The sequence below is a fragment of the Octadecabacter algicola genome, from assembly GCF_021532625.1.
GTDB lineage: Bacteria > Pseudomonadota > Alphaproteobacteria > Rhodobacterales > Rhodobacteraceae > Octadecabacter > Octadecabacter algicola.
This window is the reverse complement of record NZ_JAKGAR010000005.1, coordinates 1-106,297: the sequence shown is the minus strand read 5'-3', so window position 1 is coordinate 106,297 and position 106,297 is coordinate 1. Positions and strand designations below refer to the sequence as shown.

General features: G+C 53.7%; 82 protein-coding genes. 39 read left to right on the top strand and 43 right to left on the bottom strand.

The genetic code is table 11. The features are described from left to right. From L0666_RS17105 to L0666_RS17075, 7 genes are all read right to left on the bottom strand, one after another. The coding region (locus tag L0666_RS17105; RefSeq protein WP_418888002.1) for a DUF7507 domain-containing protein at positions 1-3,496 on the bottom strand (3,496 nt) is incomplete at its 3' end. A gap of 399 nt (positions 3,497-3,895) precedes the next feature. Next, on the bottom strand, positions 3,896-4,771 hold the full coding sequence (gene rfbA / locus L0666_RS17100; RefSeq protein ID WP_235262612.1) for a glucose-1-phosphate thymidylyltransferase RfbA: 876 nt from the start codon (positions 4,769-4,771) through the stop codon (positions 3,896-3,898). Beyond that, positions 4,768-5,616 carry a dTDP-4-dehydrorhamnose reductase gene (rfbD, locus tag L0666_RS17095; RefSeq protein ID WP_235262611.1) on the bottom strand — a complete coding sequence of 283 codons (849 nt, stop codon included), beginning with the start codon at positions 5,614-5,616 and terminating at the stop codon, positions 4,768-4,770. Before rfbD ends, rfbA begins: the two co-directional genes overlap by 4 nt. Beyond that, complete coding sequence (gene rfbB / locus L0666_RS17090; protein WP_235262610.1) at positions 5,613-6,653, bottom strand: dTDP-glucose 4,6-dehydratase; 1,041 nt, start codon at positions 6,651-6,653, stop codon at positions 5,613-5,615. Before rfbB ends, rfbD begins: the two co-directional genes overlap by 4 nt. Next, positions 6,650-7,204, bottom strand: coding sequence for a dTDP-4-dehydrorhamnose 3,5-epimerase (gene rfbC, locus L0666_RS17085; RefSeq protein WP_235262609.1), 555 nt, complete (start codon positions 7,202-7,204; stop codon positions 6,650-6,652). The genes rfbB and rfbC overlap by 4 nt, the downstream gene beginning before the upstream one ends. 68 nt (positions 7,205-7,272) lie before the next feature. Beyond that, entirely contained in the window at positions 7,273-7,557 is a 285-nt protein-coding gene (locus tag L0666_RS17080; protein ID WP_235262608.1) for a hypothetical protein, read from the bottom strand. Between the two features lie 128 nt (positions 7,558-7,685). Next, on the bottom strand, positions 7,686-8,861 hold the full coding sequence (locus L0666_RS17075; protein WP_235262615.1) for a replication initiation protein: 1,176 nt from the start codon (positions 8,859-8,861) through the stop codon (positions 7,686-7,688). Between the two features lie 531 nt (positions 8,862-9,392). On the opposite strand from L0666_RS17075, the gene L0666_RS17070 reads away from it, so the two are divergent. From L0666_RS17070 to L0666_RS17060, 3 genes are all read left to right on the top strand, one after another. Continuing rightward, positions 9,393-10,772 (top strand): AAA family ATPase, encoded by a 1,380-nt coding sequence (locus tag L0666_RS17070; protein WP_235262614.1) that lies wholly within the window; start codon positions 9,393-9,395, stop codon positions 10,770-10,772. A 2-nt stretch (positions 10,773-10,774) separates the two neighbouring features. Then, positions 10,775-11,893, top strand: coding sequence for a ParB/RepB/Spo0J family partition protein (locus tag L0666_RS17065; RefSeq protein WP_235262607.1), 1,119 nt, complete (start codon positions 10,775-10,777; stop codon positions 11,891-11,893). Positions 11,894-12,051: 158 nt separating this feature from the next. Further along, the gene (locus tag L0666_RS17060; protein ID WP_235262606.1) at positions 12,052-12,897 is read left to right on the top strand and encodes an esterase-like activity of phytase family protein; all 846 of its coding nucleotides are present in this window, start codon (positions 12,052-12,054) and stop codon (positions 12,895-12,897) included. Positions 12,898-12,909: 12 nt separating this feature from the next. Here L0666_RS17060 and xrtE read toward each other — a convergent pair whose 3' ends face one another. The 5 genes from xrtE to L0666_RS17025 all read right to left on the bottom strand — a co-directional run bounded on the left by xrtE (position 12,910) and on the right by L0666_RS17025 (position 22,942). Continuing rightward, positions 12,910-14,508, bottom strand: a complete 1,599-nt coding sequence (gene xrtE / locus L0666_RS17055) for an exosortase E/protease, VPEID-CTERM system (protein ID WP_235262605.1) — start codon at positions 14,506-14,508, stop codon at positions 12,910-12,912. A gap of 75 nt (positions 14,509-14,583) precedes the next feature. Further along, positions 14,584-14,775 (bottom strand): hypothetical protein, encoded by a 192-nt coding sequence (locus tag L0666_RS17050; RefSeq protein ID WP_235262604.1) that lies wholly within the window; start codon positions 14,773-14,775, stop codon positions 14,584-14,586. A 116-nt stretch (positions 14,776-14,891) separates the two neighbouring features. After that, a complete protein-coding gene (locus L0666_RS17320) occupies positions 14,892-19,754 on the bottom strand; it encodes an SdrD B-like domain-containing protein (RefSeq protein ID WP_272492198.1) in 4,863 nt (1,620 codons plus the stop codon). Between the two features lie 790 nt (positions 19,755-20,544). Continuing rightward, complete coding sequence (locus tag L0666_RS17030) at positions 20,545-21,729, bottom strand: MBOAT family O-acyltransferase (RefSeq protein WP_235262603.1); 1,185 nt, start codon at positions 21,727-21,729, stop codon at positions 20,545-20,547. A gap of 139 nt (positions 21,730-21,868) precedes the next feature. Beyond that, complete coding sequence (locus L0666_RS17025; RefSeq protein WP_235262602.1) at positions 21,869-22,942, bottom strand: hypothetical protein; 1,074 nt, start codon at positions 22,940-22,942, stop codon at positions 21,869-21,871. A gap of 404 nt (positions 22,943-23,346) precedes the next feature. Between L0666_RS17025 and L0666_RS17020 the strand changes: the two genes are divergently transcribed. The 5 genes from L0666_RS17020 to L0666_RS17000 are packed head-to-tail and all read left to right on the top strand — an operon-like array spanning position 23,347 to position 28,397. After that, the gene (locus tag L0666_RS17020; RefSeq protein ID WP_235262601.1) at positions 23,347-23,589 is read left to right on the top strand and encodes an acyl carrier protein; all 243 of its coding nucleotides are present in this window, start codon (positions 23,347-23,349) and stop codon (positions 23,587-23,589) included. Next, complete coding sequence (locus L0666_RS17015) at positions 23,586-24,824, top strand: type III PLP-dependent enzyme domain-containing protein (protein ID WP_235262600.1); 1,239 nt, start codon at positions 23,586-23,588, stop codon at positions 24,822-24,824. The genes L0666_RS17020 and L0666_RS17015 overlap by 4 nt, the downstream gene beginning before the upstream one ends. Then, positions 24,821-25,738 carry a sulfotransferase family protein gene (locus tag L0666_RS17010; protein WP_235262599.1) on the top strand — a complete coding sequence of 306 codons (918 nt, stop codon included), beginning with the start codon at positions 24,821-24,823 and terminating at the stop codon, positions 25,736-25,738. The genes L0666_RS17015 and L0666_RS17010 overlap by 4 nt, the downstream gene beginning before the upstream one ends. Continuing rightward, positions 25,725-27,218, top strand: coding sequence for a class I adenylate-forming enzyme family protein (locus L0666_RS17005; protein ID WP_235262598.1), 1,494 nt, complete (start codon positions 25,725-25,727; stop codon positions 27,216-27,218). The genes L0666_RS17010 and L0666_RS17005 overlap by 14 nt, the downstream gene beginning before the upstream one ends. A gap of 39 nt (positions 27,219-27,257) precedes the next feature. Then, a complete protein-coding gene (locus tag L0666_RS17000) occupies positions 27,258-28,397 on the top strand; it encodes an acyl-CoA dehydrogenase family protein (protein ID WP_235262597.1) in 1,140 nt (379 codons plus the stop codon). 51 nt (positions 28,398-28,448) lie between these two features. On the opposite strand, the gene L0666_RS16995 is transcribed toward L0666_RS17000, so the two are convergent. From L0666_RS16995 to L0666_RS16980, 4 genes are all read right to left on the bottom strand, one after another. Further along, positions 28,449-31,691 (bottom strand): right-handed parallel beta-helix repeat-containing protein, encoded by a 3,243-nt coding sequence (locus L0666_RS16995; RefSeq protein ID WP_235262596.1) that lies wholly within the window; start codon positions 31,689-31,691, stop codon positions 28,449-28,451. Between the two features lie 421 nt (positions 31,692-32,112). Further along, the gene (locus L0666_RS16990) at positions 32,113-32,928 is read right to left on the bottom strand and encodes a CpsD/CapB family tyrosine-protein kinase (RefSeq protein ID WP_235262595.1); all 816 of its coding nucleotides are present in this window, start codon (positions 32,926-32,928) and stop codon (positions 32,113-32,115) included. 17 nt (positions 32,929-32,945) lie between these two features. Continuing rightward, positions 32,946-34,505, bottom strand: coding sequence for a GumC family protein (locus L0666_RS16985; RefSeq protein WP_235262594.1), 1,560 nt, complete (start codon positions 34,503-34,505; stop codon positions 32,946-32,948). Then, positions 34,502-35,383: an ExeA family protein gene (locus tag L0666_RS16980; protein ID WP_235262593.1), complete on the bottom strand. Its 882-nt coding sequence runs from the start codon at positions 35,381-35,383 to the stop codon at positions 34,502-34,504. Before L0666_RS16980 ends, L0666_RS16985 begins: the two co-directional genes overlap by 4 nt. 500 nt (positions 35,384-35,883) lie before the next feature. Between L0666_RS16980 and L0666_RS16975 the strand changes: the two genes are divergently transcribed. From L0666_RS16975 to L0666_RS16955, 5 genes are all read left to right on the top strand, one after another. Further along, positions 35,884-36,576, top strand: coding sequence for a sugar transferase (locus tag L0666_RS16975; protein WP_235262592.1), 693 nt, complete (start codon positions 35,884-35,886; stop codon positions 36,574-36,576). A 108-nt stretch (positions 36,577-36,684) separates the two neighbouring features. Further along, complete coding sequence (locus L0666_RS16970; protein WP_235262591.1) at positions 36,685-39,129, top strand: tetratricopeptide repeat protein; 2,445 nt, start codon at positions 36,685-36,687, stop codon at positions 39,127-39,129. Between the two features lie 115 nt (positions 39,130-39,244). Beyond that, positions 39,245-39,868: a polysaccharide biosynthesis/export family protein gene (locus tag L0666_RS16965; protein WP_235262590.1), complete on the top strand. Its 624-nt coding sequence runs from the start codon at positions 39,245-39,247 to the stop codon at positions 39,866-39,868. A 3-nt stretch (positions 39,869-39,871) separates the two neighbouring features. Beyond that, on the top strand, positions 39,872-41,200 hold the full coding sequence (locus tag L0666_RS16960; RefSeq protein WP_235262589.1) for a hypothetical protein: 1,329 nt from the start codon (positions 39,872-39,874) through the stop codon (positions 41,198-41,200). Next, positions 41,188-41,847: a rhomboid family intramembrane serine protease gene (locus L0666_RS16955; protein WP_235262588.1), complete on the top strand. Its 660-nt coding sequence runs from the start codon at positions 41,188-41,190 to the stop codon at positions 41,845-41,847. The genes L0666_RS16960 and L0666_RS16955 overlap by 13 nt, the downstream gene beginning before the upstream one ends. On the opposite strand, the gene L0666_RS16950 is transcribed toward L0666_RS16955, so the two are convergent. Continuing rightward, the gene (locus L0666_RS16950; protein ID WP_235262587.1) at positions 41,844-43,802 is read right to left on the bottom strand and encodes an acyltransferase family protein; all 1,959 of its coding nucleotides are present in this window, start codon (positions 43,800-43,802) and stop codon (positions 41,844-41,846) included. The genes L0666_RS16955 and L0666_RS16950 overlap by 4 nt on opposite strands. Before the next feature lie 194 nt (positions 43,803-43,996). Between L0666_RS16950 and L0666_RS16945 the strand changes: the two genes are divergently transcribed. From L0666_RS16945 to L0666_RS16925, 5 genes are all read left to right on the top strand, one after another. After that, on the top strand, positions 43,997-44,854 hold the full coding sequence (locus tag L0666_RS16945; protein ID WP_235262586.1) for a sulfotransferase: 858 nt from the start codon (positions 43,997-43,999) through the stop codon (positions 44,852-44,854). A 174-nt stretch (positions 44,855-45,028) separates the two neighbouring features. Then, positions 45,029-46,123 carry a Gfo/Idh/MocA family protein gene (locus tag L0666_RS16940; protein WP_235262585.1) on the top strand — a complete coding sequence of 365 codons (1,095 nt, stop codon included), beginning with the start codon at positions 45,029-45,031 and terminating at the stop codon, positions 46,121-46,123. Positions 46,124-46,132: 9 nt separating this feature from the next. Next, positions 46,133-47,002 (top strand): hypothetical protein, encoded by an 870-nt coding sequence (locus L0666_RS16935; protein WP_235262584.1) that lies wholly within the window; start codon positions 46,133-46,135, stop codon positions 47,000-47,002. Beyond that, entirely contained in the window at positions 46,999-47,802 is an 804-nt protein-coding gene (locus L0666_RS16930; protein WP_235262583.1) for a sulfotransferase family protein, read from the top strand. Before L0666_RS16935 ends, L0666_RS16930 begins: the two co-directional genes overlap by 4 nt. Position 47,803: 1 nt before the next feature. Next, on the top strand, positions 47,804-48,610 hold the full coding sequence (locus L0666_RS16925; RefSeq protein WP_235262582.1) for a WecB/TagA/CpsF family glycosyltransferase: 807 nt from the start codon (positions 47,804-47,806) through the stop codon (positions 48,608-48,610). Between the two features lie 80 nt (positions 48,611-48,690). Here L0666_RS16925 and xrtD read toward each other — a convergent pair whose 3' ends face one another. Continuing rightward, positions 48,691-50,304 (bottom strand): VPLPA-CTERM-specific exosortase XrtD, encoded by a 1,614-nt coding sequence (gene xrtD, locus L0666_RS16920; RefSeq protein ID WP_235262581.1) that lies wholly within the window; start codon positions 50,302-50,304, stop codon positions 48,691-48,693. Positions 50,305-50,466: 162 nt separating this feature from the next. Beyond that, complete coding sequence (locus L0666_RS16915; RefSeq protein ID WP_235262580.1) at positions 50,467-51,393, bottom strand: DUF6492 family protein; 927 nt, start codon at positions 51,391-51,393, stop codon at positions 50,467-50,469. Positions 51,394-51,477: 84 nt separating this feature from the next. Between L0666_RS16915 and L0666_RS16910 the strand changes: the two genes are divergently transcribed. Further along, positions 51,478-52,413, top strand: coding sequence for a glycosyltransferase family 2 protein (locus L0666_RS16910; RefSeq protein ID WP_235262579.1), 936 nt, complete (start codon positions 51,478-51,480; stop codon positions 52,411-52,413). Here the strand turns inward: L0666_RS16910 and L0666_RS16905 are convergent. The 4 genes from L0666_RS16905 to L0666_RS16890 form a co-directional block, all read right to left on the bottom strand. Continuing rightward, positions 52,410-53,654, bottom strand: coding sequence for a glycosyltransferase family 4 protein (locus L0666_RS16905; RefSeq protein ID WP_235262578.1), 1,245 nt, complete (start codon positions 53,652-53,654; stop codon positions 52,410-52,412). The genes L0666_RS16910 and L0666_RS16905 overlap by 4 nt on opposite strands. An 80-nt stretch (positions 53,655-53,734) precedes the next feature. Beyond that, positions 53,735-55,798, bottom strand: a complete 2,064-nt coding sequence (locus L0666_RS16900) for a hypothetical protein (protein WP_235262577.1) — start codon at positions 55,796-55,798, stop codon at positions 53,735-53,737. After that, positions 55,798-56,985, bottom strand: coding sequence for a hypothetical protein (locus L0666_RS16895; protein WP_235262576.1), 1,188 nt, complete (start codon positions 56,983-56,985; stop codon positions 55,798-55,800). The genes L0666_RS16900 and L0666_RS16895 overlap by 1 nt, the downstream gene beginning before the upstream one ends. Then, positions 56,985-57,245: a spike base protein, RCAP_Rcc01079 family gene (locus L0666_RS16890; protein WP_235262575.1), complete on the bottom strand. Its 261-nt coding sequence runs from the start codon at positions 57,243-57,245 to the stop codon at positions 56,985-56,987. The genes L0666_RS16895 and L0666_RS16890 overlap by 1 nt, the downstream gene beginning before the upstream one ends. 143 nt (positions 57,246-57,388) lie before the next feature. On the opposite strand from L0666_RS16890, the gene L0666_RS16885 reads away from it, so the two are divergent. Genes L0666_RS16885 through L0666_RS16875 form a run of 3 tightly spaced genes read left to right on the top strand, consistent with a single transcriptional unit; the run spans position 57,389 to position 60,635 of the window. Continuing rightward, on the top strand, positions 57,389-58,870 hold the full coding sequence (locus tag L0666_RS16885; RefSeq protein WP_235262574.1) for a hypothetical protein: 1,482 nt from the start codon (positions 57,389-57,391) through the stop codon (positions 58,868-58,870). Next, positions 58,867-59,832, top strand: a complete 966-nt coding sequence (locus tag L0666_RS16880) for a glycosyltransferase family 2 protein (RefSeq protein WP_235262573.1) — start codon at positions 58,867-58,869, stop codon at positions 59,830-59,832. Before L0666_RS16885 ends, L0666_RS16880 begins: the two co-directional genes overlap by 4 nt. Then, positions 59,829-60,635, top strand: a complete 807-nt coding sequence (locus L0666_RS16875; RefSeq protein ID WP_235262572.1) for a hypothetical protein — start codon at positions 59,829-59,831, stop codon at positions 60,633-60,635. The genes L0666_RS16880 and L0666_RS16875 overlap by 4 nt, the downstream gene beginning before the upstream one ends. A gap of 1 nt (position 60,636) precedes the next feature. On the opposite strand, the gene L0666_RS16870 is transcribed toward L0666_RS16875, so the two are convergent. Together L0666_RS16870 and L0666_RS16865 are read right to left on the bottom strand one after the other, a co-directional pair. Next, positions 60,637-62,010: an oligosaccharide flippase family protein gene (locus L0666_RS16870; RefSeq protein ID WP_235262571.1), complete on the bottom strand. Its 1,374-nt coding sequence runs from the start codon at positions 62,008-62,010 to the stop codon at positions 60,637-60,639. Then, on the bottom strand, positions 62,011-62,778 hold the full coding sequence (locus L0666_RS16865; protein ID WP_235262570.1) for a sulfotransferase family 2 domain-containing protein: 768 nt from the start codon (positions 62,776-62,778) through the stop codon (positions 62,011-62,013). Between the two features lie 147 nt (positions 62,779-62,925). Here L0666_RS16865 and L0666_RS16860 point away from each other — a divergent pair, with 147 nt between their 5' ends. Next, positions 62,926-63,657 (top strand): hypothetical protein, encoded by a 732-nt coding sequence (locus L0666_RS16860; protein ID WP_235262569.1) that lies wholly within the window; start codon positions 62,926-62,928, stop codon positions 63,655-63,657. Positions 63,658-63,746: 89 nt separating this feature from the next. Next, a complete protein-coding gene (locus tag L0666_RS16855; RefSeq protein ID WP_235262568.1) occupies positions 63,747-64,361 on the top strand; it encodes a sulfotransferase family protein in 615 nt (204 codons plus the stop codon). 10 nt (positions 64,362-64,371) lie between these two features. On the opposite strand, the gene L0666_RS16850 is transcribed toward L0666_RS16855, so the two are convergent. The 3 genes from L0666_RS16850 to L0666_RS16840 are packed head-to-tail and all read right to left on the bottom strand — an operon-like array spanning position 64,372 to position 67,022. Further along, positions 64,372-65,046: a sulfotransferase family 2 domain-containing protein gene (locus L0666_RS16850; protein ID WP_235262567.1), complete on the bottom strand. Its 675-nt coding sequence runs from the start codon at positions 65,044-65,046 to the stop codon at positions 64,372-64,374. A 6-nt stretch (positions 65,047-65,052) separates the two neighbouring features. After that, positions 65,053-65,877, bottom strand: a complete 825-nt coding sequence (locus L0666_RS16845) for a glycosyltransferase family 2 protein (protein ID WP_235262566.1) — start codon at positions 65,875-65,877, stop codon at positions 65,053-65,055. Beyond that, positions 65,874-67,022, bottom strand: coding sequence for a glycosyltransferase (locus L0666_RS16840; RefSeq protein ID WP_235262565.1), 1,149 nt, complete (start codon positions 67,020-67,022; stop codon positions 65,874-65,876). Before L0666_RS16840 ends, L0666_RS16845 begins: the two co-directional genes overlap by 4 nt. A 199-nt stretch (positions 67,023-67,221) precedes the next feature. Here L0666_RS16840 and L0666_RS16835 point away from each other — a divergent pair, with 199 nt between their 5' ends. The 5 genes from L0666_RS16835 to L0666_RS16815 all read left to right on the top strand — a co-directional run bounded on the left by L0666_RS16835 (position 67,222) and on the right by L0666_RS16815 (position 73,203). Further along, on the top strand, positions 67,222-68,208 hold the full coding sequence (locus L0666_RS16835) for a glycosyltransferase (RefSeq protein WP_235262564.1): 987 nt from the start codon (positions 67,222-67,224) through the stop codon (positions 68,206-68,208). Next, positions 68,205-70,262 (top strand): AMP-binding protein, encoded by a 2,058-nt coding sequence (locus L0666_RS16830; protein WP_235262563.1) that lies wholly within the window; start codon positions 68,205-68,207, stop codon positions 70,260-70,262. The genes L0666_RS16835 and L0666_RS16830 overlap by 4 nt, the downstream gene beginning before the upstream one ends. Then, positions 70,263-71,003, top strand: coding sequence for a sulfotransferase family protein (locus L0666_RS16825; RefSeq protein ID WP_235262562.1), 741 nt, complete (start codon positions 70,263-70,265; stop codon positions 71,001-71,003). A gap of 329 nt (positions 71,004-71,332) precedes the next feature. After that, complete coding sequence (locus L0666_RS16820) at positions 71,333-72,004, top strand: VPLPA-CTERM sorting domain-containing protein (protein WP_235262561.1); 672 nt, start codon at positions 71,333-71,335, stop codon at positions 72,002-72,004. A gap of 173 nt (positions 72,005-72,177) precedes the next feature. Beyond that, positions 72,178-73,203 (top strand): acyltransferase family protein, encoded by a 1,026-nt coding sequence (locus tag L0666_RS16815; RefSeq protein ID WP_235262560.1) that lies wholly within the window; start codon positions 72,178-72,180, stop codon positions 73,201-73,203. 76 nt (positions 73,204-73,279) lie between these two features. Here the strand turns inward: L0666_RS16815 and L0666_RS16810 are convergent, their stop codons facing one another. Next, on the bottom strand, positions 73,280-74,335 hold the full coding sequence (locus L0666_RS16810; protein ID WP_235262559.1) for a glycosyltransferase family 4 protein: 1,056 nt from the start codon (positions 74,333-74,335) through the stop codon (positions 73,280-73,282). Between the two features lie 1,291 nt (positions 74,336-75,626). Here L0666_RS16810 and L0666_RS16805 point away from each other — a divergent pair. After that, the gene (locus L0666_RS16805; protein ID WP_235262558.1) at positions 75,627-76,247 is read left to right on the top strand and encodes a hypothetical protein; all 621 of its coding nucleotides are present in this window, start codon (positions 75,627-75,629) and stop codon (positions 76,245-76,247) included. Between the two features lie 283 nt (positions 76,248-76,530). Further along, the gene (locus tag L0666_RS16800; protein WP_235262557.1) at positions 76,531-78,882 is read left to right on the top strand and encodes a DUF4214 domain-containing protein; all 2,352 of its coding nucleotides are present in this window, start codon (positions 76,531-76,533) and stop codon (positions 78,880-78,882) included. Between the two features lie 83 nt (positions 78,883-78,965). On the opposite strand, the gene L0666_RS16795 is transcribed toward L0666_RS16800, so the two are convergent. The 8 genes from L0666_RS16795 to L0666_RS16760 all read right to left on the bottom strand — a co-directional run bounded on the left by L0666_RS16795 (position 78,966) and on the right by L0666_RS16760 (position 85,989). Then, positions 78,966-79,634, bottom strand: a complete 669-nt coding sequence (locus L0666_RS16795) for a GntR family transcriptional regulator (RefSeq protein WP_235262556.1) — start codon at positions 79,632-79,634, stop codon at positions 78,966-78,968. Between the two features lie 15 nt (positions 79,635-79,649). Next, positions 79,650-80,861, bottom strand: a complete 1,212-nt coding sequence (locus L0666_RS16790) for a 2-isopropylmalate synthase (RefSeq protein WP_235262555.1) — start codon at positions 80,859-80,861, stop codon at positions 79,650-79,652. A gap of 24 nt (positions 80,862-80,885) precedes the next feature. Continuing rightward, a complete protein-coding gene (locus L0666_RS16785) occupies positions 80,886-81,761 on the bottom strand; it encodes a dioxygenase family protein (protein ID WP_235262554.1) in 876 nt (291 codons plus the stop codon). An 18-nt stretch (positions 81,762-81,779) separates the two neighbouring features. After that, a complete protein-coding gene (locus tag L0666_RS16780; protein WP_235262553.1) occupies positions 81,780-83,087 on the bottom strand; it encodes a TRAP transporter large permease in 1,308 nt (435 codons plus the stop codon). Between the two features lie 3 nt (positions 83,088-83,090). Continuing rightward, positions 83,091-83,678, bottom strand: a complete 588-nt coding sequence (locus L0666_RS16775; protein WP_235262552.1) for a TRAP transporter small permease subunit — start codon at positions 83,676-83,678, stop codon at positions 83,091-83,093. 67 nt (positions 83,679-83,745) lie between these two features. Then, positions 83,746-84,834 carry a C4-dicarboxylate TRAP transporter substrate-binding protein gene (locus L0666_RS16770; RefSeq protein ID WP_235262551.1) on the bottom strand — a complete coding sequence of 363 codons (1,089 nt, stop codon included), beginning with the start codon at positions 84,832-84,834 and terminating at the stop codon, positions 83,746-83,748. Positions 84,835-84,856: 22 nt separating this feature from the next. Further along, complete coding sequence (locus tag L0666_RS16765) at positions 84,857-85,315, bottom strand: OsmC family protein (RefSeq protein WP_235262550.1); 459 nt, start codon at positions 85,313-85,315, stop codon at positions 84,857-84,859. Positions 85,316-85,329: 14 nt separating this feature from the next. Next, the gene (locus tag L0666_RS16760; RefSeq protein ID WP_235262549.1) at positions 85,330-85,989 is read right to left on the bottom strand and encodes a malonic semialdehyde reductase; all 660 of its coding nucleotides are present in this window, start codon (positions 85,987-85,989) and stop codon (positions 85,330-85,332) included. A gap of 124 nt (positions 85,990-86,113) precedes the next feature. Here L0666_RS16760 and L0666_RS16755 point away from each other — a divergent pair, with 124 nt between their 5' ends. The 6 genes from L0666_RS16755 to L0666_RS16730 all read left to right on the top strand — a co-directional run bounded on the left by L0666_RS16755 (position 86,114) and on the right by L0666_RS16730 (position 91,607). Next, the gene (locus L0666_RS16755; protein WP_235262548.1) at positions 86,114-86,500 is read left to right on the top strand and encodes a YciI family protein; all 387 of its coding nucleotides are present in this window, start codon (positions 86,114-86,116) and stop codon (positions 86,498-86,500) included. 88 nt (positions 86,501-86,588) lie between these two features. Beyond that, positions 86,589-87,875 (top strand): malonyl-CoA decarboxylase domain-containing protein, encoded by a 1,287-nt coding sequence (locus L0666_RS16750; protein WP_235262547.1) that lies wholly within the window; start codon positions 86,589-86,591, stop codon positions 87,873-87,875. 119 nt (positions 87,876-87,994) lie between these two features. Further along, positions 87,995-89,023: a TRAP transporter substrate-binding protein DctP gene (gene dctP / locus L0666_RS16745; RefSeq protein WP_235262546.1), complete on the top strand. Its 1,029-nt coding sequence runs from the start codon at positions 87,995-87,997 to the stop codon at positions 89,021-89,023. Between the two features lie 77 nt (positions 89,024-89,100). Then, the gene (locus L0666_RS16740) at positions 89,101-89,736 is read left to right on the top strand and encodes a TRAP transporter small permease subunit (RefSeq protein ID WP_235262545.1); all 636 of its coding nucleotides are present in this window, start codon (positions 89,101-89,103) and stop codon (positions 89,734-89,736) included. Beyond that, positions 89,733-91,100: a TRAP transporter large permease gene (locus tag L0666_RS16735; RefSeq protein ID WP_235262544.1), complete on the top strand. Its 1,368-nt coding sequence runs from the start codon at positions 89,733-89,735 to the stop codon at positions 91,098-91,100. The genes L0666_RS16740 and L0666_RS16735 overlap by 4 nt, the downstream gene beginning before the upstream one ends. A gap of 9 nt (positions 91,101-91,109) precedes the next feature. Continuing rightward, entirely contained in the window at positions 91,110-91,607 is a 498-nt protein-coding gene (locus L0666_RS16730; RefSeq protein ID WP_235262543.1) for a GlcG/HbpS family heme-binding protein, read from the top strand. Here L0666_RS16730 and L0666_RS16725 read toward each other — a convergent pair. Further along, the gene (locus L0666_RS16725) at positions 91,589-92,149 is read right to left on the bottom strand and encodes a cupin domain-containing protein (protein ID WP_235262542.1); all 561 of its coding nucleotides are present in this window, start codon (positions 92,147-92,149) and stop codon (positions 91,589-91,591) included. The genes L0666_RS16730 and L0666_RS16725 overlap by 19 nt on opposite strands. A 41-nt stretch (positions 92,150-92,190) precedes the next feature. Here L0666_RS16725 and L0666_RS16720 point away from each other — a divergent pair, with 41 nt between their 5' ends. Then, a complete protein-coding gene (locus L0666_RS16720; protein ID WP_235262541.1) occupies positions 92,191-93,558 on the top strand; it encodes a hypothetical protein in 1,368 nt (455 codons plus the stop codon). Here L0666_RS16720 and L0666_RS16715 read toward each other — a convergent pair. The 3 genes from L0666_RS16715 to L0666_RS16705 all read right to left on the bottom strand — a co-directional run bounded on the left by L0666_RS16715 (position 93,555) and on the right by L0666_RS16705 (position 97,036). Further along, the gene (locus L0666_RS16715; RefSeq protein WP_235262540.1) at positions 93,555-94,136 is read right to left on the bottom strand and encodes a cupin domain-containing protein; all 582 of its coding nucleotides are present in this window, start codon (positions 94,134-94,136) and stop codon (positions 93,555-93,557) included. The genes L0666_RS16720 and L0666_RS16715 overlap by 4 nt on opposite strands. After that, a complete protein-coding gene (locus L0666_RS16710) occupies positions 94,133-96,037 on the bottom strand; it encodes a TRAP transporter permease (protein WP_235262539.1) in 1,905 nt (634 codons plus the stop codon). The genes L0666_RS16715 and L0666_RS16710 overlap by 4 nt, the downstream gene beginning before the upstream one ends. Positions 96,038-96,103: 66 nt before the next feature. Further along, positions 96,104-97,036, bottom strand: coding sequence for a TAXI family TRAP transporter solute-binding subunit (locus L0666_RS16705; RefSeq protein ID WP_235262538.1), 933 nt, complete (start codon positions 97,034-97,036; stop codon positions 96,104-96,106). Positions 97,037-97,290: 254 nt separating this feature from the next. Here L0666_RS16705 and L0666_RS16700 point away from each other — a divergent pair, with 254 nt between their 5' ends. Continuing rightward, complete coding sequence (locus tag L0666_RS16700) at positions 97,291-98,628, top strand: UDP-glucose dehydrogenase family protein (protein ID WP_235262537.1); 1,338 nt, start codon at positions 97,291-97,293, stop codon at positions 98,626-98,628. Positions 98,629-98,699: 71 nt separating this feature from the next. On the opposite strand, the gene L0666_RS16695 is transcribed toward L0666_RS16700, so the two are convergent. Further along, positions 98,700-102,170: a hypothetical protein gene (locus tag L0666_RS16695; protein ID WP_235262536.1), complete on the bottom strand. Its 3,471-nt coding sequence runs from the start codon at positions 102,168-102,170 to the stop codon at positions 98,700-98,702. 24 nt (positions 102,171-102,194) lie between these two features. Beyond that, positions 102,195-106,297 (bottom strand): DUF11 domain-containing protein (locus tag L0666_RS16690; protein ID WP_235262535.1); only part of this gene is annotated, 4,103 nt, incomplete at its 5' end.

The following is a 106,297-nucleotide window of genomic DNA, read 5'->3' as shown; positions in this document are numbered from 1 at the left end:
AATGGCTGTACGTAATAACCGTACCAACAACTACTTCCGTGTCCGAACTCGCCGTCTTCTCAACCGTGAAAGACGGCGCACGGACCGGGCCATCAACAGTTACTTCAGACGTAACGGTGGCCGCACCAGTAGCCGAAGCGGATGCCTCGTTCACATATTCACCCGCATCGATGTCGTCTTGGGTAACGATATGAGAACCAGTACAGCTGTTGTCTGTCGCCAATGGCGCCAACGTGCCGATGTTACAAGTCAGCCCCAAAGTGGCATCCGTGACGACGATGTCGTCTAACGTTAGGTTCCCGATATTCCCGACTTCGATTGTGTATGAAATTACATCACCAACGGCTGCAAAGTCGCTCAGGTCGGCGGTTTTGCTCAGAGACAAAAGGCTGGTCTCGGCAAGCGGATCAATGGTGATCGTTGCGCTGTCTGTCGCGGTTTCGGTCAATCCAGTTGGGCTCGTGGCAAGGGCGCTGGCAGTGTTGTCGATTTGCCCGTTGTCCAGATCATCCTGCGTGACAAAGTAGCTGGCAGTACAGGTGGTGTTATCCGTCACCCCGGGTGCGAGACCTGTAATCGTACAAGAGAAACCGGGGATCAGCGGATCGGTCACGTCAACAGAGGTCAACGTCTGAGTACCATCGTTGGTTACAGCAAAGGTATAGATGATCTCTTCGTTCAACGTATCAAACTGTGTGCCACCATCCCCCGCGAGAGCTGTCTTTACCAATGTCAGTTCTGGCACAATATTCGCTGGGACCGTAGCCGAGCTGCTTGGCGACGTTACCGTCAGCCCTCCAACTTCAAAAGACGCCGAAGCGGTGTTGTTCACCTGCCCCGCATCAATGTCAGCCTGACTGACGGGACCATAGGTTCGCGTACAGCTAAAGCTGCTCGGCGTTGACCCGCTAGAGACCGGGAACAAGTTCAACGGTTGTTCAGTACAGGTAAACGGCGCACCGATCAGCGGGTCATCAATAGTAATCGGCTGGCTGCTGGCGATTGGAGTTTCGCCCGAGTTGGTCACCGTAAAGGTGTAGGTCAGCGTATCACTCAGGTCATCATAGCTCGCGGTGTCCGCAACCTTGTCCAATGTGATGCCCGGCGCACCCGCCTGCGGGATCGCAACACTGTCGGTGTTTGACGTGGTTGTGCCATCGCTAGCAGAGGCAACGTTTACAACCGTACCCGCCGCAACATCCGCGCCTGTGATCGTATAGGTCGCGCGGCATTCAATTGAATCTCCGGGCGCGATGTCACCGGCAGGACAGGTGATCGGCGACCCGAACTTATCATCCGTAATCGTTACAGCATCGGTGACTGTCACGTTACCGTCGTTGGTCACAGTATATACATAGTCGACCGTCGCACCATCAAAGAAGTCAGCGGCAAGGACGGGATCAGGGTCCGACGCTTTAACCAAGCTCAGCTCGGACGTTTGCGTTGCAGGAACCGTCAATGACACTTCGGGCGATGTTACCGTGTCACCATTGGCCGCGACGGCTGTGGCAGTTGCGGTGTTTGTCACGCCACCGGCGTCGATATCGCTTTGCAATACGTCATAAGGATCGGCGACGGATGTACAGGTCACACTGTCACCGGGATTGAGCGTGACAGCCGGACAGACAACGTCAACTTTGTCATCGCTCACCGCAAAGGTGCTGATGCGTGTGTTGCCGTCGTTGGTCAGTTCGTATTCGTAAACAAGTTCGTCCGTGTCCGCCGTAATCGGGTTGGCACCACTGGCGAGCGTTTTGACAATGTTCAGCTCTGTTTCAATAACAGCCGTGACTTCGGCATCGGCTGTGCCGTCCTCAGTTACGCCGCCAATAGTAATCTCGGCGTCGACGGTGTTGGGCACCGTACCGGTGTCCATGTCATCAAGAGTAATAGTGTAGGTGGCCGTACACGTAACGGAATCGTCAGGTGCAATCGCGCCGGCGGGACAGGCTTCATCACTTGTCAGTGCGTCCACGATAGTCGGTGGGCTTGGCCAAGTGACATTACCGGTGTTTGTGATTTCGATGTCATAAGCGATGACGTCGCCTTCTGCCGCATAAGTTGTCGGCGTGGCTGTCTTGGTGACATCCATTGTTGGCGTCGCGGCAGGGCCATCCAAAGATTCAGTATCGGACTCGCTTAGCGCGGTGTTGTCTGGGTCGGTCGCAGTGGCAGTCGCGGTATTGTCCAGCGTCTGGCCGCTATTGATGAAATCATCGATGTCATCTTGCGTAACCGTATAGGTGCCTGAACAAGTCAGCTGGTTCGCCGCGCCGGGTGCAGCAGGCGGGACCGGTGGCAGCAATGTGGCGACACTACATGAAAGCCCCGGAATAAGAGGGTCGGTCAATTCAACATCGGTAAGCGTCGTGTTGCCTTCGTTGGTGATCGTAAAGTCATATGTAATGACCTCACCCTCAGTGCTGAATGTGGACGGCGTCGCGACCTTCTCAACAGTCATGACCGAGTTAAAGGCCGGACCCGTCAAAGTAACCGTATCCTCCAGCGCACCAAGTGTGCCGTATTCCGGATCACCCGTCGCTTGGGCGATATTGGTCAGGGTCTGCGCGTCGACGTCTTCTTGCGTGACGGTGTAGTCCCCGGAACAGGTCGCAAAGTTGGGGGCTGGTGCGCCCGCTTCGACGCTCTCCAACAAGGTCGGAGTACAAGTCACTGCCCCGATCTTGTCATCAATTACCGAAATGTTGTCGATGTTCACCGAGCCGATGTTCGTCACAACGTAGTTATAGGTGATGACTTCACCAACTTGAGTAAAGGTTGTCGCGCCGCCATCGACAGTTTTCTCAAGCTCATAACCAGGCGCGATCGTTTCGATCAGACCATTGGCAAGGTTATCACCGCGACGGAAATCCCAATAGTTGTCGTTCGGGTCGTCATCATACACCTGCGACACAGTTTGTCCGGTGGACAGGATATTGTTGAGAAGCGCTGCGTTGGTGGACGCAAACCAAGCGGTGTTAAAAGTGTTGTTGCCAAAACCCGTTGCCGTACCAAAGCTGGTGTTACCGTCAGTGCTGGTAATCTCGGATGTGATGCCGGACCATGACCCAATATCGTAGCCGTTGATAAACAGGTTGATGTCATTTTCATCAAAGCCGCCAGGCTGGGTATCACCGTCATACGCAGAAAACCGGACGTCCATCCGCGCAATGGACCCACCGAAATAGTCAGCACAAGAAGAAAACCCACAATCCAACGAGATAGGATCGTTCACCGTAAACGGGTTGCCGCGGAACGCTGCGGGGTCGCCATTATTGTTGAATCCGCGGAATGCGCCATCAGGATCGCTGAACTGATAATAAATGTTCCCGTTAGCACCAGTCAGAACAATGACCACGCCACCCGCGGCAGGATACTCAGGCGGCAACGGAAGAGACGTCGGCGCAGGTACATTTTCGGTATAGGTGGTTGCGAACACCGCAGCGGAAAACAAACTAAGTGTTAGGGTTGCAGCTATGCGAAGAAAGGTCTTCATGTACTTGTACGCCCGCGTTAGTGATCTTGTTAGGTCATTGATGCCTTTTATTCCTTTCAAATGAAAGTGTTTCAAGGCGGTTCGACAAAGGAAATTCCCCCCCAAATCGCTGAAAAAAGAGGCATAAGTGAGGCCCTCGTTAACCTTGATTAACACAACACCCTGAGAAAACACGGAATTGGCGGGCCTTGTTTGTATTGCTGCCTTCCCTGCGGGTCACATTATTCGGTAGTTATTTGCAATCTTTGTCAGCGATAGCTTCGGCCAAACAGCGTCGCAATCAACCATGGGTAGGCTAACGTGACTACTCCGCAACCCCATGTACGATAGGCAGCAAAACCAGAAGAGCCAATAAAGACGCCAATTCCGACTAAGAGATCTGCAGTGGTCTCGCTCTGATTAGTCCACTAACTTTTTCAAGAACCTGCCGTAGTTGTTTTTCCCAAAGGCCTCAGCGTGCCCCAACAAGGTATCGCGTGATATCCAACCCATGCGGTAAGCAATTTCTTCGGGTGATGAAATCTGCAAACCTTGGCGGTCTTGCAAAGTGCGCACGAAATTCCCAGCATCCAACAATGACCCATGGGTCCCTGTATCAAGCCACGCGAAACCGCGCCCCATCTTCTCGACAGTCAAAACTCCATCGTTCAGATAAGTTTCAAGAAGGGATGTAATCTCAAGCTCCCCACGTTCAGATGGCGCCAAAGTCTTGGCCCGTTCGGGCGCGCTGCCATCAAGGAAATAAAGCCCCGTTACCGCATAGTCAGACGCGGGCACCTCCGGCTTTTCGACAATCTCAACGGCCTTCTTGCCGGTGTCATCAAACGTCACCACACCATACCGTTCTGGGTCTGTGACTTGGTAACCAAACACGGTGCCGCCGGTGTCTTGCGCATTTGCGCGCTGGAAAATCTCGGGCAATCCGTGTCCAAAAAAGATGTTATCGCCCAAAACCAAGGCCGACGGTGCGCCATCAAGGAAATCTTCAGCCAATAGATATGCTTGTGCCAACCCATCCGGGCTTGGCTGAATGATCCACTCAAACGAAAGACCCCAGCCACTGCCGTCACCCAAAAGGCGCTGGAACTGTGCTTGGTCCTCTGGCGTCGTAATGATCGCGATCTCGCGAATTCCCGCCAACATTAGCACGGACAGCGGATAGTAAATCATCGGCTTGTCATAGACCGGCAAGAGCTGCTTTGAGACACCCATTGTGATTGGGTAAAGTCGCGTGCCACTGCCGCCAGCCAGTATGATACCCTTCCGGTCGCTCATGATTTTAGCTCCTTAACGATAGCCGCAGTTGCAGCCTTCCAATCTGGGCGGCTAACGCCAAACTGCGCCAACAATGAGGCGTTATCCAGCCGCGAATTCAAAGGTCGTACCGCAGGGGTCGGATAGGCGCTTGTTGGGATATCCTCGACTACGGTGGATAATCCAGCGCACGTGAAAATCTCACGCGCGAAATCCGCCCAGCTTGCATCCGGTGCGCCAGACAGGTGATAAGTGCCCGCTCTTGATGGATCAACTGCAAGAGCTTCTGCCATTGTTAGACAGGTCTGAGCGATGGATGCCGCAGGCGTCGGGCCGCCAATCTGATCGGCGACAATCGTCAGGCTGTCGCGTTCAGCGCCAAGCCGTAGCATGGTCTTAAGAAAGTTGTTTCCGTGGGCCGAAAAGACCCAAGACGTGCGCAGAATGGCATAACGTCCACCAATGTCACGCAGCGCATCTTCTCCGACGAGTTTAGTGCGCCCATAGGCACTCGCAGGGCCAGTAGGGTCTACAGGACGAAATGCCCCCTGCCCTTCACCGTCAAAAACGTAGTCCGTAGAAATGTGGACAAAGGGCACATCAAGAGCTTTGCAAGCAACCGCCATTGCTGCGGGGCTATCCCCATTGATGACACGCGCCTCGTCTTCGTTTTCCTCGGCGCGATCAACAGCCGTATAAGCGGCCGCATTAATAACCGCTGTCGGCCGCAGTTTAGCAATGATGTCGGCACAGGCCTGTGGATCAGCCAAATCAGCCTCAGCGCGTGACAAGAATTGCGCATTGGGCGCCAGGGCTGCTAATTCGCTCGCCACTTGACCCGTTTTGCCAAAAACCAGCACGCTCATCCTTTGGTCCCCAAACGCGCGCCAACGCCTTGACGCTCAAGAAGGGGGCGCCACCACGCCTCATTATCCAGATACCAGCGAACCGTTTCCCGCAGACCCTGCTCTAGCGTTCTGGACGGGCTCCAGTTGAGCTCGTTCTGCATGCGCTGAGGATCAATCGCGTAGCGCAGATCATGACCGGGACGATCATCTACGTAGGTGATCAGATCCGCATGGGGGGCGCCTTGTTCGTGCATCTCGTCCATTAGGTCACAGATCTGAGTTACGATATCGATATTCCGAGCCTCGTTTTCACCACCAATGTTGTAGGACCGTCCGGTCTGCCCCTCGTCCAGCACTTTCAACAATGCCGTGGCATGGTCTTCCACATGCAGCCAGTCGCGCACATTAACCCCCTGCCCGTAAACCGGAATGGCCTTCCCATGCAGCGCGTTCAAAATCACAACCGGGATCAATTTCTCCGGGAAGTGATACGGTCCATAATTGTTCGAACAATTTGTGAGAACGACAGGCAGCCCATATGTCTCAGCCCATGCCCGCACCAAATGATCGCTCGACGCTTTGGACGCCGAATAAGGTGACCGCGGATCATAGGGGGTGTCTTCGTTAAACTGCCCCTCTGCCCCTAAAGAACCAAAAACTTCATCCGTGGAAATATGATGGAACCGGAATGCCTCAGGCCGACCTTTTTCCACCCAATACGCACGCGCAGCCTCAAGCATGTGATACGTGCCCATCACGTTCGTTTCGATAAATGCACCCGGTCCGTCAATAGAACGATCCACATGGGATTCCGCCGCAAGATGCATTACCTTGTCCGGCTGATGCTCCTCAAACACTCGATCAAGAGCTTGCCGGTCCCGGATGTCCACATTTTCAAACGCATAACCCTTGGACTGGGCAACGCTTGCCACATTTTCGAGACACGCCGCATAGGTCAGCGCATCAACGTTCACCACACTGTGCCCATCCGCAATCGCTTGGCGAACAACCGCAGATCCAATGAACCCTGCCCCGCCTGTCACCAAAATTTTCATGCTGATTTTCCAAACGGGCTAACAAAGTCTTTCATCGCAATGGCCTGCTCATCTTTTGCACTCAAGACGGGGTCCACAGACATGGGCCATTCGATCCCGCAACTGGACCACAACACACTGCCGTCCGCGTCCGCAGAATAAAAATCCGAACACTTATAAACGATTTCGGTGTCATCGGTCAGCGTCATAAATCCGTGCAAAAACCCTTCGGGCACCAACAGCTGTTTGCCATTCTCAGCGCTCAGCTCAATGCCGAACCAAGCCCCATAAGATGGCGATCCCACACGTACGTCGACCGCAACATCATATAGCGCACCCCGACCGCAGCGCACCAATTTGGCCTGTCCATGTGGCGGCGCTTGAAAATGCATCCCGCGCAATGTCCCAGCCTGCGCAGACACTGAATGATTGTCCTGTACGAACTCCACATCAATGCCGTGTGCTAACATCCGATCGCGGTTCCAACTCTCACTGAAAAAGCCGCGCGCGTCACCATGGCGAACAGGAGTTATAACAACCAACCCCTCAATAGGAGTTTCTTCAATTTTCATAGCGCTTAACCTGTTTAAATCCAATGACAGAGGAATATCATGGTAGCCCAAAGGCGCAATAGCGGCCTTTATGACGCCTTGCCCATGAGGCTCGCCAGCGGGAACGTTGACATTGTCCAACCCAAGCGCGGCACAATGTGGGGTGCCGCATCTTGGCGTACCTGCATTTGCCGCGATGATCGCTCAAGATTTCTCATCGCACCGGCAGACGTCTCAGGGGCGTCCCGTCCCGTTTCCTTAAGAAAAACGTCCAATGCAAATTCCAGCACAAGCGCGACATCCGCCAGCCCAGCTGCGTCTGCTTCGTCGCTTAACGCGCAAATATCCTCGAAGATCGCGTCCTCGTTCATCATTGATTTGTCCTGCCTGCTCGCGACCGATTATTCGGTGCATTATTACGGCAAGGATATCGAGCGCTTCCCGACCAGACCAGCCCAGCGAGCGCGCGCGAGCTATAAGCCGCCTAAATGCGACTTCTTCATCACATTTCGGAGGCTTCAAACGCTTCTGGTGAAAGCTCTGCCCAAAACGCGCGGATCGCATCAGCGTTGAGGGCTGACATCCATCCATGCCGTTCAAAATCGGCACGGTCAGCTGAATCGCTCAGACTATTTAGGAACAATCGCTTGTCGGCATCTCGCTGCCTCGCTGTGCGCGCACTGACCAAATCCTGTACGATCTTGAGCCGTGCAGCCCCCGCGCTCAGCGGGCCAGAATTCGACCCTATTTCAGTGAAATCGGCCTTCATTGCCGCGGTCAAATACCCAACCGGGTTGCGTACGCCGTCCTGTTTCTCGACGTACCCCAATTTGGCGACAACGTATTCCTCACCATGCTCACGTATCCATTGACGCGCCAAACGGTCGCTCACCCCTAGACCGCGCAGACGATTATAGACAGGTGCATTGCGTGTGCCTTCACCGTCATCAAGATCAAGAATGGCAAGTTGCGGGTTCTCTTTAATCAAGAAACGAATATCGCTGACCGCCCTGCCCCGCTTTTTGATTTCGGCGCTGACGACGATATTTGAGGTTTTGTTTACCTCAGCGATGGCCGGTTTGATGATCTTAGCGTTCAGATGTTTATAGGTTTCATAGTAGGCACTATCACCAACACCCATCAGCCTGCGAAACAGATCAAGGCTCCACCATCCGGTACTGCCAGTCCGCACGAACCGGTAACAATTCTCATAGAGAGCCAAGGCATGCCCACTGGTAAAGCGGCGCTGGATATTCAGATTGATCAGCGCGAACACTTTTGGATCGTTCATTTTCTCCGCTAATGCTGGCGAATAGGCATACTCGCACACCCCACCCTTTAGCTTGGCGTAGCTCAGCAGACTGGACACTCCCCATTCCTGCTGACCGTCGGCATCCAGCATGTCCCACTCAGCCACCGTCTCGGCCAGCCCCCGTAAGGACGCCTTTAGGGTATCCATATCGTTGGAGTTATAGCCGATCATTGTGCACAACGTTCGCGCGTCCATCGCATGGGTCGCCTGCAGGGTGAGCGTGTCGTAGGCATTCAACAGCAGCACATTGGACAATTTCCGCTGGAGTAGAGTCAGTTTTCCGGAAACGTGGATCGCCGCAACATGCTTTTTGACCGCGCTGCGACGAAGCGCACCTGTCAACGCGCTACGGTCGATATCGTCCATCATAGAATCTGCCCATTTCTCGTGCCATTTTTGGCTTGGGGATAATGTTACCCAAAAGGAACCCAAAATCAAGACCTCCTTGGGTTCCTGAACGGCCGTGAAAAGTGAGCCCGTATTCGGATACCTTTGGGCATGGCGCCGTTCTTAAGGGACCCATCTACGGGATCGACCAACACTGCCAGAGTCCTGAACTGGCCCGAGAATGCTTAGATAAGTGTCTAATTAGGCGGAAACCGCAGATTGGTCCTTCACTTCCCGCGAATCGGCGCCCTTCATCCCGAATCAGGGTGCCTTTCATCCCGCAAACAGGCCCCTTTCGTCCCGTATGCGGATACCAATATGCCAATAAGTACCTGATAAAAAATAATTTTTTCTTCGCAAAGTCTATAAAGATAACTAAAGACTCTACAGTCTTTTAGTGTGCCTTTCTCTTTTTCTACTAAGAATAGAGACAGTATTATTCCAATCTCACCGGTCATGTGCCATTGTTTCGAAATAATCACAAAGATAGCAGTACATCCCAGAGGTTACATGACATCATCGAGCAAATCTAATCTACCGCCATACTTCGGCATTGATCCGGAAGAAGCGGCTTCCCATCTCTCTGACCCTATCGACACGACTCGATTCGCGAAAGCCGCTGCTTTTGGTGCTAAGGGACGAGAGGATCTAGCGAAACGCGGCTATGCTCCTGACGGGCGGAAACGACTGCGTAAGTTCTCGACGTGGGAAGTTTGCAAGTATCTCATCCCGCTCGCCCCGGCCCATTTTCGGCGCGTCCTAAAAGCCAATCCCGACCTCCCACAGGGAGACGGCGAAGGCGGTACAAAGTGGTTCTCCCTCGAGGATATCATGAAGCTGAGGGAGCACTTTCAAGCAGAAGGCTCATCCTCAAAGGAATACAAGAGCTGGCGCCCTGAAGGTCTGCCCGCAAAAGTGATTGGTGTAGCGAACTTCAAAGGCGGCGTTGGTAAAACGTCCACGTGTGCGCACCTCGCGATGAGTGCCGCTTTGGATGGCTACCGTGTACTTGTCATCGATCTCGACAGCCAAGGCTCTATGACTTCGATCATGGGCGGTGAAGTGGAAGATGAATGGAAGACCGCCTTCCCTCTTTTAGCTAAGGATTTCGGCCGGCATCTGGAGTCAGAAAACCTCGTCCGGGCCGCTCAAGGCTACGCACCGATTTCATTCGATGAAACCATTAAGGAAGCTTTGACGGTTTCGTCGCGAAACCTCATCCAAAAAACCCATTGGCCCAATATCGATCTGATTGGCGCCCAGCTGAACTTGTACTGGTCCGAGTTCCAGGTTCCCGTTTGGCGGATGCAGAGCAAGACTTGGCCGTTGTGGGATGCCCTGACCAACGCATTGGATGGTGAAGGTATCTTGGATGACTACGATCTTGTCTTCCTCGATACGCCGCCCGCTCTCGGCTATCTTACAATTAACGCGCTTGCCGCGGCGGATATTCTGATCGTTCCGATGGGTGCTTCGTTTCTGGAATTCGATTCAACGGGACGCTTCTTTGATATGCTATATTCGACCTTTGCATCGATTGAGGAGGGCGAGAACCGTGTGCGGCGGCGTGACGGGTTGCCGGAGATTAAATTTGAATGGGATGCGGTTCAAACGCTGATTACGCGGTTTGATGCTTCTCAGCAGACAGACTTGGCCAATGTCATTCAGGCTTATTTCGGAGACTTCATGGCGACCTACCGACAAGAGACGACCGTAATGGTCGGGCAGGCTGCAGAGCAGGTGAATGGCATTTACGAAGCAGACCACCGGCAATTCAATCGTGATACTTATGTGCGTGGTCGAGAGGCGTTCGACCAAACTTGGTCTGAAGTGAAGATGTTGATCTTAGGTAGTTGGTGGCGCGATATGAACATAGAGAAGGAGGATTAAGAATGGCTAAACGACGTAGACTGGAGGCGCCGAGTTCCGCTGATCTTGATAAGTTAGAGGAGGAGTTTCGCCGCGAAACCCCCATCTCTGATCCCCTTCGGGCCGCACCGATCGCACAGGTTGCCCGCGAGACGGCGCAGGCGATTGAAGTTGCGGACCCAAAAGAGCGCGCTGAAAGGGCGCGTGATGAGGCGGATGCTGTAAAATATCGAGAAATCGCCGATAAAGAGCTGATTTTACACGATATTCCTATCAATGAGATTGATAAAGATAGCATGGTTCGTGATCGATCTGTGATGGATTCAGTTGCGCTTCAGGAGCTGCACGATTCTATTCTCAAGAATGGAATGCGTTTGCCTATTGAGGTTTATGAGCTTCCTGAAAGCTCTAGCCGGGCAGGGCAGGGCGCACGTTATGGCCTGTTGTCGGGGTATCGGCGGCTGAGCGTCTTGCGCGATTTGCACGCCAAAATGGGGGAGGGCCATTTCGAGACCGCACGCGCGATTGTCCGCACCCCTGCCGCGGATGCAGATCGTTTTGCCGCGATGGTTGAAGAAAACGAAATCCGCCAACAGTTGAGCCACTACGAACGTGGCCGCATCGCTGCGATTGCCGCGGATCAGGGTGTGTTCGCCAATACCGAAGCTGCCGTTCAAGCAATGTTCCCAACGGCGTCTAAAGCAAAGCGGTCCAAGATTAGATCATTTGCGATGATCTTTGAGGACCTTGGCGACATTTTGGATTTTCCAGAGAACCTGCGGGAGAAGGATGGTCTTAGGATTGCTGGCGCGCTGCGTGATGGTGCAGAGCAGCACTTGCGCAAAGCATTGGAGACGGGGCGGGGCAGGGACGCCGCGGCCGAGTGGGCGACCCTAAGCGATGCGTTAGATGCCCTCGAGGTACCGTCCGAGCGAAGTGCGCGAGGGGGGCGGCCCAAAGCTAAGAAGTTGAATGCGCCGGGTTGGAACGGAAACACGCTGTTGTTGTCCAGTGGCATCAAAATCAAGAAGGGATCTGACGCAAAGGGTTATTCCATCCATTTGTCTGGCGATGGGCTTTCGCCGGATATTCTAGAGGGTGTAATCGAACGTATTTCCTACTTGCTTGAGAAGCCGGATTGACGGTGAATTGCGCAATGAGCCGATCTGAGCGGTGCCCGCGATCAACTGGTGCGCGGTGGCAAATTCGAGGTGGTTTAGTGTCTAAACACCTCCAATCGAGGGACTGTCTTCGTTGGATCCGTGAGGCGTGTTCGCGCGCTATTTTGGGGACGGTGGTCATGACCTGTCTAGGGTCCACGGCTGTGCGGGCAGATACCTTAGCCCATATCGGGACGTTTACATGGGAGAGCGACGCAGTGGTTGGTCTGTCTGGGCTGGAGGTGTCTGAGGACGGAAATACCTTTTATGCCGTTGGGGATCGGGGTTGGTATCTTACCGGTACCTTTGATCGTCAGGAACAGCAGATCGTTGGGATGAATGTGACGCAGTTGTTGCCCATCCTTGGCAATAACGGTTTGCCGGTGTCGGCGCGCCGTATCGGTGATTGGTCTGATGCCGAAGGATTGGCCATCGCGCCAGACGGAACCTTCTGGATTTCGTTCGAACGATGGGCCCATGTATCGCGCTATAGCGATCCCGAAGAGGCGGGCCAGTGGATCAAGGATCACGAAACGTTTTACGATTACCGTAACAACCGCCAACTTGAAGCTTTGGCCGTGCATCCCGACGGCACGCTTTACACGTTCCCGGAACGACCAGCGGGGCAGGGGTTCCCGATCTATCGCTTGGACGAGGATCAGTGGTCCATCCAAGGGCATATTGCAGAACAAGACGGTTTCTCGATCGTCGGCGCAGATTTCGATGAGGCAGGCCAGCTGTATTTGCTCGAACGAAAGTTGATTATCGGTCTTTGGTGGCAAAACAGGGTACGGCGGCTGGAAGTGAATACCCCCGAGGATGTAGAAACTCTTTGGACTGGTGGCCGTGGCGAGTTCTTTAACGTCGAGGGGATCGCGGTTTGGCGTGACGAAATTGGCCCACGTCTGACGATGGTATCGGACAATAATGCTGACCCCGACGAACCTACGCAATTTATCGAGTTTAGGGTCGATCCGGTGCAGTAGTGTCGGTGTTGATCAGATCATTGAAAGGTTTTGCGTTGCGACGGCAGCTGCGAAGATAAGTGCGTTTGCAACAGCGTGCGCTACGATGGCGTCGGTGATGTTTCTCCGTCGCGCTGCAACCCATGAGAACAGCAACCCTGCCACGAAGGCTTCTGCCCAGCGACCGTGTAGGGCCGCAAATAGCAGGGCAGTTGCAGTCGCGCTTACGATGACCCACGCTGTACTGGTGCCAAGGCGTAGGCGCTGTTCAAGGTAGCCCCGAAAGAACAACTCTTCGATGAGAGGGACCAGAAGGATCGTTCCGATGCCACGAAACACAAACCACGCCACAAGGAGCACGCCAGTCAGGGTTCCGTAGGGTGCGACGTCATCTGAGGGTGTTGTCGGGATCAGGATCCAATATGCGGCGATAAATGCGCCAACACCCAAAGCAACCGGATCGAGCCGCCATGGTAGGCTGAGGTAGTACTGCAGCATGAGGCCAACCACCGCGAGCATCAACACCACGCGGATCGGGTAGACGGCTGCGGGCGTTTGGCTCAGCGTTGAGGCGACGAGCGCACTGAGCATGAACACGATGAAGGGCAAGATACGCGCGACCATCGGGTCTTTGAGGAACGGGAGGGGAGTGCGGGCCGTTGTTGGCGCCTCAGCGGTCGTTTTGCGAAGGGCTGGGACGGTTTGTGCCAAGGCAATGATGCCGAGGGCCACAAGCGTAAACATCATCCAACCTGCGTGGCTGTGGAAGCCACCAACTGCCAGTTCGGGGTTACCTCGCAGTCCGATGGCTAAGAGCGCGCTGATCCGGACGATGTTGAACAATGCGGACGTTAGGATGCCGATTGGGTAGAGCACGAGTGCGAGGGGGAAGCGGAGTTCTTTGCGGAACAGCCACAGGTACAGGCTGACAAACAGGGTGACGAGCGCGATGCCTTCGATGCCTGAGCAGACGTTTGCGATCCGGATGAAGAAATCACCAGCGCCAATAACCTTTCGGGCGGGTTCTGCAATGATGTCGTAGTCGGTGAACGCGAATATGGCGACGACGATATCGAATGTTTTGTCGGCGATCCAATCTATCGACCAGATTGGTTGCAGGTAGACCGAAAGATAGGGCGCTAATGCCGCAACACCTAACGCCGGAACGAGAGTTGACCATTCGGTTGCAACAAAGGCACGCCAGCGGGGCAGGGGCGCGACATACAGCGCGATACCAGTCAAAATGAGAGTTAAACCGATGGCCCAGAGAATGATTGGTGCAACGGGCCCTTGAGAGCCTCCGAGAAGCCCGAGAGGGACAAATGCCACCCCCACCCCTAAGATGTTAACTAATAGCGGCCAGAGCCTCTCTCCGGCGGCCTGAGTAAGGGTATTGAGCGGGGCGGGGCGCAGCATCCAGAGGAGCGCCGTGGCGCCAATCATACAATAGGTTGCTACAAGGGCACGGCTGGCTGTGGAGCAAACAGTGCTGCCCCAATTGGCAATACAGTCAAAATCGATGAGATGTTTGAAGACAGTTCCAAGCACTGTCAGCTCAATCAGAAGCAATCCGATGGCCAGTGTGACGCCCCACTTGTTAGATCGTTGGTCTTCTGTGGTTGTCGCACTCATCGGACGGGGCATCCCTTTGGAAACAGAACAGGCCCGCACCTAAAGGCGCGGACCTGAAGTTTGTAGTTTGCTTAGTTACGCAGCGCGACGGCTACGCTCCCATACCAGCAACACAACAGCGGCGATCGCTGCGATAGCAGCAGTGCCTTGTAGGGCGCTGATTTCTGGAACTGCAGTACATGCTGGTTCACCGATACCACCACATGCCGCAAATGCGGAAGTTGTGGATGCGATCAGCGCTGTAGCCGCAAGAGCAAGCTTCTTCATAAATGTTCTCCCCTTTGGATGAACGGTTAACTCGGGACCACAAATTTGTCCCGATCGGCAGGGGCTCTGCCTATGCCGACGCCCGAGCCCCGGGCGCCTGCAATCTTGTGGATTGCTTAGCAGATGCAATCGTAATCTTCGAAGTTAATCGCAATGATGAAGGGTTGCGTGTTGGTCGGATCGCTGTCGCCGGGATCGATAATGACCCCGATCTTGTCACCGACACCAGCAACGAAGCCTTCGCCATTGGCGGCGGCATCCGCAAGGATGAGATCAACATTCGCGTTCAACCCGAACCCAGCGTCAATACCATCGAGATAGGCAAGGTCATCATCGTTCGTGAGTTCCCAAACCGCGCGCTGAACTTCCCAACCTGTAAAGCCGTTGTTCTCGAGGTCCTCATTGAGGATGTAGGAGATCAGGTCGAGGTTGTCGGCTGCTGACAAGCCGTTGAAGGCCGAAACTTGGCTTGCATCGAACGCATCTGTCGCAGTCGCTTCGTTTGCGCCTGTGAGTGTACCCGTATTGAACGGAGCATCTGCAAAGTCCTCGGCGCGACCAACTGGGTCACCACGATCCAAGCAGTAGGCTTCGAAGATAACCACATCATCAAAGCGACCGTCACCAGTGCCGCTGATAACAACGTTAAAGGCATATTCTTCAACAGGTAGAACGATGTTGGAAGACTGCACCTGATAGGTGATGTCGCCGTCTGGAATGCTTGCAATCAAGCTATCAACGCTGTTCGCATCACCACAGAACGTCACAGCAACGTTTGCATCTCCAGTGCCGCCGTTACCGTCATCAACGGTATAGCTGATGTTTTCCAGTGCGCTGTGGCCAATGTCGAGTGCGGCGTAAGCAGCCTCTCCATCAAACACCAGTTGACCACCAGAGAGCGTGACGATTGTGCCTTCACCCGTGGTGATTGACTCACCTTCGGCGATGGCTTGGCCGTCCACAGCTGTGATCGTCAAAGCATCACCATCCGGATCAGAATCGTTGGCCAGAACGTCAAGAGTCAGTTCCTCATCAGCGCAGATCATACCTGCGTCGTCCATCGGTTCTGGGTTGTCATTGGCAGCAACGACACCAGCATCAACAGTGAGGTTTTCTTCGCCGATACCCAACGTGTAGGAGCCAGTCACACCAGTAAGAACATTGGCATCACTGTCAAAGGCATCATCGCCCTGATCCGCTGTCGTAAAGACGAATGTATCCTCGATTTCAAAGCCGACGGAATAGTCACCCGCGCCCAGACCCTCAAAGATATACATACCACCGCCAGTGGTAACGGTATTGCCGATGGCCACGCCGTCTGCGTCAAACAGAGTCACGTCTACGCCGTCCAAACCAGCTTCGCCGATGTCTTGTTGGCCATTGCCATTGGCATCAATAAAGACCTTGTCGCCAAGACGACCTGTCTTTGGATCTACCAGACCAGCATCGATATCGCGTTCGGCCTCGCCGATGCTCAAGGAGAACTCATCGGTCATACCAGTGACTTCATCTGCATCGCTGTCAGAACCGTTTACATCCGATGCATCCGGCCCTTTAGATGTGAACACAAGACCGCCTGCTGCGGACGCGTCGAAGGTGATTTTGTAATCGCCTGCATCCAGTTCGTCGAACAGGTAGGACCCGTCCGCCAGTGTTTCAGTGGTGGCTGTCGTGTCATCACCTGTGCCGAAAATGCCGTCTGCGCCCGCGCCAGTCAGAGTGACGGACACGCCTTCTACGCCGTTTTCACCACCGTCCTGAACGCCATTGCCGTTCTCGTCGAACCAGACGAAATCACCAACGGATGCTGTGCCTGGATCTTCGACGCCTGCATCGTTGTCTTCGGATGTTTCACCAATCGTCAGGGTGATGCCGGTAATGACACCAGTGTCGTCAACATCGCTGTCGTTGGTGTCATCGCCGTTGCCGTTCGGATCGTCTTGCGCGACGAATTCCTTACCTGAGGCTTCGGCGGCAAACATAACGCCGTAGGTTCCGGCAAGAAGGCCAGTAAAGGCGTAGTTGCCAGTGCTGTCAGTTGTCGTGGTGATGACGTTGCCACCAGCGTCCTGAGCAGGGTTACCGTCTGCATCCAGCAAGGTCACCAAAGCGCCGGCAATGCCAGGTTCGCCGTCATCGACATCGTTGTTGTTTTCATCACAGAAGTAGCGACCAGAAAGTGCTGCAGTACCGGGATCTTCGACGCCTGCGTCGTTGTCTTCGGACCGCTCACCGACGCCAAGTGTGATTGTGCCAGTGGAGCCGGTTGTCTGGTCCGCATCGCTGTCGATGGTGTCATCCCCACCAACATTGCTGTCGACCAAGACTTTACCGTCAACGTCTGTCGGGAAGGTAACCGTGTAATCACCTGCCTTCAGGCCCGTGAATTCATAGTTGCCATCCGCATCGGTGACTGTTGTGTCGCCGTTGGACAAGGTAACCGTGACACCTGCAATTCCCATATCGCCCGCGTCATCAACGGAGTTGTCGTTGTTGTCCATGAACACACGACCCGCGAGGGATGCAGTGCCCGCATCTTCGACACCTGCGTCGTTATCAGGCGTGTCTGCGCCGGGCGCGACAACAATGCCTTCGATCGTGGACATACCACCACCAATGTCTGTCGCATCACTGTCGATTGTGTCGTCAGCACCGACGTTTGCATCCACAAGCGTCAGGCCAGATACGTCATCAGTGAACTTGACGCCGTATGTGCCGGGGGAAAGATCGCCGAAGGAGTAGCTGCCGTCGGCAGATGTTGTCGTGGTGATCCCTGTCCCTGTGCCGTCTTCGTTCAGCAGTTCAATAGTCACGCCCGCGACACCGGGTTCACCGTCGTCTACGTCGTTGTTGTTTTCATCGATGAAGTAACGACCGGAGAGTGACCCGAGGATTTCAACAACACCTGCGTCGTTGTCAGGCGTATCTGCGCCTGACACCACTGTGATATTGGTGATTGTGGACATGCCTCCGCCAATGTCAGCCGCATCGCTGTCGATGTCATCGCTGACGTCGCCGTCGACGTTTTGCGTTGTCAATTCACGGCCAGTGTCCGGATCTGTGAATTTTACGCCGTAAGTGCCGGCTACGAGGTCGCCAAAGCTGTAGTTGCCTTGCGCGTCTGTCGTTGTTGTAACGCCAGTTGGGTCACCGTTTTCGTCTAGCAATTCAACTGCGATGCCCGAGATGCCATTGGCACCGTCGTTGTCCAAGCCATCGCGGTCAGCGTCAAAGAAGTACGTACCCGAAAGCGAGCCGAGGGCAGGGGGTTCGCCCGGCATGAAGCACAGATCGTCAACTGCGCCGGAACCGACCAGATTGATGACCATGCTGTCGACGTCTTGCGCGTCCAGTTTGATCGTCTGGATGGAGTTGTTACCCGCAGCAGGGATCGCAACAGATTTGATCAGGTTGCCGTCCTCGTCGAACAGATCGATGGAACCGCCAGCTTCTTCGATATCAAGCAATTTGATGTCGTGAATGTCGGACGGGTTGTCGAAGTCGAACGTGATGGACCCACCACCAGCGTTGTCATCCGGGTCAGAGCTGTCACCGTCTTCGGAGATGATGATGATGTTGCCGAGGTTGGCATAGCCCAGATCGTTGTCGCCGCCGGTCGGATTGGCGGAATCAAAGATCATTGCATCGTTTGCACTGCCTGCACCGTCGCCATCGCGCTGTGCCACAACACTAAAGCCGTCAAACTGCGTGCCAACAATGGTGCCCGCAGCTTCGCCGCTGAAGTCTTCCAGCTGGAAACCTTCAGGGCATTTTTCGCCATCTTTGCACAGTTCGATTTTGTCGATGCGCACGAATTCACCTGCATCACCGTCCGCATGAATGCTGACGACATCGCCGGTATTGATTTGAACGTTATCAAGCGTGAAGTTGGAGAAACCGCCGTTGTCTGAACCGCCACCATTGTTGTCTTGGTCCAATTCAATAACGCCGACAACAACACCGTTTACCTTTACGGTTAGAGTTGACTGGCCGTCGCTTTCGTCTTGTGCGCGGATGGTCAGGTCATATTCACCTTCCATGCCGTTGAACGTAGTCCAGAGTTTGCCTTCGCCACCTGCGCAGTTAAGCTTTACCAGCTTGTTTTCAGAAGCTTGGCTGCCGCAAACTGTTTTGAAACCCCATTCGTGCATGTCTTCGGCTTCGATGACGATGCAGGCCGGATCCGTTTCGTCCACGTCTTTGACTTTGACCCACAAGGCTTTGGTCTCGGAACCGCCCTTGTCGTCAGAGACCTTGATCGTGACATCATAGGTATTGGAGTTCCCACCTGATTGTGGGTTTTCGTAATCAGGTTCGCCAATGAATTTCAGCTCACCGGTGTCTTCGTCGATTTCAAAGAAGGCCGCATCGCGTCCGCCTACAATTTCGTAAGTCAGCGTGTCGCCGTCCGCATCCGTTGCATTGCTGTCGATCACGAATGTCGTATTCTCGTCAACGCAGATGATGCCGTTCTCGGGCAGGTTAGTGAATGTTGGCGGCGTGTTCACCGGTGCGTCAGGCCCTGCGCCAAGGCAGCTGTAATCGACCCAGCATCCTTTGACATTGCACGTGGCCGAAACGGTCAACTCGACTCCAGCTGGCGGAACATCACCGTAGAATGTGAAAAAATCATCGCCGGTGCCGGGTGCGTTGTATCCTTCGACCTCGATCTCAATGAGGTAATACTTTTTGCCGTCCGAGCCGGTCAGGACATGGTAGCTTTCGGCGTACATCTGGCTGCCGACCCGGGCGCCATCAATGGTTGCCATCTGGCCGGAGGAGTCGTTGGCGTTTTCATTGTTCCAGCTATCGCCGCTCAACGTTCCGTCATTGTCCCATGTGGACATCGTGACGGTCGCAGCACCGGGCATCGTGAATGAATCACCGCGGCCAATTGAATTTCCATTACCGGATCCTGCTCCAAGCAGGTCCGCCTCTGTGAATGCAGTCCACTCATGTTTTTTGTATCGCGATGTCATCTCATTCCCCGTTCTTCAAACTAATCGAAGCGGCTCAAAGAGCCGCTAAAAAATGATGAATTTTGGGAAAACCCGATCCGAATGGTGTAACCAAGTCCGAGTACAATCTGCTATCGCAGAAAGGCCGAAAATACGACCATTGTACCCGCTTGAAATGTCTTCAATTCTTGCGTCCAAAAGAAATTGGACAAAAATATTCGAAACAACCAAAACGCCGAGTTTAATCCCCCCGATCACCAACTACTGATTTAGTGTAATCCATAATCGGCATATTTCTGCCATTATTTTGTCAAAATTTACGATTTCTTCACTTTTGGGGAGTTCGCCTGTGCGCTTGTTTCGTCTTTGGTATCAATGCGTAAGCTGGGATCAAATTGTTTCGAAATATAATCAGCCTAAGAATGCCTTCCGTCCGCAATGTACACGTTAAGATTGCAATTTGTCTCTCAAATCACCACCAATAGATCGAATCACTTCAGTTGCGAGTGCCGGTTGGCAGTGGGGTTGATCGTGCCCAACGGGATCAAAGTATTCTCGTTTGGGGTTTATGTCTCAATTGGCAGTTCGACCGAGAGTCATGATACCTGCAGAATCGCTGCTTTGCTTGGCATCTTCGTGGGGCTGAGGCTCGATGCTGTTCAGGAACGCGTGACATTCTGCCTTTAAGGCTCCCTCCGTTAGAAGGCGATCGGGCTTTTCCAGCCAGGAGCTGAATGACGGCGATGCAAATTGGAGAGGCCCCAACTGTCGCAGCATAGCAGCAAAAATCCTCGCGAGAAAAAGCGGGCTCTTAAATATCTATGCCAAAACATCGAAACAGTATGCGCAGTGCTGCGTAGAGCCCGTGTTCGCCATGAGTTATCGTAAACGCGAAACTGCCCGCGAAGAACAGGAACGTCAGCGGATAGGCTGCAAAAGAATAGGCTTTCGTTTTGATGATGCGCCATTTCTTCTTGCGCGCGGTCATCGTCCATTTTTGATAGATCGCAACGCCAGCGGCGTTGTAGAGCCCCCATGCCACCCAGTTCCAAGACGCCGCGTGCCAAAGACCCATCACAAGGAAACTCGCAAAGACCGCGACATAAGGACTACGACTGACGCCAAGGGTAGGCATATAGATGTAGCTTTGGCACCAGCTTGCCAGCGACATATGCCAACGCTTCCAAAGGTTGCCGATATTTGGGGCGAAGATCGGAAAATTGAAGTTTTCCATGATACGCAAGCCAAACAACCGTCCCGTGCCGATAGCGATGTCCGTGTATCCGGAAAAATCCATGTAGACGAACAAATAGCAAAAGCACAAAAACAAGATGACCCGCAGAGGTGAAGTGTCCTCAAGGTTATTCAGAAGGCGGCCCGTGCTCCCATAATTTAGGCTTTCAAGCACGAACAAGCAGATAGCGCCGAGTACAAATTTCTTGATCAATCCGATGGCTATTCGGGTCAAGCCATCCCAGGCCATTTGGTTATCCCAAGTGGAGGACCGTCCGTTCATGAAAAGATCGAAACGCTGGATTGGACCCGCAGTGAAGATCGGGACAAAGAACACCCAAGCGAAATATTCCCAAAAGCTGTGCTGCGGAAGCATCCCGCGGGACCTTTCCAGCACATAGTGGATCAGCTTGAAGCTGAAATAGCTGATGCCCATCGGTAAGAGGAGATTGGCAAAATCATAACCATTTGCAAACAAGCTTGCCAAAGCTGGCATATATTTGAAGTAGAACAGGTAAGCCGCCACGACGGTGATCAGAAACTTGGTCGCAAGTCGGAACAAGGGTTTTTGATCCGCCCTGTTGTGCAGGAAATAAACCATCAGTGCGATCGCAAGCATCATCGCAACTGTTAGTGGTTCAAAGCTGGCAATGAACCCAAATGAAACGATGCCCAAAAAAGGGAACTTCAGACCTTGCGGCAAGTTCCAGAAGATCACCACGCTGACGGCAGCGGAAACCCAATAATACCAGAATTCTATCACTTTCTAAAAACCCTGATACCGAAAGATTTGGCCGTAAGAACTGGCATTGATCAATCCGACAACTGCCATGGTCAGGAGTGTGCCAATTACGACGCCCTGAACAATCTGACCCGCCCAAAAAGAGCTGTTTTTGGTGACTTTATTCATCATACACCTGCAAAAATTGATCGACCATGACGTCCAAGAGCCGTGCTTGTAGGTCTTCTGAATTGATATGCGCCCAATCGTAGAATTCGGAATCTTCCGCTTGTGCCAGTGTGCCGGCATCAAAATAGGGCACATTGGCATCTTCAGCGATCTGACGCACCCGTGCCATGTGGATTTCTTGTCGGTCTTGGCCAAGAAAATCAGTAACAAATTCTGGTCTGAGAGGATGCTCCATCAGAATAATTCTGATGTTGTCCCGCGTTTCGACATAGTCCAGAAGGTCGCGCAGGCGTTGGTAATTCCCATCTAGGACTTGCTCCATATTCGGGCCTTCGAACCGTGCCATGATCCCCTTTGCGTGTTCTTGATAAGCTTCCGCTGCATTGTTCCGGCCGACATATTGGACATAATTGCGTTCAATGGTTCGACCCCGGACATATTGCGCGAAGTTTGGAAGAATTTCCCCCAAGCGAGGGACATAGAACCTTAGGTGATCAAGTCCCGTCGATCCCGTCATCGCGCGCGATACGTTCCCAACTTCTTGGGTGCGTTCCACATACAAAGGAGAATCTATCCCGAACCGGCTTGTGTTGAAGGCTTCGAGATAATCCTCGGTCAAGAACGTGAATCTCGACGGACCAATACCCAACACAACATAGACTGGGACATCTTCGGGTAGATGTTCCAACATCAGCAAATGTTCGATAATACTTTGGCGACCGGTCGTTAGGGAAACGACATGAAAATCCCGCGCTGGCGTCGCTGCAAGGGCGCTTGAAATCGCTTCAGGGCCGCCAAAACTAGCCCCGGTGACTGACGCACCTATAATTGCCAGAACTGGACGATCTGAATTTTGAAGCTGGAACAGCTCCGAGGTAACAAAAAGGTGGTGATCCCTATTATTGTCCGCCAGCAGAACACCATAGGGAGACGTCATAAAAGCGGGTACTGCCAAAATGGCAACAGCCGTACTTAGCGCAGCAGTTGCCAGCGCGATGCAAACTGAAAGGCCAGATGGCGTCCGCAATCCAAGGACAAAGTCTTTGATCAAAATATCGTCTTTCAAAAATTCTTGACGGAAAGCTAAGCAACGTCGGTAACGAAGGCAACGCATCCACGAAAAACAATCAAAAATACTAGGTTTTTAAGGCGTCTGCAGCATTTACTTGGCCGAGCCTAGACAGAACGACCGCTGATTGATTGTCGCTTGTAAAGAATCCTTATGGCCACAAAATACTGCAGCCATGCGCTCAATCCTGAGCGATCTCTATTGGACTATCGCTTCAAGGCGGACCCTTAAGTGCGTTTTTCAAAGCGCGAGAAGTCCGAAGTAGCAATCAACCGTCACATTATTGCATCAGAAAAGCTCCCCTCTTTACGTAAGGTTAATATTCAATCACAATTTCGTCATGCGGCCGCTAAATTTGCCGCTTTGATCGATTATATTTTTTTATTTTTTAGAGGTCCGGAATGGCAATATCTCGCAGTGATTTAACAGATTTTCTTGAAGAAGAAGTAGGCGTCGACACTGACGATCTCCAAGATGATACGCCGCTGTTCAGCACGGGACTTGTCGATAGTTTTGCGCTTGTCACGCTTATGATGCAGCTAGAGACTTTGGGTGGGTTCCGGATCAAACCTGCTGAAGTGACCCTTGAAAATCTGGACACCCTGGAACGTATTCTAGCCTATGTGAAGAAGCAGGAAGCATGACACCTGAAAAGCTCTTGGACGCCGTAGAAGGGTTCTCGACCCCGCTTTTTGTCTATGATCTAGATGCAATTCTTGACCGCCTGTCCCTGTTGAAAAAGCTTTTCGATGGGCGTTTTGGCGTCAGCTACGCGATCAAGGCCAACCCAAACATGGGTTTGTTGCGCGCATTGCAGCCTCAACTAGAGATGTTCGATGCATCGTCAATTTTGGAAGTGCGGCGGGCTATTGCTACCGGCATGAAGCCTGAATTCATCTCTTTTTCCGGCCCTGCTAAGCGAAAGGTTGAGATTCACGAAGCTGTAGACTTACACGTCGGCGAGCTGATCCTTGAAAGTCTTTCAGAAGCCGAAGAGGCTAGTGCTTATGCCCAATCCAAAGGGCTATTGCAGCCTTGTCTTGTGCGTATCAACCCTTTGCACGTTCCCAGAAAATTTGGTGCCTCAATGGCGCGGACGGCCAGTCAGTTTGGTATTGACGAAGAACAGATGGGTGATGCGCTGCCTCAGATCGCCGAACTTGCTGGTCTGAACCTTGTCGGGTTTCACATCTATTCTGGAACAAACTGCCTTGATCCTGAAGCCATTGCCGAGAACTTTGAAAACTTTGCGCGCATTTTCGAACAGGCGCAGGCACAGACGGGGATCGAGGTCCACCGCTTGGTCTTTGGATCGGGCTTTGGCATTCAATACCTGCCGGATGAAACGCAGCTGGATCACGAGGCTTTGCCCGCCCTAGTTAATCCCATTGTGGATGCGCTTTTGCAAAAGCCAGGGTTTGAAAAGGCTACCTGTAATCTTGAACTTGGACGTTGGCTTGTAGGGCCGTTTGGTTGGCTGCTGACGCGCACAATATCCGAGAAGTCATCGCGAGGCAGTGAAATTCGCACGTGTGACGCTGGGTTCAACAACCACCTCGCCGCCTGTGGCATGATGGGTTCGGTCTTTCGTCGCAACTGGGTCTTTCAAAACATCTCCAACCCGCAGGGAAAAACTTCTGCGTACATGTTAGTCGGCCCTTTATGTACCAGCATCGACCGTCTGGCCGTAGATGTGGAATTGGCCGAAGTCACGGTAGGCGATGTAATCGCGATTGAGGGGTCGGGGGCGTATGGCCTGACCGCATCACCTTCACGCTTTATCTCGCACCCCGAACCGCGCGAAGTGACCTATCATGATGGCAGATTTACGGATGCTTCGGAAACGGAGCGGCACCCTCTTACGACATTGCCAGCATGACCAAAGACACACGTTATATCATTCTTGGGTACCCAAGATCAGGCACAACGCTTTTGTCTCGTTTGCTTGATGCTCATCCAGACGTGTCTTGCCCACCTGAGACGCACCTTTTCACGGCCGCCGCTCGCTTCCTTAGCGAACAGGACAATGTCGAGGGGCCGCCAATCGGTGTCTTGGCGGGGGTTAATTTTCTTGGGGTTGAGGCCGAAGACGTTCTGAATCCATTGCGCAAAATGTGTTTTGGCTTTCATGAAAGGGCTGCACAGGGTGCGCCAATCTGGGTCGAAAAAACAGGTGTCGATATCTTTCACATCGACAAGCTGAAATTGCTTTTGGAAGGGCACGCCAAGTTCATTCTGCTGTGGCGAAACCCGCTGGACGTGATTCCGTCAAACGTCGATCTGGCGGAAAAGATGGGCGCGCCGCTGACGGACGTCTGGCAAGACACGCGGTCATGGATTTGTCCGTTCGAGGGGCTTGCCCAGTCCTGGGTTCAGCGATCACAAGACTTACGCGCGTTTCAGGATGCGATAGGTGAAGATTGCCACGCTTTGAAGTATGAGGATTTGACGCAAGACCCCGCCAGTACCCTGTCTGAGTTGTTCCGGTTTATGGGCGCGCAGGGGGATGCAACCGATGTTGTCTCGCAGGCCTTCACGCGTGAGCCGAATATTGGGCTGGGGGATTTCCGTATTGATGGCATGACCGAGGTGCGCCCGCCTGATCCAAAAGCATGGCGGACCCGATTGCCGCGTATGGCCGCAGGTCGCGTTGTTAAGATCGTGGCTGAAGAGATGGAACATTTGGGCTATGATGTGCCCAAGACTCCAAAACGTCCCAGCCGGGAAACTGCCGTGCGCCAGTTTACAATGGCCGCGCAGATGAAGCGGAACACGCCCGATGGGACATCTTGATCCTATGGAAAAGCAGTGGCCTTGGCATCGGTTTGTCGACATAGCCACTGGGCAAGAAGACCTTGTCGCAATTTTTCATGGCGACACGCATCTGACCTTTGCACAATTGCAGGATATGGCTGGTTGTCAGGCCGCCGCACTTGATCAGCTAGGCCGCGGTGACCGTGCTGTCATAATCTCCGAAAACAATCCACAAGTCGCCATTGTGGTTGCAGCGATCTGGCAACGCGGCGGCATTCCGGTGCTTGTCCATTCTATGGCGCCCGATGCACATGCCGCGCACGCAATTACTTTGACGGACCCAAAGTATGTCTTTGCTCCAAGCAAAGAGCCGTTTCACAATTGGCCAGCGCCCAAAGCCGCGCCTGCGGAGGCCTGTTCTGAAATGCCATCGAACAGCACCGCATCAATCGTTTTCACGTCAGGTTCAACGGGGCTTCCCAAAGGCGTCATGCAATCTGCCGAGAACCTCATTGCCGGGGCTAGGACCATGTCGCAGATCATGGCCTATCACTCGGATGATCGCATTTTGTGCCCTGTTCCGTTCGCGTTTGACTATGGCTGGGGACAAATGCTGTCTTTGTTATTGGAAGGCATTCCGCTTGTCCTGACCGAGCCCGCGAATAGTCTTGGTATCTGCGCGGCATTGGATCAGCACCAACCGACGGTTCTTGCCGCTGTCCCAGCGCTCTTGGCTGATTTGATGTCAGGTCTCTCCCCGATCGCGGATGCCAACCGTGATACGATCCGATTGATTATGTCGACAGGCTCGAAGATGCTGCCAGCCACATTGCAGAAGGCCCGCGAGACGTTTCCAGCAGCTGAGATTTGCCTCAATTACGGTTTGACAGAAACATATCGAAGCGCTTCGCTTGCCCCAAAGTATCTCGACAGTCACCCAACCTCAGTGGGTAAGGCCATACCTGAGGCGGAACTGCGGATTATACGCCGCGACGACACCCTGGCTGACGTGGGCGAAGTGGGCGAGATTGTCCACTTTGGTTCGGGCTGTTTTCAAGGTTATTGGCGCGACCTAGACCGGACAAACGACGTGAAAAGATATGTTTCGGCGATGGATCAGGTCGGTGTGTTCACGGGTGATCTTGGTCACATGGATCAAGATGGTTTCCTATATCTCGAAGGGCGCAAGGACCGGCAGATCAAATCAATGGGCGTTCGTGTGTCACCTGACGAGCTTGAGGGGCTGTTGGCTTCCCATAGCAGCATTGCGGAAGCAGCCATTGTGTCAAAACCACATGAGGTTTTGGGAGAGATGATTGTTGCCTTTGTCGTCCCGCAAGAAACAGATACAGATTCGCGCGCATTGCTCAAAGAATTGAAGGCATACGCCCGTGGCTGCATGTCTAACTTTATGCAGCCACGCATCTATCATGTTGTGGGCTCTCTGCCGCGTAACCCAAGTAAAAAGATTGACTACGTAAACCTACGTCAAAGGTTGGAGACGACCGACAATGGATAGGTTTGTCGCACCTGGGCGGAGTATATAGAGGAGCATCGCATGAGCTTGGATCATATCACACTGGCGAGAACGCTATCGGAACGCATCGAAGAAAAACCGGGCCCCGGAAAGGAAAAGGCGTATTGCGATGCATTAATTGAACAAATGCGCCGTGATCAGCTTTTCTCGGTCAGCGTCGCGCCTGATCTGGGTGGTCCCGGTCTGTCGGTTGCAGATATTGCCCGCATTACCTTCGAGATTGCGCGGCAATCCGGGTCCGCAGGCCTGATCTATGCCATGCACATGAGCCAAGCCTATACGCTGACGACCCACGGAAAAACTTTGCATTTGCAGGAGTTGCAGAAACGTCTTCATGATGAACAACTGTTGATCGCATCGGGAACATCGGAGAAAGGGCCGGGCGGTGATATCCTAACCTCGCTTTGCGCCATAGAGGAGGGCGACTCCGGTCAGATGAAGGTCAACAAGGAAAGCCCGAATATATCTTATGTCGACCATGCCGGATTGATTTTGGTAACCGCCAACAGGATCAACGCCAACGGCAAGAAACGCCAGGTTCTCATTGCGGCCAGTGTTAACAAGGACAACTTCACATCGACCTTCGCTGCGGGATTCCTTGGAATGCGTGGCATCCATAACAGTGGTTACAAATTCCAAATCAACTTTGATGAAGGTGCGATTTTCGAAGACGCATTCTCGGGAATTGCACGCCAATCGATGACCCCGTCGATCCAGATCTTTTGGGCGTCGCTTTGGTCTGGTTTGGCTTGGCATATGATCGACAAGGCCAAGCGGTTCACGACAGAAGCTATTCCGCCGGATAGTGATATGGCTCCGGTTATTCTGCATGAGATGACCCGGATTGTAGATCTGCATCATTCCATGAATACAATGATTCGCGATGCGATTGCTGCCTTTGAAAACAGCGCGGACGCAAAGGGCATGGGTTTTGCTCTTTCGGCACAAATCAACCGTATCAAGGTCAATTGCTCAGAGCTTCTCAACCAGATCAGCATCCGGACACTGTCGGTGATCGGGATCAGAGGCTATGCGATGGGAGGGCCATATACGATCGCAGAACCCCTTGCAGACGCTCTGTCGGCACCAATCATGGTATCAAACGTGAGGTTGACGCTGAACACCGCGCAAATCGAACGCTTCGTAGACGAACGCCTTTAGAAGTGGCATTCAGCGCCGGTTTTTGTTCAGTTCATCGTCAAGATGCCCGGCTTAGGCGTCCTCAAACATGGCGTCTGCATCATCATAGAGGTCAACGGTGGGCGGTGTTTCGTCAAATGCACCCATCCCATCTGTGAGAGCCGCCCACAGGGCGCTGGCAGACTGAGCGTTGTCCTCCGAGCCCAGTTCTTCGTAGAACGCTTCACCAGAGCCGCCGCCAATGATCTTCATCTCAACTTCATCGGAATCGTAATCGACGGTGAAGTATGCATCGTTGTCGCCAGACAGGCCAGTGATCTGGATGCGGTCTACGGAGCCGACCAGCTCATCGACCGAGATCAGAACTTCGGTGCCGACTTGGCTGTCTGCATCAAGGATAATCTGGAGTGTACCGTCTTCCAGGTTCACCCCTGATTGCACGTCGCTGTCATCGCCAAATGCGCCAGTGCGAAACTCTTGGATAGTGGCCATGTCACCATCTTCGTCGGCCTCAAATGTGAGAACGCCACCGTCTCCGACACGCATAACTGCGGTGTCGCCATTAGTGCCGTCAAAACCGACGTCGGCGTCATCGCCAATCAAGTGCAGGCTGCTGCCATCTGTAAAGGTCGCGGAGGCATCATTGCTGGCCAGAACCGCGTCACCGTCCGTGACCGTCATGTTGACCGACCCGTTCATGTCGCCAGTGTTCACAAAGCGGCCGCCATCAACGTTGATGTTCAACGTGTCAGTGTCGTCGTACCCGTTCATCCAGGTTTGACCTGCGTCATCGATGTTGAATGTCCCACCGTTTTCACCAGTGGTGGTTTCGCCTTCGATAGTGAGCTTGCCGTGATCGACGCTCAACTCACCGCCAGAACCGAAGTCAAAGTCCTGCAACGTGTTGGTGCCATCATAGTTAACCCAGTTGCCGGCCAGTTCGACGCTGTCGCCGTCCTGTGTGCCGGGGGTGTCTTCGGTGGACCAGTTGTAGTCGTTGTCCCAGCGAACACCATCGCCCAACGTATTAGGCACAAAACGCACAGTGGCAGAGCCGACGCGATCATCAGTCTGAAGTCCAAAGCCTTCTTGGAAGAAGGACGCGATCACTTCAGCATCCACGAGGTCATCAAAGGCGCCGTCGGCCTGATCGCGCAGGTAGTCAGACAGATCGGTGACGGACGCATCTTCCTTATCCAATAGGGCGGACGTGAAGGTTTGGATGGTCGTCTCGTCTAACACCTCGGAGTCGAGGCCTTCTGCGTTGATGGACCAGTCTTTGCCCTTGGCTAGCGCTTCGCCGTCGATCCAGTTGTACACGATCGTGTCGTTATAAAGCGGATCCTTGTCGAGGTTCTGGGCGGCGGCGCCTTCCCATCTTTCAGCTTGCTCATCAGGGTCATCCGGGTTGGTCATATGTGCGACGATGTTGTCGATCATTACAGACATTTCGCCGTTGTTATAATAGCCATACCCTTTGCCGCCGATGACTGCGCCGTCATCTTTGGTCGCGCCAGAAGAGATGACATTGCCTTCAAACCAAGTGTAGTTGCCGATCGTGCCGTATTCTTTGTAATCACCGCCAACGAAGTTAACCCCGGCGTTGTTTTCGATAAAAACGTTGTCGGTTGCGAACGCGCCGCCACGCAGTTGGGCCCCATAGGACGCGCCTTGCATGACAATGTTGTTGGTAAAGGTGACGTCTTTGGTGTTGTACTGAAGATAGACGTTGTGGCTCCACATGCTGGCGGGCTGGCCGTCTTCTTCCCAACCGTTATGGTCGATCAGGTTGCCATCGATCAATGTGCCATTACCGCCCGCAACATAGAGCCCGGAAATGCGGTCTTCATGAGCTTCCCAAACGCCGTCTCCGTCAACGTCTTCATCGCGGAACACGTCGGAAATTTCGGAGTTTCGAATCGTCAGGCCATCGGTGCCTTTGAAGATTGCTTCGTCACCGGTGAAATGTACGTCATCAAACAATAGGTTTTCGGAGTCTACAATGTTGACGCTTTCTGCGAACTGAAGGTCCGTGAAAACAACGTTTGAACTCGTTTCCTGATAAATATTCATCCGGTCAAGAAGCACAGGGAGTTCCCCATCGCCCCAAGCGGTGATGTGCATCGGGTGCAATTCGTCTTCGCCGTTGGAACCACGGCCCACGAGGCGATCTGTGCCTTCGTATTCGTAGCCGCGTTCAAACAGCAACCAATTTGATGTCGGGCCGTTATCAGCGCTGGTGATGCTTTCCCAAACTTCGAGGCCGATGTCGCTGGACAGGGCCATGATTTCGCTGCCACCATATTCAGGGTGATCAACGAGCCATTCGGTGGTGATGTCACTCTCGTCGAGACCTTCCATCGCGGCAATATCCGCACGGGTTACGGCATCGTCGCTTTCGGTGACGTAGACGGGACGGTGCACGTCGCCAGTTTCAACGATAACGTCATCGTTTTCGTCGGTTTCCAGCATATAGGATTTGCCCTGACCCCAACCTGCGTCTTGGGCGCCTTCGGTGACGTTCAAATCTGTGGTGTGGGATTCAACAGTGCCGTCATCGAATGTCACATCAAAGCTGAATGACAAATCACCCGTGGATGTGTCGCCAGACAGGACCACAACAATGCTGTTGTCGGGATTGACGGTGACGTTGCCGAAATCGGGCTGATCGGTAATCTTAATGCTGGCGATTTCATCGGTGCTGTCCAGTGTGAACGCGTGAACACGACCTTCCATGATTTCAAAGGTGTCATCGGAGCCGTTTAGCTGGATTTCTTGAGCAGAGGTGCCGCCAAATTCCGCATCAATGGTCGAGGCGTCGACATCCGTGGACTTTTCAGCCGTGGTGTCTTCTGGTTCGGTCACGTCCTCTTCAGTGGTTTCCTCTACTTCGGTGACTTCTTCCACCACTTCTACTACCGCGTCGGAGGCTTCCTCGACCACGACGTCAGGAGTTTCCTCGACCACGACGTCAGGAGTTGCCTCGACTACGACGTCAGGGGTTTCCTCGACTACGACGTCAGGAGTTGCCTCGATCACGACATCAGGGGTTTCCTCGACTACGACGTCAGGGGTTTCCTCGACCACGACGTCAGGAGTTGCCTCGACTACGACGTCAGGAGTTGCCTCGACTACGACGTCAGGGGTTTCCTCGGACACGACGTCAGGGGTTTCTTCGACAACCGGTGTGACTGGATCGACTGCCTCGTCGTTCGCAAATTTGGCGGCTTTGGCTTTACCGTTGCTTTTGACACTTGGGCCGCTTGCAGCCAAGGCTGCAAAGAGTCCAGCGAATATCCCCAAGAAGCCGGTCATAATGTTACGCCCTGCTGGGTAGCGAAGGGAGGCGTTTGGTTTTCATCGTTAGTCATCTGCACTGTTGCTCCTGATCGGGTTGAAGAGGGAGTTCAAAGTTCATTTCGAAGGAATTTGTCGTTCGATAACGGAGCAATAGTTGGTTTGAATTAAGACTATTCTAAGAATTGGGGCCGAGCAGTGACGGCGACCCGTAAAGTCGTAAACAGGGCGCTGTTAACCCTGTTCTTATTGGCGGTTGGCCGCTTGGTTCAGGTAGAAACCCGCCGACCCAAATAGGTTGACGTTGCCGTATTTCCGCCATTTTGCCGATTGAAAGGCATTCAGAAGGCGGAGGTTTGCCTATTTTGTGCATGACTTATTTGCCGCAAACGGTGCGGTTCAGCGTCCTTCGCTGTTTGGTCAGGCAATTAGGGGACGGTTATTCGCCAGACTTGGCGACATCCGCGTGCTGATAGGCATTCAGCACAACACCGACAACATTTGTCTGCTCGGCGATTTCACGTTCGCTTATATCAAACTGCTTGTAGCGTGTTTTGCCGGCGCGGATGACGACTAAGGCGCAATCAACATTCTTGAGGAAAGCGCGGGTATCATCGTTTATCAACATAGATGGAAGATCAAAGATCATCACATCGGGTTTGTATTCCAGCTCGATGCGGTCGATCACATTAGCTGTTTCTTCCGCCAATAACAGCCGAGCGGGGTCGCTTTCGGGTTTATTAGCCATGGAGAAGGCAACGTTTGGCCCGATGCGAACGGCTTGATCTGCGAACTCCGCGTTGCCAGAAATGACGTCGCCGAGGCCAATCTGAGGTGTGTGATTGAGGAAAGTCTTTACCGACGGATCGCGCAGGTCGAAATCCAGCACCATAGAGCGCAGATCGCTTTGGCGCCCTAAGCTGAGCGCGAGGTTGCATGCCGTTGTCGTCTTGCCGGAGTTGGGCATGGGTGATGTGATCGCGATCCGCTTCCAGCCGTTCTGACGCATCTGCAACAGAACCTTGGTGCGCAGGATATCAAAAGGCGTCGCTTTTGTGTTAGCGACCTGCGTTACCAAACGGTGTTTTTCAAGGGTACGGTCATCGATCTGGATCGCGGGGAGCGCTTGCCACAAGTCTTCAACGTCGCCAGAGCGGGCGGCACGTGTAGGTTTTGCAGGCGCGCGAGGGCTTTCGGGGCCATTTTCCTGACGGGTCTTGCGGGCCTTATCGAGAGCGGCTTGTAATTTTTCCATGTCGTCCCTTCGCCTCCTTAGAAAGGCATCAGCGCAAGAACACGCTGAACCAGTGTATTAAGTGGCATGTAATTTGTATCGATGTACCACAGCAGTAACGGAACACCGATCACGGCTATCAGCGTCCCAATAACCAGGGCGAGACGACGAGCCGTGCGGCGGCCGCGGCTTTCCAGATAAGGAATGGTGGCAATCGGTGTGACATTAAAACGCCCTATAAGTTCCGCAGGACGGCGTACTGTCCGGTTCAGCAACTCAAGAAGTACGAAAAACCCGCCTGCCATACCAAGACCCAGTGCCGCACCCATGGCAATGACGCGAGGCCGATCCGGCCCAGAGGGTAAGCGAGGCGCGTTGGCATTTTCAATGACGGTAATCCGCTGGCCTTGGGCCGTAGTTTCAATCCGCTCACCGACTTGGGCTTGGTTCAGGTTCACGACAGCGGCGTTGTAACGGGTCTGAATAATCTCAAAGTCCCGCTGCAGAGCAGCCAATTCGAAGCCGTTCACAGAGCTGGCCGCGATAGACCGCTCAAGTGTGTCCAACTGCTCTTTTGTTTCCTCGACGTCGGTTTGCATAGTTTGTATGCGATTTTCGATTTCAATCATCGTGGCTTGGAACATAGCTTCGGCGGCGGACATCGCGCCGTCTTCTTCTTCGCCGGGAACGGCAACCGCAGCCGCTTGTGAGGCGATGATCGCCTCTAAGCGGTCAACTATGGCTTGCAGGCGCACGACGCGAGGGTTTTCGGGAGTGTAGGTGGCCAGTGCTCTAGACAAATCCGTACGTGCCACTAACAGTTGGCGTTCCTCGTTTGAGATGGGTCGCTGCTGTTCAGAGCGCTGGCCAACTTGTCCGGTCGCCTCAAAAATACTTTCAATGTCATCGCGTTGCGAGACAGTCATGTGCAGGTCCCGTTCCATACGGGCCAGACGTTCCTGCAGCAAAGTCTGACGGCCAAGGCGGAAGGTCTGGTTTTCAGGTAGCGCGTCGGAATTTTCGCTTTTAAAAGTGGCAATACGCACACTCTGCGCATCGAGCTCTTGACCGAGCCGTTCGACTTCTTGTTCAAAGAATTCCAGTGTGCTTTCTGCGCGACCCATGCGGAAGCTGGCGTTGGCTTCAAGCACGAGCGTCACATATTCATTTACTACGTTTGCAGCGATCTGGCCTTCGCGGCCAGTGAACGAGATCGTCATAACAGTCGCGCGATCGCGCGCCGTCGTGCGGCGGATCTCGGTGTCGCGCTGCATCCGGTTCACTATGGCATCAGGTTCGGCGGTGCGCAGATCCTCGTACACATTAAAGCGATTTGCGATGTCGATAAAGTTTGCGCGGGTCAAAAGTCGTTGCTGGATCACGTCGAGCTGTTCGACGGCATCGGTACGCACGGTAGAGGCGACCATATTGGCCGGAATCTGAGGTTCTTCAACGAGCAGGCGGGCCGATGTCGAATACGTTTCTGGCATACGCATGGCTGTGAAGGCCGCCATCATTGTCGAAACAGTGAAGAGAAGGGCCATGATCGGGAAACGTCGAAGCAGGAGTTTCCAATAAAAACGAAGATCTAAGTTCATTCTGCAGCCTTTTTGGGCGTATCTACACGCTCAGTTAAAAACAAGGGACCGGTGTAGGTCTGCAAGATCACACCATCCCGGATCAACTCATTAATAGTGTCTAAGCCAACATGTGTTTGGTCGGCGCTTGCGGCATAAACAAAAGCGAGATCGCAAATCTTGTTGATTACCCGAGGGATCCCGCCAGCGTATTCGCATATTTTCTGGATCGCGGCTTGATCGATTTCATCACCATGCCCACCAACCGACAGGAGGCGGTGACGAATGTATTCGGTCGCCGTCGCGCGATCCAGTGGGTTGATATGATAGGTGGATGTGACCCGCTGCGCGAATTGGCGCAGCTCTGGCCGTTCGATTATGGCACGCAACTCCGGCTGCCCGACAAGTATCAGTTGTAGTAGTTCGTCCTTGCCGGAATTGATGTTGGTGAGCATACGCAATTCTTCGAGGGTTTCGGCTCCAAGGTTCTGAGCTTCGTCGATGATCAGGATCACACGCTTGCCATCCGCATAGGCGTTGATGACAAAATCCTGAAACCGCTGGAAAAGGCTGACGTAGTTGTCTGCGCCGTTCAGATCGATGTCGAGGGCATTGAGAACCCAACGCAGCAAGTCATCGCGATTGCCTTGCGCGTTTGAAATCAGGCCGACGATTGAATCACCCTCTATCTGGCGCAGCAGGGCCTGAATCAGGGTCGTCTTACCTGTTCCTACTTCGCCCGTAACAACGGTGAGAGGCGCCTTAGTGACCAGCCCGTATTCTAGGATTGAAAAGGCGCGCTTGTGCGACCGGGTCCAGTAAAGGAAGTCCGGGTCAGGCGACAACGAGAACGGCCTCGTCGAAAATCCAAAATGTGCACAATAAAGATCAGCGCTCATAGGGGGGCTCCGAAGGTCGGCACTAACGAATGAAACAAACGGGAAAACAAATGAAATTCCAAGGTTTAAAGGTCGAAGTTATCTAAAATCGGCGTATGGCACAAATATGTCGAGCGGCACAAATATGTCGAGGGCAGATTGTAAACTGCCTTACGAGGTTAGGCGACCGATTCGCAAAGTATCTGTAGGATTTGTGCAGGATTTGATTAATTGTTTCGGTTTTGGAGATAAAGACCCCCAAAAAACGCAAATGTCACGGCGTGTCGGTTTGTTGACATCAATCTTAGGTTGCAACTTGGTCAAAAAAGAGGCGGATTCCTACTTATTGTGACGAACGGCGTGTGATGACGGGATTCCATACTTTGAACGCCAGTTAATAATGTGTTAATCATTTCCTGACTGCCAAAGATCGTTCTGATCGCCAGGCGGCGCTGTTTGTAGCCCGTTTTTGTGGCGGTTTTTTTTAATAGGGGGTGCGGCCTTTTCGCCGCAAGTTGCGAATGTCATTTTATTCAACTTATTCAACTGACCTGCGACCGCGGGATGAGGCCAATGCGCCTGTACCTGTTTCCAAGCCGAGCCGGCCCACACTTTACCGCAAGGTGGGCAAACGCATTCTCGATCTTAGTCTTGTGTTGGCCACTGCATGGTTTACGGTTCCAGTGATTGCAATTTTGGCGCTCGCTGTACTCGTGACGGGGCAGTCGCCGTTTTATACGCAGGACCGTATCGGTCTGGACGGCAAAATCTTTAGAATCTGGAAGCTGCGTACCATGCTGCCGAATGCCAAGCAGCGTTTGGAAACATACCTTGAAAACAATCCCGAAGCCCGTGCCGAGTGGGATGAGAAGCAAAAGCTTACAAATGATCCGCGCATCACGCCGATCGGTGGTTTCTTGCGACGCTCTTCCTTAGACGAGCTTCCACAGCTATTTAACGTTTTTAACGGAACAATGTCGTTGATCGGCCCACGTCCGATGATGCCTGAGCAGAAGTCTCAGTATGTCGGCACAGCATATTACCGTCTGCGTCCGGGCATGTCCGGCCTGTGGCAGGTGTCCAAGCGCAACGAAAGCAATTTCGTTAGCCGCGTGATGTTCGACGAAGCCTATGACAAAGTCGTTACCCTGAAGACAGACGTGCGAGTGTTGGCGCAAACAGTCGGAGTTGTTCTTCGTGGTACGGGTGTCTAACCGATCTACTGTTGCTTTTATTAGATTTTTTACGCTTAATATAAGCCATGTTTGGTGGATCTATTTCAGACAGCTGCCAAAACCCAATTTCATTTGAGGCTTTCTCTTTTGCGTAGATCGTTTTCATTCTTATCCGCCCTAATTCTGACCCTCTTCCTTGCGGCCTGTGACACAGCCGAGGAACGCGCAGAGGAACATTTTCAAAGTGCGCTATCGCTTTTGGAAGAGGGCGATGTGGATCGTGCGATTGTTGAATTGCGCAGTGTCTTTGCTTTGGTGCCCAACCACCTCGAAGCTCGCCACGAACTGGCGCGAATTTTCTTGGAAGAACGCGGGCGCCCGCAGCAGGCCTACAATCAATATTTGCGGATTGTTGAACAGTACCCCGAAGATTTGAAGGCGCGTATAGAAGTGGCAGAGATGTCGTTTTTCGTTGCCAACTGGGAAGGTTTGAGCCGCCATGGTCAAGTCGCCCGAGAATTGGGCCCAGATGAGCCACGCGTCAAAGCCATTTCGGCCGCCCTTGATTATCGCGCCGCCCTCGAGGACGAAAACGAAATTGCCCGCGCCGCTGTCGTGTCAAACGCGGAAGCTTTGGTCGCGGATGATAGTGAGAGCCGAATTCTGCGCGAGTTGCTGTTGGATAACGTGTTGCGCGAACAGGAATTGACGCAGGCGCTAAGCATGCTGGACGGGATGACAGCAGATTTTCCCGATACTAAGCAATACTGGCTGCAACGCCTTCAGGTATTGATTGCGATTGGCGATCAGGCTGGAATCGAAGCCCAGTTGATCGATCTGGTGGATCGGTTCCCCGATGACGATGAGCAAAAGCAATTGTTGATCCGCTATTTCTTGTCACGCGGCGAATTGGACAAGACAGAGAGCTTCTTGCGTGAACTCGTAGACGAGGCGCCTGACGGAGAAACCGGCGCGCGCGTTGATTTGATCCGGTTCTTGACGGAACTGCGCAGTGTGGATCAAGCGCGTACTGAAATCTTGGATGCCATTGAAAACGAAGAGGACCCGTACCCGTTCATTATGTTGGGCGCGTCTTTAGATTTCACGACGGGTGACGTCGACAAGGCGATCGATGACCTTGAAACTGCAATTGAAGATGCAGAAGCATCTGATCAGACGAATACCATGAAAGTGGCTTTGGCGCAGATGTTGTTGGTAAAAGGCAACGAGGTGGCTGCGCGGTCTTTGGTTGAAACTGTGCTGCTGGATGATGCCACCCAAGTGGGCGCGCTGAAGTTAAATGCGGGCTGGCTGATTGAGGCGGACGATACGGATGCTGCGATTGCTGCATTGCGCACAGCCTTAGATAAAGAACCTAACGATCCGGATGCGATGAGCCTAATGGCACGAGCTTATACACGGGCGGGCAGCGTAGATTTGGCGCGGGACTTTCTTGCGCTTGCAGTAGAGGCGTCAGGTAACGCGCCAACTGAAACCGTGCGCTACGCCCAACAGTTGATCTCCGAAGAAAGATATTTGCCTGCCGAGGACGTCTTGTTGCCTGCCTTGCGGATCGAACCCAATAACCTCGAACTCCTGCGCACGGCCGCACAGCTTTATCTTGGTATGGAAGACTTGGGTCGGATGCAGCAGGTGATCGAAACCCTGCGGCGCATTGATAGTGACGAGTCCAATCGTATGGCTGTCCAGCTTGAAGCGGCGCGTTTGAACGAGACGGCTGGTGCGGAAGAAGCCATCGGATATCTAGAGGCCCTCGCAGATAGCGCCGATGCCGACATCGCATCGCGTATCTTGTTGCTGCGCGCGCGTGTTTCTATGGGTGACACGGAAGCCGCTGTTGAGCTGGCCGAAGGCTTGGTCGAAGATGAGCCAGACCTGCCTGCGGTGAAAATGGTACTTGCTACAACGCTATCAGTTGCTGGCGAATTTGACCGCGCGATGGAAATCTACCGTGCATTGCTAGAAGATTTCCCACAAGAAATCGCCCTATATGTTGAGATCGCAGGGCTTCACGCACGCAATGGTGATCCTGCAGCGGCCCGCGCGACGATTGATGAAGCATTGGTTAAAGCACCAAATGATCCACGTCTATTGTGGGCCTCTGCTTCCTATCTTGAGGCGGATGGCGACATCGACGCCGCGATAGATATCTACGAAGACTTGTACGAGTTGGACTCGAACAACCTTATCGTAGCCAATAACCTCGCCAGTCTTCTTGCGACGTATCGTGATGATGAAGAAAGCCTGAATCGGGCTTGGACGATCGCTCGACGGTTCCAAGATTCTGACCTTGCGGCTATTCAGGACACTTATGGCTGGATCGCGCACCGTCGTGGGGACTCTGAAGGCGCACTGCCTTATCTTCAGGCTGCCGCAGCTGGGTTGGTTACTGATCCAATTGTTCAGTTCCATTTGGCCGAGGCGCTATACGCTACCGGCCGTCTTGAAGAAGCGGCCGTACAGTACCGTGTGACGCTAGACGGGGCGGGGGTCGGTGACACGCGATCCCAGTTTGGGATAGCACGTGAGCGCCTGACGGAAATTGAAGCGAGCCAAACCGCGGCCGAATAGGGCGTGACGCCAAAACTACAGGCCAATCCTTTGGGGCGGGTCCGGTGTTTCTGGCCTTCTCTATTGGGTCGTTTTGAACGATGATGCGGGAAAACGGGATGAAGGCGGACAATCCATGGGACATATTAGAACGTTGATCTTAGCGGTAGTGGCCGTGTTGACGGCCACTGTTGCAATTGCACAGAGCGAATATCGGGTGCGGGCTGGCGATACTCTGGTCGTCGAAGTTCTTGAAGACTCCGAATTGAACCGCTCTGCGGTTGTTCTGAGCGACGGGCGCATCAGTTTCCCACTGGCGGGTACGGTCCTCGTAGCGGGCCGCACGGTCGGTGAAGTTGAGGCCACATTGCGGGCCGCCATCGCGCCGAACTTTGCCACGGTGCCAAATGTGTTTGTGGCGGTCTTGCCCGGTGAACGCAATGAACCTGCTCCGGTTATCATGGCCCCTGCGCCCGACCCGACGATCGAAATTTTCTTCTTGGGTGAGGTGAACTCTCCCGGGACAGTGGCGGTGGCACCTGGCACGCGGTTCTTGCAGGCCATGGCCCGCACAGGTGGTTTGACCCGTTTTGCAGCAGACAAGCGCGTGCAACTGCGCCGCACTGACCAACACACCGGCCAAACTCACCTGTTTGAGATCAACTACCGCGCCATCCTTGATGGGGCCGCGTTGCAAAACAACATCGTGATGGAAGAGGGCGACGTGATCGTAGTTCCCGAGCGGCGTTTGTTCGAATAACCGATGATGCTGGGGGGGAAACACAACGCCATCGGGGCGCTGGCTGTTGGGGCGGTTTTTGCCCTATATGCGAGTGCGTCGTCTGCGCAAGACGCGGCGGGACTTGAGGCTACACTGACCTTTTCCCAAGGGCTAACGTATTCCGACACGGATGGCGTGCTAGGTCGCACGAACCTTGGTTTCGCATTGCAGAGCTCTACGCGGACGCAGGACTTCGAATTTACTCTCGGTGGTGCGATTGAAGAATCCTTTGACGACGGAATTTCGGCGGAAATCCAAAACCCGCGCGTGGCCTTATCGTATGGAATCCAAAGCCGCCAAACAGCTATCACAACCAATCTGTCCTATCGTCAGTCTGATGCCGACAGTTTTGTTGAAGACGATGACGCGCCCGGTGTATTGGTTTTGGACGACGGCACCCGCGAAGATTTTGGCGGTGGGGTCGGCCTGACATTTGGCCGCGAGGCGCGATTTGGCGGGACGGTCAATTTGCGGTACCGCGAAACGGATTACACAGACACGACCAGTGCGTCTTTGGTGGATTTACAGACCTATACAGGCAGCGTGAACTTGCGGTTCGAGATTGATCAGCGGATCACGGCGACCCTTGGCTACTCACTGTCGGACGCGGACCGCGTTACCGGCCGTGATGTTGTAACCGAGAACCTGTCTGCTGGTGCGCAACTGGCTATCACGCCCGCTTTGGACGCTGCTCTCTCAGTCGGGCTGAGCCGCGTGAGCGTTACAAACGGCGGAACGGAAACCGTCGAAGACGGGCTTTCTTACGGGATCAACATCACGCAAGATCGCCCGAACGGGTCTTTGCGCTACTCGCTCGAATCCGATGTGACGGAATCTGGTCGCCGGACCACCGCGACTGTTGGCACATCGTTTGAAACGCGACGCGGGGAATGGCGCGCGGATGTCGGATTGACCGAGGGTGAGTCAGACCGCGTGCGCCCGCTGCTTACGTTGAATTACGGCGAAGAATTGCGTGACGGCCGTTATTCGGTTTCGTTTAATCAACGGTTCGCCACGGATACCGATGGGGATGAAACCCTGAACAGCCGCCTGCGGTTGAACTGGCGTCGTGATTTAAATAACACGTCACGTATTTCATCGAACCTGACCTATCAGATTACTGATGTGCTTGGTGCGAATGAAGACACGTCTCGACTGGAACTTGGCGTGGGCTTTAGTCATGACCTGACCGAAGACTGGGCGCTGACCACGCGACTGACCCATTCTTTCGTCGATGAAGATGGTTCAGCGTCGACGCGGGAAAATGAAATTTTTGTTGGGTTGGAAACCTCGGTCGGATGGCGTCCGTAGTTGTTCGCCGCCAGATCGTTATCACCTTGGTTGCCTTGTGTGTTGCGATCGAGTTTTCCTTGCAGTTGGCCGATTGGGGCCTGATCGGTAACCAACGTCTGCGCCAGACTGCATATGAGTTTGGTGGCTTTTGGCCTGGCTTACTGGACAATTGGAACCCGAACTACGCAAGTCAACCGTGGTTCATGTTCGTTACCTACAGCTTTTTGCACGGCGGTCTGGCGCATTTGGTCTTTAACATGGTGACGTTATGGTCGCTGGCACCACCGGTGATCAAACGGGTTGGCGGGCGCGGATTTGTGCTGTTGTATGCGGCGGCCGTTGTTGGAGGGGCGGCGGGATATGCGTTGTTAAGCACGGGTGTCCAGCCGATGGTCGGCGCATCCGGGGCCTTGTTCGGATTGGCGGGTGGACTGTTGGCATGGACGTATATGGACAGGTTCAGCGCAGAGCAGGGCTTGTGGCCCATCGCGCAAGCTATCGTGTTGCTGATCGGTTTGAATCTGGTCTTGTGGTGGGCAATGGACGGTCAATTGGCGTGGGAAACTCACCTTGGCGGTTTCATCACGGGTTGGTTTTTCGCCACAGTGATTGACCCGCGTCCTCGTGTTGACACAACAAAGAAGCCAGCAAAACCGGAGTCCTAGTCTGTCGCCAGAACGGCGTTGAGTGCGTCGGCCAATCGAGGGCCAAACAAGTCTTCGCCAGCTTTGCTCCAATGATCGCTGTCAGACCAATAGAGTTGATCGCAGCTGTAAATCTCGGTCGCGGGATCAAAATTCACGGCCTTCATCTCGGAGATAAACCCCAGACCAGCGGCAGGCACTGCTTGTGCGAGGTGGGCGTTAAGCGCTTCGAAGGCTTCGCGATGGCCGGGGCGTAGGTGCAGGTGGTCTTGCACGCCGATGCAGGATTGCCCGAGCATTTCATCCCAGAACATATAAGGTTCCAGTCGCGGGCCGATCCATGTGACAGGCACGTCGGCATTGATCCCTTGCAGGATCGGCAATGTACGGTCGATTGCCGCCAGATCAAGTTGCGGGTTTTCGATGTCGCGGCCTGCGCCAAACAAAAGTCGATCTAGCTCTTCGCCATTTTTATCAAGGAACAGCCAGAACCCTGCCTGTACGTAAAACAGATGTTTGATGTCATCGCCGAAAGTGTCGATCACGTCGGCGACATGACCGATTTCACACACGGACCCGAGGATATGCGGGCGGCAGTCTTTTTGCGGAATGCGAATTGCGAACCTGCGATCTAATAGTGGGGCGACGGCATTGAATACATCGCGCGAATGGCTGTCGCCGAGGATGGCAATAGCGGGTCCGTGTTCGGCGGCGCACTTGTCAAATTGGTCGCGCAGGTCTGGCGTAATGTCTTCAAGGACAAATAGGCATTGATCTGGGCGATCCAGTGAAAAGGCATGTTCACTGCGCACTTGCTCAATGCGGGCAAGCAAAGGCTGGTTTTCGTCGGGTAGGGTGCGGATAAAGAAATTGCGCTGCCATTCAACGGTCGACAGCATAGCCCCGCTTATACCTATCGCGACAGACGCTGTTCCAGCTGCGATCAACGTGCGCCCCGCGCCAGCCCGAGGTTTGCGAAATGGCCGTTCAACAAAGCGCCACGTCAACACTGCCAGTCCGAGGGACGCAACCGCTAGGGTCGCCATCAGCCAGTGGGGCGGCTCGGCACTGTCGGCCAAACGGGCAAAGGCAAAGAGCGGCTGGTGCCATAGATAGGCCGAGTAACTGATCAACCCGATGCCAACGAAGGCCTTACGCGACAACAGGCTGGCGACGGCTGTGCCTGTTCCTGCAAACGCAATCACCATTGCCGTACCTGCCACAGGCAGCAATGCATACAGGGACGGGAAGGGCGTTTCACCATCATAGACAAAGATCGAGGCAAGGATCATCGCCAACCCGATGGCTGATAACGCATTGTTAGGCCGCGCGTCCGCACCGCGCCGTAACAGCCAAATTGCTGTGAGTGAGCCCATCATCAATTCCCACGCTCGAAACGGCAGCAGGTAGAAGTTTGCGGAGGGCGCGTTGCGCCAGCCCCATTCGGCAGCCAGTAAACTGGCGATAAAGATCAAAGCCAATAATGAGATCGAGACCACACGCGATCGCAACCAGAACAGCATCAGGATCAGCGGGAAAAATACGTAGTATTGTTCCTCAACCGCGAGGGACCACGTATGCAACAGGGGCTTAAGCTCGGCCGCTGGGGCGAAATAACCGCTTTCGATCCAGAATAGGATGTTGGAGGCAAAGACAGTCACCGCGACCATGGATTGTGCATGGTCTTTGAACTGCAGCGGCAACATCCAGACCCATGCAAAGGGCAATGTGACAAGGATGATAAAGAACAGCGCGGGTAAGATACGGCGACACCGCCGCGCATAGAAATCCATTAAAGAGAACGAGCCGTCTTCTAGACCTTTCAGGATGATCGATGTGATCAGATACCCTGAAATGACGAAGAACACGTCCACACCTACAAATCCGCCAGAAAATAGCGTGAACCCGCCATGAAACAGGATCACAGGAATAACTGCGATCGACCGTAGGCCATCAATTTCGGGGCGATATTTCATCCGCAGAGTATCATCCGCTGTTTGATCCAGAGTGCCGCAGAAACAAGGGGTTGTTTGACGTGCACTGCGGGGTAGAAAGCACAGTGTGCCGCAAAAATCCAGTAATCAGTGTCGCTTGGCGGTGCAAAAGCTGCGGGCGGCGTATATTGGTATCGGCGCACCCATACTATTGCCCTCGGATCGGAGAATTTGCCATGGCCGTAGCCCCAAATGCCTATTTGATCGGGGCGCAAAAGGCGGGCACGACGTTATTGGCCGCTCTGTTGGATCAATCACCGGATGTCTGCGTGTCCAATCCGAAAGAGCCTCAATACTTGACCGGCCAGTATGACCGTGGCCCGGACTGGTATGCTGCGTGTTTTTCAAATCCTGACGCGAAGGTTCTGCTCGATGCGTCCACTACTTATAGTTTCCTGCGTCCAGCCCACGCTTTAGGGGATGCCGACGCACCGGGGATCACAGCGCCCGTGCCCCAGCGTATTGCGGATTTGAACCCTGAAGCGCGATTGATTTACATCCTGCGCGATCCCGTCGCGCGCGCGGTATCGGCATATAAACACCGGTTGCGCTATGGGGATGCACCTAAAGGCCCAGTGTCGATGACTGATGTTCTGGACGCTGACCCGATGATCGAACTGGCCAGCAAATACGCCGATCAGATTGACCGCTATCTTGAAGTATTTGATATTGAGCGGTTCTTGTTCATTGATTTTAAGGATCTGACGGCTGATCCGGCGGCGGTCAGTGCTGTTGCGGCGCAACATCTTGGCATTGCGCCTCCTCCTCCGCCGCCAGCATCCAAGCAGGATGGGGCTAAACACAGCGCACACCGCGCGACAGGATTGGGGCGCGCATTGAAATCATTGCGGGGTCGCGCGCCTTGGGTGGAAACTGGACTGCGCCGCGCCGTGCCCCAAGCGCTCCAAAAGAAGTTGATTGCGCCTTTCCTTAAGCAGGATATCGCGGTTGAGATCACGGGATTTGAGGAGGTCGCGGGACGGTTTGAACTGGACCGCGCACGGGTAAAGACCATAACCGGATTGGATATCTAGGACGGCATCAGCTTATTGGGGACAGCTATTTCTTGCCGTTTTTTTCGATTTGGGCGTTAATCGTAATTATGGTCGCTGGTGGCCTTTTTATTTTCGCAATTATCGGTCATCGATCCCCTGACGATTTGAATGACCAAAAGTATTAAACGGACCGATGAAAAAGGAGCTTTTTGCATGAGTGAGCGTTTGCGCATTGGCGTAGTGGGATTAGGTAAAATGGGACTAAGCCATTTTGCCATGGTGAACCCGCACCCGTTGACCGACACTTTGGCGTGCGACCAGCCAGGATTTATTACGGACGTTCTGTCCAAGAACATCGCTGCACCCGTCGTTAAAGGGTTCGATGCCCTAATGGCGGACGAGGCATTGCAGGCTGTTGTCATCGCGACCCCTTCCAAGCTGCACGCGCCGATGGTGCGCACTGCCCTTGAACGTGGATTGCATGTTTTTTGCGAAAAGCCGTTCTGCCTTGATTGGACAGACAGTGTCGCGCTTGCCGATCTGGCCGAAGAAAAAGGCTTGGTCAATCGCGTCGGCTATCACTATCGTCATGTGGGTGCTTTTGCTGAACTGAAACGGATTGTGGACAGTGGTGCGCTTGGGCGTATCACTCACGTCATCGCTGAGGCCTATGGCCCTGTTGTATTGCGATCCAAACGCGCTACGTGGCGTACGGATAAAACCGAGGGTGGTGGCTGTTTATATGATTACGCAGCGCACCCACTGAATCTGTTGAATTGGTATTTTGGCACGCCAAAGCAGGTGATGGGATCTGATCTGGGCCATGTGTTTTCGCAAGAAACAGACGATCAGGTGATGTCGACCATGCGGTTTGATAATGGACCTGTCGCACAGCTTTCGGTGAACTGGTCGGATGAAAGCCACCGTAAGATGTCCACCAAGATCACCATTATGGGCACCAAAGGGCGCGCTTATGCGGACCGTCAAGAGTGTCAGGTTTATCTGCGTGAAGAAGACGAAAACTTGCCGGATTACGGCAAGGGCTGGTCGGTGAAATACACGACCGAGCTAACGCAGGATGAATGGTTCTATCTGCGCGGTGAAGAATACTCCGCCCAGATCGCGCGTTTCGTTGAGGCCGCAATTGCGGGCAAGGACGAGGCTCAGGAAAATACGTTCCGCTCTGCCGCTGAAACAGATCGCACCATGGCGATGATTATTGAAAACGCCGAGACGGGGCACCCAGTGGGTGAAGCGCCGACACCAGTAAAGCCAGAGCCGCGCAAGCGCGGTTGGTTGAGACGTTAAGGGGAGCGGATGATGGATAAGTTACTTTTCGGCGACAACCAATTTTTCGGTATCAACCACATGTCCGAGGAAAAAGCACGCGCGCAGGCAATGCGTTTTCAGGAAACGGATGCAATCCTGTCTGTTCTGGGGTCTGCCTATGACGCGGGCATTCGCACATTCATGTGCACCACACACGATCGCATTGGAGAGATCGTTGAGGCGCAAAAGAAAGACCCTAAACGGTGGGAAGGGTTCACCTATTACCCTTGCATGCCCTACGCCCATAAATACGCGAACGCCGTGACAGAACAGGGAATGGTTGGCGCGTTGACAGGTTTCATGCCCGATGACGGCCTGCTGAAAACGGCACTTACCGGCACTAAGGCACTCGCGACGAAGGATGTCGACGGGATCGCGCGGGTGTTGATCGACATGGAAATGAAGATGTTCCGTGGCCAGAACACACCCGTCGTCTTTATTCAAAACGTGTTTACCGATTTGCTGATGGGCATGGGGTTCCATTCCGCGTTCCGCGTGTTCCACGATCACATAAAGGAAAAATACAACGCAGAGCCGGCCTACATCACCATGAACATGCCGATGTTGCTTGAGGTGCTGGAAGGGCAGGGGATCGAAAAGCCGATCATCTGTTCCAACATTAACAAGATCGGGTTCCGCATGTCTGGTGGTTTTGATGCCTATCTTGACGCGTTGAAATCGGGACGAGTGCGAGCGGTCGCAATGTCCGTTTACGCGTCCGGCGCCATTCCAGCGGATGAAGCGATCCATTGGTTGTCCGAATTGCCCGGCGTTGAAAGCCTTGTGTTTGGCGCGTCATCCCGCGGTAACATCGAAGGCACTAAGGCACTGGTTGATAAGTATATGGGGACGTCATGATAACCTGTCCAGACGCCGGTTTTTTCTTTATGCATATCCCGAAGAATGGTGGGTCGTCCGTACGTGATCAGATTCAGCCTCTCGATCATTTTGAAGGTAAATTTCTGGGCACCAAACAGCACAAAGAACTGGGTTTTTATGATAGCTCGCATGTCCCTCTTGGCATGCTGAAGCAGTATTTCCCAGATGCGTTTTCGCTTGTTTCGTCTTTGGAAGGCTACGCAATCTTGCGCGATCCGGTTGACCGGTTTGCATCATCCATTGCCCAGCGTTTCCGTCAAATACATGGGCGCCGCGTGGATCAGGTTACACCTGCGGACGTTATTGCCGAGGTCGATGCCGTCATCACCCACCTTCGCGATCGTAAGGACCACTTACACCATAAATTTAGCCATTTTATTCCGCAATCTTCGTTTGTCGAATTAGACGGTGCACCTATCGTGCGCAACCGTTACAGAATTTCGGATACGCGGTTTTTGCTCCGCGATCTCTCGTCTCGACTGGACGCGCCGTTGGTTGAGGACTTTCATTCCAACAAGACGGTTACATTCCGTTATCCGTGGATGGCTGGCCCGGCGATTGCGGCAAAGGATTTCGTCAAGGCGCGTGCGCCAGCTGGGATGGTTGATTCTATTCGCCGGGTAGCCATGAAGGCGCTGACGACACCGCGAGTCCAATCGATCGACACCGAGATTGGGAAATCAGATGATATCCAAAGTTTTATCGTAGAATATTACGCCAGAGATATTGAGCTTTTCGCGGCCACTGGGCCGCGTTCAGACAGGATACAGGACACTTAACATGATAACGACACCCGAACCAACTACGGTCAAGGAAGGATCGCTTAACCGAGGTAACTTGTCGCGTGTTGCGATGCTAAATGCCTACGTGCATGACATTTCAATGGATGATCTGGTTGAAAACTTCCGCGAAGGGGTCATGCTGACGTTGCACGTCGATATGATTATGAAGCTGCAAAGTGATCGCGTTTTTTACGACTTGTTGGACGAATTCGATGTGGTCACCTGTGACAGCCAGATCATGTTTTTCGCAACCAAGTGGTTGGGAACGCCGGTCAAAGAACGAGTGTCTGGGTCTGATTACTTCCCGAAATTTTATACGCGGTATGCAAACGATCCATCTATGACCATCTTCTTGTGCGGTGGAAAACCTGGAATTGCGGATTTGGCCGCTGAGAGCGTGAATCGAAAAGTCGGACGTAAGATGGTCGTCGCCACGGACAGTCCTGCCTTTGATTTCGACTCTAATCCTGCAGAAATTGAACGGATGATCGATGCAATTAATGCGTCCGGCGCGACGGTGTGTGTTGTTGGACTGGCGGGTGGCCGTCAGGAAAAGTTCATTATGGCACATCGCCATAAGATGCCGGCGGTCAAGCTGTGGCTGCCGCTGGGTGGGACTATTGATTACGAAAGCGGTACGTTTAAACGTCCGCCTGTTTGGATAACCGAATGGGGTTTTGAATGGCTGTACCGGCTGTTCAAAGAACCACGTGCACGGTTCCACCGATATGTTATCCATGAACCGCCGTTCTTATGGGCTGTTCTGAAGCAGCGTTTGGGGATTTACAAAGATCCGTTCGCATAAGCAGCACTCACAAATTTGAAGTAGAATAGCTCCTATACCAATTTGGCAAAGGAGCTTTTTCCATGCAATCTGCGTTCCGCCTAGAGTGGGATGAATCGCGGGATTGGATCCTGAACGGATTGAAGCATTTCCATCAAGCGCGCCTCAGCGGCAGCGTCGGTTTCATCAGACAAGATCGGAGTGGTCAGCCGAACAAGGGCACCATCCGTGCGGCCCGTGCGAATACCGTCGATCATCAGGTACATCTTCGCTGCAAAATCCCACGCAACAGTGCGGTTCTTTTGCTGGAAGTAATAGAAAACCATCATGCGAACTTCGCCCTTTTGGATGATCGCGCGGTTGATGTTGAACGGCGTGTCTAAATCCATCTGGGCAGAAATATCTGTGCGTTCCAACCATGCGATTTCCCAACCGGAACCCGGCAAACAGATCTCGGGTGAGTGAACGCCTCCGGTGCTTTGGTCATCATACCAGGCCATAAACAAGCCAACGGGGGCCGCAGCGCCCTCTTTTACGAGGTCCACTTGATGAAAATCGTCAGCACCTAGGGATGTCAAGACACTGTTGGGCAGAGATTGGCGTGCGCCGTCTTGGCGCCAGCCGCTGTCAAAAGTCCGTGGGAATAATGTGAAAGGATCACGTTCAAGTGCTAGGGAGCCTCTGTCGGGTTCTGCGACAAACCAAACAAGGGCGGCCCCAACCGATAATATAGCCGCAGTAATCATGGATCTTGATGGAAAAGTGTTACGCAGGCGGGCCAGCTGCGGCATAATACCGTCGAAATCGATATCCAACGCTTGGCTTAGAGTGGGTTTTGCTGGGTTCAGGCGCAGCATTACAATCGCCAGACCAAACAGGATTAGGATGCAGGCGATGAAGATTACCCAGCCTTCAAAGAAGTGCGAGAACCCTTCGAGCCAGCTGAGCCCGTAGTACTGCACAATCAGGCCAGCGACCGCGATGCGAACGGAGTTCATGAAGATCGCGATTGGCACGGCTGAGAGCAACAGAACGGCCTTGTGCCAACGTGGGCCCTGATAAAGGCACGCAAAAATATACGAGAATGACATGATCGGGAACATGTAGCGTAGGCCGGAACAGGCCTCAGCAACGTGCAGTTTGGTCACACCCAAGTCGATGATATTCCCGTCCAAGAACACAGGTACATTCAACAACGCAAGGAACCAGACACCCAACTCAGAGGAAATCGCCTGCAAAATTGTGGTGATCTTATAGTAAACAACTCCCGGCAGTGGCAGCATATAAACAAGATGGACGACGCCAACCCAAAAGTGTTTACCTTGGTCCCAGCCCCAGCTGACCAACAAGATGCCGCCGACCCATAAGATTAACGCATAAGCGACAAGATCATTGATCCCCGAAAGCTTTCCTAACAAGCCGAATACCAATGAAAACAAGATAAGCGCGACACCAGGCCACCGTCGAGGCAGCTGGCCTTGCCGTACTGGAACGTCTTTAAGCTGTTTCAAAAACAAGAATCCAGACAGAACCGGAATGAGTGGACCGTGGCTGTATTCGGGCAATTGCCATGCGTCGAAAAGAGCTTCGATTCCATCAGCGAAAAAGGCGAACGCACCGATGATCGCGATGGACAGCCAGAACAGCCCCCACGTGGCGAACCCTCGCAAAAGGCCGTCATTATGTTTCGAAGGAATGTCGTCAGAAAGAGCCATCGCTAAAAAACCGCATAAATGAAATCCAGTATTTCATACAGGATTCGGCGAGTTTTGGGAAATGAATGTTTGGGATTAAGGACTTGAGCCAATCACAACTTAGCTAGTTGCCCCCCCATCCAGCGACAAAACCTGCTTGATGACAGGTTTGTCGCCAGATGATCAACTTATGGCTAATGCATCGTCGAGTGCCGCGTATAATTTCAGGCGATCTTCGATATCCAGTTTGTGCGTTGATTGGACGGCTACTGCACAGTGTTTGGGCTGCAAGCGGCGCATGAAAACTTCGGTGGAGACAGCGGCGCCGGGCGATCTGGGCCAGTAAGAATTGCAATACGAAACAGGTTCGCGAGCAAGAGGAGCGTCGTCCGGGAATAGATCGGCAAACAACCCATAGAGGTAATATTCAGACATGGTTTCTGCCTCGACAATCACATCGAACAGGGTCTTTTCATGGGTGTCTTCGATCCGTTTGACCATCGCTCGGGCGACATCTGTGCTCCACATCACGCAGTTTTCAATGTAGTGTGCTTTGTGCTCGATCGGGGTGGGCACACCAAGGAATTTGCACGATCCTTCGACCCAATCGCTGTGTTTGGGGTTGCGGGTATTGCCTTGGACCCAGAACATCGTGACTTTTCCGTCAGCAAACGCATCTTTTGCGGAAAACGGGCGCACGAAACAGACATCGCTGTCCACATGCAGAACGGCAGCCGCGTCAGATGTTTGTGTCATGTGAATTTTCAGGAATTGCTGCAACATCCAACCGCGAACGACTTGTGCCTTGGACGTCAGATAGAAAGGCCGCCGGAAACCGGCGCGCAGTCGCGCGAGGTGTTTAAGAAAAGGAGGGGATTTGAACAGGCGCGAGGGCAGGAGGTCTTCCTGCGCAATTACAGAACGTCGCGCGGACGCGAGGGGAGCAAACATCGCCAAATCAGCACGCGGCACGACAACTTTGTGATGCACATCAGCGTCAACATGCTTGTCAATGGATGCCGCAAGAGGCGCGAACAATTCGAAATCGGACGCCGTCGAACAGGTCACGATTTCAACGGATTGTGTGGCGTTTGGGGCAACTTTCGACATCGAAACCATCCTAGCGGGCATCTTAACTCTGATCTGCCTCTCCATACTCTTGCCAAAAGGAGGCCGATCATTCAACTAATACCTATGAATAAGGCCATTCCAAACCGCAGTTATGCGTTGATTTCACCCTGCCGCAACGAGGCAGAATTCATGCGTCGCACGCTAGATTCCGTCGTGGCGCAGACCGTCACGCCAAGCCTGTGGGTGATTGTGGACGATGGATCAACAGATGAAACGCCGCAGATTCTTGCTGAATATGCGGCTAAACATGACTGGATTCGCATCGTTGCAAAGCCGGATCGCGGCCATCGCGCCGTTGGTCCCGGCGTGATTGATGCCTTTTACGTAGGGTATGAGACAATCATACCGTCCGATTACGCTTACATCTGTAAGCTTGACCTCGACCTTGATCTGCCGACAGGATATTTTGGAGGTCTAATCGACATGATGGAGGCTGATCCGCGCATCGGGACCTGTTCGGGCAAAGCCTATTTCAAAGATAGCCGCACCGGTGAAATGGTGAGTGAAGGTATCAGCGATGAAATGTCATTGGGCATGACTAAGTTTTACCGGGTGTCCTGTTTTGAACAGATTGGCGGATTTATCCGACAGGTAATGTGGGATGGGATTGATTGCCATAAAGCACGGATGCTTGGGTGGCGCGCATTAAGCGATGATGCACCAGAGCTTCGGTTTGATCATTTGCGCCCGATGGGGTCCAGCCAGCAGAGCATCTGGACAGGCCGCCGCCGCCATGGGTTCGGTCAGTATTTCATGGGTACGACACCATCATTTATGTTGGCGTCTGCTGTAAACAAGGCGCGGATTAAACCCTATATTCTGGGTGGGTTGGCGATGTTACAGGGATATTTCGGGGCCATGTTGCGCCGTGATCCGCAATTGGATGATCCCGAATTGGTAGCCTTTATTCGGTCCTACCAACGCCGAGCCTTGGTGGTGGGCAAAGCCCGTGCCATTTCCGAACAAGAGGACGCACAAGCCCATAAGTTGTCCGCCTAAGGGCGCAGGGTCGGCGTTTCATTCAAATCGGTGACCAGACGATCCAGCCACGCGGCCTCGCGGTCAATATTGTAGTCCGCTTCAACTCTGATCCTGCCATTTTCGCCCATTTTATTGCGCATGTCGGCATCGTTCAAAAGCGTTGTTATGGCCGTGGTCAGGCCCGCGACATCGCCGGGTGCCACAAGCTCACCTGTTTCACCGGGCGTGACGAGTTCGCCAATTCCAGCGATGCGCGTGGCGATCACAGGTAGGCCAGATGCAAGCGCCTCCATCAACACAACAGGGACGCCTTCGGCAAAGCTTGGCAACACAAACAGATCAGCCGCGCGCAGTTCTTCGGCTACTTCGTCCTGACTGAGGTATCCGGCCAAACGCACGCCGTCTTCGCACCCAAGTTCAGCGATGTAGGATTCGATATCGCCGCGTTCGGGTCCATCCCCGACCAAAACCAAACGTGCCTCGGGGTCTGCTTTTTGCACTTCGGCAAAGGCTTCGATCAAGACACGTACACCTTTGACAGCGGCCAAGCGGCCTACGAAAATCATTGTCTTGCCCTGTGGGGCGGTGCGCGGTTCCGCGTATTTCGCAGGTTCAACGCCGCAATGGACGATGCGCATGCGGTCCCAATGGGCGGGGTCAGCGAAAATCATACCCTGTGACCGGCAGAAATGGCTGATACAGGCCACGAACTGGGCTCGTGCAATCTTTTCGTCGATACGCCAGCGACGGGGTTCGAAAAAAATTGATGGCCCATGCATCGTGTAGCTGAACGGAATGCCCGATAAGGTACTGACGAGCATGGCAACGGTGCAGCTGGAATTGCCGAAATGGTTATGAAGGTGGTGGATGTTCTGCGACGACAAGTGTCGGGCAAGAACAAGTGCTTCAACCAGATAAATCATCTGATAGATCAGCGCCTTTATGCCAGCAGGCCGGGTGGAAAATGCCAACCGTATGGCGTTCCAGAGTTGTTTGGGGCGTGACAGGCCATAGGCGAGACTGGCCAGCAAATTCAGCGGAGACTTTGCTGATTTCAAGACATAGAAGGTGTCTTTGACGGCGGCTTGTTCGGACGGTCCGCGATGATGTTCGGGGCCTGTTTGGCGGATCGAACAGGTCAACACATCGCGGCCCAATCGGCGAAGAGCCTCAACCTCACGTAAGATGAAGGTGTGGGATACGGCCGGATATTCGGACGTCAAATATGCAATACGCGGTTTGGAAAATTGTTCGGACAAGCCAAAGGCCCTTTTGGAAATATCTTCCCCACCTAATGTCAGGGGACATGGGCAATCTTATGGCGGCGATCACAATAAGTCTATGGCGTCAGAACCATAGACCCGCTATCGCCTGGCTCATTTGGGTCAATGAGACCCTTGAACAGATCATAGACGGCTGTTTCGTCTGATGCTTGCGCATTTGCTCCACCAATCGCAATTGACGGATATTGTGGAACAGCCAAAACGATGCTGCCCTTCGGTGATCCGCTATTTGCGACAAATTGAGCCTCATCCCCAATCCATAGCACGCTTGGCTGAGGATCGCCCGCATCATCACGATAGCCGCGTTCTGAGGTTTCAAAACTGGTCAGCGGTTCAAGATTCACGGGCGCGAAGTCCACAGCAGGAGCTTTTACAGCATTAGTGGAATGCAAAACATAGTTTGTCGCTTTAAGATCAGTGAAATCTGCAGAGTCCAAGGCGCTTAAGCCCGTCCCTGTGTTAGACGTTCCGCCGCTGGCTTCGGCGTCACTACGTTGGTTCAAATAGGTCCAATTGCGCATCCTCACTCGTTCACTTAGCGCGTCGGGATCGACCGTACTGTTGTCAGTATCTGTGTTAAGATGAAACAGCATAGAACGGTAGTCGAAGTGCTCGGTAATTACGGAACCACCTGTGCGGATGGCTTGGAATGCTTCAATCGTAACACCCGAATAACCAAGCGATAGTAGGTTGCGTGTGCGCGGTCCCATAACCGCAAGGAATTGACCGAGTACGATATTGACTGGACGATCAGCGCGTGTCCCATTGGCCCCTTTGATTGCAAAGATCGATCCGCCGCCTTCAAGGGTGCAACAGCGTAGCATTGCGGTGGCACCACGTGCGCCGTTCTGGGCCAACCGAATACACGGGTTCGGGTCCCACATTAAGCTATCATCCGCATCGCCGTCGATGTCTTTGGCGGACCAACCATTACGCGCAAAAAGGTAGGATGCGTAAAACATTACGCTGCCGTTGGGGGTGCGGTATGGCCCGTGAGTGTTGTGCCATGGCTGAGACGATTTTGGCCCGCCGCACAGCGCATCAGGATGCTGGGCAATCTCGCTGTTGACGATGGCTGTCCTGCTCCACGACACATTAGAAGTGTGAGAGTCATAAATGCCGTAGTCTTGCCAGTTTGTTACTTTGGTTCCGTAGACGCCAAAAAGTGTGCCATCATTTGACGCCACGCGCGTGGCTGTTTTCCAGCCGGATGCATTGCAGTTCAGGATCGTTTGGCAAGCAGGTGCTGAACCTGCACACTTGATCAAATCAGCAGGTTGGAGCGCGCCGTTTTGCATCGTTTCCGTTGTGCTGTCCCAGTGACCAGTTAGTTCGAGATCAATCAGTTCAAACTGTTTGAGTTTCTGCTGGTCGTAATCGGTGAACAAAAAACCGACGGCAGAATTATCGCTGGCTTGTATTAGCTTTGCTTGACCACCCGGATTGCGGCTTCTTATCCGCAAGGACGGAAAATCTCTGTTTAGTGTGGTTTCGGCCAAGGTATGGCTCTGCCCGTCTTCAAGTATGATCAGGTGTGGAACATTTGTTTTGTAGGTTGCAGCGATAGCAGCGTCAAAAGTAGTGAAGTCACCGGCGCCGGTGTCATCCACTATCAGAATGCGGTCCTGCGAATACATATCCGTTTCGCCCCCAACAAGGTCAGTACCTGTAATCAAAACACTCTTGTTTGAGTGTTTTTCCAACACCGTGACCGACCATTCCGCCGAACCTTCGGCGCGCAATGCCACTGCGCGATGCCCAATAGGATTGTTGGCTTCTTGCCAAATCGGCAGGATGTTTCGCGCTGTGTCGTACTTTTGCCCTGGCAGGCCCATGTCCCACATATACGCAAGGTCGTGTTGGCGGCGGTCCACAGTGCCGGTCGACGGCCCCTGCGTGTCAAAACCCCACCAATCGGTCACTTCGTAATGGATTAATTCGGGTGCGATGCCTAACTGGCTTCGGTAAACTGTGACCTCGATCCCTACGGCTTCGTCTTCGGGGGTCCGGTAGGTGTAGCCGACATGATTGGTTGTCGGTGCTATGTCGGCGTTCGCCAGCGTTACTTCTTGCGCAGTTAAACCGCCCGCATCATTGATTCCTGATATACTTATCAACATTACGCTGCTCCTACCCATTCCTCGAGGATCGTTAGGTCATGGTCACTCACCGATCCTACAGGGATCAATACGAGCCGACTGATCTGACCGTCAAGATAGGTGGCTGCACGCCACCCGATTGTGATGCGTTCATTGGCAAAGGCCGCAAGTGGGAGGGCGAGTGATGTGGTTGACCTATTCGCCCCGTCAACTTGTCCTATCACTTCGCCTGACACCTCATCTGCACGCGATGCTATAGTTTGCGGCACGCCTATGGGCACGATCACATTGTGGTTATTATACGTGCTAGCGTCTGCGGCGTTAAATGCAGCGGTTTGCAAATCCCCTCCGTTAAGCCTCATTTCAAACACACGCGATCCGGCAGAACTCAGGTAATGCGCAACAGGTTGATTGCCGGAAACATCATCAAAATTGACTCGTGCAACGGTGGTGAAACCCGCGCCAATGGCTAATGAGTTGGTGCGTAAACCACGGCTTGCACCGTCAAAATCCAAGCCCCCAAACGTGTCATCATATGTAACGCCCGATCCACCTGCGACTGCTTCAAGTATGATGGCGCCGGCTTGCCCATTGACCTGCGTCACATTCTGCCCGTCCGTATCAACAAGGGTCGATCCGCTGTCTTGATACATGTGGCTAAGATCGGCGAAATCGAAGTAGTCTCCGCCATGATCTGCGATGACATCTGCGACTGTGCGGGTTGGAGTTACGGCGGCCACTGTGCTGGCGGTTGATACGGCGGTGCGACTGCCAAGACTGGCCTGCGTGGCGGTTTCTTGAACCGTTAGGGAACCAGGGGCAACCGTGGTCAGACCGGCTGATGTGATTAACGTGGTCGCGCCATCCAGATACCATTCCTGCGACATTACAGGCAGACCACCATCGGCATCGAATATCCAGATACCGCGTTCAAAACCAATGATATCCCCGACGGTCAGTGCGTCTAAGTCGATGACGGGGCGGGCCAAGCAAATTGGACCTGCGGTCAACGCCGCCGTCATCAAAGGTTGACCGTCGACGTCACTCGTAAACGTTACGCCGTCAATTTCAATACCTGCGATTGTCCCATCTGCGAGAGTGAAGGTCGCCGGTCCCCCTAACGTCAGGATGGTCGGAAGAGGCATCGCATCGCCCGTAACCTTTGTCGGATTGAGGGTAGGTCCAATGCTCAAGGTGATACAGCTCATTAGTACATCCCGACGATGCCGGACGCGATTGTGCCCGTAGCCCAGACCCGCCGAACGCGGATCGGAAAGGCGCAACCAGCGACCAGAAACAATGTCACGGTTTGCCCAGAATTGGTCGTCACCCGGATTTGCCCCTCGGTCGCGACGTTGAGTGCGCGTGTCACCACGGGCAAATCTAATGCATCATCAGGGACGATCTCAAACGCATCGTTAGCAGGGCTTTCGAGGCCAGTGGTGAAGTCTGAATAGGTGTCGGTCATGCTTGCGATTCTCCGCTGAAAGGATTGAGGCCGATACTGAGCCGGTGTTGTCGTGAAATATTCGGCCTAAAAACCTAACCCCTTGCTATGGCACCGTGACGTAGGCTGTTGCGCAAAAGGCGGAACCCAGCTTAGACAGGGGTATGATTGGTTCTATCGCTCTTTTTGGCTGGCCCGTGGTCGCAACAATTTTTTTTTATCGATATAGTCTCGCAGCTGCGATCTGCATCACTGTAGTTGCGGGTTATCTTTTCCTACCGATCGCGCCGAACTTTGATCTGCCGCTGCTGCCGACCCTCGACAAAGAATCTATACCGGCTTTTTCGGCCTTGGTCCTTGCGTTGGCAGGGGTAGGGGCGACAGCCCATGGTCGGATGTCTGGATCAAAAATCCCGTCCAATTCATTCAAGTTGCCGTTGATTCCACGGGGCAAATTGATCTTGGCGCTACTTGCTACGATCATGCTGTGTGGTGTTATCACAGCCTATCTGAATGATGATCCGCTGCGTTATGGCCCGCGCGTTGTGAGGGGACTAACCCTCTATGACGGGTTCGCGTCTTCTATGAAGGCTGGCGTGATGATCCTGCCGTTGCTTTTGGGCTATGCATTCTTGTCCGGACCTCAAGAGCACCGCACCATCCTGATCGTTCTGGCGATCTTTGGCGCGATTTATTCCCTGCTGGCCTTGTACGAAATCCGCATGTCGCCTCAGCTTAACCGTACTGTTTACGGATTCTTTCCGCATAGTTGGGCTCAACATAAACGAGGAGGGGGATGGAGGCCGATCGTGTTTTTGCAACATGGCCTTTACCTCGGAATTTATCTAGCTATGGCAACTTTTGCGGCTGTTTCGGTGTTGAAAGCCGCGACGGCTGAATTGCGAACGAAAGTCATGTGGCTTGCAATTGTCACGGGTGGCACGCTGTTGTTGTCTAGCAATCTGGGCGCGACGCTGATTTTGTTCATACTTATGCCTGTCTTGCTGTTCATGTCTGAGCGGTTGCAACTATTGATCGCGGCGGCCATTGCGGCACTTGTTCTGCTCTATCCAATGGCACGGGGGGCTGGGATCGTGCCGACCGAAGCTGTCGTCAGCTTCGCCGAAAAAATTGATGAGAGCCGCGCAGACAGCCTCGAATTCAGGCTCTTGAACGAGGATGTGTTGCTTGAAAAGGCCACGCAACGCCCTTGGTTTGGCTGGGGCGGCTGGACTCGGGGGCGTATATTCGACGAGAAAGGTAACATCACGTCGATCACTGATGGGCACTGGATCACTATTTTCGGGGATGGCGGATGGTTTCGCTATATATCGGAAATGGGACTTCTGTGTTTGCCCGTCATTCTGTTGGCGTTTCGCCGCAAAGAGGATGATCTTGGTCCTTTCACTGTCGGCATTGTACTGGTGTTGGTCGTCAATCTGATCGATTTGATCCCCAACGCGGGGCTTAGTCCGATCACGTGGATGATTTCTGGGGCCCTCTGGGGGCGGTTGGCGCGCGGCACGATCGAAGACGAAAAAGCGCAAGCTGACAATGACGGTTCGCTCGAACCTCGTTCTGCATACACGCGCCAGACGGGCAAGATTGATCGCCATGTCCGTGCAAAACCGAGGGCGACATTGTGACAGAACCGATCGTAGCGGCCGTCCTGATCGGACGAAACGAGGGCGACAGGCTCAAGGCGGCGCTTGCGGCGCTTCCAAAGGATATATCGCGCGCCGTTTACGTTGATAGCGGATCAACAGACGGTAGCCTTGATGCAGCCAAGGCCGCAGGTGTCGACGGTATAACTCTCGATCTTTCGAGCCCCTTCACAGCAGCTCGTGCGCGCAATACGGGCGTCGCGCATCTGTTAAGAAGCGGACCTCGACCTGATTTTATCCAGTTCATTGACGGCGATTGTGCCCTTGATCCTAACTGGACCGTGACTGCCTTGGCCGCAATCACCGCCGATCCAAAACGGGCCGTTGTGTGTGGACGTCGCCGTGAAAGATACCCCGATGATAGTGTCTATAACTGGCTGATTGATCGCGAATGGAACTCTCCTGTCGGGATAGCAAAGGCCTGCGGCGGCGACGCCTTGATCCGGCTTGATGCATTCGAAGTGGTCGGGGGCTATCCCGACGATATGATCGCAGGCGAAGAACCTGAAATGTGTGTGCGCCTGCGCCAAGCTGGTTGGACCATTGAACGGATTGAAGCAGAGATGACACTTCATGACGCCGCGATCACGACGTTTTCGCAATGGTGGCGCCGTGCCCGCCGCGCGGGGCATGCCTATGCGGAGGGCGCGCACCGCCACGGTGCGAAACCTGAACGTCACAAGGTCACAGAAACCAGACGTGCGCTGGCGTGGGGACTGCTGCTGCCATTGGCTATCGTTTTAGGTGCACTGATGTTTGGCCCTGTCGCCTTGTTTGGCTTGTTGATTTGGCCGCTCCAAATTCTACGTCAGAAGCTAAAGGGCCGGCCTTGGGCTGAAGCGTTCTTTCAAACCATCGGAAAATTCCCCGAAACCAGCGGCATCCTTGAATTCCACTGGAAGCGCTTGCGCGGCGGCTCTGTTAACTTGATTGAATACAAATGACAAAACCGCCTGTCGCCGTTTGTTTTTTTGGGATCACCCGTTCGCTGAAACGTACCATCGGTTCAATCGAGGCCAATGTGCTTGGTCCGGCCGAAGCATTGGATCAGGGCGCAAAATGCTATGCTCATCTGTTTCAGCAGGCCCACATCAACAACCCGCGCAGCGATGAATCTGGCGCGATGGACCTGAATGAGCACAGCCTCCTTAACCTTGATCAGGTTGAGTTTGAGGCCCCAGACGGCTGTTTAGAAATCTGGGATTTTGAGGGATTGAAGGCTCATGGTAGCCTTTGGAACGACGATTTCAGATCGTTGCGTAATTTGGTGCATCAGCTGCATTCTTTAAACCGCGTCACTGAAATGGCGCTTGCTGGCGGAGCCGAGATCGTCGTTTTTGCCCGGCCTGACCTAACCTATCATGACAGTTTGGCCCCAGCCTTAGCGCGCGCCAATCGGGGTAAAGGTGATCTCGTGCAGCTGCCTTGGTGGCAACCGTTTGACGGTTTGAATGATCGCTTCGCAGTGGTGCGCGGGACGACCGCAATACGCGCTTACGGCCAACGAATTACACAGCTCACCGCCTATTGTGCGGCGCACGGTCCTGTTCATGCTGAGAAACTCGTCCGTTTTAGCCTTGAACAGGCGCAAGTGCCGGTGCGTACATTTGGGGCCCGTGCAAGCCGTACCCGCATTGACGGCACCAGCCCTGACGAAATTTTTGACTATCCACGGCGTTACGAAATTAAGCGCCGCTATCCGGCCGTTGGACGACTCGTCAAAGCCGTGAAATCGCGCCTTAAATGATCTAGGTGTTTACGTTCCAGAACACGATCGCCGTCAGGATCAGGGTCATCACTGCCCACGCCGTATCAAACAACACTTGCCGTGTCGTCAGGATCGATCGCACACGCAGCAGGATGTAAGGCACCGCGAACATAGGGGCCAACACAGCTCCAAGGATCGCGCCCTCGGTTCCCATCATCGAATACCCCAGAGGAACGCCGAACAACGCCCCAGCGGCACGAAAGCTTGAGATGATAAAGCTCGACCGGCTGTCCCCAGTGTTCATGATCAAATTTCCGATGGTCAAGAACCGGATCACAAGGAATGACGGTGCCATAAGCTGTAGATAACGTCCGGCAAGGCTGTAGTCATCCGTGTATAGAAAATTGATCAGATGTTGGCCCAAAAGTTCGGTGGCCACGAAGGCGGAAAAACAAGCCAGATCGATCACTGATTGGAATTTTCGATAGAGCCGTGGCACGTCCTTTGGGCGGGTACGAATAACCTCGGCCATGGCCGGAAACCCAACAGTCGTAGAAAGCCTGTTGATAATGCCGCGTCCGGCTTCGATCCAGATTTGGGCGATGACAAAAAGGCCAAAGAGGGTCGAGCTCAGCAATCCGGCAAGGATCAGTTTGTCGATGCTGCGAGCAAAGAACGTCAGGGCCGATGACGCAAGAATCCAACGACCAAACGTCCACAGTCGGGCGGCTATTTCGCGATCCCATTCAAATGCCATGCGGGGACCGGGCAAGAAAACATGCGTCATCGTCGAGGAAATCAATTTTGCTGTCAACATCCCAACCATAAGTGCCCAGACGGTTGGATAAATCAGCGCGAATCCGGCCATTGCCGCAAGGCTCATGAGACGTGACGATAGCACGATCATTGCGAAACGGCGGTTCTCCATACGCCGCATGGTGAGTTCCCGTGAGGTAGAGGCTAAGCCGTCTAAGATCGGGGACAGCGCCACCAGCATTAACAAACCGGGTAATTCGGGTGCCGCATAAACCGACCCTTCGGTGGCCAACGATGGAGCAAGTATCCAAACTGCGAGCGCCATGATGAACAGCCCTATCGCAATGACCGCGGATCGCAAAATACGCACGACCCAGGCAACGCGTAGGAAATGCGGATCATCTCCATCCTTTTCACGCATGATGGACCGACTGATGCCAATATCGGTGAACAGCTCAAGCGCGGACAAAACGACTGTCGCCATGGCCATGACCCCGAAAGCTTCGGGGACCAGCAACCGCGTCATGATCAGATTGCTGACGAGCCGGAACCCAAATCCCACTAGAACATTGAAAATGCTCCAGCCGCCCGCCCCAAGCGCGCGAGCCTTCAGAGAACCGCGTGGTGGTTCACCGTTTGGATCTTTAGACTTTGCCATTTAACCGAGCGCGCGCCCGCTCAAGCGGACACTGGCACGCCATAACCGACGACGCAGATGACGGCGGCGGAGGCGCATCAGGTCCATCGCGGACCAGCTATCGCGCTCTACGGCATAAACAGACACGCTTTTTACCTCATCCAAATCATACCCGAACCGGTCAAAATCCTTTGCATAATAGGTGCTCAAGTCTCGCAGGAATGACGCGGAAAGGGCTGTCTTTTCCATCCCGTCTAGCGAATGGGTCACGTGACCATGGCCAATCTCGCGCGGACCTTCTTTGTTACCTGCCAAGTTATCCAAATGTGCCACCAAAGGTGCCATACCATTTTCCAGCTTAAACACAGTGGTTCCGTCGGGCACCATTTGCGTTTGTGGGCGTAAATGGTTGTCCAAGTAGTGGGGCATCCGGTCGGCAAATCCGACGTATTCAGAAAACCATTCCTCAGGACCCATCAGGCGTGGGATGCGCTTTAGGTTTGCGAGGTAATAATTGTACGAACTCGCAAAGCGCGTCAGCGGGTTGCGTACGACGGCAAAGCGGCTTTCTATCCAACCTTCTGGGAACAACCCAACCATCGCCGCAGCCTCAGCGTGTTGCGGTGAGCTCTTCGTCCAACGCTCAGCTTGCGGAGTTTTGCCAAACCGATTGTTTAGAAAGGCGAGGGGGCCAAAGCGGGCCACTAAGTAATCTTCGACCGATTGGCCTGCACATTTCGGAACATGCACGTAATGATGCATCGTGCCGGCCGCCTGAAAAAGTGGCATATGATACCTTTCCGGCCCAAGGCCGCATGTCGATCTGGCCGCTTGATTACCAAAGCCACCTCCTGATAACAACATTCCTGTATAGAAACCGCAGGATCGCCCGTTCACTTGGGGAGGCTGTGCCCTGTGTGATCAAGGACAGCGTGTATGATCCTCTCCCATTCCCTCCGCCTGATCTTTTTGAAAACACGTAAAGTAGCGGGCACCAGCTTGGAAATCGCCCTGTCTGCACACTGCGAGGATGATGATGTCATCACACCGTTTGGTGGTCGGCACACATGGGAGCAAGCTGACGAAGACGCGCGCCAAGCATTCGCAGGACGAGGGGCACAAAATTATGAAGTCCCAGAAAGTAAGCTGCGCAAACTGGCTCGCCGATTGCGTGGCAAACACGCTGAGCGCAATTTTTGGGAACATATGTCGGCTACGGACGTGCGCACGCGCATCGCGCCCGCAATTTGGGATGAGTATTGCAAAGTCTCGATCGTGCGTAATCCTTATGATTTCGCGGTCAGCAACTATTATTGGTTTTCCAAAACTGGCCGCACAGACCTAAGTTTCACCGATTTTCTTGAGGCAGAACCAAATCGCTTGTTGGTCAACCGTGCAATTATCGATGTTGATGGCGCGCCTGCCACGGACGTGACTTTGCGCTATGAAACATTGTCCAATGATGTGGCCGCGCTGTCGGAGCGGCTTGGGCTTGGTACGTCATTGTCAGACGGGCTTGCTTCGATCTCGGCCAAAGGAAGCTTGCGACCCAAATCTAAAACAACCGCCGACGTGTTTGCCAGAAACCCCGGCGCCGCCGAGATTGTCACGCAGCTGTGCGCGGAAGACATCGCACGGTACGGATACGACCGTTTGGATGTAGCGTAATTGCCAGTAACTTGCGCTGGAACGGTACCAGTCTGTAGTGTTGCGCTAGACCACTTGCCGAAAGGCACTCACGCCCATGGAGAAGCCAGTTGAAAATTTTCGGCATCGGACTGAATAAAACAGGAACCTCAACCCTAAAGGCGTGTTGCGCGCAACTGGGCTATTCGCACGTATCTTGCCGCCGCGACCTGCTAATCGAATACCGCAAAGGCAATCTAGCTCCGATGTTCGAGGTTGCTGATAAATACGATTGTTTTGACGATTGGCCTTGGCCGCTTGCATATAAAGAGCTCTGGGCCCGCTACGCAGATGAAGGCGCGGTTTTTGTCCTGACACATCGGATCAGCGCTGAAAAATGGCTGAGTAGTTTGAAAAAACATTCTCTCATGACGCACCCCGTGGAACACTGTCGCGGGATGGCTTACGGCCACGATTATCCGTTCGGGCACGAGGCTGAACATATCGATTTCTACAACCGCCACACTCGTGAGGTTCGCGCGTTTTTTGAAAGCCAAGGCGCATCTGACAGACTGTTAGAGCTGTGTTGGGAAAATGGCGACGGTTGGGACGAGCTATGCGGATTCCTCGGGCAACCCGTGCCGGACGCGCCGTTCCCCCACACCAACAAAAGCGCGACCCGCAAAGTCCCGTTGAAACGCCGCCTGCAAAACCGCTGGGCTGCGGGGTTCTGGGGTAAGATCTGATAAGTTTCGACTAGCGTGGTGGATCGAAATATTCGGATAACAGCTGGTAGTCTTTAGCAGTGTGAGCCAACACAGCTTCCTGCGCCTTGTTGGATAAATCTTCAAACACGATCTTGCGGCCAGCCATTTGTTCACGGGGTAAAACAATGGTCTGCGCCGTGCGTGCGGACAGTTCCGCCTCAAGCTTTTGTATATCTGAAATGCGATACAATTCGTCAAAAAAACCTAAGTCAGAACCGATAAATACTGAAATCGGTGCAGTGTGGTGCCAAATAGAATAGGATAGGTCTTGATATCGGCGCAGGTTGCAAAAATAGGCATCAGGCGATGGCATGACCCGCAGTCCCGGGTGGCGCAGAGGCAGGGTTAAACGTGCAAGCCGCCCGCCTTTTCTATGCACAGCATGGGCAATATCGCGGTGATGCATCACGCGATTGCCGTAGGACGACAACAGGCGGCTTACAGGATCGCGCAGGATTGCAAACTTCCAAAATCCGTCGGGTACGGAGGCAAAGTCGTCAACCGTAATGGGTTTAGTCGGAAAATGCGGATGGACCGCGTCAGCGTCTTCCGTCCATTCACGGCCTGTATCCAGTTGATAAAGAACCATCTTAACCGACGTGCTCGCCGCTTTTGGCACGCTAAAAAATGCCAGCTTATGGGGAACAGAAAGCGCGACGGGCATAGCGGCTTATTCTCCTTTTTCGGTGAAATAGTCCCGAAGACGGGTGTCCTTGATGACTTCGCCCGCAGCTTTCATCGCCTCGAGCCCGTCTGTTCCGACAACGTTTTCTTCGACGTAAGCCAGGCGTCCGGTGTCTTGCAGTTCGGTGAACTGTCGGCGCCACGTTCCGCCCAAATGCTCAGGTAAATCGGGGTTATTGGCGAGTGCTTGTCCCCCCAATCTGATTTTGCGTTCGTATTGTTCACGCGATCGAAGCGGGTAATGCAGGATTTGTAGACCCTTATCATACCTGCGCTGACGTCCGATTTCAGTCACTTTGTGATTGCCCATTCCGACAACTGCATCTGCATGGGCGCGGTGAGCGATCTTGGGGGGCAACGGGCGGCCTGATGGGTTCAATGATTGCGTTTTGCGCCACACCATCCGATGCCAAAAGGGTTCACCATCATTTTCAAGACAAACCAGATCATGGCGCGGCGCGCGGACCACGTTCGACAAACGCCGCCGCCCGAAATAGCGATCTAACGTTTCGCCACCATCCGTCATCCAGAACTCATCCGCGTCACAATGGATCACCCACCGTGCCTGTTTGTCATAGGCCATGCGTGCCATGCGCGAGACCCATTTTGACTGGGCGAATTTGTTGTCAGGCTCATGTATATTGGTCGCGACCCCTTGACGGACGTAACCATCGATGATGTCGGCGGTCCCATCAACGCTTAGATTGTCGGTGACGATGATATGATCGACGCCCTGTTCCAGATGGTAGCGCATATTGGCATCCAGAACGTCTTCTTCGTCGCGCACCAAAAGGGTCATGACCAAACTCATCGTGTCGTCTCCGCTATTGAAGGTTGAAACAGCTCTGACATATCCTGCACGAACTGGGCAGTGTCGACATAGTGTTTTACTCTATCATAAGCCGCTTGCGCCATCCGTTCGCGACCATCTTCATCGGCCAAGGCTTTTGTTACAACGTCAGCCAAGTCCGAAAAATCCCACTCTACTGGGTGATAGGTCACGTCGGCCTCATAAAGATCGGGCAGGGTTTTAAGGTGCCCCATGTCAGGCTTGATCAAAACGGCGCCCGTCATGAAGGCCTCAATGTCGCGCCAACACAGCTCCCCATAACCAAAGGGGCTAAAACACAGTCGAGATTGCGCCATTTCTGCAAGGTACTGTTGAGGTGACACACGACCCGCTGGCGACAACGACACGCCTCGCAAGCCTTCAGCCGCAGCAAGCGAAGCCTGTCGCATTGCCGAATACCAAGGCGATCCTTTTGCACCTAAGCGAGTTTGCATATCAATCTGCCGCCCGGCCTGCGGAGGAGGGGCATCCGCCTTGAATCCAGCCATCAGGCGCGGTGCGGTAAAGAAGTTCGGCCCCAGCCGTAGCTTGCCAGCGAACCCAGCAGGCGGGCGAAAATCTACCGGATCAGCCTCAATCCCAAAAAGGTCACTATAGTATTGTGTCAGGTTCGTATCGCCGCGCCAGCATACATCGTATTGCGCCGGATCGCGAAACAGCGCTTTCTTTATATAGAATGCCAAATCCTCGGGCAGGTCTCGTGCCATCCGTAGATCATTGTGCGCAAACCCGTCCAACACTGACAGGCCCGCCTGCGGTGCCTGACTGCGTAACCATGCAAAAAGACTGCGCAGATCTGCGGGCTTTAACGTAAACCATGGCTGCACCAGAATATGGGTTGCTGAGGTGAATAACGATAACGGTGCCGATGTCGCGTCCTCGATTTTAACAAACCGCACGGCACCGCCAAGCTGTTGTTTAATTTCGGACCCATAGGCCAGAAATGGAGCAACTTGTGATCTGCAAATCGCGTTCGCAGTGTACAAAATCAAAACCCGAGAATTCACAGCGTCGGGAAACGGGCGCGCCAGCCATCGGCGCAGCCCCGGTAACGCCCGCCCACGGATCCGTTGATCAAACAGCCAAGCGGCCTGTCGGTTGGGCATTTGTTATGTCCTTCGCAAGCGCCCGAAATTGACGCAGTCGTTCGTTTTCCTGTTACAGGTCAAAGCGCAGGTTGCCAACCTTTGCAGCGTTCGCGCGCCATCTATAGACACAGTGTAGCGCAAATATGCGCCGTACCATTGTCGATGGACCCCTCAAACGCTATTGCGGAACCATGGCATTTTCGAAGGCTAATTTATTATGACTTTGGTACCCGCGACCGTGGCTGTGGTGATCGTGAATTATCGCACACCAGACTTGGTCATTGATTGTCTCGCCTCCCTTCAAGGAGAGGTTGCGCCAGATCTGACGCTCAAGATTTGTGTCGGAGATGCGCAATCAGGCGACGGTTCGGTCGAACTGATCACACAGGCTGTCGAAAAAGCAGGCTATGACAATGTCACCGTCTATGACATCGGCGCAAACGGCGGGTTTGCCTACGGAAACAATCATGTGGTTGAAACCTGCGTCGCCCCTGATCCGACAATCACGCATGTGCACTTCCTGAACCCTGACACTTATATTCATCCTGGTGCGGTCCGACATCTGGTGACATTTCTTGACGGTCATCCCGGCGTCGGTGTTGCGGGCAGTCGTTTGGAAAACCCCGATAGGACTTTGCGCGCCTACGCGTTTCGGTTTCCCGCCCCATGGCGAGAATTTTTCCGTGGCGCGGGTCTATCCGTCTTTGATCGCCTTGCGCCAAGCGCTGCCATCAGCCATGGCCCCATCACCACCACACGAGAGGTCGATTGGGTTACCGGAGCCAGTTTCATGATGCCACGTGCCACCCTTGATGACGTCGGCGAAATGGACCCCGACTTTTTCTTATACTTTGAAGAAGTCGAATTTCAGTCCCGCGTGCGGGCAGCAGGTCATACCATTTGGCATGTGACCGACAGCCGGGTAGTTCATATTGCAGGGGCCGCAACGGGCGTGCGTGTCAATGATGCGCCCAAACGTTTACCCGCCTATTGGTATCAATCCCGTTTTCGCTATTTCCTCAAACGGTACAGCTGGGGTGGGGCGGTTCTGGCCAATATCCTCTACATAATGGGCTACGGAATTTACCGCCTGCACCGCGCACTGCGCCGTAAACCTGTCCTAACGCCACCGCATACAGCTCGCGATATTCTGAGTTCGGGATTTGGCGCGGGTCCCACAGCCAAGCAAAGAGGTGTGTCATGACGCGTCCGTCCAGCCTGAAAGGTTTGCGGGTCGTTGGCGTTGTGACACCCAAAGGCGATAGCGGCAGCGCAGGATATCTGCGCCAGATGTTATCTCATCTGAACGACGGTATCGTGTCTGTTCCGTTACGCGATGCTGGTGATACCGCGCGCATTCAGATGACTGCCCCTGATGAGATCATCGAACCAAAGGGCGGGGCGGGCTGGATTACCGATAGGTTTACCTCGACCGGTGGGGATGACATCGCGCAGGTTTCGTTTACCTCCGGCACGACCGGCACGCCCAAAGGAGTCGTCCTGAGTCGCCGCGCGCTTCATGATGTTGTGACCCGCCTGAGCGATGCAATGGACCTGACGGATAAGGTTCGCGAATATATTGGGGTGCCCGTAAACCATTCGTTTGGTTATGGCCGCGCGCGTGCCGTGCTGCACAACGGGGGGCACGTTTACCTGCCACCAGCTGGGTTCGATCTGTCCGAAATACGGAAAATGCTGAGTGACGGTAAGATCAACGCCCTATCAGCTGTGCCAAGCCTGTGGCGCGTAATCCTTGCTGCCGCGTCCAGTTTCGGGGATGAGCGTAACAACCTGCTTTGGATCGAAATCGGCAGCCAAATGATGTCTGCTGACGAAAAAGTTGCGCTCCGGAACCTGTTTCCAGCCGCACGGATCATTCAGCACTACGGCTTGACCGAGGCATCGCGCTCTACGTTTCTACAGGTAGACGGAACCGGGCCAGACATCCTTGGGTCGGTTGGCAAGCCCACGGGTGACACCAAATTAGCCATAAGTAGAGATGGGCGCATTCGCATCACTGGCCCACATGTCGCGAGTTTCATACTGTCTGAGGTCGGTGAGACGGACCTGAAAAGTACGTTTGAAACGTCAGATTTGGGTCACATAGATGATCAGGGGTACCTTTGGTTTGAGGCGCGCGCCGATGACGTGATCAATTGCGGCGGCATCAAGCTAAACCCTGATGCAATCGAAGCTAAGATACGCGACCGCGTGAAAGACGCAGGGCCCTTCGCCATCTTGCGCCGTGCCGATCCCATCCGAGGAGAGGCTCTTGCGCTCGCTGTTACGCCCGAAACCACAGCCACCACCGACCAGTTGCAATCTGCAGCGCTCGCCGTCGCGGTGGACATGGGTGCCGCCCCGGGCCGCGACGTTCCCGCCATGACACTCGACAGCCTTCCCCGCACCAGCACAGGCAAATTGCAACGGCACCTAATGACCCCACCTTCTGATCAAACATTAAGCGGGTCCCTGGGCCCTTTGGCAAATCTTATGGGGCCGAACACTAACCCCGCAGACAGTTTTATTACGGCAGGCGGAGACAGTCTTACCCATCTGCAGATGCAGCTGTTGCTGGAGCAAAACCTCGGCGCGGCCCCAATGGGGTGGGAACAAACTCCCTTGGCCGACTTGGCAGCGACCATAGCACAGGGGGACGGCGCAGATGGGCAAACGGGCGCGCCGCCACTTCCTGACGGCAGCATGAACCGCAACCCGTCCGGCATCGGATTCTGGGCTTTAGTCGCCGAGGATTTACGCACAAACGATGGCACATTGGGATCACAGGGGTTCTGGGCTTTGTTCGTGCACCGATTTGGAAACTGGCGAATGGGCGTTCGCCCCCGCATCCTGCGGATACCGTTTAGCGTGCTTTACCGCATCCTGCGCAAAGCCGTTCAAATACTGTGTGGTATCAAACTTGATTACACGGTGGCCGTTGGACGGCGGGTGAAACTGGAACACTTCGGCGGAATGATGCTCGGTGCGCGTTCCATCGGGGATGACACCATCGTGCGCCAAAACACAACCTTCGGCATCCGTACGACAAATGACCTTAACGCCAAACCGGTTATCGGCGCGCGCGTCGACGTTGGGGCAGGGGCTGTTATCGTTGGCAATGTCCAGATCGGCGATGATGCGATTATTGGCGCAAATTCTGTCGTTTATTTCAGCGTGCCCGACCGCGGGATTGTTCAGGGTGTGCCTGGCAAGATCGTTGGCCAGAACCTAAATACTACACCAAAGGACCCTACATAAATGACACGCAAGACGTTCTGCATTGGTATGCATAAGGCAGGCACCAGTTCCCTCGCTGAGTTGTTTCACGTCATTGGCCTGCGCACGAGCCATTCAACTGACTGGTCCCGCCCGCCTCTTGACCGCAGCTTTATCGACCCGCTCGAGGCTTTCTCCGATGGTGGCGGTCATTTCTGGGATGATGACGCAGAGTTCGGCGGCAACCACGGCGTCCAAAGCCTCGATGAAGGATGGCCGGACAGCCGCTTTATCCTTCAGCACCGCGACGTCGAGGGTTGGCTGGTCAGCAAGCTGCGCCACGCAACTTGGCGGCGTGAAGATGTATTGACTGACGACGATGGCCCCTTCAACCACACCGACTGGAACCAGATCAAATCCTTGCATCTGGTCACAGCGTGGATCGAAAACCGCTACAAGTATCATCAAGCGGTGCTCGCGTATTTTGCCGATCGTTCGGACGATCTGCTCGTTATCAACGTAACCCGCGATGAGGGCGCAGTGGACAAGGTTCTCGATTTCATCGGCGGCTTTGAAAACGCCAAACGGGTCGCACGGGTCAATAAGCTGCAAAAGAACATCAATCGGCTTGGTACCCCTTTGCAGTTCACGCCTAAATCCATGCCCCGTGCGAATGTCGGGGCGCCGCGAGATACCGACAAACCATTTTTCAAGGAAATCGCCCAAAAAGCGATGGCCATGGTTCCGCCTGAAATGCTCGGGGACCCTGAGCAGATCAGCTAAGTTCAGTCCAACATAGTTTTGACACTTTCGATCTTAACCAAGATAGAATCACTTAAGCGCCGTAACGTCACTTTTTCGACTCCGATTATCGCAAAAATGGAAACAATAGCCTGAGAATACTAGTTTTTGAGGTGATTCTGGCGAGGTCAGTCGAGTGCTCATGGTGCGAATCTGATGAATTTGTCAGCAATGTGCCCAGATTCGTTAATTTTTTGTGAATCTCGCTGTCAAAGCCGGCCAGAACGTTGACCGACCTCTGCCGACTACGGTACAACTAAAGAAGTATTGATCCATTCGCATTTCGCGGACTTTTTAGAGAGGGTATTAAAGTGGGGTTTTCTTTTAAATCTGTAGCTGCTGCTGCACTGGCGATTTGCCTCGGAGGCGCTGCCTCTGCTGCAACGCTTTCAATTGACGGCGGGGTCGTTGGTTCGATTCCTGGGGGCACTGACGGTGCACCAACAACTCAAAATAATGTTCTGACGAACGTCTTCGGTCTCACAACAATGGACGGCTTCTACGGCAGCTCCATTTCTGTTGACGAAGATGCGCGCATCAAAGTTCAAGTGCTCGGCTGGGAAGCTGGCGCGACGAATACGTTCACAATGGAAGGAAACTCCTTCTCAACGGATTCCAAGTTTGATTACGCAACTCTTCCAGGTAACCTGGCTGAGTTCTCCGTAGACTCACTTGCTGGTCTTCTGAACTTTGACTTCAGCACAACTGTTGGTGGCGGCAAGTCCGTTGCAAACGGCGACGCAAACACAAGCCCGTTGAACTTCTTCGCCACATTCGGTGACGGCGTCACAACGTCCGGTAAAAACTTGCTATTGTTCTTCGATGACACAGGTAAGAACGCAATTGCTGGTATTGATGACAACCACGATGACTTGGTCGTAATGGTTTCCGTTGTTCCACTGCCAGCTGGCGTTCTGCTTCTGCTGACAGGTGTTGGTGGTCTTGGTGTGGCATCACGTCGTCGCCGCAAGGCAGTAGCCTAAGACTTACAGACTTCTTCGGAAGTTCGGAAAAGGGCCCTTCAGGGGCCCTTTTTTGTTTCCAACACACAACACTGAGCAAACCGTATTCATAAGGTTGTATTAGCACCACAATTTGGTGGTATTTGTCGGCGATAATAGGGCCAACCATCTACGGTTTAATGAATGAGGGCGATTTGAGCGACACTGACACCACAGCTTTGAATCGGTCCCACTTACCGGACCTCGATGGGTTTCGCGGGCTCAGCATCCTCGCGGTCCTTGCCGCCCATATGTTGCCGCTTGGTCCCAAATCTTGGATGCTCAATTCTGTCGCCGGACACATTGGTATGAGCATCTTTTTTGCACTGTCAGGTTTCCTCATTTGCCGTTTCCTGTGGGAAAAGCAGGACGTACCAACATTCTTTGTACGCCGGATCGCACGCATTGCTCCGCTCGTCATGCTCGTTTCGTTCATCTACTGCATCCTGTTGGAGGGACGGGTGGACAGTTTCATAATCATTAATCTCTACGCTCAGAACTACTGGACCTCAGCCCTAACACCCGCAACCAGCCCATTCTGGTCGCTGGCTGTCGAAATGCACTTTTATATCGCTATCGGTTTGGCCGTGCTGTTCTTTGGGCGGCGCGGGTTCTGGCTTCTTCCAATCGGGGCCATTATCGTTCTTCTTTTCCGAATTGAGGCTGAGGTATTTTCAAATATTAACACGCACTTTCGCGTCGATGAAATTCTGACGGGCGGCATGCTCGCACTCGCTTGGCTGAATCGGGATCGGCCCCTGATTGCCAAGATCATGGCAGCCTTACCCTATTTGTTCTGGCCAATTCTCATTCTGTGGCTTTTGTCCTGCTGGCCGCCAAGCGGCTCTCTCGGCTATGCGCGGGCTTATTTATCTGCCCTGCTAATTGGATCCGTGCTGGGCATGGAAAACCGCTGGCAGAACGTGGTCTTGGGTACCAAGTTCCTCGCTTATATCGCAACCATTTCGTTTGCGATCTACGTTTGGCATTCCCCGTTCCGCCACGGCTGGTTCGACGCAGGAACCGATATTGAACGATACTTTTTCAAACGCCCGTTAGCCTTTGCCTGTATCTTCGCGCTTGCCCACGTCTCAACCTTTTATTTTGAAAAGCCGATCACTATGGCGGCCAAGCGGATATCCATTGGTCGAGCAAAGGGCACCGCACGTCCTGTTCCTTAACCAAAGACGGCCCTAGATCAACAGTCCTAGAATTCGCCGAGAGGGTTCAAAAAACGATTGTTTGTAAGATCAGTCATCATGATCTCTTCCCAACTCTATCGCTATCTGAAATCGTGGTTTTAAGTATTTCGTGCAACCTAAGTGAAGCAGCTTGATCAGAAAATCGGGCCCGAGCAGTTTCGCTTGCCCTTTTGGCCAAAGCCTCACGCTGGGTCTCATCTTGCCACAACTGATCGATAGCAGCCGTAAGGTCATCTACGTCAAAAGGGGCCACCAGAACCCCGTCGTACCCATCCTTAATATAACCTTCTGTTCCTGGACATCGGGTCGCAATGACAGGGGTGCCAAGGTGCATCGCATTGATGAAAGTTATCTGTCCGGAAGCCGTCGTCATGTTGGCAATGGGTGTGACACACATTCGTGCGCGGGCCATCAAGTCAAGGCATTGTTTTTCTGTCAGCCCTGAACGGTAAGTCACATTCGCACTCTCGGGAAATGTAGCTATGTCTGAAGCGCGCGTTACAATTACCGTCGGATAATTAAGCTGGTTCACGGCCTTTATTAGGGTAGGATAATCTCGGTGTGCGGAACCCATGGAAAGGATAAAAGGCGCTTCTATATCTTCCTTGCGGGCGATCTTAATCTGGCCACGTTGCAGGGGGACGAATTGCACGCGCTCCTGCGGCACATCCAGATACGTTGCGTAGCGCGCAACTTCATCGGGAGAATGCACGACAAAGCAGTCAATCTCCCCCGCGACGGCTCGTGCGAGTCGTTGACGTAGACCGGATCGTAACGCGCCTAAGTTGAAGTTATATGCAATAATTGCCGGTTTTGAACGACCCAGTCGTTTCCAAAAGGCTGCACAAATGGCCAATTGCGGAAAACAAGCGATAATCCCGTCAGGCTGTCCACGCAATGCCGCCTTGGCATGACGCAGGTGACCAAACCATGCTAACAAAGGTGTGATCTTGGACTTCCCTTTGTGCCAATCACGATCTGCTGCTAATGGTGAAATCTTCTCGAAAACGATCTGATCATCAACAATGAAATCGTCAAGCCAACGGTTCTCTTGCCCACGAAAGAAAGCGGCAATGACGATCCATTTTGCTCTGTCATCCTTAGTAAACAATGTAAGACTAACTCCGGATTAGATCATGTTTCTAAAGTGGCTACATGGATATATTATTATAAATATTGGCAATGCCATTTAGCCAGCTAGATAGGGAGATACATCAATAATTGCAATCGATGGTACAATGCATAGCCACTTTTAACAGTCCATTTGATTGTCGGGCTTGCTTGGACTGGGATAATCAATCGTAAACGGTTATTTTTTGACCAATCTCTGGTTGATGATCTGCCCGCCCTTCTCGTCGCTCCAAATTGTTTGCTAGCGTACGAAAAGCATGAATAGGTAGATTGGATACTTTTCTCAGGATGCATATTCCGAGATCCAACCCCTTCCAAAAATCGACCGTTTCCTGAACGGTTCGCCTAACCGAAAATTGGCACATGTTGCAGCGAAAGGCCAGAACAAGCCCCGAGTTACCTCCAGCTTAGCGCGGAGTCCTTAGTGTAAAATCTTTGGCGTTAGGCTGCCATTTTGTCCATCGTTTTTCTATCAGAATTCCATCTGTGTCGGATTTCCTAATGCTGAATGTGGTCAATACCAGTTGCAATCCCCCTGTCATTCTTCCAGTGACTTGCGGGCATCGCTCAATGTGCCGAATATCGCCTCGTTCAAACATTAGCACCGCAGCTTGCCATCAAAGTTTTCGATGAAGCCGTTCAACTGCGGTGCCCCGCGGCGAGCTTAGGAATCTGTGATCTCCGAAAATTAGGGATACTATCCCGAGCTAAACGCGCAGACTGGCAACGCTGGTCTACGGGAAACCGCAGGACGTCAAGGCTCCGTGGAATCCCCATACTGGGCACCTAGTTTTTGATGAAGGGCGCCACTTTATGTAAAAACCGAAAGCGTGTTTTGGGTAATTTACAAATCTCAAAAATGCATGCGAAGACTTTCGGATGGAGGAGCTATGTTTTCTGAGTAAGCATGGAGCTCCAAATGAAGTCGATGATCAGAATAAATGCGCTGAAGTTGAGCGGGTACGGCGACAAGAGTTTGTCGAAAATGGAGAAGCACGGAAAGCGATTGGATGGAACGTCTAAAAAAGACGCGTCAGAGTTGCTGAACCTTTGGTCTACAATACACTTGATTTGATGGCCGCCTACGAGGAGCACGTTTTCGGGTGTCGAATGAATAAGTCATTGAGAGCGCCGGCATTGCAAGCGATGATTAAATTCCCAACCGAGATCACACCAACAATCGCCAATCAGAAGAAGATGTTGAAGTTGGCCGTAAAGTTTGTGAACGAAGTCTATGGCGGTAATGCGGTAATGCTGTCTTTGCGGCTCGATTGGATCGGGACGAAGAAGGTAAGTTCACTTCGACGCCCAGGTCAGTTGGTCTCGCATTGCAAAGCGAGCTTCGCCTGTTCTTCAGTCGCCATGGAATTAAGATCGATAAAAAGAAGACGAAGGATGGTTATCGCCCGGATCGACTAGATACTGAGGCGTACAAGAACAAGCTGAAGGTGTTGAAAGCACGTGATCTAATTAAGCTGCGAGAGAAGAAGCTTGACGCAACTATCGAAGAAACTGCCAGGCTTCTGGATGAAGCAAAGAAGGAAAAAGCAGCTGCTGAGATGTTGAAGAGAGATGCGAAGATGGCTCTCGCTGCAGCTGAGAAAGTCAAAGTAGATCAAGAAATGATCATTAAGAATGCTGTAGAAAAAGAAGCAAAAACTGCGGCTGATAATGCTGTCAAAGCTGTAATGGACGTGATGGATGGTAAGGTTCGTAGATCAGAGACCGGTGCTTTGCAGGTTGAAGATCCAGATAAATTGCGACCGATTTGGCCAGTGATCGGCCCAACCATAAATCGGCTCTTGGCATGGTGGGAGAAGTTCAAACCTCAAGTTGAAGCCTTGGATCCAAAAGAGAGGCCCGATCTATATGACGACGAACCGGCTCTATAGCCAAGCATCTAATTTTCAAATGAGTGATTACAAGCTGATTGCTCTAAACAAGGATTGTGCTGATGGCGCAATTTGTCGATCGAATGGTGGGCAGCGCTTCCCTTGATGTCACGTCGATGATCTGAGAACAGGTGCGGACCGCTATTCGCAATATATTTTAAAAATAACGACTGGGCGAATTCACCGTCGAAAGCAGGTCAAAAAACCGACATATTCGACACCTAGAAATTGAGAAATATTGCCCCATCGAGGCTCAAGAACAAAACAATAAGGAACTTGGAGTTTGGCAGAATTCACATCCCCCTTTGGAAAGCAAATTGACCTAACAGGTCAGACCGTCGAAATTTGGGAGTCGTCTGTTGCGGCGCTGGGGGGTGGTAGGACCGCTATTAGCTGGACCGAGGACGGAAACGATGCCGTTTGGTTACGCCTCTACGATGCCAACGCAAATCCGGAAGGAGCGGCGATACGCGTTACCGCCGCGAACGAAGAGGGTAACCGGCCCTCGGTCGCGGTTCTGGAAAACGGGACATTTATCGTCACCTATACGTCCCTTGAAGATGTTAACTCGGCTATCTATGCGCGGGTGTATTCGTCTGATGGTACCCCTTTGGGAAGCAGTACGCAGCTTTTCACTGATCCAGATGGTTTAGCTGTAAGTCCTGAAACGACAGGACTTACAGACAGTTCGTCTGTGACGGTGTTTTTTGCGAATGACGAAGACCGTTTTGGTGTGTTCGCCCAGCTTGCCGATGCGAACGGCGCACCAACCGGTGACGCTTGGCGCGTCAATCAAACAACAGAAGGTTTTCAGTCGTCCGGTACCCCCGTCAAGTTGGACGATGGGGGTTTCGTCGTCACATGGCGTTCAAGAGAAGTCGACGGAAGCTTTTACGCGGTTATGTTTCGCACCTACGATGCCGACGGCACACCGCGCAGCAATGAAGTACGTGTGAATCAATACTCCTACGGATCGCAGACAAATCCGGATGTGACAGTGTTGTCAGACGGACGTTTTGTAGTGACATGGGAAAGTCAGTCTTTGCTTGATCGGGCACAAGACGGGTCTGGTGACGGGGTTTATGCAAGGATTTATTCGGCTGATGGCGTTCCTGAAGGGGGTGAGTTTAGGGTCAGTGACACGACGCTTTACGACCAGAACAGCGCGACAATTGCAGCGACGCCAGCTGGTGGCTTTGTCATTGCTTGGATGAATGTCCCCACCAATGCGTCTGACGTGACCGAAATCAAGTTCCGAGAATTTGATGGGAATGGCGACACGATCGGGGATGAAATCATTCTTGGCGAAAGCCCTGTAGGGGTGCATTTGGGGCCAGACATTTCTATCGGCCAAGATGGCATCGCGCGGATTGTTTGGAATTTCACCATTCAAAACAGTTTTGTCAGTAATGTTTTCTTTCAAACCGTGAACCTAAGTGGGTTTGCGACTTCGGGCGATGACACCATCGTCGGGACGACCGCCGATGATTACCTTGGCGGGCAAGGGGGCCACGACGTCCTGAATGGTGGAGCAGGTGATGACATCGTTCTGGGTGACGGCTTTGAGGTCAGCTACGCACCAGACGAGGCAAACCAGATTTTCCGATTGTATCAGGCGACGTTGAATCGGGCGCCCGATGCAGGGGGGCACGAACGATGGACGTCAGACCTTATGACGGGGACCGCAACCTTAGCAGAGGTGCGCGAGGGATTTGTCGGATCACAAGAATTCCAGAACAAGTACGCTGGCTTGAATGACGCCGGTTTTGTCAAAGAGCTGTATATCAACGTGTTGGATCGTGATTTTGATCAAGGCGAAGTGTCTCAGCAGGAAATCGACAACTGGACGAACCGGATTAACGGCAGCTTTACCCGAGCGGATGTAGTTAACGGCTTTTCCGAAAGCCAGCAGTTGATCAACAATACGAACCAAGCGGCGAACAAACTGGCGAACTCCAGTGACAAGGCTGGGTGGTTTGATGAGGTTTACCGCCTTTATCAGGCGACATTGGATCGTGCGCCTGATGCGACCGGCTTTGAGAACTGGTCTGTACGTCTCGCCGAAGGGCGTGCGCTAACGGACGTCATTACTGGATTTACGAATTCGAACGAATTTTCCAACGTCTACGGACCGCTCGAAGATCCGGAAGATTTCGTTAAGCTTTTGTATAACAACGTGCTGGGTCGTGATTTTAACTCAGGTGAAGTGACACAGTCAGAGGTCGACGGCTGGACATCGCGACTGAGTGAAACGTTCACGCGTGCAAACATTGTACAAGGATTTTCGCAGAGCAAGGAGTTCATCAACAACACGGCAGCTGATGTTAAAGCTTATGTTCGAGCGCAAGGCTTGGATGACGAGGTGAATGGCGGGTCCGGGAAAAATGTGCTGGCGGGCGGTGCCATGGCGGATACGTTTGTTTTTGATCAAGTCGATGCGGGCACAAACACAGTGCTTGATCTGGAAGTCTGGGACTACCTGTCATTTGAAGGGTTCGGCTATAGCAACGTGGCGGATGTGCGGGTGCATCTGAGCCAGTCGGGCACCGATGTTGTCTTTAGCGATCAGGGCACCGAAGTAACTTTTGAGAAGACGCAGCTGTCTGACCTAACGGACGATATGTTCCTGATGTAGCGAACACCCGAAAGCTCGACTTCGCGCCGTATTTGGCCGATAAGCAAGATTATGTCAAAATATTTTTCTAGAATCGGCGAGGGTTACTTAATGTAAGCTTTAAGGAACGCGCCCGTTGTTTCGTAATGGGATCGCAAAAGGTCTTCGGCGCGGTCGATGTCTCCGGCGACGACTGCATCAAGGATGATCCGGTGTTCGTCATCTACTTTACGCCCCTTGTAGTCGATAGAGCGGCCAGCGATGAAACGGTAACGGATGTTGAGGTCGTAAAGCTGGTTACAGAACCGCAGCAACAGCGGTGAGTCACAATTGCCGATCAGGGCCATGTGGAAATTTTTATGTTCGCGTTCGAAATCGTCAGACCGGCTTTGTTGTAGGCGCGACATGCGGTGATGGATGATGACCAGACTTTCGATCCATTCGTCGGTCTTATTTTCCATGCTTTGACGCAGGGCCATACCCTCGAGGGAGCATCTCAGACGCAGGATTTCGGCGAAGTCTTCACTGCTGGTGGCAGCCGCGCTGAACCCGCGTTGTTCGTGGCGCACGACCAATTGGTCGGAGGTCAGCAGGCTGAGGGCCTCTCGAATAGGAGAAGCCCCCGTGCCGAGGATTTTACGAAGGTGATCGATCTTCAATTTCGTACCTGGGGCCAGCTCACCGGTCAGGATCAGTTCACGCAGTTTGCTATGGGCAATCTGGGTGGCTGAACTTTGCGACGTCGCAGGGTCTGATAAGGCACTAATATTCATATGAAGAGTCTAATCTCACTTCGCTCTGAAGGATGCAACGATATTGGCGAATTCTTCGTCTGTCAGAACGTCGCGCTTTGCGATGCCTGTGGACTTCACTTCGGCGAGAACGTCACCGATCATATCGTCATCCATTTCGCCAAGACCCATTTCACCCAGCTTGTAGATAATAGAGGCCTTGCCGGATTTTTTGCCCAGAACGACTTCGCCGATCTTGCCCGTGAGGGCTGGGTGCGTTGCGAACATGACCAAAGGATCGTTCATCACGTAGTTGATGCCGATACCGGATTCACGAATGAAGTTCCCATGGCCCAGAACAGGTTTGTTGCGTGCAATCGGGATGTTGGACTTTTCAGCAATCATAGCCGCGAGCTCCGGGATTTTGTCGAGCTTGTACTGGGTGTCGTAGCCATACAGAAGGTGCAGGCCCATCATCAGTTCTTCGAGTGCAGCGTTACCTGTGCGTTCACCCAAACCGTTTGCACAAGAGTGCACGCAGACGGCGCCAGCTGTGACAGCGGCCAATTCAGTCGCAACACCCATCCCAAAGTCATTGTGTGTGTGGATTTCGATGGGCAGGCCGGTCATGTCGTCGACCCAGTTTACCATGTGCTTGATCGCCTCGGGCGTCGCACAACCCATCGTATCAACGATGCCAATGGAATCCGGCGGGGAGTTGTCCATGATGTATTTGCACAAGTTCTCTAGGTCGGACTTGCGCGCGCGCGTCGTGTCATACGGGAAGAACAGTGCGTGCAGGCCGTTTTCGCGGGCATAGTTGATGATGGGCGCCGTTTTCTTGGCAACGTCTTCCCATGTCCAACCAAATTGTGTGACCAGTTTCGGGTAACCGATTGGCACTTCGATCACGACGCCATCTGCGCCGCATTCCAGCGCAAGGTCGATGTCTTTTTGCATTGCGCGCGCGAAGGTAAAGATCTTGGACTTCAGGCCAAGTTTGGAAATCTCTTTAATGGCCTTTTGATCGTCTGGGGACACAGCGGGCATCCCTGCTTCGATCCGGTCCACACCCAGTTCGTCCAGTTTGGTAGCGATTTCGATCTTGTCATCGATAGAGAACACAACGCCCGGTGTTTGTTCGCCGTCACGAAGGGTTGCGTCGTGGATTTCGACTTTCTTCGGCAGGTTCAGACCTTCGCGAACGGAAGGTTCAAAGTTGTATGGGCTCACCCACCATTTACCGTCTTCTTTATATGTCTCGCGCATATTCGTTTCCTTACGTGTCAATTGTTAGTGGGTGTCAGATACAAGGACGAAATCGAAATCAACCTTGAAATATGGGATTGTGACGTTCCGCCCGACTTCCAGATCATCTGGGAGGGCATCGAGGTCAGTGGTTTCTACGTAGTCCATGATCAGGTCTTCGCGAACACCGAACACAGCGTCAGAATTCAGGTACGGATCGCCATTTGAGAAGACTTCGGTGACCAATGATTTGTACCCGTCAACCTGAACGATGAAGTGCAGATGGGACGGACGCCAAGGAGTACGGCCAGTGGCGCGGAACAATTCGCCCACGGGGCCATCATCGGGCACTTTGTAGGGCGCGGGTTTTACCGTCGTCATGGCGTAGCGCCCGTCGGCGCCTGTTGTCATAGAACAGCAAAGGTTGAAATCATCCTGCGCGCCGTCTTGTGAATAATAGAGACCGTTTTCAGCAGTCTGCCAGAGTTCGATCACCGCACCTTCGATGGGGTTGCCATCAACGTCTTTGACGAAGCCTTCGATCACAACGGTATTGCCGTCGTTGTCCTTTTTCAGGTCCCCACCGACAGGCAACATAGGCGCGCCCACTGAGTGGAATGGCCCAAGTACGCTGGACGATGTACCCGCATGCTGTGACCCGATCATGTCGACCAAGGACGACAGCCCTGTAACGTCTGAGATCAAAACGAATTCGTTGCGTTCATCGTCCGTGATATTGCCAGCGTCTGTGGCGAATTTTAGGGCGCGGGCCCATTCGGCATGGGTCAGTTGGGTTTCTTTGGCAAATGCATGCAGGTGTTCAACCAAGCTTTTGAGCACGAACATGGTGCGCGGGTCGGTGTCATCGCTGCAATAATCCAAAAAGGCCTGCGTGATGGTGTCGATGGTCACATCTTTCATGTGTGGCTACTCCTGACGTTAAATAAGGGCGGTGGAAAGGACGGGGAACCGGATCAATACGATGAGAACCAGCAGCATGAGGAACGCGAAAGGAAGCGACCCCATGAAGACATCCTTTAAGGAGATTGAGGGATTGTTCAGCGTGCTTTTGATGACGAAACACGAAATCCCGAGTGGCGGGGTCAGCAAGCCGATTTCGGCTCCGATTACGGTCACAATGCCGAACCATACAAGGCTAAGGCCCATGCTTTCGATCAGAGTGATGAACAGCGGCACGACGATCAGGATGATAGACGCAGTATCAAGCAAGGTGCCCAAGACCAGCATCAACGCCACATAGATCAGCATGATGTGGAAGAACGACAGATCCCAAGATTGAAGCATTGCATCCAATTGGTTTGGCAGGCCTGCATAGCCGAGCATCCGGCTGTAAAAAGAAGCCATCGTGATCAGCAACAAGATTGCCGCCGTGATGTGACCCGTTTCAACAAGCGTTTCCCAGAAGTCAGCCCAGCTCATAGAGCGGCGCACAACGGCGACGATCAATGCTAGGGACGCACCGGCGGCCCCGGCTTCTACGGGTGTTAGCCAGCCTGTGTAAATGCCGCCCAACACAAGGAAGATCAGCGACAGCACGGGCCATGATTTGCGAAAGGTCTCGCTGCGTGCCATTGCGGGCAGGCCTTCGGCGCTGATGTTGTCGCCGATATATGACGGCCAAACGCGTGCCATGACAAAAATAGCGGCGATATAAACACCGGTCAGGATCAAGCCTGGAATGATGCCCGCAAGGAACATATCGCCAACGGATTGTTCGGCCACAAAGGAATAGATGATCAACATCGCAGAGGGCGGGATGATCATGCCCAAAACAGACGAGCCCGCCACAACACCCACAGCAAAACGTTTGTTGTAGTTGTAACGCAGCATTTCCGGCACCGAGATTTTCGTAAACACGCTGGCGGATGCGATGGATGACCCCGTAATGGCGGCAAACACAGCATTCGCGCCAACCGTCGCCATGCCGATCCCTGCCAGCACTTTGCGACAGGCCGAGTTTAGGACGTCATAAATATCGCGCCCTAGCCCTGCCCTCGAGACCAGCAGCCCCATCAGCGTGAAAAGCGGAATGGTGGCGAAGTTATATTCGGTCACCCCATCGCCAACGGCGACCTTGAGGAAGTTGAAGGCAAGGATAGATTTGCCAGACATCATCCAGATCGCACCAAAGGACACGAGGCCCAAAGCGATCGGAATATAAAGCCCGAGGTAGACCAACACGACGATGGCCAAAACCGAGAGCATACCAATTGTAAGTGGATCCATGATTTAGACCTCGCCGCTTGTTTGGGCGGTGACGTGACGTGGGTCAGCGTCGCCCAGAACGGCTTTGAAGAAGAAAAGAATGCCAGCCCAAGCACAGCCAAATGCAATGGCAAGACGAACAGGCCACCAAGGGGCGGTCAGAATTCCGGGTGTTCCGAAGTAATCGCAACGGCCTAGGGCGGTTTTGAAATCGGCCCACATATGCCCTGTCGGAGGTGCGCCGAATTCAGGCGGCGTGAAGAAATGACAGCTTTCAAAAGCATGTGTAAATTCTGGCCAGACGGTCCAGACGATCAGGCCCATAAAAATACAGGCGACCCCATCCAAGGCGCGCGCTAAGGCGTTTCCGAACCGTGGTTTTACTATCCGCATCAACCCCAAGAACCCATCAGATCGGGTCAATCGACCCGTGCGGACAACATCAGGCAATTGCAAGAATACGATCAGCGCCAACGAGAAGACGACGATCTCTACGACACCCCTGAAGGGCGCATTAAACAGATTTCGTGACACAACATCGGCGTTCATGATGGCGACCAGTGCCAGCAGTACAAACGCACCGCTGACATTGGCAACTATCGCGACCGCCACGACCCAACTTTCAATTCTTCGAAGACCCGTGACGATCATTTTCAGCACTCACTTTTCTAGAGTTCGATTACTCGAGTTCAGCTGCCCAATCGCGCAACGGAGTAAAGCCAGCATCTGCCAACTTGCCCATATAAGCGTTCAGCATGTCGGAACCGGGTGCACCCGCAGTGTCCAAACCTTGCGCCCATTCGGCAGCGATGTTTGGCATGCTGTCAGCCCAAGCCTGACGTTCTTCCGGGCTCATCACGACGATTGTGCCACCAGCGTCAATGTAAGCCTGACGGGACTCTTCAGCGCGATCCATGGCGATACCCGCAACGTGGTCACGATATTCGATTGAAACCGCCTGTAAGACGTCTTTGACTTCATCAGGAAGCCCTTCCCAAACATCAGCATTCACTGTCACTGTTTTGGAATTCACGGCGCCAAGATCAGCCTGAAGCATGTAAGGTGCAACTTCTACAAAGTTGAACGTTTTCGCAGCTTCCGGCCATGTCATCGCCGCTTCAACAACGCCTGTTTGCAGCATGTTGTAGAAATCTGGCAGACCGCCACGCACACCTGCAGCACCTGGAATACCTTCAAGGTAACGCAGGTTATAACCAGCACCCGCAACCTTCAGACCTTCAAGGTCGGACAAGGAATTCAACGGCTCGGTTGAGAACATCTGATAGGTGTCCAGAACAACGCCCGTCGCCAGATAGACCTGATTTTCGGCAGCAAGTTCAGCCTGCATCTGTGGGAATTCACGCGCGATTTCATCAACCGCTTGCGCAACAACGCGTGCATCAGAAGATACGAACGGCGTTACAGCAGAAATACCCTGTGACGGTAGTGCAGAGCTGTGGAAAATCGTTGTGACGATACCGATATCGCCAAGACCTAGCTTGATGCCCTCCAACACCCCGCGTGGTTTCACGATTTGGCCACCGTAGGCTTCCATCCATTCGATTTCATAGTTGCCGGACTCTGCCAGTAGTTCATTCACTCGTGGAATGAAAAAGCCGGAAAATTCAGCGACCCACATGGACCGTTCAGGATAGCCGTCGATGGCTGTCAGGTTGATGGTTTCCTGAGCCGAGGCGGCTCCTCCCATTGCGCCGGTCAAACCGATCGCAACGCCTGCCGCTAGGGCAACTCTTCTCGTAAAAGTCATAGTCTCTCTCCCTTAGTTTTAGTTAACCAGCCTTTTGCCAGTCTTGGTTGATAACCGTCCCTGCGCTTAAAAATAACTTCGAGACCGCGCAGTATTTCGCAGTTTCTTCAGCCACTTGCGCCAGTTCCTCCTCCGACGCGGGGCCATCTGCGATGATAGTTAGTTCAATTTTCTCGAATGGGTTGTCGAGCTCCTCGATCAGCATGACGCCAAGCTTATTGAGTTGGCATTTCACCGTGACGTCGAGGTTCCCAATCTCGATGCCAAGTTTCGCTGCACATTTTTGACCGATCGTATTTGTGCAACCTGCAAGAGCCGCCAAAGCGGTTTCTGTCGGCGACAGACCCAGATTGGTGCCGTGACGCTCCTTTGGTTCGTCGATAAGCATAGACACATCACGGGTTGTCACTTTGGCCAGCGAATGCGACATGCAATCGGCTTTGACAGTGGTGGTGACAGTGGTTTTCATCTTAATCGCCATGATGGATCGCTCCCTTAAATAATTTCGCAAACGTCATCGAAATCGAACCGTGGCAAGCGCTGGAACAGTGCCTTCTCGTCGGCGTAACCGATGTTGCACAAGAAGTTGGATTTCAGCGATGTGCCCTTAAAGAACACGTCATCCACCATTGCGTTGTCGAAACCGGAAATCGCACCGACATCCAGCCCAACGGCCCGTGCGGCGATCATGAAATAAGCGCCTTGTAGGGTCGAATTACGGAATGCTGTGTCTTCGCTGTGTTTCAGTTTGCCTTCAAAGTGCGGGCGGCGATCTTCGTGGGGGAACAGTTTTGGCAACTGTGTCCAGAAATCCAGATCATAGGCGATGATCGCAGTCACGGGCGCGTTCACCACTTTCGGCACGTTGGCCGGTTTCAGAGCACTGGCGAGTTTTTCTTTGCCTTCAGGTGTGCGCACAAAAACAAAACGGGCTGGGCATGTGTTCATGCTGGTCGGGCCCATTTTTGTGATGTCGAATATCTTATGGAGCAGATCATCTGAGACGGGTTTGTCCGTCCATGCGTAGTGTGATCGTGCTTCGGATAAGATCAACCCGATCTCATCTTCGTTCAAGCTCGAGATCTTACCCCGCAATACGCGAACGTCTTCCTGTGCACCGCGGCGTAGGTCTTCGAGTGTTGTAGCGTCTGACATGAGCCCTCCCAGATTCGTGTTTTGTCGAAAGTGTCGTGATTTTTGCCTCTTGTCCAATAAAATCGATTTTTTATTTGCTACGCCGCTTCGGACGAGTAAGGTCACAACAACAGGGAGAGACAAAATGCCGGCATGGAATGACTACAAAGCAGAAGCTAAAGCACGCGGAGCGCTTGCGATGGAACTTTTCGTGGTTCGATCAAAACCAAATGGAAACATAGGGTTATTGAAAGAAACTCTGCCTGAGCACCTCGCTTATCAAAAGGAAATGGAATCGGCTGGATCGTTGTTCTTGGCTGGCCCGATATCTGATGAGACCGGCGAGCTGATGGAAGCAGAAGGCATGATCATTTACCGCGCTGCGGACATCGATGCCGCCAGAGCGATTGCTGATGCTGACCCGATGCACGCCAAGGGTGCGCGCAGCTATGATATTCGTAAGTGGTTGGTAAATGAGGGTAATTTGAATTTCTCAGTCGCGCTGTCGTCACAGTCCGTGCAGGCAAAATAGAGCCTGAATGAAAATTTTAGCGATATAATTGAAGTAATTGCAATAATATCGATTTTATGAAAACCATGGGTCAACAAGGGGGCCGCCAATGCAACGGAATCGATTCTTGCCGGATATGTTGTCGACGTTGTTCGACCGTGGCCGCACGGCGCGTCATGATAATGACCCGCGCAGCATCAATGAACTTTGCTATGCCCTATTATCCAAAGAGGGTGACGTATCCGGCCAGACCTTGGCCGAGGTGATCCTTACGCGATATCGCCATTTTGAGGATGCGGATAAGCTCGCGTTCTTCAAGTTCCTGAATGAAGAACTTGATATTGATGCAGCCGCATTGTCCGAGATGGCCGCCAATTACGCCGAAACCAAATCAAACAAAGACTTTGAATTGGTCTCAGAAGCCTCCGCGCCCAAGCGGCGTCAGTTGTTGCGCCGTCTGAACCAACCAACGGGGGCAACGGCTGATCTGGTGTCGATGCGCGTTGATCTTTTGCGCTTGATAAGAGACGTGCCCGAGCTGAAACGCACAGATCTTGATTTCAGTCTCTTGCTGCGGAGCTGGTTTAACCGCGGGTTCTTGGTACTCAAACAGATCGACTGGGATTCACCTGCGCGGCTTTTGGATAAGATCGTAGCCTATGAAGCGGTGCACGAGATTGATGACCTCGACGATTTGCGCCGCCGCCTAAGCCCACCGGATCGCCGCTGTTTTGCGTTCTTTCACCCTGCCATGCCAGATGAGCCGCTGATCTTTGTAGAGGTCGCACTGACCGCAACGATACCGGGATCCATCGACAAGCTATTATCGGAGGATCGCGAGACGCTTTTTGCCGAAGATGCAAAAGCGGCCGTGTTTTATTCGATTTCCAACTGCCAGCAGGGTCTCAAGGGCATCAGCTTTGGCAATCTATTGATTAAGCAGGTCGCCAAAGAATTGGCGCGTGAATTCCCGCAGTTAGCCAATTTTGTGACGCTGTCCCCAATTCCACGTCTGAATTCGTGGTTAGCGGAACAGGCGGATGATCCCGTGGCGACTGCTGTCCTTGATGGCACCGCCTCCCCTGATGAATTGCGCGCGATTGCAGCTCGTTATCTGATGACGGCCAAGGGTAAAAACGGGTTGCCCTTTGATCCGGTGACACGCTTTCACCTTGGGAACGGTGCGGAAATCCATGATGTTCACGCCGAGGCTGACAGTTCAGAGAACGGGCAAAAGCAATCCAGCGGTGCAATGGTGAATTACCTTTATGACCTCAGCCGTGTTGAGAAGAACCATGGAAATTTCTCAAGGGACGGCGTTATCGTCGGATCAAAGACGGTAACTGCACTTGCAAAGGCGACACCCAAAGCCAAGCCTAAAGAGGTGTCAGCCTAGGCGCGTAATTACGACCGGTCCGCGTCTCGTGGACTTGCTATTGGGCGAGAGACGAGTCTCAATGCCCGCACATCGCCAAAACAAAAACGGCGATACACCAAAACATCTGGGAGGATGACATGAAATTACTAAAGAAAACGGCCCTAGTGGGTCTGTTGCTTGCGTCCACGTCGGCCGCTGCACAAACGATTGAAGGTCCTGAAGTCAACTGGAGCTTCTCGATGTGGGGCAACCCGCGTGCCTTGTCTGCTGGTATGGAGGCTATCGCAGAAGAAGTGGCAACGCAGACTGGCGGCAATTTCAACATTGAAATCTTTTACGGCGGGCAGTTGTCCGGCAGCCGCGAAAACCTCGACGGCTTGCAGCTGAATGCCTTTGAAGGTGCAGCAATCTGTAACTTCTACCACCCGGGTAAGAACCCGGCTTGGATGGTGTTCTCATTGCCGTTCCTGCCGCTCGGCGACCCTGCGGTTGACCAATATGTGCGTTCAAAGATGTTCGAACATCCCGCTATCGTAGCTGACATGGCGGCGTGGAATGCGATCCCTTACATGTCTGGTCTGTTGCCACAGTACGAAGTTTTGGGCAGCGGCGATGCACCGACAGAACTGTCCGACTGGGAAGGTCTGCGCGTTCGTGCGGGCGGTGGTCTTGGCGACGCAATGGAAGCACTGGGTGCAACCAAGCAGACATTGCCAGCTGGCGAAACATCCACAGCATTCCAGCGCGGCGCGCTTGATGCGGCGGCGTTCCCTTACACATACGCCCACGTGTCTTTCGGCATCGCGGATGAAGCAGACTGGTTCACATCCAACCTTGCACCAGGCACATCCGAGTGTGGCTGGGTTCTGAACAAGACAGCCTATGACAGCCTTCCTGAGCAGTACCAGACACTGTTGATGGACCTGCGCGGAATGGGCATGGACGTCGAACAGGCGGCTTACGCGGCACAGGACGAAGTGAACCTGCCCGTGTTCAAAGACACCATGGAAGAGATCGTCTACTCCGATGAGCAACTCGCTGAGTTCCGCGAAATTGCGGGTCAGCCGGTTTGGGACGCATGGATTGCAGACAACGCCGAGAAGTTCGATTCTCAGGCGGTGTTCGATGCGGTCTGGGCATACGCTGAAGAAGCGCAAGCTCAGTAACAGACCCTAAATGTAAACGGATCGGCCGCGCATATCGTGCGGCCGATCCTGTACGCATCACCCCAAAAGGACATCCAATGTCATCGGAAAAAACCGCACAAGGCTCGTTAATTGGCCGGCTTAATCGTGGCCTTATACCGATTGAAGATTTAGCCAATCTATTGGCGGCCGTCGCTATTATGGCGCTGATGTTTTTGGGGGTAGCGCAGATCGTACTGCGCACAATCTTTAACAATCCAATCGATGGCTACATCGATTTGGTCGAACTTTCGATGGCGAGCATGGCCTTCCTTGGCGCCGCCTACACCCAACGTATGGGCAGTCATATCCGTATGGAACTGCTGATGTCGCGGCTGTCCGGCCGCGGTCTTTGGGCGGTCGAAGCATTTGGCGCGGCTGTCGCGATGTTTATCATCGGGGTGCTGATTTATTACAGCTACGGGCACTTCCTGCGCGCTTATACCTTGGGCGATACGACGATTGATGCGGAATATCCCGTTTGGCCGTCCAAACTGTTGGTCCCGATCGCATTTTCGATTTGGTGGTGCCGTTTGGCATTGCAGTTCTTCGGGGCGCTGCGTTTAGTGATTTTCCCGCAGGCCGAACCCGTGGGCGTTGTCGTGATGAAAGACGTCGCCGAACAAGCCCAAGACGAAATTCACGAAGTCATGGGTGATGACGTCGACTTTTCCGATCCGGAGGGCACAGCATGATCCTAGGTATTGGCATGTCCGACCCGTTCACAGTTGGCGTAATTACCATCTGTTTGCTTCTTTTCCTCATCTTTATGGGCGTTCGCGTTGTTTTTGCAGCGGCGATTGTCGGGCTTCTTGGCCTGATCGAACTGCGCGGCTGGGGCCCTGCGGCGGGTATCATCGGAACGATCCCGCATTCTAAGTCATCTACCTATGCATTGTCGGTTTTGCCGATGTTCATCTTCATCGGCTTTCTCGCGTTTCATGCGGGCATGACCCAGCAGTTGTTTGACGCCGCGCGAAAATGGCTGGGTTGGTTGCCCGGTGGTTTGGCGATCGCGACCGTTTTCGCGACCGCTGGTTTCGCCGCCGTGTCGGGTGCATCCACCGCGACCGCTGCCGTGTTCAGCCGTGTCGCCATCCCTGAGATGTTGAAATACGGCTATGACCGTCGCATGGCGGCAGGTGTCGTTGCTTCGGCAGGAACGTTGGCTACGCTTATTCCACCCTCAGCGATCCTTGTGATTTATGCGATCATCGTTGAACAATCCGTAGGCAAATTGCTGTTGGCCGGTTTCCTTCCGGGCATCTTTTCAGCGTTCGTTTACGCAGCGATCATTGTGATCTGGGCGATGTTGAAACCAGAACAGGCACCGTCTGTGTCCGGTTTCACGTGGGGTGAGCGGATGCGCACCATTCCGGGTATTTCGCCGATCATCTTAGTGGTCATTATCATCATGACATCCATTTATGGCGGTTGGGCGACCCCAACAGAAGCCGGTGCCTTGGGCGCTTTCGTCGTCTTCATTCTCGCCTTGGTGCGGGGCACCCCGCTTAAGTCGATCAAAGACTCTTTGATGGAATCTGCCAAGCTGACGGTGATGATTTTCTCGCTGATCTGGGGCGTGTTGATCTTTGTGCGCTTCCTTGGGTTCTCAGGCATTCCCGGCGCGTTTACCGAATGGGTCGTGGGCCTAGATGTGGCACCGATGACGATCATGATTTGCATCCTGCTGGCCTATGCGGTTTTGGGGATGTTCATGGACGCCATCGGGATGCTGCTGCTGACGTTGCCAGTGGTTTATCCTGCGGTCATCGCGCTTGGTTTTGATCCGATCTGGTTCGGCATCATCGCTGTGAAGATGGCCGAGATTTGCCTGATCACGCCACCCATCGGGCTTAACTGTTTTGTGGTGAATGGTGTGAGGCCAGATATTCCGCTGGGCCAAGTGTTCCGCGGTGTGGCGCTGTTCTTTATCGCTGACGTTGTCACGATTGCTGCCCTTTTAATGTTCCCCGAGATCGTTACGTGGTTGCCAAACTTTGACTTTGCCGCATGGTGGGAAGGTCTCTGGGCAGCGTCGGAAGCTGTTACAAACTAAGGAAGCCCAATGCGTCTACAAACCTCCCTCCCGCTGACCATGGCCAATGCGATTATCGAACAGGCGATTGCCTTGGGGCGCAAAGCTTCGCTGTTGCCGCTGACGGTTGTTGTGCTGGACGCGGGCGGCAAAATGGTCGCGATGCAATGCGAAGACGGGTCCGGTCTGATCCGGTTTGAAGTGGCGTTTGGCAAAGCCTACGGCGCCCTTGGCATGGGGATCTCATCCCGTCTTATTCGCGACCGTTTGTCGGAACGCCCGACGTTTCAAGCGGCATTGGCCACGGCATCGGGCGGTCGATTGATCCCCGTTCCCGGTGGTGTACTGGTTGAGGACAGCGAGGGCATCACATTGGGTGCCGTCGGGATTTCAGGCGATACGTCAGAAAAGGACGAATACTGCGCGATTGAGGCGATCAAATCCGCAGGGCTGGCCCCCGAACCCGCTGAGCCAAACCCAGACTGGCGCACGTCATCGCTGTCAGATCACTACCCAGCATCCACCTGAACGAGGTGATCGAAATGCCGATGTGTCATTTGCAATCTCGGCAAAGCCGCATCAGCAGGGTCGTGCAGTTGGAACGTAGATACGCCAACGAAATTTGCAGGAATTACCATGCAACGCACGAACCGCGTGACGCCGCTGGTTTGCAAAGCAACCGCGCGCACGGGCGATCCGGCGGGTTCAAACCAGCTGTCGCCTGCATGCATGACGGTGGTGTCATGTTCCGCCTCAATCCGCAGATCACCGTTGACCAGATGACGCCAACCGCTGCCCGTATGAGTGTGACGATGGGCAATTGCCCCGACGGGAAAGGCGACTTCATCAACCCGAAGCGCGTAGTCGCCATCAGGGATATCCACCGCAGCACTGCCAAGAACGCCCTGCCCCGACACCGCCACGCGCGTCAGCAAAAACCGCAGATCGCCGTCATCGCCAATGGTCGCGATGCCAGCCGCCGCGTCCGCTTTGGTGTTGGTGCCCACGTTCCATTGCGCCGACAAAACGGCGTCGACGTCTTGCACAAACGACTGGTTTACCACGCTCATAAACATTGCGGATTTCCCTTCTTGGTTCGGGGAAAGTTTATATGAGGACGGCCGCACTCGCCATCACGCTGTTGATATTATCCGTGCTTGTTTTGGGCGCGCGCACCATCGGCGGGCCGTTTTTGGAATGGAGCGCAGGGGCCGCGTTCATCGTGTTGTGCCTGATCGGATTGGCCAGCAGCACGATACGGGAATGGCTGCTTTTGGCAGGGTCCATCGTGCTGACCGCGCTATTGTTGCGTACACCTGACGACTGGGGCGTCTTGCGTGAATCCCTAAGTCTGGCCGCGTTCTTCGCGGCGTTCATCCTGTTGCTGACCGCGTTGAAAATCGCCGCCGAACGGTCGGGGTCTGTGTTGGCGGTGGGCCGCTACTTGATCCGCCAACCTGCGTCGGGACGGTTCATCGCCACAGCCTCGGGTGGACATATCTTGGGCGTTTTTTTGAATTTTGGCGCGATCAGCCTGATGGCTCCGTTGATCCAAAGTGCTGCCAAACGCGATGACGGTAGCACGGATTTGGCGATGGAGCGCCGACAACTCTCCGCCCTTTTGCGCGGCTTTGCGTGGATCTTGTTGTGGGCCCCGACGACATTGGCGCAGGCGGTGTTGTTGACCTTGTTTGCAGACATCGATCTTGGAAAAATTGTGGTTGTCGGCATCGCAACGTCGATCCTGTTGATGGGGGTTGGCATGGCGTTCGACTGGTTCGAATGGCGCAAGGCGGATACCCCGCAAGACACACCGCCCCCCTTCCCGCGCAGCGCCATGTCGCGACTGGCGCTGGTGTGCATTGCCCTAATCGCCAGTACCGCGCTCTTGCAGGTCACGACAGGGTACAGCACAGCACTGTCGCTGATGTTCGTAGCGCCCGTGATCACGGTGATTTGGTTCGCAGCGCAACGTCCAAAAGGCACGCGTTTCGCGGCACAATTGATGCGGTTTTGGCCTGCACTGTGTGGCGATGCGACGGGGTTGGCGCGATCCGCTATTGCACTGGGGTTGTCGGGATTCATCGGGCGGGTGCTGGCGGAAGTGTTGCCGATGGACCGCCTGACCGCGCATCTTGATCTGGCGCAGGTGCCGGGCTGGCTGTTTCTGGCGGCACTGCCCGTGTTGATCACGCTTGGCGGGCAAATCGCGCTTAGCCCGATCATCCTTGTCGTGTTTATTGGCCAGGTTGTGCAGTCCATCCCTGCCCTGCCCGCGGACCCGACCCATATCGTGTTCGCCCTCTCGGCAGGCTGGGCGATTTCGATGTTTGCCTCCCCGAACGCAACGGCGACACTGTTGATATCCGCTGCAACGAAAATTCCACCGACCACATTAACGTGGCGGTGGAACCTAAAATACGGCGTACTGTGTTACGCTGTGTTGATCGTGATTTTTGCGGTGCTCGAAGCAGGTTAACGCGCAGGAATACCCTTGCCTTTGCCTTCTTCGGCGACCCCATCCACCAACACAAACATGATGGTGCAGGGCTCCGTGCCACGGTTGGCCCACGCGTGATTGGTGCCGCGTTGAACGACGACATCACCCGCTTTCAGCAAAACGTCATCCTTTTCTTCGTCCATAACCATCCAGATTTCACCGTTCATAACGATGCCGTAGTCCACGGAGTCTGTACGGTGCATCCACGGGTGACGCCCGCCCTGTACGATATTGGCCCCTGCCCCCATTTCCGCAAATGCAGCTGCGCCGTCTTCGCTCGACAGTTTCGCCATGACTTCTGGGTCTTCCGGAAGGAATTCCACGCAGCGAAAGACAGTGCCATGTTTTGGCGGGTGCAGGATAAAGTCGCCTGTGCAGGTTTCGGTTGGGCCGTCGTATTCGGCAGGTGTCTTATCTGTCAGCCAGAAATTTGTCAGCCGAACGCCAGGGCGATTGGGGCGTTCCAGCATCTGGCTGGCAATCTCGTCGCTTTCAATAATGGCGACCCCGTTGCCGTCATGTCCAGTGACGACACGGCGGTATTCTTTGTGTTTCATAATGCTTCCCCAGCGGTTGATTTAGGTCCCTGCGCGCGATCCATGACCACAACGCCAATGAAAAGGGCGAGGCCAATAGCGCCGCTGATCCAACCTTGGAACAGCAGGCATAGGCCCGCCGCTGCGGCCATTGTGCGCAACAGCGGCGACAAACGCCCGCTAAGTGCGCCGATGATCGCGACCGCAATTGCAAAGGTGCCCAATGCTGCGGTTAACACGGCGACCGTATTGTCGATAAAAGTGCCACCCATCAACAAGCCCGGTCCAAAGACAAAGGCGAAGGGCAGCACAAACGACGTCGCAGCATAGCTTGCGGCGGTCCAGCCAACCTTGTTGACGTCCGCGCCCGCAATCCCAGCGGCGACATAAGATGCCAGCGCAACGGGTGGTGTGATGGTCGAAATGCAGCCGTAGTAAAACACAAAGAAGTGCGCCGTGAGTGTGGGAACGCCCAGTTTAACAAGCGCCGGTGCAACCACCGTTGCCAAGATCAGATAGGCTGCCGTTGTCGGCAGACCCATGCCCAGAATGATCGATGTAATCATCGTAAAGAACAACGCCAAGAACAGATAACCGCCCGACGCCAGATCAATCAGCGTTGCGATTTTCGACCCCAGACCTGTGACGCCCAGAATGCCTGCAATGATCCCAGCCGCCGCGCAGGCCGCCGAAATCGTCACAACAGAACGTGCGCCTTCGGACACGGAATTGACCAGCTTGCTAAAGAAGACCTTGTCGATTTTGCGATTCCAAACGATGTCCCCGAGGATCAGAACGACCATCGCCCAAAGCGACGCCATGAACGGGGAATAGCCCATCAACATCATAGTGATCAGCGTACCAAACGCCGCGATGAACGGGCTGCCGTTGATTAGAACTTTGCTTAGGGGTTCGTCGCTGACCTCGGCGCCCTCGTTTGGGGCGATGCCGGATTTAACGGCCTGAAGGTGCACCACCATGAACGCCGATCCAAAGAATAACAACGCAGGCACAATCGCCGCCGCCATAACGGACGTATAAGGAACACCCACGATTTCAGCCATGATGAAGGCCGCAGCCCCCATAACAGGCGGCATGATTTGCCCACCGGTGGATGCGACGGCTTCGATGGATGCCGCCTGATGCGGCTCATAACCTTCGCGTTTCATGATCGGTATTGTCACGGTGCCTGTGACGGCCACGTTGCCCGCAGCTGACCCGCTGACCATACCAATCAAAGTTGAAAACAGGACAGCAGATTTGGCCGAGGCTGCGCGCATGCCGCGTGTGCAACGCACAGAAAGCTCAAAGAAAAAGTCGCCCGCGCCAAAGTTGGACAGCAATGCGCCAAAGATGGTGAAGACGATAATGTAGGTCGCAGCTACCCCCACGGGGATACCGTAGATCCCTTGGGTGTCGGTTGTCAGGACCATGATAATTCGGTTCAGGTTCGATCCGCGTCCTTCCAACACGCCCGGCATGTAGGGCGCAATGAAGGGATACATGAAGAAGACAAAGGTGATTAACGCGAGGATCAGGCCAATCCCGCGACGGGCGGCCTCGAATACCACAGCGATGATAATGGCCCCTGCGATTAGGTCCGTGTCGGTCGTCATCCCACCACTAAAGGCAATCGCTTTCCAGCGGGTCAGCATCCAGATACTTGCCCCGACGAGGCCCGCAATCAGTATCAATGACAGCGCTGTGTTCAGTTTGGTGCCGGCAAGTTTTTCGCTGGCAGGTTTGATGACAAACAACAGCGACAGCGCTAGCATGACATGGGTAACCCGCATCGGCATCGTCGAAATCGCGATAACGCCAGACACAACCATCAGGTGGTAGGAACCCAGCGCGAGGCCGGCCAGAAATATGGCGTTCTTCATCGAAAGAATGCCGGCGTTTTCAGAAGTATTGGATGTCATAATTGACCCTCGGGGGAGAAGTCGAGGAGCACAAACGCCCCTCGACCGTTCGCAATGTGACGCGGATTAGTTGGCGTCGAAGTAGGCTTGCGCACCCGCGTGAAGCGGAATGGCCAAGTTGCGAGACATCTCAGGGTCGATCTGTCGCGCGTTTGCGTTTTCGGCTTTCAGCTCGTCGAGGTTATCAAAGATTGCCGCTGTGACTGCCTGAACGGTCGCCGCATCAAGGCTGTTTGGCGCAACCAACATGTTGTTCACACCAATCAGCATCCCTGCATCTGTTGTGTCATAGACATCGGCTGGAACTTCTACCGCAACGTATGCACCGTTTGCTTCGATAGCTGTGTCCAGCATCCCTTCGGAGAAAGAAATGAAACGCAGATCATTGCCAGCCGCCGCTTGCATCACCGCACCAGACGGGAAACCGGACAACGCGAGCGCCGCATCAACTGTGCCGTCCGTCAGTTGGCTAAAGCCGTCTGAGTAAGACACGAAGCTTGGTGTGATGTCGTCAACGGTCATGTCGTGCAGTGGGAACAAGAAGTTAACGAAGCCCAATGTGCCGCCGCCCGCTGGGCCTACTGCAACGCGCTTTCCGCGCAGATCATCAAACGTTTGGATGTCGCTGTCTGCCAGCACAACCATGTGCAGGACGGATGGGTGCAACGCTGCAACTGCGCCAATATCAATCGCGCCTGCTGCGGAGTATGGGCCAACGCCCTTTGTCGCCAAAACAGCAAGGTTGTTGTTAGTGATTGCGATTTCGACTTCGCCAGTTGCGATCAGGTTCGGGTTCTGAACAGAGCCCCCTGTCACGATTGGAACCATCGTAATGTCATTGCCTGCGTATTCGTTAACGAGGTTCGAAATGCTTTGCCCCATTGGGTAAAAAGCACCGCCAAGTGATGCGGTCCCGATCCGCAGTTCTTCTGCCGCAGCAGTTGTTCCCAGAATGGCCACAGCAGCAGCCGACGCGATGTTCTTGAATGAAATGTTCATAGAATCCTCCCTGATTCGGGAGTCATATTATCTACTTTATTATCGATTGATACAAAAAATCGATATTATTGCAGGCGCAGTTCTAGCTTGTTTCAACGAAGATGCCGTAACGGCAGGTTCTTCATTGTGTACGGTCACTGTCATGCTTGGGTGACACTGGCCGACTTGCCGATGGGAACGGCGCGAACTGTCTTGCACATGCTGCCGTTTAAGAACAAAACGAGCGTATTAAACGCAACGGAGAGTGAATTGGTATGAAGATTGCAGTCATTGGCACGGGCTATGTAGGCCTCGTTTCGGGCGTTTGTTTTTCCGACTTTGGGCATGACGTTGTATGCGTCGATAAAGATGCCTCCAAGATTGAGCGGCTCGAGAACGGTGAAGTTCCGATTTATGAGCCCGGTCTTGATGAACTGATGGCCAAAAACGTCGAGGCTGGCCGTCTGACATTTTCGACTGATTTGCCAACCGCAATTGAAGGCGCCGAAGCGGTGTTCATCGCCGTAGGCACTCCGACGCGGCGCGGGGATGGTCATGCGGACCTGACGTTCGTAATGGCCGTCGCTGAAGAAATTGCGCTTGCGGCGAAGGATTACAAAGTCATCGTTACTAAATCGACTGTGCCAGTCGGCACGAACCGTCAGGTGAAACAGGTCGTGCGCAAGGCCAACCCTGATCTTGATTTCGATGTCGCATCTAACCCGGAATTCCTACGCGAAGGCGCCGCGATTGATGACTTTATGCGCCCTGATCGCGTGGTTGTCGGAGTTCAGACAGAACGCGCTGGCGATGTGATGGCGGATATTTATCGCCCTCTCTTCCTGCGGGACTTCCCGATTGTTACGACCGATCTGGAAAGTGCGGAAATGATCAAATACGCCGCCAACGCGTTTTTGGCGACGAAGATCACGTTCATCAACGAAATCGCGGCGCTGTGCGAACGCACGGGTGCGGATATCAAACAAGTGTCCAAAGGCATGGGGCTGGACGGGCGTATCGGCAATAAGTTCCTGCACGCTGGCCCCGGTTATGGCGGTAGCTGTTTTCCGAAAGACACCAAAGCGCTGGCCCGCATCGGCCAAGAACACGCCGTGCCTATGCAGATCACGGAGACCGTCATCAAGGTCAACGAAGAGGTTAAGCGCCGCATGGTGGATAAGCTTCTGGATCTGTGTGGCGGTTCGTTCAACGGTAAAACGATCGCCGTCCTTGGCGTGACGTTCAAACCGAACACCGATGACATGCGTGACGCCCCTGCCCTGACGATTGTTCCGGCGATGGTCGGCAGCGGCGCCAAAGTGCGTGTAACCGACCCGCAAGGATTCCATGAAGGCGAGGCCCTGTTGCCTGGCGTCAAATGGATGGACGACGCCTATAAGGCGTCCCGCAAAGCGGACCTTGTTGTGATCCTGACCGAATGGAACGAATTCCGGGGGCTGGACCTAAAGCGGATCGCCAAGCACATGAACACGCCGCGTATGGCGGATTTGCGCAACGTCTATTCCGTCAAAGACGCCAAGCGCGCTGGGTTTGAATCCTACGTTTCAATCGGGCGAACACCGTTCGAAGACGCAATGGCCGACGACGAATAAGAAAAATGGGTTAACGCAAATATTGCGTTAACCCATTGTTTTCAAACGATAAAAAATTTTCTTTTCTGAGTCTAGAACTTGGCCACAAGGTTCAGAAAGACGCCTTCGTCATCATACGTCAGGTCCGTCAGGTCGTCCGAGAACGTGCCAAAATTATACCCAACGCCAACTTTAAAGTTATTGCCGAAGTGCCGATAAACCGCTGCAAGTGCTGCGGTTTCAGAGGTCTCGGCCTGAATGGTCTGGAAGTTACGCAACTCGAGCAGCATGTCCCAGTTGTGGACCAGATGGTAGCGCAGATTAATGGCCGTCAGCATGGCATCGTTTTGTATGAAAGGTGAGGCTTCATCCGCCGAGGTTTCAGAAATCCGGTAACCGAACTTACCACCAAGGGTCCAGTTTTCGTTCAGGTCGTAGCTGGCATCGACGCTGAATACGTGGCTGCGCTGGCGCGGGCCGTCTTCGTCGTCGTCATCAACCCGCTGGCCGTACATGTCATGCAGGTAGCGGTAGCGTGCCAAAACATTAAGTCGGTCATGTTCCGTCGGGCGGTAAGCATAGCCGAATGAGACTTCGCTGTATTGACCATCAAGGAACGAGCTGTCGGTCGTTTGCGTATCCGCGGCATTCAGGTTGAACACCAGGCGGGCATCCGGGCTGATGATGTAATCCGCACTTGCCACAACAATGATGGTTTCTGTGTCCAAAACTTCGCCAGACCGCAGGCCTTCTTCGACGCGGTATTCTAGGCGGCCTGACATTGTCAGGTCTTCTGTTTCGCGGCGTAAGCCAAAGGATACTGCGGTGCGATCAAAATCGTTCTCGAAATCATCATCAACGGACCCGACCTCAAACGCGATCGTCGAGGACCAGATGTCGGTTGGCGTATAGGTCAGACCATAGGCCGAGCTAAACGAACGGTAACGACCAAAGGAGTCATATGTGTTTTCGCCAAACATGATCACTTCGTCAGACACTTGACGTGTGCCGCCCATAATCAAGCGACCACGGTCACGTCCCACAAGCGTTGTGTTGTTTAGCTCGCGACCTGCGTCCAGTTCATAGCCAAGGTAGGTGGTGTTGCCGACGCCATCATCACGTTCAGCGGTAACGCGTGCGCCCTGCCCCTCGGTTCCGTCCGACAATTCACCCGCAAGGGTCCAGCCGTTTTCGATGGCGTAGACGGTACCAACGCCGTAACGGTCGGCACGATCCAAACCATCAACTGCGATTGAGTTTTGGCCAAAGACGTAGACCTCAACGGATTCAGATAGCGCATAATCAAGGCGCGCTGCGATGTCCGTGCGTGTACCAATTTCGCTCGCATTGTCGTCCAAATCATTGTGTTCGATGCCAAGGCTCAAGATGGCGCGTTCGGACAGAACAACGGCAGCTTCTGCGCCGATGGTGCGGTCCACTTCGCCTGCATCGTTTTCATAACTGTCCGCGTAGACGGTGTAGCGGAACCTCTCGCTTGGGGCGACGTCAGCGTAGAGGCCCCAAAGCGTTTCATCACCAGTTGCCGCAAGCACTTGATAATCGAGGTTCGAGAAACCTTCCGTACGGTGTTCGAAATAAGCCCCGATGGACCCTTCGGTTTCAAGGCCCAGATCTGCAAGGCCAACGCGCGCGTCCAGTTTGATCGCTTCGCCTTCGCCTGTCGCAAGGTCCACCGTATCGACAACCAAGCCCCCGTCACTGGAATAGGTGCTGTCAAAACCAGTGCCCTCGGTGCGGGCAAACTCGGCGATAACATAGGTGTCGTCATTCCGACGCCACAGGGCATCAACGCCAACTGCCGTGTGATCTACGTCGCCGCTTTCGTCGACCATCGCGTTGACGCCAATGCGGAATTGGTCGGACAACCAGACTTCACTGCGTCCGCCAAAGGCATAGCCGTCAAGATCTCCGGTTTTCGGCGTATATTCATATTGCGCAACCAACACGAGGTCGGGGTCGCTGCCGCTGATAATCAGCCCACTGTCAAGCGTGCTGGCGAGCGGGCGCGCAAGGGTCACGATGCCCTGAATGTAGTTGATATCATAGTCGACGCCGTGCTGCAGTTCGACGGTATCAAGAATGCGGCCTGTATCTGCGTCACGGATTTGCGCGGTCAAGGTTGCGGTGCCGCTGAGGATGTCTTGTTGATCAAGGAAGTAGACAGAGCCGCCTGTTCCAAGGAAAACATCCCGACGGGCCCGTTGGTCCGGCTGCGCCGCATAAAGCATCACACGCGCGCGTGCCTCGCCTGCATCGGTGGTTTCCGCCGTGGCGTAGGCACCTTGCAGACCGTAAAGTGAGCGGTCGTTTCTTACGAGAGTATTGCCATCTAGGTCGGCCTCGAAATCGCCAAACTGAACGAAATTGCCTTCGCGTTCGACGCGAAGATAGATGCGACCGGATGTGGGTGTGTTGTCAAAGGACGTGCTGTCGTCCCCGTAAGTCGGATACAGATCGTCGGGGTCCACGCGCAGCGCCAATTGGCGGGGGTCTTTTTCTTGTAGGCGGCTAAAGATCTCATCTAGGTCGCCGTTGCCTGTGTCGACGCTCGCCGTGATTTCGACACCATTTTCCGTGCGCCCATCGAGATAACCGGCAAGGCGGCCTTCTTGGTAGCTTTCGGAAATGCCGGTCGCACCATCAGTACGGCGACCAAGCGTCAGGTCAGCCACCGCAACATAGAACCATTCGGACGCCGGAATATCGACATCGCGGGTCAGGTCTACGTTTTGCCCGGCGCCGTTGACTTGCACGTTCACAGGGTAGTCGCCTGCTGGCAAAATACGTTGCACCACAAAGCCGCCTGACGGGTCAGGACGGATGGTTTCGCCAAGCGCTGTAACAGTCGCCCCTGCCGGAACATCGCTCCCGGACACGGTGACGGCACCGCCATAAACAGGGATGCGGCGCATGGCAGTTTGATCTGTACCTTCTTCCACACCGTCCGCTTCAGCGCGGGTGTCTTCACGGCTAACGGGGATCGGGGCGGTGGCATCAAAACGACCCCGGCTGTCATAGACGCGGTGGATCAGCGCGATGTTTTCGCCTTCTGGTACGGTGATAGACGTCTGGCCGTTTGGTGCAATCGGAACGATGCCAATAACCCGAGGCCCGCCACGCGCACCAAGGTCAACAACACGGACTTCGGCGCGTTCAACATAGGCCGGATAATTCAGTTCGGACTGAACTGTCAGGCTGTCGCCTGCGCGATAGATGCGCGGGCCGCCCATAAGTTGCAGATCAAGACGCGGTGTACCGCCTAAGCCATCATAAACAACCTGTACATCCGCTTGCGCCAATTGGATGTCAGTGCGGCGGATTTCATCGTGCACGTCATCATCGCCCACGATGGCATCGCCATTGATAGAAATCACAAAGCCCGAAGGCGCAGCAACTGGTGCAGCACCGATGCTGGTGTTCTCCTGACGTGGCATCTCCACGACAATCGGAGGACTATCTCCATCAGATTTTGCGACCTGTGCAGGCACGACAAGTGCAGTGGCCCCCAGAAGGGCTGCAAGTGCGGATTTTCGGTTCATCATCGTCATCACTCTTAACTCGTCTTTCTACTGCAACCGGTTGATCGTGCGTTCGATGGGCAGGCGGCCAGCGCCGGTGCTGCGCCAACGATCACGGATCAAGGCTTCTAGTCGGTCCATACGATCGCGCGCCAATTGCTGGCTTTCAGTGGCACGGTAATAAGTCAGTCGCAGGATGGAAGGGTCTTCTTGTAGTGCGGCAACCAACTGATCCACGCCTTGGATCAGGGCTGGCGTCAAGTCATCTGAATTCGGCACAAACGCGCTGTCCATCAAATCAATATCAACCACTGTGGCAATTGTCGCACCAAAGTTCAGGCGCGCCATTGTGCCAGCTGTTACGCGGATCACACGAGGGTTCTCTGTGGTGAGCTGATAGCCACTTGGCAAGGACCGCGTGTCCAGCTTTAGCGTGAAGTTGGACCCGATATCGCCGGGCAATTCGGCACATGGAACACTGTAGCGGCCGTATTCATCAGTAGTGATGATCGTACCGTCCACAGTGGACAGGCGCACGTTCGGCAAGCCGGGTTCGTAATCGGTTTCGATGATTTCAGGCGCAACCTGGAATTTACCGTCAGCGTAATAAGTCTGATCGGTGATGCCGCGGTCTTCGGCGACGCCGTCCTGATAGCCATTCATGTTGCGGTCATCAAAGACCTTACCGATGATATCGGCGCAATCGAACACGGCTTCGACAGGAAGGCGTAGCGTTGCAGTTGCGACGTTAGAGATGCGCGCCCCGCTTGCGTCCAGAACATAGGCTTCGTTGACGATGTCACCCAAACCGCCATCCGTCACGCGGGCCTGCACGGTTATCGTTACCGTTTCGCCAGCACCAAGGGACACGTTCCGCCAAAGCAAATCACGTCCCGAGAGTTCAGGTTGCGGCGTCGCGCTGCCATTATAGGTCGCGCTGTCGGCTGTGTAGGTCAAACCAGCAGGCATCGCATCAACAAGCGTGAGGTTGCTTTCGCCTGTATCGAGGTTGTTGGTGAAGATCATTGTATATGTCACCGTCTGACCAACGGTCGCACGATCTGGTGTGACTGTTTTCACCGCAAGGATGTCAGGGTCTGCACCTGGAACAACAGTTGTGCTGGCTGCAACAGCTGTCGGGATCCGGTCTGATGTGGCGCTAAAGACGTTGGTGCCCGCAGGCTGGCCGTTCGTCACATCGTAAACAACTGTCAGCACAATCGTACCTGTCGTACCCGGTGCAAGAGACGTGTCCGTGGTTGCCATGACGATGTCACTGTCCCCGTCAAAGGATCCACTGGCTGTGCCGCTGGCAAAGCCAGTGATCACCGGTGTTGCGACGCTCGACAAAGTAGCCGGTGCCGCAAAGACGGTTAGATCATCTTCGAGGACCAAGCCCGTTTGCGTCACGTTGCCTGTGTTCGCAAGTGTCATCGTGAATGTCACTTCGTACAGGTCTGGCGCGATGCGTGTTGGGGTTGTAGCCACTTTGGTTGCTTCCATGGAATCAACCTGCGTGATCGGCGCATCTGTCGGCGTGCTGCCATCGCCACCTGTCGGCACATCGGACACATCGGACACAATCGCACCGTCAGGTGCAGTACCAGTTGCGGTTGCCGTGTTGGAAACGCCTCCGCTGTCCACATCGTCCTGTGTCAGCGTGTAGGAAACGTTATACGTGATTTCCCCACCAACAGGCAGTGAAGCTGGATCGCCAGACGCGACCGTAACAGTAACAGGCGTCAGAACGGTGCCGTCATTGTTGGTCATCGTATCCACGATTTGCACATCGCTGATCGTGGCTTCGCCTGTGTTAGTCACAGTGATCAGGAACAGCGCCTCTTCGCCGGCTGCATCGCCAATTTCGATCAGTTCTTTGATGACGGTCAGGGCTGGAACTGGAAGGATCACAAAGCGCGTATCGTCGTCCGTCGTGTTGCCGTCCGTATCGTCGCCATTGTCGGATTGGTCCGTGACAACTGTCCCTCCGGGTGCGGAGCCACCAGCCGTGGCCGTGTTGGCCAGACCGCCTGCATCAACGTCGTCCTGTGTGATTTCATAGGTGAAGGCCCAGACCCACGTTTCACCGGGGTCAATACCAGCTGCGTTGCCGGACGTCAGAGTTGGCCCAGTCGTTGCACCATCCGCGCTACCACCATCCAGACGCGTGATACTGTCAGTGATTGTCGGATCCGTGAGAGTGACATTGCCGACGTTGGTTGCGACGATTTCGTAGGTGATCGTTTCACCGACCGCAGGCACACCAGAAACGATGGTCTTAACGGTGTTGATAGCTGGACCAGGAACAATCGCAATTTCGGTTGGGTCGTCTGCGGTGTTGCCGTCGCTGTCATCGCCATCATCTGACGTGTCGGACGCAGGCGTGCCATCCGGCGATTGCGCAGTGGCAACGACAGAGTTGGTCAGACCACCGGCATTTAGATCGCCCTGCGCCAAAGTGTAAGTCGCGGTGTATACCCAGGTTTCTGTCACATCGACGAGGCCATCATTATCGGTATCACCAGACTGATACGCAAACGGCGCATCAAGGCTGACCGACTGACCGTTGTTGCGAGTCATGGTGTCGACGATCACTGGCGGGGTCAAAGACACGTTACCAGTGTTGGAGATGTTCAGGGTATAATTGACCGGAGACCCGATTGCTGTGCCACCCAAGCTGGCAATTTTCACGACTTCGAGGGCAGGTTCTTGCGTCGGACCCATCGCCGTATTTGTGGCCGTAGCTGGCACAACCGTGCCAAACGGATCCGTTGCAGTGGCATTGGCCACATTCACGATTTCACCTGCATCAACGTCGTCCTGCGTAACCGTATAGGACAGGGTACAACTGTTGTCGTTGGCGCCAACGTTCAGTCGCGCGATGGTACAGCTGTAGGCCGGGTTGGCGATGTCATCGGTGATGGTGACGTCAAACAATGTCACCGTGCCGGTGTTCGTGGCCGTAAAGGTGTACAGAACCGCTGACCCAACTGCGCCAAACGGATCAGGATTAGCTGCCTTAGCGAGCGTAAATGACGGCTCGGCATCGGGCATCTGCGTGATCAAGGTGTCACCACCTGTGGCTTCGTCGCCCTGCGGATCGATCGCGGAAACGCTGGCGGTATTCACCAATGTCTCGCTGTCGATATCCTCTTGGGTGACCTGATAGGTGTCAGAACAAACCAACTCGTCGCCCGCTTCCAATGTGGCCACTTCACAGACCATATTCGGCAAGAGAGCATCAGTACCGACGACATTAGTCAACGTCTGGTTACCTGTGTTCGTGATCGTCAACGTGTAGGTCAAAACTTGATCAATGGCGTTTACTGGCAAAGTCGCTACCGATTTCACCAACGTGATAGCTGGATCAGTGTCAGCCGGTGTTGTGGCTGTACCCGCTGGGGATTCCACAAGGGTCGGACCAACACCAAACGATGTCTGGGATGTCGCTTCGTTGAACACTTCGCCGGCGTCCAGATCATCTTGCGTGACCGTATAGCTGCCTTGGCAGGTGGCAGATTCACCCGAGATCAAATCAGGGTTGGCAGGTGTCGAAGTAAAGCATGTGATCGGGCTTTCGTCGATAATCGGATCAACCACGAAAATGTCGTTAGAAAACGCCACATTACCAGCGTTCGTGACCGTGAATTCATAGGTCAAAATATCACCTACGGCGCTAAAGTCAGTCGCGCTTTCGTCACCGTTCACTGCAAACAATTCCTTGAGAGTTTCCAAGGCGGGGACGCCGTCCACAGGGATGGTTTCGCTGGTCAAAGGTGATGTCGTTGTCCCATCACTCGCAGAGGCATTGTTGGTCACAGAACCTAGCGCAACATCATCCACAGTGACCGTATAGGTCGCGGTACAAACATATGTTCCATCCGGTGCAACGCCTGCAGTCGGGAAGACCGGACAGGTGATATCAGCGGCTGCAATGCGGTTATCCGTGATTGTGATTGGATCAACGATCGTCACGTTACCCGTGTTGGTCACAGTGTAGGTATAGCTGGCAACCGCACCGACGATAAAGTCTTGAGGCTGGATCTCATCAGCAACTTTCAACAGGCTCAGTTCCGGCTCTTGTAGGGCCGGTACAGTTACGGTGTCTGGTATTGTTTCGTCGGCCTCGTCGCTTGCGGCGGTTGCTGAGT

Excerpts from the sequence above, each read along its gene's own strand:
- rfbA (WP_235262612.1), bottom strand. The coding sequence starts at position 4,771 with ATGAGCGACCGGAAGGGTATCATACTGGCTGGCGGCAGTGGCACGCGA.
- rfbD (WP_235262611.1), bottom strand. The coding sequence starts at position 5,616 with ATGAGCGTGCTGGTTTTTGGCAAAACGGGTCAAGTGGCGAGCGAATTA.
- rfbB (WP_235262610.1), bottom strand. The coding sequence starts at position 6,653 with ATGAAAATTTTGGTGACAGGCGGGGCAGGGTTCATTGGATCTGCGGTT.
- rfbC (WP_235262609.1), bottom strand. The coding sequence starts at position 7,204 with ATGAAAATTGAAGAAACTCCTATTGAGGGGTTGGTTGTTATAACTCCT.
- L0666_RS17080 (WP_235262608.1), bottom strand. The coding sequence starts at position 7,557 with ATGATGAACGAGGACGCGATCTTCGAGGATATTTGCGCGTTAAGCGAC.
- L0666_RS17075 (WP_235262615.1), bottom strand. The coding sequence starts at position 8,861 with ATGGACGATATCGACCGTAGCGCGTTGACAGGTGCGCTTCGTCGCAGC.
- L0666_RS17070 (WP_235262614.1), top strand. The coding sequence starts at position 9,393 with ATGACATCATCGAGCAAATCTAATCTACCGCCATACTTCGGCATTGAT.
- L0666_RS17065 (WP_235262607.1), top strand. The coding sequence starts at position 10,775 with ATGGCTAAACGACGTAGACTGGAGGCGCCGAGTTCCGCTGATCTTGAT.
- L0666_RS17060 (WP_235262606.1), top strand. The coding sequence starts at position 12,052 with ATGACCTGTCTAGGGTCCACGGCTGTGCGGGCAGATACCTTAGCCCAT.
- xrtE (WP_235262605.1), bottom strand. The coding sequence starts at position 14,508 with ATGAGTGCGACAACCACAGAAGACCAACGATCTAACAAGTGGGGCGTC.
- L0666_RS17050 (WP_235262604.1), bottom strand. The coding sequence starts at position 14,775 with ATGAAGAAGCTTGCTCTTGCGGCTACAGCGCTGATCGCATCCACAACT.
- L0666_RS17320 (WP_272492198.1), bottom strand. The coding sequence starts at position 19,754 with ATGACATCGCGATACAAAAAACATGAGTGGACTGCATTCACAGAGGCG.
- L0666_RS17020 (WP_235262601.1), top strand. The coding sequence starts at position 23,347 with ATGGCAATATCTCGCAGTGATTTAACAGATTTTCTTGAAGAAGAAGTA.
- L0666_RS17015 (WP_235262600.1), top strand. The coding sequence starts at position 23,586 with ATGACACCTGAAAAGCTCTTGGACGCCGTAGAAGGGTTCTCGACCCCG.
- L0666_RS17010 (WP_235262599.1), top strand. The coding sequence starts at position 24,821 with ATGACCAAAGACACACGTTATATCATTCTTGGGTACCCAAGATCAGGC.
- L0666_RS17005 (WP_235262598.1), top strand. The coding sequence starts at position 25,725 with ATGGGACATCTTGATCCTATGGAAAAGCAGTGGCCTTGGCATCGGTTT.
- L0666_RS17000 (WP_235262597.1), top strand. The coding sequence starts at position 27,258 with ATGAGCTTGGATCATATCACACTGGCGAGAACGCTATCGGAACGCATC.
- L0666_RS16995 (WP_235262596.1), bottom strand. The coding sequence starts at position 31,691 with ATGACCGGCTTCTTGGGGATATTCGCTGGACTCTTTGCAGCCTTGGCT.
- L0666_RS16990 (WP_235262595.1), bottom strand. The coding sequence starts at position 32,928 with ATGGAAAAATTACAAGCCGCTCTCGATAAGGCCCGCAAGACCCGTCAG.
- L0666_RS16985 (WP_235262594.1), bottom strand. The coding sequence starts at position 34,505 with ATGAACTTAGATCTTCGTTTTTATTGGAAACTCCTGCTTCGACGTTTC.
- L0666_RS16980 (WP_235262593.1), bottom strand. The coding sequence starts at position 35,383 with ATGAGCGCTGATCTTTATTGTGCACATTTTGGATTTTCGACGAGGCCG.
- L0666_RS16975 (WP_235262592.1), top strand. The coding sequence starts at position 35,884 with ATGTCATTTTATTCAACTTATTCAACTGACCTGCGACCGCGGGATGAG.
- L0666_RS16965 (WP_235262590.1), top strand. The coding sequence starts at position 39,245 with ATGGGACATATTAGAACGTTGATCTTAGCGGTAGTGGCCGTGTTGACG.
- L0666_RS16960 (WP_235262589.1), top strand. The coding sequence starts at position 39,872 with ATGATGCTGGGGGGGAAACACAACGCCATCGGGGCGCTGGCTGTTGGG.
- L0666_RS16955 (WP_235262588.1), top strand. The coding sequence starts at position 41,188 with ATGGCGTCCGTAGTTGTTCGCCGCCAGATCGTTATCACCTTGGTTGCC.
- L0666_RS16950 (WP_235262587.1), bottom strand. The coding sequence starts at position 43,802 with ATGAAATATCGCCCCGAAATTGATGGCCTACGGTCGATCGCAGTTATT.
- L0666_RS16945 (WP_235262586.1), top strand. The coding sequence starts at position 43,997 with ATGGCCGTAGCCCCAAATGCCTATTTGATCGGGGCGCAAAAGGCGGGC.
- L0666_RS16940 (WP_235262585.1), top strand. The coding sequence starts at position 45,029 with ATGAGTGAGCGTTTGCGCATTGGCGTAGTGGGATTAGGTAAAATGGGA.
- L0666_RS16935 (WP_235262584.1), top strand. The coding sequence starts at position 46,133 with ATGATGGATAAGTTACTTTTCGGCGACAACCAATTTTTCGGTATCAAC.
- L0666_RS16930 (WP_235262583.1), top strand. The coding sequence starts at position 46,999 with ATGATAACCTGTCCAGACGCCGGTTTTTTCTTTATGCATATCCCGAAG.
- L0666_RS16925 (WP_235262582.1), top strand. The coding sequence starts at position 47,804 with ATGATAACGACACCCGAACCAACTACGGTCAAGGAAGGATCGCTTAAC.
- xrtD (WP_235262581.1), bottom strand. The coding sequence starts at position 50,304 with ATGGCTCTTTCTGACGACATTCCTTCGAAACATAATGACGGCCTTTTG.
- L0666_RS16915 (WP_235262580.1), bottom strand. The coding sequence starts at position 51,393 with ATGTCGAAAGTTGCCCCAAACGCCACACAATCCGTTGAAATCGTGACC.
- L0666_RS16910 (WP_235262579.1), top strand. The coding sequence starts at position 51,478 with ATGAATAAGGCCATTCCAAACCGCAGTTATGCGTTGATTTCACCCTGC.
- L0666_RS16900 (WP_235262577.1), bottom strand. The coding sequence starts at position 55,798 with ATGTTGATAAGTATATCAGGAATCAATGATGCGGGCGGTTTAACTGCG.
- L0666_RS16895 (WP_235262576.1), bottom strand. The coding sequence starts at position 56,985 with ATGAGCTGTATCACCTTGAGCATTGGACCTACCCTCAATCCGACAAAG.
- L0666_RS16890 (WP_235262575.1), bottom strand. The coding sequence starts at position 57,245 with ATGACCGACACCTATTCAGACTTCACCACTGGCCTCGAAAGCCCTGCT.
- L0666_RS16885 (WP_235262574.1), top strand. The coding sequence starts at position 57,389 with ATGATTGGTTCTATCGCTCTTTTTGGCTGGCCCGTGGTCGCAACAATT.
- L0666_RS16875 (WP_235262572.1), top strand. The coding sequence starts at position 59,829 with ATGACAAAACCGCCTGTCGCCGTTTGTTTTTTTGGGATCACCCGTTCG.
- L0666_RS16870 (WP_235262571.1), bottom strand. The coding sequence starts at position 62,010 with ATGGCAAAGTCTAAAGATCCAAACGGTGAACCACCACGCGGTTCTCTG.
- L0666_RS16865 (WP_235262570.1), bottom strand. The coding sequence starts at position 62,778 with ATGCCACTTTTTCAGGCGGCCGGCACGATGCATCATTACGTGCATGTT.
- L0666_RS16860 (WP_235262569.1), top strand. The coding sequence starts at position 62,926 with ATGATCCTCTCCCATTCCCTCCGCCTGATCTTTTTGAAAACACGTAAA.
- L0666_RS16850 (WP_235262567.1), bottom strand. The coding sequence starts at position 65,046 with ATGCCCGTCGCGCTTTCTGTTCCCCATAAGCTGGCATTTTTTAGCGTG.
- L0666_RS16845 (WP_235262566.1), bottom strand. The coding sequence starts at position 65,877 with ATGAGTTTGGTCATGACCCTTTTGGTGCGCGACGAAGAAGACGTTCTG.
- L0666_RS16840 (WP_235262565.1), bottom strand. The coding sequence starts at position 67,022 with ATGCCCAACCGACAGGCCGCTTGGCTGTTTGATCAACGGATCCGTGGG.
- L0666_RS16835 (WP_235262564.1), top strand. The coding sequence starts at position 67,222 with ATGACTTTGGTACCCGCGACCGTGGCTGTGGTGATCGTGAATTATCGC.
- L0666_RS16830 (WP_235262563.1), top strand. The coding sequence starts at position 68,205 with ATGACGCGTCCGTCCAGCCTGAAAGGTTTGCGGGTCGTTGGCGTTGTG.
- L0666_RS16825 (WP_235262562.1), top strand. The coding sequence starts at position 70,263 with ATGACACGCAAGACGTTCTGCATTGGTATGCATAAGGCAGGCACCAGT.
- L0666_RS16795 (WP_235262556.1), bottom strand. The coding sequence starts at position 79,634 with ATGAATATTAGTGCCTTATCAGACCCTGCGACGTCGCAAAGTTCAGCC.
- L0666_RS16790 (WP_235262555.1), bottom strand. The coding sequence starts at position 80,861 with ATGCGCGAGACATATAAAGAAGACGGTAAATGGTGGGTGAGCCCATAC.
- L0666_RS16785 (WP_235262554.1), bottom strand. The coding sequence starts at position 81,761 with ATGAAAGATGTGACCATCGACACCATCACGCAGGCCTTTTTGGATTAT.
- L0666_RS16780 (WP_235262553.1), bottom strand. The coding sequence starts at position 83,087 with ATGGATCCACTTACAATTGGTATGCTCTCGGTTTTGGCCATCGTCGTG.
- L0666_RS16770 (WP_235262551.1), bottom strand. The coding sequence starts at position 84,834 with ATGACTTTTACGAGAAGAGTTGCCCTAGCGGCAGGCGTTGCGATCGGT.
- L0666_RS16765 (WP_235262550.1), bottom strand. The coding sequence starts at position 85,315 with ATGGCGATTAAGATGAAAACCACTGTCACCACCACTGTCAAAGCCGAT.
- L0666_RS16760 (WP_235262549.1), bottom strand. The coding sequence starts at position 85,989 with ATGTCAGACGCTACAACACTCGAAGACCTACGCCGCGGTGCACAGGAA.
- L0666_RS16755 (WP_235262548.1), top strand. The coding sequence starts at position 86,114 with ATGCCGGCATGGAATGACTACAAAGCAGAAGCTAAAGCACGCGGAGCG.
- L0666_RS16750 (WP_235262547.1), top strand. The coding sequence starts at position 86,589 with ATGCAACGGAATCGATTCTTGCCGGATATGTTGTCGACGTTGTTCGAC.
- dctP (WP_235262546.1), top strand. The coding sequence starts at position 87,995 with ATGAAATTACTAAAGAAAACGGCCCTAGTGGGTCTGTTGCTTGCGTCC.
- L0666_RS16740 (WP_235262545.1), top strand. The coding sequence starts at position 89,101 with ATGTCATCGGAAAAAACCGCACAAGGCTCGTTAATTGGCCGGCTTAAT.
- L0666_RS16735 (WP_235262544.1), top strand. The coding sequence starts at position 89,733 with ATGATCCTAGGTATTGGCATGTCCGACCCGTTCACAGTTGGCGTAATT.
- L0666_RS16730 (WP_235262543.1), top strand. The coding sequence starts at position 91,110 with ATGCGTCTACAAACCTCCCTCCCGCTGACCATGGCCAATGCGATTATC.
- L0666_RS16725 (WP_235262542.1), bottom strand. The coding sequence starts at position 92,149 with ATGAGCGTGGTAAACCAGTCGTTTGTGCAAGACGTCGACGCCGTTTTG.
- L0666_RS16720 (WP_235262541.1), top strand. The coding sequence starts at position 92,191 with ATGAGGACGGCCGCACTCGCCATCACGCTGTTGATATTATCCGTGCTT.
- L0666_RS16715 (WP_235262540.1), bottom strand. The coding sequence starts at position 94,136 with ATGAAACACAAAGAATACCGCCGTGTCGTCACTGGACATGACGGCAAC.
- L0666_RS16710 (WP_235262539.1), bottom strand. The coding sequence starts at position 96,037 with ATGACATCCAATACTTCTGAAAACGCCGGCATTCTTTCGATGAAGAAC.
- L0666_RS16705 (WP_235262538.1), bottom strand. The coding sequence starts at position 97,036 with ATGAACATTTCATTCAAGAACATCGCGTCGGCTGCTGCTGTGGCCATT.
- L0666_RS16700 (WP_235262537.1), top strand. The coding sequence starts at position 97,291 with ATGAAGATTGCAGTCATTGGCACGGGCTATGTAGGCCTCGTTTCGGGC.
- L0666_RS16695 (WP_235262536.1), bottom strand. The coding sequence starts at position 102,170 with ATGATGAACCGAAAATCCGCACTTGCAGCCCTTCTGGGGGCCACTGCA.